Origin of the sequence: Paenibacillus contaminans (assembly GCF_003285015.1) — a bacterium.
In the GTDB taxonomy this organism is placed as follows: Bacteria; Bacillota; Bacilli; order Paenibacillales; family NBRC-103111; genus Paenibacillus_V; species Paenibacillus_V contaminans.
This window is the reverse complement of sequence record NZ_QMFB01000018.1, coordinates 1-115,343: the sequence shown is the minus strand read 5'-3', so window position 1 is coordinate 115,343 and position 115,343 is coordinate 1. Positions and strand designations below refer to the sequence as shown.

The window sequence follows — 115,343 nt, the reverse complement described above, 5'->3', positions numbered from 1 at the left end:
ATCCGCAGCGCCTGCCAGTCTACGCCGGCTTTCACGCCCTGCACCACATCATATTGATCGTCCACGACCAGAACGTTCATTCGTTTTCCTCCCCCTTCAGCTTTGAAGAAATCGGCAAAATGATTTCCGCGACCGCCCCTTCATCATTATTAAAAAAAGCTAGCCAAGCCTTCTCTCCATACAGCATAAACAACCGGTGACGCACATTGCTCAAGCCGACATGAATATCGGTGTAGATCGTGGAATCGCCGCAGTTCAGCTCCTCCAAGATCGAAGGGTCGAACCCGCTGCCGTTATCCTGAATCGTAATATCCGCATAGCTCCCGTCATCGCTTTCCAACAAAGCGGCTTTGATCCGGATCAGCAGCTGCTCTTGCGGCTTCGTCGCATATTTGACGCTGTTCTCCACGAAGGTTTGGATCGACAGCGGCGGCAGGGCGAAGTCCATCAGCGCCGGGTCGACCTGCCATTCGCATAGAGGCGGGATATGATGAGCGATATGCTGGATGCGCATATAGTTTTGAACGTGGTCCATTTCCTGGCGAAACGAGACAAGCTGCAAATTATCCTTGAAATTGTAGCGCAGATGATTGGAGATGGCGAGAATCATTTGCTGAATACGCTCGAAGCTTTGCTGCTGCGCCATTCCGTATAAGCTCTTCAAGCAGTTCAGAAAAAAATGCGGGCGAATTTGCAGCTGCAAATGCTGCAGCTCCGCTTTTTGCCGCCTGATCTCTTGCTCGTAAGCGACGATTTTCAGCTGATTGATTTCATTCGACATTTGGGTAAAAGCCGCATCCACCCGCTTAAACTCTTCGATCCGATATTCCTCGAGCTGCTGCGGCTCGGAGCCTCTGCCGATTCGGAGAACCAGGCGCTGCCACGGCGACAGCACGGAACGGTTCAACAGGACGAGACGGATCAGAACGAGCAGGACGGTCAGCAGGGAGAGGGTGAATAAAATGGCGAATCCGCCTTTGAAAACACCGGGCTTAGGCACGGCAAACATCAGTTGAATTTCGCTGTTGGCAATCGGAGCGCCGACGACCGTATAGTGATCGTTGGTCCACAAGTTGTTTTCCTCGACAAATTGCCGGTTCGTCAGCGCAACCCGATCTTGCGTGGCATAGATGACCTCGACGCCTTCGTGCACCAGGTCGAGCGTATACATTTGCGCGAAGTCGACCATGACTGCCGCGTACGTGCCATTTTTGCCGAGCAGCCGGAATAAGTAATATTTGCCTTGCACCTCGTACGTCATCCAGCCGCTGTAGTAAAAATTTTCGCGCGTTTCCGCCAGTTGGCGCACTTGATTCCGGATCGCTTCTTTCCACTCATAGGAATACCCTTCCTTAAAAATATCGCGGTACGTATTATTGATCGTGCTGTATACAAAAAAAGCGTCAGCCGCTTTGTAGGAGTTCAGCGCCGCACTGAGCTGGATCATCATTTCGTGCGAAGCGACATGCGCCTGCAACGGGTCGACCGGGTTGTTCAGCAGATGGAAGTTATCATTATTCAAGGCGATATGCGCCAGAAGCGTATCCAGCGCATTCAAGTCGATCTGCATATTCCGCGCGTACAACGCAAGAGACTGCTGATTGGATTCCACGAACTTGGCGTTAAACGTGTAGTAGGAATAGATGTTATAGGCGGACAGCAAGCCGATCAGCGGAAGCGTGATCAACAGCAGGTTGCGGAATACGTTCATTTTGAAGGAGACGCTGACTTTTCTTTTCATGTTGTCGATCACCTGCGCTGCAAATAATTGGCAACCGCTATAGCAAAAGGCCACCACGGAGAGCTTCTCCATGCTGGCATTTATGCTTACCCTTTTACTGCTCCAACGGTAATGCCTTTCACAAAATATTTCTGGAAAAAAGGATAGACGATCAAGACCGGCAAGGCGCCGATAACCGCAATCGCCATTTTGATGCCCACGCTTGGCATAGTGGCCGCGATTTCGCTGGCATTGCTGCCGGCTGCGCCGCTGGCTAGGAAGCGGACGTCCTGAAGCATCGTGTTGAGCATGTTCTGAACGCTGAACAAGCTGGGGTCCGTCAAGTAATAAAGCCCGTTCCTCCAGTCATTCCAGTAGTTCAAGCCGATCAGTAAGGACAGGGTGGCGACCATCGGCAGCGACATCGGGAGAACGACGCTGAACAGGATGCGCAATTCGCCCGCACCGTCTATTCGTCCGGCCTCGATCACTTCGTCCGGGATGCTAGTCATAAAGTACGTACGCATCATTATGACATAGAATGCATTCAGCAGCAATGCCGGCACGATGAGCGCCCAGATTGTATTATCGATGTTCAGATACCGGGTCCACATAATGTAAGTGGGGACCAGACCGCCGTTGAACAGCATCGTGAAGAAGACGAAAAAAGCGAATGTCCCCCGATGCGGTAAATCTCTTCTGGACAAGGGATAAGCAAGCAGGACCGTCAGGATCATGCTGCTCAGCGTACCGACCACCGATACGAAAACCGTAACGGAGTAGGCTCGCGCGATCGTTTCCATTTTCTTAAACATGTAAGCATAACTGTCCGTGCCGAATTTCTCCGGGAACAGCGAGTAGCCATTGCGAATGAGCGTGCCCTCGTCCGTAAAGGAGGAAACGACAAGCAGCGCAAACGGGAACAAGCAGAAGATCATCAAAGCGAACATGATGGCGTTCGCCATAATCGGAAACGCTTTACCATTCTCGACCATTGCCGACTCTCCTTTCCTTAGAATAGGGCGTTCTCTTTACTGAACTTGATCACAATCCGGTTGGCGATAAACACCAGGATAAAGCCGACTAAAGATTGGTAAACGCCTGCGGCAGAGGACATGCCTACATCGTTCAGCTTGATCAGGCCGCGATATACATAGGTGTCAATCGTGTTGGTTACATCGTACAGCGGACCGGAATCCATCGGAACCTGATAGAACAAGCCGAAGTCGGAATAGAAGATCGTGCCGATGGCAAGCAAGACGAGCGTGATCATCGTGGCCTTGAGTCCCGGCAGCGTAATGTGAATGATCTGCTGCCAGCGGTTCGCGCCGTCAATGACGGCCGCTTCGTAATAACCGCGGTCAATGCCGACCAGCGTCGCATAGTAGATGATACAGCTGTATCCGAACGTTTTCCAAATATGCACGGCGGTCAAAATATACGGCCAATATTTCGGCTCGGTATACCAAGTCACATCGCCCAGTCCCAGCGGTTTGAGAATGCTGTGATTGACAAATCCGTATTCAGAGCTGAACATGGCGAACACCAAATAGCTCACAATGACCATAGAGATCAAATACGGCAGCAGGATAATCGTTTGGTAGATCTTCTTCCAAAACTTCGAGCGAATTTCATTCAGGAGGATGGCCACTGCGACTGCAATGACCGTCCCCAGAATGATAAAGACCACGTTATAAGCAATCGTGTTGCGGGTGATAATCCATGCTTCCTTCGTCTTGAACAGGTACTCGAAATTGCTCAAGCCTGCGAATGGGCTGTCGATAATGCCTTTGTTCCAGTTCACGTGCTTGAAGGCGATGATAATCCCGCCCATAGGCACGTAGTTGTTGATCAGCAAATAGAGCAGACCCGGAAGCATCATCAGGTACAAAGGGATAAAGCGTTTATAGTTATGTTTGTGCTTAGATCTGTTCGCCTTTAACGCGACGCTCATTGACGTTCACCTTCCCCATGATGCAAGGTCGCATCCGATTACTTCTTATGCGTCGCAGCCCACTTGTCAAGGTCTGACTGCTTGGCGGCGATAATGTCGTCGATACCCGCAGCCTTCAGTTCCTTCTGGAACACCGGCAGCGTCGTTTCCGGATCAAGCATGCCGTTCATCAGCGCTTTATGGTATTTTGCTACAACGTTCGTCGTTGCCGTCATTTGGTTGCGCACACGGCTAGAATCGAATGTAAAGCCGTATGCGGCCGAAGGACGGGCGGTTTTATTAAACTCGGTTTGCACTTCCCAATAGTTGGCCGGGTTGCCGTTCCATACATGACCGATCGTTTGGTTCGGCCACAGCCAGCCGCTGCTAGGTCTGTAACCGGTGTTGTTGCCGTCGAGCCCTTTCGGATAGTCGATGATCTTCTGTCCGTTAGCGGCGTCGCCTGTTTCCACATAGTGCTTGTCCTTGATGCCGTAGATCATCAGGTTGACCAATTCCGGGTCCGTGTACATGAGATTCAGCAGTTTCATCGCTGCGTCCGGATTTTTGGTGCCGTTGCTGATCGCCCAGGTCGCCATTTGCACGTCGGACGTCGTTTTATAAGCCGGAACGATTTCCGAAGTGACGATTTCGATGCCGTTGTTTCTTGTTTCCTGAACGTCGAAGCCTGGCTTCAGGTTGACGAATCCGCCGAATGCCTTGCCCGCTTTCATCATCTGGCCGGCATTTTCGGTATTGTTGATCGCATCCTTCATGATCAGCCCGTTCTTATACCATTTGTTCATGCGCGTGATGAATGCTTTGTAAAATTCCGTTTCGTACAAGTTGACGACTTTCAGTTCCTTGCCGAAATCCATCAGGACGCCGAGGTTCGTGATGTCGTCGCCCAGCGTATCCCAGCCCCAGTTGCGCACAAGCTCGCCGTTGGAAGGAACGACCGGGATGATGTTCGGCTCGTTCTTGTGAATAGTCGTAAGCGCTTCTTCCAGTTGATCGAGCGTTTTGATGTTCTTATAGTCGATATTGTATTTGTCCGCGAGGTCCTTTCTCATTTCAAAGCCATAGGCTTTGGCCAGATCGCGGCCTGTCGTAATGCCGTAAATATCGTCGCCGATGCGACCGCTTTCAATATACTCAGGGCCAATTGCTTTCACAAGGTCTTTGCCGTACTTGTCCAACAGTTTCGTAAGCGGGAGAATTTGCCCGTTGTTCGCCATCGTAGCAAGCGGTGTCATATAGACGGGCAGCAGGTCAACGCCTTTGCCGGAAGACAGCATCATCGTCGTTTGTTGAACGTAGTTGCCGTAAGCGATGAACGTCAGATTCACTTCAACGTTCAGCTTTTTTCTCGTGATTTCGTTAATCGCTTTCGTAACTTCTTCTTTGTCGTCTTTATTCGTGCTCATCATCGCGACATCAAGTTTGACAAGCTCTTTCTCTCTCAAGTCTCCGGAAGCGGTTTCAGTTCCCGCTGGAGTCGGACTGTTGCTCGCCCCTTTATTATCCGAGCTTCCGCAGCCCGTAACCAGCACGCCGCCCATTGCTGCAACCAGTAAGCCTGACAACACTTTTTTCATGTATAGTGACCCTCCTCAAATTGATCTGGACCTATCTTAGCAAATTAGGCGAACTGATTTCTGTAAAAATAATGTCTTATCCCATCAGAAAAATGACTTGTTATCGTTTTGGACCGCCTTTCGAGGTTCGTAGGCGATTGGATTATGCTATGATATGTGCTGCACTTCAGGTTAAACCATACATCAAAGAATGAGGCGATAACACATGACGAATTTAAAAGTAGCCTTACAACTGTATACGCTGCGCGACTACGATAAGGAAGATTTCGCAGCGAAGCTGCGGAAGGTGCGCGAGGCCGGGTACGACGGCGTCGAGTTTGCAGGCTTTGCGAATATGTCCGCCGCAGATTTGAAAGCGACGCTGGACAGCCTGCAGCTGACCGCAATGGGCAGCCATACGCGGATCGAGGAGCTGCTCGGCGATTTGGATAACGTGATTGCGTACAACCAAGTCATCGGTTCTTCCTATATCGTCATTCCTTATTATGAGATGAAATCGGAAGAACATGTGCAAACGTTGATCGGAATCGCGAAGGAGATCGGACCGAAGATTAAAGCAGCCGGCATGGATCTGTTGTACCACAACCATTACCACGAGTTTATCAACGACTTCGGAGACAAGCCGATTCTGGAGACGCTGAGAGAGTCGACAACCGAAGGGGAATTGAATTTCGAGATCGACATGTTCTGGACGACGCATGCCGGACGCGAGCCGGTTCGTATCATGGACGACTTCGGCACGCGCTGCAAGACGGTACATCTGAAGGATATGGTGAATAAAGAAGAGAAGGAAATGACCGAGCTGGGGACGGGCATCCTCGATCTGGCCGGCATTGTAGCGAAGGCTAAGGCTGCGGGTTATGAATGGGTTGTTGTCGAGCAGGATCGGATTAAGATCGACGGCTACGAAAGCGTGAAGCTGTCGCTCGACAATGTGAAGGCGCTGCTGTAGACGCAGGGCGGCAAGGGGAAGCGGTGGACTGCCTCAGTTTGCAAGCGGAGTTTTCCAGACTAATGATTGACGGATCGTCAACCCCAATGTTGTTAGGCTAGCTACGGAATCCGTGCATCCCGCTAGCGTAAGTTCGTTTACCTGCAGCATACAAAATAAATCTATGCGGGGAGAACGACGCGAACGAGCGTTAACTGGAAAACATGCAACTATTTTCGGTTAAAAGGCGAGAAAAAGACATTTAACTGGAAAAGTTCCAGGTAATTTTCTGCATTTCTTCGTATTTGGGAGATTCCGTTAGAATTAGCTGCAGATTTTCCATTAAGATCTGCGAATCAAGCAATATTACGAAAAATAGCTGGAGGTTTTCCATTTCGCATTTTGAATCTCCCACATAGATACGAACATTGCATGAAAAAGACGCTTCCATCCCCACTATTACCTATTACAGTGGTTTTGGAGGCGTCTTTGCACATCTTTTGGAATGACTCACTTTGAACGAGGCGTTTGAGATAGCCCCTTCGTGGACTTGCAATCCGACCGCCGACGTGTGACCGAGCACCGCGTGCCGCGATGGCACCGCGCGCCGGGAGGCGCGCGCGGTGCGGACGTTGCGCTTGCCCCCCCGCTACGCTGCGTCCAGCGGGGAGGGGCGGGGCGAGTAATCCGTTCATTTTCCGGGATGAAGGACGGACGTTTTATTCCATTCGGGCAAGCTCGTAATCGAACCAGGAGCGGGTTTCGCCGGCGGTCCAGTTCTCGATCGTGTTGTTGGCATGCTGGATATAGATCGTTCTGTTCTTATCCAAATAAAATTCCCCATTCGCATAATCGGAAAGGCGGACGGCTTCGAGCTTCGTGTTCAGCTTATAGAGTCCGGCGCTGTCTTGTTCCGAGAAATCCTTTTTACGGCCGAGAAACACGGCGTAGAGACTGCCGTCTTCCGCCGCCGGATTTGGTAATGCGGGATTGGTCAGCCCCAATGCCAATACATCCGCTTCGTCAAGCTGTTCATTAACCGTGCGAATATTGCCTTCCCGGTCGATCAGGCCGAGAATGGCGGTTCCCGGGATGTACATATTGCGGCCCGGCAGTCTGGCGGCAGCGATCCACACGGTGCCGTCGGGATTCGGAATGACCCGGTCCAGCTTGTTGCGGAAATCTTTCAGTATGGTCGCTTTGCCGTCTTTGACCCATATGTTATAGGTTGATCCGTAATTCGGCCCGATTACCGGCAAAGGCAGCCGCAGGTTGATCGAAATGATTACCCCTTGATCGCCCGCACTATACTCGGTGTAGGTGTGAACAGGCGGTCCGAAATCGGCGGCTTCCCACACGTCGGAATCCGTTAACGTGTATATTTTGAGGTCGCCGTAGTACAAATCCCGGTCCTTGCGCTGAAGCTCCACCGGTTTTCCGCCTAACGGAGGGGGTGTCGTAGACTCGGACCGACTGCCAAGCAGCTTATCCAGATCTTCACGGCCCTTCCATTCAAGCGCATAGGAAGACTTGTTCATCTTGATCACCGACTTGGCCGGGTCCGCCGACAGCATGGAGTAGAAGTATAAGGACTGATCGTCATCGCCGAGCAGGGAACCGAAGACGTTCTGGCCGCCGATCAGATGCAAGCCGTCCTTCTCGCTCCAGCGGATGTCGATCTGCAAAATATCATGGACGAACCGCCAGGTCAGCGGCATATAAGTAACGTCCTGGTAGGACAAAAACGGATACGGCTCGGATGCGTTTTTTATCGAGATCGCGTTCATCGTGATCGGTCCGTCGGATAGCAGGGCGGAAAACGTACCGGATTTGCGCTTGGCATCCGTCAGATCCTGCTCGGGCGGCGTTTCGCGGATAGGCACGGGATAATTCCGGTTCGCCCAAATGATCAGCCCTTCCGCTTCGCTCCATTGAGACTCAATGCCGAGTGCTTGGAGATTGTTCCAGGTCAGCGGCAGGTAAGTAATGTCCTTATAGAACAAAAACGGGTACTTGCTGTGAAGCAGATCCATTTCCTGGCCGTTGATTTTTAAGGGAAACGGAGGGATCGTCGCTTTGACGGAGCTGCTTGCCGCAGCCTGCATCGGCACGACGGATACCAGCAGGAAGAAAAGCAAAGTCATTGCGAGCGTCCACTTTTTGGCGGAAAAACTCAAAGTCATCACCTGATTTCCGAAAAATGATTTCGGTACAATAGACGCACCCCGTAGGAGAATGTTTCGCAATCTAGAAAATAATGGCCGGAAAATAAGCGATAAGAAGCGGGTTATTTCACGATTTTATGAACGGGTATTTGCCAGATCACTTTGCCGATGATTTTGTCTTTCTCAACGAATGGGGTTACCCATAAATGGGAGTCGAAGCTTTCGTTCCTGTTATCGCCTAGAAAAAAGTACTTGTCCCGAGGGACCGTGACCGGACCGAAGTCGTACCGCATCGGTTCTTTCGTATAACGCTCGGTTATCTTTTCCCCGTTTCTGTAAAGCGTCCCTTCCCGGATTTGGATCGTGTCTCCCGGCAATCCGATCAGCCTTTTGACATACCGTTTATGTTCAACACTAGGGTCAGGGGGATAAAAGACAACGATGTCCTCGACTTTCAGACTTTCGGATCCCGTTATTTTTTCAACAATAATTCGGTCATGCACATGGATCGTCGGAACCATCGATTCGGTAGGTACGGCCATCGCTTCTGCGACATACGCCTTAAGAAACAAAGAAACGACTACCGCGATCAGCAAGCTAGGCAACCATTCGCGCAATATTTTTTTCAAAATATGCCTCCTGTTCATAAAAAATATCCGATTAGAGTTGTATACGCTCCGTAAAAGGAAAAGGTTGCGCATGTCTTTCAGTATGGAACGAGAGTCGTCAGATGTTGGAAGAAAAGAGCGGCCAAGCAGGCAGAGGTGTTGGGGGCAGTTGTTTTGGCGTGTGTTAGCAGAAGGATTATGATCCGGTTGTCATAATATTCCACTATTTGGGATCGAATTGTTGTATAATCTACCAAAATAGGAATGAAGGGAGGGGTGGAAGATGGCTATCCTAACGAATGGTAGAGGTCATATTTTTCTCGAATTTATTGAGATCGACGAGGCGGAGATAGCCGATATGGTATTGGAGGCACCCCTGACGCACGCTTTGCTCGTGATACGATACGAAGGTAAGTACCTTTTGATGTTTAATAAGTGGAAAAAACACTGGGAGCTGCCCGGCGGCATTATCGATGAAGGCGAAACGCCGCGAGAATGTGCAGTTCGGGAGCTGTTGGAGGAAACGAATCAGTCCGTACAGCTGCTAGAGTTCAAGGGACTCATGAAGTTTCAACTGAAGCCTGATGACAGAATCGAATACGGAGCCTTGTTTAGCGGCAGTCTTCAAGCGATTTCGCCGTTTCAAGCTAATGATGAGGCTGAGCAAATCGTATTTTGGGATACGGTCGAGGATATCGGGCATATTGATGAGATTGATAAAAAACTATTGGAGTTTTATTAGAGCGATAGCCGACTTGGGATAGGGGAGAGAGACGTTTGAATACAAGCTATGGGCAATTTATAGACGGAATTGTTTTTACAGGGGAGCTGCCAAAAGACATCGAGCGTTTCTTGACCTATCATCATGAGCATGAAACTTACGAGCACACCGTCTCGGTTGCCGATGAAGCGGTACGAATAGCGCGTTTGTTCGATGTTGATCCGGAGCTCGCAAGGACGGCTGCGTTACTCCATGACGTTAGCAACGTTATTCCGAAAACCATGATGATGACTCTTGCCGAAAATCAATCGATAACCGTCATGGAAGAAGAATTTCGCTATCCTCGCATTCTTCATCAGAAGCTTTCAAAAGATATGGCGAATAAAGTATTCGGCTGTTCGAATTTAGCTGTTTTAAGCGCAATTGAGTGCCATACGACCCTCAAAGCTAGGGCAAGCCGATTGGATAAAGTATTATTTGCCGCCGACAAAATATCGTGGAACCTCCCCGGCGAGCATCCGTTTCAAGAGGAGATGAAAGCAAGACTCGAACGGCTTGATTTGGACGGAGCTGTATTGGTTTACTTGAATCATGTTTGGGAGCAAAGAGATAAATTGAAGCTGGTGCATCCGTGGCTTATTGAGGCGAGAGAAGAATTGCTTGCGAATTGTTGAACCGAATATATCCCGGTAATACGGCCGATTTTCAGAGGAGTTTGCTATCACAGCAGCTCCTTTTTCTTTTGATCGCCATACATTGCCAATTGATTTAAGTTCATGTTAAAATTATATTGCAGCATATTGAATAAAGTAACTTAATTCAAAAAAACGAGAGTGATTTCATGACCAAAAACAATCTTAAACTCGGGGTTCCTGATCAAGAAGGACAGTTGTCTATTATGTTTTCACGGGGAGGACCACGTCAAGGCGCCGGACGAAAAGGTATCGGGCAAACAAAAAAGGTTTCGCTAACCCTTACGGAAGAAATATGGGACGAGCTTGAAATGCGCTGCACCGAATCAGGCCGCTCCAGGTCAGAAATCATACGTGACATGATAGAATCATTTATGGCAAAAAAGTAGCCGGGACGGGTGAGATCATTGTTGGTTAAGTTGAAGCGGCAGGTCTTAGTTAGCGCCATGCAGCATATAGCTGCCGGTTTATCGGCCAAACCCGTAATCCCCGTTCTTTCGGGGGTAAACGTGCAAGCCGGCGAAACGGAACTAACGCTGACGGCAAGTAATATTGCGATGACACTACAGTATAAAGCAGCTGCCGATGGAGATAATCTAGCAATTGAAAAGACCGGAAATATTGTTGTTCCCGCTCGCTATTTTATGGATATCGTCCGTATTATACCAGATGAGTTTGTAACTATCGAAGAGATCGGAAATCGACAAATTTGCATAAGATCAGGAAGAACCGTTTATCGGCTTTCCGCAATGAATGCTGAAGAGTTTCCGGAAACGGGTGCTATCGAGAACAAAGCCGGAATTCATATCGATAGCGATTGTTTCAAGAGAATGGTGAAGCAAGTATCTTTTGCCGCTTCTTCTTCGGAGTCCCGATTAATGCTAACGGGCGTTTTGTTCCAAACGGACGGCCCCAATCTCAAACTTGCGGCAACCGACGGTATCTGTTTGGCCTCACGTACGCGGAACGTTAACGCCTCGCAAACGGCAATATTCCCGCCGACAGTTATTCCTGCAAAGCATTTATATGATTACTCAAAAATGATTTCTGACGGATCAGGGGTTACGGAGGTTGCACTGGGGGATAACGGGATACGATTTACGACGGACAACTTCACTATGCACTCTTCATTGATTAGAGGGACGTATCCTTCCATCGACAAATTGACTCCAAATCGTTTCCATTCAGAAATAACTTTAGACACGCCTCAATTCCTTCATGCTGTTGAACGGGTCTCATTACTGTCCGGAGAAGCAAACGTTGTCGGCCTCCGAATATCATTGACAGGTATCGAATTGTTTGCCCGATCCGAAGATATCGGCGATGTTACGGAATTTATTCCTTTTGAAGAAACACTATTAGAGCCTATGACAGTATCTTTCAATGGCAAGTATATGAGAGAAATAATGCGAGCTATAGACAGCAAGTATACGCAGCTCAAATTCACAGGCAAAGATAAACCCATCATCATTCAGCCGTTTGACAGACAGAACGATTTATATATCATTACGCCAATTAGGACTGTTTCTTCCTGAAAATCTACTATCTATTTTTATGTGGGATTGTTAATACGAGCATTGTGTAACTCTTTATCGTGCGCCGGGAGACGCGACAATCGAAAGACAACATTTTGGCACGAATATAAAATGAGGAGGCAGTCGTTCAATTGAGCGGCTGTCTCCTTCTGTGTTAACGAATCGGCACGATTTATTTGTAACAAAACCCCAATTACTTACGTTTGTTTCTTGGGAGGTGTTTTTTTGATAAAAGCAATTATTATATTCCTTACCTTGCTTGTCGTAGTAGCATGTAGTCAATCATCACAATCCGAAGAACAAAAACCTTTAAATCCCCCTGTTCCTCCCGATCAGCCGGTTAACGCAGCCGTTCCTGCTCGCCCCAATGAACTTTTTACAGCAAGTATATCTGTCCCTAGTCAACTAAAATCCAAAGAAGAGTTCACTGTTGAGGCGACTCTTAAAAACTTATCCGATACTGACATCCGCGTACTGCATGGGGGTGGTGTCTTTTTTTTCGCAATTAAAGACAGCGACGGCAAGGGCGTTAATACATTTAGTATGGATGATGTAGGGATATTTCGTACGTTTCAAGGAAATGGAGCGATTACAGAACAGTACGTGTATAAACTTGAGAAGCCGGGTTTCTATGAAGTTTCGGCAGTTGCGAGAATCAAAGTGTATGAAGGGGAAGCCGAAAAACATATTGAAGTCGAAACAAACAAGGCAAAATTTGAGCTAGTACGCTGATCTATGAGCGGACGATAGCAGAACAATTTTATTAGGAACGGTGGAGGTATACATGCAACTCCTGATCGTTGTCTTACTGTTAATCATCATTGTCATGCTTCTTAGGATTAACTCAAAGCTACCTAGGCGTGATTTAGTCAAAGAAGCGCTAGACAGATACCATAAAGAAAAAGCAGCGGAAACTGATTCATTACGCGGTCCTTCTTAAGCTGCCGACATTACCAACCGACTAATCGGTTTTACAGGATACTTCAATTTCTAATCGTTCTATCTCAGGTAAAGTCTCGCCGATTCGGGTAAAATAAAAAAGTAGTAGGCTATCGACGATTAGGAGGCTTCAATGAAATGAAACAGAACAAATATGACGATCCCGGCTTTTTCGAAAAATATAGCGAAATGCCCCGTTCGGTCAATGGGCTGCAGGCTGCGGGGGAATGGCCGGCTTTTCGCGCATTGTTTCCGGAGCTGAACGGTAAAAAGGTACTGGATCTCGGCTGCGGCTTCGGCTGGCACTGCCGTTATGCGCGAGAGCAGCAAGCACGCTCGGTGGTCGGCATAGATCTTTCCGAAAATATGCTGGCACGCGCAAGAGCGAACACCGACGATCCCGCGATCGAATACCGCCGGCTTGCTATCGAAGACATCGACTATCCGGAAGGGGAGTTCGACGTAGTCATAAGCTCGCTGGCTCTTCACTATGTCGAGCGTTTCGACGACGTTTGCAGAAAAATCCATCATTGCCTCGTGCCGGGAGGAGCCTTCGTGTTTTCGGTCGAGCATCCGATTTTTACAGCGCTTGCCGCTCAAGACTGGTATTACGGACCGCAAGGCGAAAGGCTGCATTGGCCGGTCGACGACTACCAAAATGAAGGTCCGCGCCATACGAAATTTCTCGTGAACGATGTCACCAAATATCATCGAACGATGGCTACCCATGTAAATTCGCTTATCGAGTCGGGCTTCACGATTACGAATCTCGTCGAGCCTAAGCCGACACAAGAAATGCTCGAGCAAATTCCCGAAATGAAAGACGAGCCCCGCCGTCCGATTTTTCTGCTGATCGCAGCGGTCAAAAACGTATAAAGGGTGAGCAGCCATTAGAACGGAAAAAGAAATGTTCGATTTAATGCTTGGTTTGGCCGAGAGGGATGAACAAACCCGGGCGGTTTATATGAACGGCTCGAGGACTCGAAAGCGTCAGGAAATTACCTAAGGATGAGAAGGAAATATTTTGAAATCTATCGGTGTGAATGGTAATATTACGAATAGAAGGCTGCCGTATCGGATCGGCGGCCTTTTGTGTTAAAGACAGGATGTAAGATCATGGGAGGTGCAACTATGGCCATTCGGACGGCGGCAAGAGCAGTGATCATTAAGGACGAGTGGTTACTCGTACTGAGGAGGACTGGAGTCCAAGGCGAATTTTACGTTCTCCCCGGCGGCGGGCAAAATCATGGTGAAAGCATCCGGCAAGCGCTTGTAAGAGAAGTATTCGAGGAAGTAAGCTTGGAAGTGGAAATCAAGGAATTGCTATTTATTAATGAGTATATAGCTGTGAGAGATTCGATGTTTCCTGAAGTAGAGCAGGACGTGCATCAAATTGATTTCACATTTTTGTGCGGCATGATCACAGACAGCGAAGCTAAGGTTGGGTCGACCCCGGATGTGCATCAAATCGGAATCGCCTGGATTCCTCTGCATGAAATAACGGATTACGACTTGCATCCGGAAAATGACATTCACTTTATAATGGGCGCTCCGACAAGGAATGTTTTGGCGCAGTGGCTCGATAGTAAAGGAAGCCTGATAACGCCGATTCTCATTGAAGGATAATCGCGCTGCTGCGTGTGCTGAAGTACATTTCATGGAGGTTCAAGGATGAAGCGAAAACCGCGAGTGATCTCTATTGCAGCTGTTTCCGGAGGCGGAAAGACCACGGTAACGAACGAGTTGATCGGCAAGTTAAATAACGCGAAGGCTCTGTATTTTGATGACTATGAATTACCGGGGTGTCCGGACGACATATGTGAATGGGTTGAGAAAGGAGCGGATTACAATGAATGGAATCTGGCTCCGATTATTAAAGACATTCAGTTCCACCTAAATGACCGAAATGAATGTTTTGACTATATTTTGCTTGATTATCCTTTTGCTTATTTGAACAATGGTATGCGAGGGTATATCGATTTTGCCGTATATTTGGATACCCCTCTGGATATCGCAATGGGGAGGCGAATACTTAGGGGAGATACTAATTCGTTCGACGATTTGCGGAGTGATTTAAATAACTATTTATCCCGAGGAAGGGCGGCGTACTTGGAGATGGAAAGGACGGTCAAGCCGAATTCGGATATGATTATTGACGGTTCATTGCCTGCTGCATTTATTGCCGATAGGATAACAGAAGAGATAAGAAATAGAGGCTTGTGATAGTTTCAGGCGGCCCTTATATCGAAGCGCAAATTTGGAATCATAGGCTTCTTCATTCCATTCCCCATCAACCCCTCTGATCTGTCCGTATACAAAAATTTGTTACATAGGCATTCATCATTTTTGTCACATATAGGAAAATCAGTCACATATATGAAAAATATCGTTGACTATCCCAAGGCGCGCGGATAGACTCATCTTAACGTTAAGCTTTCCATGACGGACTTGCTGCGAGAGGAGAGATAGGCGCCATATGGTTGAAAAGAATGCTGCGTACCGCGAGCCGGAAACCGAACGCAGTGCAAAAGCGAAGCGGGTGGCCGTGATCGTCACGGAATACCGCTTCAATTCCCACGCCGACGTTATATTGGGTCGGCTGCTTGGTGATTTTCAATACCGGCCCTCGGTCGAGGTCGTATCCATTTTCACGGATCAGGTGCCGGCGAACGATATGAGCAGGGAAGCGGCGGCGCGGCACGGCATAACCATTAGTCCGACGATCGGCGATGCGATACGTGCCGCGCATGCCGGCGGACCTGTCGACGGGGTTATCATCATAGGCGAACACGGGGATTACCCGACGAATGAAAAGGGGCAGATCGAATACCCGCGAAGACGTTTTCTCGCGGAAACGATTTCGGCGCTCGACGAGCTCGGTTTGGCTGTACCGATTTTTTCGGACAAACATTTGGCTCATGGTTTCGACGACGCCTTATGGATGTACGAGCAAATGAAGATCCGCGGCATTCCTTTTATGGGCGGCTCGTCGATCCCGCATTGCGACCATGTGCCGGCCTTCGATCCTAGGCATTTGACATCGCTTCGGGACGTTCTCGTCATCAGCTCCGGAGGACTCGAAAGCTACGGGTTTCATGCAATGGAAGTGCTCCAGTCGCTGGCCGAGCGAAGAGATGGCGGCGAAACCGGGATACGCAGCGTACAACTGATCGACGGCGCGGGAGGGGAAGCGTGGGCCGTTATGGATCGCGGAGTGTGGCCGGAGGATTTGCTGCTCCATGCCATGGCCGCTTTCCCCGGTCTGCCTGCCGCTCATCCGAGAGTGCTGGAGCCGGATCCGGCGCTGTTTGTCCTCGAATACGCGGACGGTACGAAAGGTTTTATCCTCCAATTCAAAAGGCTAGTCGAGCAATGGGGCTTCGCATTCCGCTGTAAGGACGGCAAGGTGATCGCCGCCCGCTGCGACAGCGATTTGGAGCGGCCGTTCGCGCACTTCGAACGATTGACGCGTTTGATCGAAGCGTTCATCATAACGGGCAAACCGCCGTTTCCGATGGAGCGCACGCTTTTGACTACCGGGATGATCTGCGCCGCGATGGATTCTTTATTTCATGGCCAAAAGCTCGATACGCCCGCTCTTCAAATCCGATACGACTGCACGGAGGGATAAAGATGGAACACAATTTATCAGCGGGTATTCCGGAACGGCACACCCGTTTCACGCAGCTTCCGAACGGGGGAGGGCATAATGCGGTGTGGGATTTCGTGCGCTCGCCCGACGACCGCTTCTATATCAGCGTGTGCGGCGAGAACGAAAAGCCGTTAACGGCGCTGCTGTACGAATATGATCCGAAAACCGGCGGTTTGCGGCTTATGTTCGATGTGGCCGACATTTGGATCGTTGACCCGCAGCAAATGCCGCCGAGTAAAATCCATACGAGCATCGACTTTTTGCCCGATGGACGGCTTATTATGGCGACGCACAACACGGCCCCCGCACCGGGTCATAAGCAATGGATGTTCGAGCAGCACTACGAGGATATTTGGGAAGGGTATCCCGGTTCGATCTTGATGATCGTGAACCCGGATACGAACGACGTTCAAGTCAAAGGCATTCCCGTACCGAGAGAAAGTATTTATGGCGGCATGCTGGGGAACGACCCGCGTTATTATTACTTCCTCGGTTATATGAAGGGGCATTTTTACCGTCTCGACCTGGAGACGAACGAGGTAAAGGATTACGGCAAAGTGTCCGAATTTTCTTCCTGCAGGCTGGTTAAGGACGATAAGGGCCGTCTTTACGGAAGCTCCTATACGGGAGGATTGTGGAGATACGACCCCGACCGCGACGAGATCGAGGACTTGAAAGCGAGTTTCGACTCGCCGAACGGCACGAAGCATAGGAGGCAATTTATTTTCGCGCTTCATTCGCCGCGGGGGACTTTATTCATGGTCGATAATATGGACGGGGAAATGATCGAGCTGCATCCGGAAACGCTGGAAATAACGAGGCACGGTCCGATCTATCTTCGTCATCAAATACCGGGAAATCCGTACGGCATCGGGGGGCTCGCGGCGGATGAAAACTTCGTGCTCTATTACGGGCTGAAAACGTACGACGACTATTACCCGATCCGGCTTGTGCGATGGGATATTTTGAACGGGGGAGAGCCGGAAAATCTCGGAGTCGTCGCGCCGCAAGGGAAAGATTCGCAGTATATTTGCGAAATGATTTTCGACCGCGACGGCTGGCTTCATATGGTCGACGTATGCGGCGAGTTTTCTCCGTACGTACTGGCTGTCGAAACGAAAAAGCTGCAGCCTCCGGGTCCGGAAGCGCCGCCCGTTCCGCTCAGACCGTACACCGAACCGGATTGGAACGGAGTCGGCAGTCCCGCGTTCATGCATATTCGCGCGAAAACGGTTCGTACGCTGCCGCTGCATCGGTATATGGATTGGCGCGACACGGCGGTTAAACACGTCTGCGCCGGCAATGGCCGCGTATACGCCATCGGCGGCAAAGATCGCGTGTACTTGATCGCATCCGATTATTCGGAGGAACAACCGCGCGACATCGCGGTCATCTATGAAACGGCTGCCGCCGTATCATGCATGGACGCAGATGCAGGGAAGATCGCGGTCCTGGCGGCCGACGGCGCTATCCTGCTCGTCGACCCCCTGTTGGGATCAAGCGGCGTTCGGATAGCGGTTCCTGCGGGCAGCGGGCTTGCGAGACTGCACTTCCCTCTCGAAGGGAACGAGTTGATCGCAAGCGATCGCAACGGATGCGTATACGTTTGCGATGCCGTTAACGGCGGCTTGCGCCTGCTGCCCGATATTCATGTCGGAGGAAACGGGGCGGAATTGGTCAAGCTGGACAACAATCGGATACTGCTGTCCGGCAATAACGACGAAATGTTCGTATACGACATCGCCGCGCAACGCGCCGAAACGCTGTCGGTCCGGGCTGCTTCCATCAGGGGGAGAGCGTTCAAGGCAACCGTGACGGGAGGCGCCGTTCTCGGGGACGGAACCGTCGTGGCCGGGACGGCGGACGGCATGCTGTTTACGATAACGTCCGATCTGAAAAGGACTATCGCATACGGAAGGCTGCATTCAAGCGGACAACTGCGGAATTTTATCAAGCGCAGCGAGGATGAAGTGCTTGGCATATACGGCGGAGTTCGGGATGCCGGCCATCTGTTCCATTTCGCGCGCGAAAGCGGCTTTGTCGATTTGGGCCGTCCGCGTGTCATTAAAGACAATATCGAGCTGCGCGATGCCGATACGGAGTGGGCTTGTATCCATTATATTTCCCATTTGGCTTACGATCGCGCGGAAGATTGCCTGAGCGTGGCGTCGGGAGAAAGCTACGGCTGCGTTATCCGCTACAAAGGCGTGGAGTGTCCATGACGGCGCCTTCCGTGCGGATTTGCAGCCGGCATGCGGGGGGCAACATTCGGGTATTGTCCGTAGAAGAAGACTGCGTCACACTGGAGCAAGAGCTGCGGGACACGTCGGGCTGGTGGTTTTACTGGAATTTTTCCGCCGCCGCCGCAAGCGGGAAGACGATACGCTTCGAATTCGCCAATGGGGAAGTGATCGGGCGACGCGGGCCTGCCGTGAGCGAAGACGGGATCGACTGGCGATGGCTGGGTGAAGAGTCGCGCTTGTCAGTGACGGCGTTTTCGTACACGTTTCGCGAGGGAACCGAGGCTGACGGGGGCGAGAACGTATATTTTTGTTTTTGCATGCCTTATCAATTGCATCATTTCGAGCGTTTTTATTCCCGCATAGCGGAGCGTAAAAATGTTAGGCGCGGCTTGCTGACCCATTCCGAGCAGCTGCAGGCTGTTCCCCTCTTGACGGTAGGAAATGCCGCCGCGGATCGGCATATTTTTTTCACGGCAAGACATCACGCATGCGAATCCGCTCCTTCCTATATGCTGGAGGGATTGCTGGAGAGTTTGCTTGACGCTAGCTCCGCGGCCGGCTCGTCCTCTGTATTGGAACGGTTTATGATCCATTATGTCCCGTTCATGGACATCGACGGAGTGGAGAACGGCGACCAGGGCAAATCTCGCCTTCCTCATGACCATAACCGCGATTACACCGATGCACCGATTTACCGCTCGACTTCCGCGCTCATGCATTATGCGAAAGGACTGCGGACCGTTGTCGCCATCGATTTCCATGCCCCGTTTAAATGGGGGGATCGTAACGATACGCCTTTTTTCGTGAAGCGCGATTCTCCTGTGAAGGAGCAAATCGAAGCGTTGAGCGGCCTGGTGGAGCAGACGACCGGCGAGCGCCGGGATCGGGATGTTATCCGGCATCGATCCGTCCATGATCTGGCCATGGGAGAAGATTGGAACATGCCGGGCAGCCGTACATGCGCCAATTTTTTCGCTGAATTGGGTGTGCCTCTGGCATGCAGCTACGAATTTCCATACTGCGGAGATGCCGGAACGCCGATCACGGCGGAAAACGCGAGGCGGTTCGGACAAGATTTTGCCCGTGCGCTTGAGCTGTACCTGGGGGCTATTTAACGTACAATATATGATTTGCCTATAAACAGTTTGTCGGCCGAATCGGCGGTGGCAGAGGCGCAGGGGTATCCCCTGGGACCTCTGCCTTTTTGGTAGTTGCAGCACGATAGCGTTTTTCTTGTTTATCTGTGCCCGTCGGGAGGGCCGGATGAAACGAAAGTACGTAATTTTGTTATGCCAAAATCAAAACAATGTGAATGATATCCGTTCGGACAAAGTGATACAGTTAATTCGTAAAACGAAACGTTAACCCCATACATACGGAAAGGAGCGGTTTTAAAGGAAGAGAAATGTAAGCGTTTGCCAATCGTGAGTTGTCAAATGGACATTATGGATCGATGGGAGTGATAGTTATGCTAAAACGTTCTATGATCGGAACGACGCTGCTGGGCGTCATGCTCATGGCGGTTTCCCCTGCTATGGCAAGTGCGGGGAATGGGAAGCCGGGCGAAGTCGGAGCAAATACCGCGGCTATCGTCGCCGGCGAAGCTGCCTCAAAGAAAACGGCCTCCGTCGACATCGTCTCAGCCCCCAATAACGCCTCGGCCGCCCCGGCATCGGCAGAAGCGCTGGCCGCGCAAGTCGCAAAGCTCGGGGCATCGATCGGCTCGGCGGCACGCCCCCGTTTGAAGCAGTTCCTCGAAAACGTGCGCGATCAAGCAAACGCTTCGATCGGAGCGCCGAATTTTTCATCCGAAGACGCCTTGAACGTGAGCAAGTCGCTGCAATACGCGATCAAGCTGGCGAAGGACGCCGAAGCAGCTAACGACGAAACGCTTTGGAACGATACGCCGTTTATCGCCTATGCGGTGCCGCCGCTCAGTCCGGAGCTGCGGAAACCGGACACGCTTCCGGAGGACGGCGAGGTCGGCGATCGGCTTTCGATAATAGCCGCACAGGGAGAAGTTGAAGCCGCTTCTTTTATTCTCGCCCCGCTAGAGAACGTCGGCTCGGTCACGTTTGCAACTTATGACTTGAGCGGGGAAGGCGGCACGATTCCCGCGAGCGCTATCGATTTGCGCGTAGTGAAGAACTGGTACCAGGGCGGAACCGCATGGTACAGCTATTTCGGCGACAGCTCCAAAAGCGTGCTTGTCCCTGAGCTGCTGCTGCATGACGAAACGCTGATCCGCGTCGATGATGAACGGCAAGGGAATTCGCTGCGCGTCGACTACCCGGAAGGTTCGCAATATATCGACATTTCCAGTGTATCGACCGCCAAATTCGATTATTATTCCGCACCGGTCGAAGACAGCCCGTCCTTGCTTCCGATCGGGCTGAAGCAAGGAGCCGCCAAGCAAATGTGGCTGACCTTTAAGGTGCCGGCCGGGACGGCTGCCGGCGTGTACAACGGAACGATCGGCATAACCGCCGACGGAGCCCCGGCAGGCCGGATCAAGCTGCAAATCCGCGTGCTTCCGTTCGAGCTTCCCGCGCCGAAGACGTATTACGACCTGAACAAGGACTTCTACGTCATGCTGTACCATGGAAGCCGTCTGAAGGAAGGATTGGCGGCGACGAAAGGGAATACGGCATTGGTCGAAACGAGACTGCTGAACGAATATCGCAATATGGCCGAGCACAACGTGTTGAACATACCCGGCCCGCTGTATTCGGCTGCGGATAAAAACACATTTCTTAGACAGCTGCAGCTTATGCAGCAGGCCGGACTCGACTTGGACCCGCTCTTCGGGGTCAAGCAGACTTATCCGACTTACAGCTTTTATACCCAATACATCAATTACATGAAGGCCAAGCAAACGTACGAAGCGAATCCGACCGAGGCCAACAAGCAGGAGATGGATAAGTTTTATACCAACTGGCGCAAAGGGATCAACGATTACTTGCCTACGCTGGACGATGCGATCAATGTCGCAAGCCAATTTCTCGGACATAATCGCCTTTATTTCGACGGTTGGGATGAAGCCGGCTGGGACATGCTCCAGTTTCAACAGGAGATTTGGAGCTACTTGCAGGACAAAGGCTACAAGGTTTTTGCAACGGGCAATCAATCCCATTTGAATTTGAACGTCAAAGAAAACTATTTGAACTGGGTCGGGGAGCCGACGCGAGAAAGAGCCGCGCAGTGGCATGCTTTCGGCGACGATAAAATGATTACAAACTACGCGTTCCCGCACACCGGACCGGAAAACCCGGATTTGATGAGGCAGCGGCATGGGTTATGGGTGTACAAAGCGAACTACGACGCTACTTATAATTACGAATATTACGGGAGCCCGAACAATATTTGGAACGACAACTCGTTCAACGTATTCCGCTCCTTCAGTCTCGTTTATCCGACGAAAACGGATGTAATCGACACGATTGCTTGGGAAGGCGTTCGCGAGGGGATCGACGATATCCGCTATGCTACGAAGCTCAAGCAGGTTGCGGCCGATGCGCTCGCATCCGGCCGGCAGGATCGGATCGCCGCCGCCAATCAGGCGCTCGCTTGGCTGGAAGACGCCGACGAGCGTTCCACTAATCAAGACTTGCTGCGACTGGAAATGATTCGTCATATCCTGCACATGCTGGACTTGGAGCATGCGCAATAAAGGAGGGGAAAACGGATGAAATCAAGTGTAAACGCGAAAACCGGCATGCAGTCAATCGAGCGCGCAGAGACCAAACCGGCAGTCCATTCAAAGCTACTAAAGCTTCTTATCGCGCTGCTCCTCGTGCTCGCCTGGAACGTCTCAAGTCCGGGACAAGCGCAAAAGGCGGATGCCGCGGACAAGAAGGTGTACGAGGTTACGTGGGCGACGGAAGATTTGGCGACTCCGATGAACTGGGTGCAGAGCCGGTATTTCAATAATCCGCAATATAAGGAAACGCGTTTCGAAAATTATGGCGGTACCACTCCGATCCCTCCGGGAGGCGTGCGCGAGACGTCGTTTTACATGGTATACAAGGAAGACGGGCTGTATATGTTTATGCAGTCCAATGAAGAGGAAAGCGATGCCGACGGCAAGCTGAAGCCGAGCTCGCTTGAATTTTACGTGCAGACGGGCGAGGGGGACTTGCCGTACCATCAAGTCATCGTGCCGACCGACGGCGAGAATCTCGAGTATTACGAATGGCAGACCGAATATCGGCATAACCGGCCGTTCCAAGGGAACATTCGCGTGAATTCCGCCCAAATACCGAGCGGTTGGGGTACCGTTGTCGTCATCCCTTGGGAGGCCGTTTACGATTCGATTCCGCTGAACGGAGAAAACTGGGGGTTCAACATGATTCGCTGGTCTCCTACGGTTTCTCCGACATGGGGAGGCAATGTGCATCAGCCGGGCCGATTCAATCAGCTGCACTTTCAGCCGACGGCGGCGGAGCAGCGAATGGAGATTCAGAAGCATGTGTTGACCGAAGCCTGGGACTCGTTCCAAGCGAAATCCGCGGAGCTTGGCGGCTATTGGCTGACAAATGCGGCGACGCGGGAGCCGGCTTTTTATAACCGCTACGTTTTGCCGCTGATCGTGGACGGTACTGCGAACGGAGCCTGGATGAACAGGCTGGAAAGCCTGAATGCGACGGAGCTCGATAAGCTATACGGCCATGTGGACGAATGGATGGAGCTAAGATACGACGTGGATGATCGGCGCAGGCAGTATGTGAAGAGGCTGCTGCTTGGCCAAGAGGTTATGAGCGCAGGTGCGCCGGGCAAGCCGGTGCTGTCCGGCGACAATGGACACGATACGGGGCTTCTTGACGGAAATTTCAATATCCGCATGGATATGTGGTGGGGAAATAACGGCACCGTCTACAAGCTTTACGAAAATGATGCCCTTATCGACACCCGCGTGCTCGCCGACCATTCGCCCAATGCGCAATCGACGGTAACGGCGGTTACTTATAAACCGAACGGCGTTTACCGTTACTACGCCGAGCTCGTTAATGATGCCGGCACGACGAGAAGCGACGTTCTGACCGTAAATGTAACGCAAGCCGCTCCGGGCAAACCGGTCTTGTCGCATAATAATTGGGATGGGGATGGGAGCTTCGCCATAACGATGAACATGTGGTGGGGTGTGAACGGAGCGGAGTACCGTCTGTATGAGAACGGCGTGCTGATCGATACGCAAGCGCTGACGCAAGCGACGCCGCAGGCGCAGTCGGCCGTTACGACGATCGTTCAAAAGCCTGTAGGCACGTACGAGTATATCGCCGAGCTTGTCAACTATGCAGGCGCCGTTTCCAGCACGAAGATAACGGTGGCCGTAACGCGGCCATAAAATCACGATGATCGCGGCGGAGGCCGGCCTCCGCCGCGTATCCGTGACTCTGGGCTGCGCTTTACCTTGTTTAACTCGGGCTTGCGTTCCGCCGCGCCCATAAGCCGCTTCCCCGCGAGGGGACGGCTTTTCCCGCATGATTGCCGGTATCGGGCGAAGTTGTTACTATTAAGTATCGGAAATGACCTCGGACAGAAATAGGTGAGAAGAATGACTGCCGTAAAGTACGCCATTAACCGGATCATGCCTGCCAAGCTGAAGTATCGTTTCTTCTATGCCTTTATCCTGTTCGTGCTCGTTCCGCTTGCCGGCATTCAGATCTACCAGTTCCAAAAAATCGAAAATATGATCAAATACCGGATCAGCCAATTGAACCATAATCAACTGGAGCAAATCGCGCAATCGTTCGACGAAATGAAAACGACGATGATCAAAGCGATGCTCACTTTGGAAAACGACGGCAACGTGCTGTCCGTTCTGCAAAATCCCGGTCAATACGGGCAAGCGGAACGGGAAGGCATGCTGGAGGAACGTTTCAAATCGCTGCAAAGCGTGGAACACGGCTCGTATATGCAATATGCATTAAACGATGTCCATAACAACCGGTACCGGTCTTACGCGTCGGAAGAAAACGGAGGCCCGATCATTCCGGACAAGGGCTTCGACAGTTTATTGAACGGCAGTTCTTCCTATCGGCTGCTGCTCAGCGAAGCGGAAAGCGCCGAATTGTGGGACCGTGCGCCCCTGTTTACGCTGTACTCCGTAGTACGAAGTCCCAACATGGAACCGATCGGGACGCTGCGGATTCGCGTCGATTACCAGGAATGGTTCAAGTCGGTCGCCAAAGAAATGTCCACGGGGCAGAGTTACTTTATTGCGGACAGTACGGGGGCGGTCATCGCCCGGACGAAAAACGGGCTGCCTTTGCAATCCGGCATCGTTCGCGAGCTTATGGCTCAGACGGTCGACGGCGGCCCCGCTTATCATTTTGACAAAACGACCAATGCCCTGATCAATGTCCGCTATCTTCCATCTATGGAGTGGTATATTTTCAACCAGTTTCCGATCGATTTGTTTCTGGGAGATTTGAAGGAGATGCAGCGTCAGGTGCTGGTTACTTTATATATCATGCTCGGCGTGTTCTCGGCCATCACCTTGCTGATTTCCGCTTCGGTTACCCGGCCGCTCGCGCAGCTGCAAAAAAAGATGTCGCAAATGGTGAAAAAAAATTTGAATATCCATCTCCCGGAAGAGCATTACAAAGGGGAAGTGCTGGCTCTCAATCAATCGTTCAACCGGATGGTCGCGGATATTCATCATTTGGTGGAGCAGTTGAAGATCGAGGAACGGCAAAAGGAAGCGATCCATTCCCAAATGCTGCTTAATCAGATCAACCCCCACTTTCTGTTGAACACGCTGAATTCGATCAAATGGATTGCGGTCGACCAAAAAAACGACGAAATCGCCGATATATGCGTGGCCTTGGGAAAGCTGCTGGAATCCGGGCTGAACTCGGAGCTTGAGCTGATCTATTTGAAGGATGAGATCGATTTGGTCAAGGCTTATGTGTATATTCAAAAATACCGCTACGACCAATTGTTCGACATCGCGTACGAAGTCGATCCTGCTCTGGACTATGCGCTCGTGCCGAAGCTGGGGCTGCAAACCCTTGTCGAAAACGCTATTAATCACGGATTCTCGCAGATGGAATCGGGAGGGTGGATCGTTATTCGCGCATTTGCGGAACGGAAGAAGCTGCATATGGAAGTGGAGGATAACGGGATCGGTCTCGAACGGTCGAAGCAATCGATCATCAAACGGAATCGAAGGGGCATCGGGCTGGCCAACCTGCGCGAACGGTATCGCCTCCTGTTCAAAAACGAGGCCGAGGTACGGCTTATTTCGCTATCCCAGGGCACGAAGGTAATCCTGTCGTTTCCGCTGCTTGTTTCCATTCCTTACAGCTTGGAGGGTGCCGGTCATGTGGACGATTCTGATCGTTGAAGACGAGGCTCATGTCAGAAAATCATTAAGAAAAAACGGCTGTTGGGAAGAAAGCGGGTTTACCGTAATCGGCGAGGCGAGCAACGGAGAGACGGCGCTCGCTTTTATCAAGGAGCACAGACCGGATCTTGTCATTTGCGATATTGTCATGCCGATTATGAACGGAATCGATCTGCTCAAGAAAACAAAGGAATCGGACATGACCGGTTTGTTTGTGATGCTGACGTGCATGAACGAATTCGAATACGCCCGGCTCGCGCTGCAGAACGGAGCCTTCGATTACATGCTGAAGCTGTCGATGAATACCGAGGCGCTGCGGAATATGTTGGGGAAAGTCGATGCCGAATTGCGGCGGTTGGCCGGACAGACCTCGCTGCGCACGCTCGTCGAGGTTCAGCCGTTGTATGCGGCTATGTGGGAGAGGCTGACGGATGTCAAGCAAGAGCCGGCAGCCGAACCGTACGGCAAGTATATGGAGGCGATGCCGCCGTATGTAACGGTTTGTTCCGCGTTGAACGGAAACGAGCCTTTTACGGTTAACGAGTTTTCGGCATTGCAGTTGACGGAGCGGGACACCCATGCCATCGTCCACCGGTTTTCCGCGATGGGCATAACGACTTTATTTTACTGGAGCCGGACCGAACCGAAAGCAAGGCCGCTTCAAGGCCGGACGTCGTCGTTTCCGCTTGTTATCTGCGTATCCGTTCCGAGGGAGCGCTTATTCGAAGCTTGGAAAAGCGTGCTTTGGAAATTGGACGAATGCTGGTACAACGGGGAAAAACAGGTGTACTACGTCGATCGCGGGCTGCGAGACTGCGGAAGCGAGCATATGTTGTCATGGAAAATCGAGCGCACTTTGATCCAATATTTCGAGCAGGCGAAGCTTAAGGAATGCGAGGCTTTGCTGGAAGAAATCTGGAATCGTATGGAGCAGGACGCATTTCCGATATATAGAGTCAAACATGCGGCGAATCAGTTCGATAAGCTGCTGTTCCGGATATCCCCTTACGCGACCGCCGTCCCCTGCGATCTTTCCATGTGCACCAGTCACCAAGAGCTTAAGAATAAGCTGCTTGCCAGATTGAGGAGCGGAATGGGCGGCGGCAAAAGAGGAAAGGATTCGTTTACCGATCACGGCGAAATCAACAAAATATTGGACTATATTCACGAGCAATACGGCGAGCCGATTACTTTGAAATCGATGGCCCGCTTCGTGGCGCTGGAGGAGCATTATTTAAGCAGCCTTTTTAAGAAAAAAACGGGCTGGAATTTCATCGATTACTTGCATGGCGTAAGAATCGAGAAAGCCAAACATTTTTTGGACCATTCGGGAATGACCGTCCATGAGGTCGGCAAACGCGTCGGCTTCGTCAACGACAATTACTTTATCAAAATATTCAAGCGATTCGCCGACATGACGCCGAACATGTACCGGCAGGCCAAAGGGAACGACAGCGGAAGCGGAAGTACATGATTTTGTTCTATAAAGATCAAACCGATGTGAATCAAATACGCTTCGCCTCCGTGCTACACTTTACTTGTAAGCAATCGGACAACAGGAGGTGAAGACGTGCAAGGCCATGCAATGGCAAGAAGCGCAAAAAAAGTTTGGCGTCATCGGGTGTTTTATTTCATGCTATTGCCGGGGCTGTTGTGGTTTGCGGTTTATAGGTATGCTCCGATGTATGGGGCTGTAATCGCTTTCAAGGATTTCGATTTGTTTGGGGGGATATGGGCAAGTCCGTGGGCCGATCCATGGTATAAGCATTTTAAACTGTTTTACGATTCCCCTTATTTTTCCGAACTGCTGCTCAATACGTTTTTGATCAGCTTTTATAAGCTGATTTTCGGCACACTGCCGCCGATCGTGATGGCGCTGATGCTCAACGAATGCCGCTCGACATGGTTTCGGAACTTGATCCAGACGCTCAGCTACATGCCCCATTTTCTTTCGTGGGTCATTATTTACGGCATATTGCTCGCTTTTCTTTCTCAGTCGACGGGGCTTTTGAATCGCTTGCTTGTCGATTGGGGAGGGAATTCGGTCCCGTTCCTGCAGTCGACGGATTGGTTTCGCAGCATACTCGTCGGCTCGGACATTTGGCAAAATGCCGGATGGGGCGCAATCATTTATTTGGCGGCGATGACGGGAGTCGATCCGACGCTTTACGAGGCGGCCCGGGTAGACGGGGCGAGCAGGCTGCGCATGATTTGGCATATTACGATCCCCGGCATCCGCAACGTAATCGTGCTGCTGTTGATCTTGAGACTCGGCCATATGCTCGATGCCGGCTTCGATCAAATTTATATCCTGTACAATATCCAGGTGTATCCGGTGGCCGATATTATCGATACCTGGGTGTTCCGCACCGGTCTGCAACAGATGAATTTCAGCTTGGCGTCGGCGGTCGGGTTGTTTAAATCGGTGATCGGCCTCATCCTCATTCTCGGCGCGAACCGGATTGCGAAGAAATGGGGGGAAGGCATTTGGTAAAAGGGATCGAAGACAAAATATTCGATGCCGTCGTGTACTCGATTTTGGTGCTCGTCGGATTGGCGGTTTTATTCCCGCTTTTCTTCGTCCTCTCCGTATCCGTCACGCCGATGAGCGAAGTGTTGAAAAATGGGGGCTTTATCGTCTTTCCGAAGAACGTTACGTTCGTCGCCTACAGGGAGCTGCTGGGAGACCAAGCGATTCCACGCGCGTTTTTGGTCACGGTGTTTATTACGGTTATCGGAACGGCCGTCAACATGGCCCTCACCACCCTCATGGCGTATCCGCTTAGCCGGAAAACGCTGCCGGGACGCAGTTTTTTCCTGCTGATCATTCTCATAACCCTGCTCTTCAGCGGCGGCCTGATTCCGCTCTATTTAACGGTGAAAGCGACGGGGCTGCTGAATTCGGTGTGGGCGATGATTATTCCGGGGGCGGTCGGGGCGTTTAATATTTTGATCATGAAGAGCTTTTTCGAAAATTTGCCGGAAGAATTGTTCGATTCCGTACGGATCGACGGTGCGAAGGAATTGCGGATTTTGCTGCAAATCGTGCTGCCTCTGTCGGTGCCGGTTATGCTGACGATCGGACTTTTTTACGCCGTGGGACATTGGAACGAATTTTTTCAAGCGATCATGTTCATCACGAACCGGGAGCTTTACCCGATTCAAGTCATCGTGCGCGACTTCCTGACCATGGCCCAAAATCCGATTGAAAACGTGGACACGCCGGTTCCTTCCGAGTCCGTCCAAATGGCTGCGGTTATCGTGGCGTGCGCGCCGATTATCGTCGTTTATCCGTTCATACAGAAGCATTTTACAAAGGGTATGCTTATTGGCTCTATCAAAGGCTGAAGGGGAGATCGTCCATGATCAAGAAGAAAGCGGCTTCATCTTTATTAATCGCAGTATTATCGATCGGCACCGTATTGGCCGGCTGTGGAGGCAGCGGAGGCGGCTCGGGTGCCAGCGGCGGCAGCGTGCAGCCGTCTGCCGGCAGCGCGAGCCCGGTGAAGCCGGCGGAGAAGGTCAAGCTGGAGATTATGACCGACGGAGCCGGCTCGAAGCTTCCGGAAGGCGCCAATGATCGGATCAAATTAAAGCTAGACGAGAAATTGAATACGGATATCCAGCTGACGCTGTATAGCGGGGACGCAGCCAACCAGTTAAACCTTCGCATGGCCGGCGGCGATTACCCGGACTTGATCAACATCGGCCGCGTGCAGATGCAGGAATATGCCCGGAAAGGGCTTCTGCTCGATTTGACGCCGTATATGGGCAAGCTGGAGCAAGCGAGGAAGTTTATCGGCGAAGACGCCTTGAAGAAAGGCACCGTTGACGGAAAAATATATGCGCTGCCGAAGAAAGCGTCCATTCCTTACTTTAATGTGTGGATTCGCAAGGATTGGCTGGACAAATTGAAGTTGAGCATGCCTACGACGCCGGAGGAATTTTTCAATGTGGCCAAAGCGTTTACGGAAGGCGATCCGGACGGCAACGGCAAGAAAGATACGTACGGATTTACGGGAACCGGCCTCAACTCCTTGTCCCCGATTTTCAGCGCATTCGGCGTGGGGGATCTCGACACCTTCTATATGAAAAACGGCAAGCTGACGAATTCGTTCCACGATCCCGCCATGAAAGACGCTTTGCAGTTCGTCAACGACATGATCAAGGCCGGCGTGATCGATCCGGATCTTCTGTCCAATACGGGCACCCAGCATGAGAAAAAAGCGTTCCAAGGGAAAGCCGGCATGATCTGGAACGGCTTTCCGCGCATGACGCTGAAAGCGTCCGTCGACGAATACAAGGCGGTCAACCCGGATGCCGAGTGGGTGCAGATGCCAGCTTTGAAGGGAGCGGGAGGACAATTTGCCGGCGTGTGGGATGTCGGCATAGCTCCGGGCTTGCATGCGATTCCGAAAGCGATCGAGAAAGATCCGGTCAAGCTGCAGCGCTTGTTCGATCTGCTGAATTACGTCGCCAGCCCGGAAGGGAACTCGCTTGTCGCCCATGGCGAAGAAGGGCGGCACTGGAACAGGGAGAACGGCAAAATCGTCCGGACCGAACTGCGGGCGAAAGAGGTCGTGTTCATGTATCAGCTGCTGGGCAGGGAAGAAATGGAATACTTAGCATCCGGCTATCCGAAAGAAGCCATCGAGTTTTCCGCCAAAACGCCCCGCATTGAAGTATATAACGGATTCCTGGATCTTCCGGACGGATACAACCCGGCGGACTCCTATCGCTTCATGGAAGAGGAAATGGCGAAATTCGCGTACGGCAAGCGTCCGCTCGGAGAATACGGCGATTTCCTGAAAAGACTGGACGAAACGTTTAAGTACAAGTTGATGACGGACTCGGCGGAAAAGCAGTTGAAGGAATTGGGGATTGTAAAATAAGATCGGAGGCAAGGCCGGGATGGGCATAACGCCGCATTCCGGTCTTTTTCGAAATGTCAGAAAGTATATCCTCCGCTGATTGTTCCATTCCCCGGTAAACGCGCCTTGTCCTTAAAGGACGGCGAAGCCGTTTATCCTTGCTTCGTCTAAACTTCATCCTATCCTGTCCGCCGCAGAAGCAGGCTTGGAGCCGCTTGCTCTGACAATGCCTTTCCGTCTTTTGGCAAACGCTATTCCGACTACCCCCGCAATGACCATAGACGCTCCGATCAGATGGTAGTAAGCCAGCTGCTCGTTCAAGAAAATAACGCCGCCGAATATCGTAACGATCGTCCCTACATTGTTGAAAATGCTCATTCTTGAAGCTTCGATTTGCGATAGGGCGTAATTGGACAGCAACGAGGTGCCGAGGGACGAAAAGATGCCAAGATACACCATCGCCCAAATAAACGCCGGAGAAGCAAAAGGGTCAAAATAGTGCATCAGCGTTCCTTGAGCCGTGTGACGAGCGATGGATATAAGATTAAACGATACAAAGCCGATCAAAGACATCATGAAGGTGATATCCAGCAGATGATGCTTTTGCGTTAATTTGCGGGCGAGTACGCTATAAGCGGCCGAAGACAGCGCCGATAACAGAATAAGCACAATGCCGACCATACTCGATCCATTCCATTGAACGCCTTTCAGGACGAAGATGATCACGACGCCGGCAACCGTCAGCAATGTGAACAGCTTCTGGAGCAAGGTCGAATGTTCGTTCAAGAAGAAGGACGCCATCAGCATAGTAAAAATCGGGACTAGAGCGTGAATAATGCCTGCCTCTGCGGATGTCGTATACACAAGTCCGAAGGTTTGCAGGGTGAAGAACAGAAACGGGTAAAATAAAGCCAGCGGTACGATCGACAGCAGTCCTTTCCTGTCAAAGCGAATACGGCGGCGGGCGATCACAAGCGCGACGGCAGCGGCGCCAAGCGAAATCGTAAAGCGATGCGCCAGCGTATCGAGCGGGTGGGAAACCTCGAGCGCCAGCTTCACAAACATAAATGAGAACCCGATTATGAAAGCATACGAAATTGCGGCCGTATATGCGCGTCCCGTTTGCCGGTTATTCATAAAAAAACCTCCTCTATTTTCTTGCTTCAGCCTGTATCGTCGACGATTTCCCCTAATAGTAAGGGCTGGACGGCTATGCTACAATATCTAAAAAAGCGAACTATACCGGTACAGATGATTTGAGGAGTGGTTTTTTTGCATAAATATATGCACCTGTTTAACGAACTGGAGGCCGGCATACAAAACAGCACGTTTAAGCAAGGAAGCAAGCTTCCTTCGATCCGTGAATTAGCGGAACGATATCGTTACAGCAAAAGCACGGTGCTTGCGGCTTTGGAAGAATTGGAAAGACGGCATATGATATATTCCGTTCCCAAAAGCGGCTACTATGTAGTTCAGACGGCTGACAAACGGGAGGTGCAGGGACGCTGTTCCATTGATTTTGCCGCGTCGTCGCCTGATCCGGAGCTGTTCCCGTATTTGGATTTCCAGCATTGTATCAACAAGGCCATCGATATGTATAAAAACGATCTTTTCATTTACGGCACGACGAAGGGGCTGCCTTCCCTGCTGAGCGTCATACGCAAGGAGCTTGCTTACTCCCAAGTGTTCGCCCAGGAGAGGAATATCGTCATAACCTCGGGTGTGCAGCTGGCGCTGGCGCTCCTGACGTCGATGCCTTTTCCGAACGGCAAGAAAACCGTATTGATCGAGCAACCGGGCTATCATTTATTCATCGATCATCTGTTGCTCCACCAAGTGCCGGTCGAGGGTATTTACCGGACAGCCGACGGGGTGGATATGGATCGTTTGGAGCATCTTTTTAAAACGAAAGACATTAAATTTTTTTATACGATTCCCCGGTTCCATCCTCCTTTAGGCACTTCTTATACGGAACGGCAAAAAAAAGAAATGGTAGAGCTTGCCCGCAAATACGACGTGTATTTGGTCGAGGACGACTATATGGCCGATTGGGAGCAGAACAGTAAAGCCGACCCTTTGTACGCCTATGACCTTGATTCCCGTGTTATTTATTTGAAAAGCTATTCCAAAATCGTTTTTCCGGGGCTTCGCATAGGTGCAGCCGTTCTGCCGGAAGCAATGGTGGAGATGTTTACCCGCTATAAACGTTCGATCGATATCGACAGCTCTATGCTCTCGCAAGGAGCGCTGGAAATTTATATAAAAAGCGGCATGTTTGCGCGGCATAAAGAAAAGCTGCAGGAGTCCTACGCCCGCAGAGCCAGGAAGCTGGACGACGTGCTGAAACAAGAAGCGCTGAACAGCGGCGGGGCGTTCACGTATCGCTCCATCAAAAATCCGAGCATACATACTCACTTAGTGCTGGATGAGCGTGTATCGATTCCCGGTGTAATCAGCCGGTTAAAAAAGCAAAAGATATGGCTTGAGCCGATGGACAGGCATTATTTGCCCGGGTATATGCAGAACCATCTGCTAAAGTTAAATGCCAGCAAAGTTAAGGAAACCGATATCGAATCAGGCATTATTCAGTTGGGGGAGGCACTGCGTAAGGAGCTGTCCAAAATGAAAGCCAAGTGATGAACCGGTTGTTAAAAATATGATTGCAAATTACGAACGCATGTTCTAGAATAGTGGTAGCAAATGGAATTGTCTAGGAGATTCCTTGTCGAGATTGTCGAAATAGGATGCAAACAAAGAGCGATACGTGAAGCGGCTCCTTTTCCCAATCATAGGACCAGCAACAATAAGGGGATTACGCAGATGAATAAGAAGAAAAAAATGATGAAAATAGAAACCCCGAGAATTCCAAGCGAGCTGCCTGTAACGATGCGGCAAGACATTCAATCCAATGATTTTTTGGAAATGGAAATGATTCAGGACTGTGAGATCGAAAATAGTAAGGCGAATAAAGTTATTTTCGATAAAATCATTTTCAGAAATGTAACGTTTACGGAAACGGCATTTACAAGCGCCGAACTAACGGATGTGATATTCGAAAAATGCGATCTGTCGAATGTAGATTTTAGCGACGCCGTTATCCATAGAACGGAATTCAAAGATTGCAAAATGATCGGCATTAATTTATCCGGTACAACGCTAAGAAATATTTTATTTGATAATTGTTTAGCCGATTATGCGGCATTCAGATTTGCCAACACAAAGCAAGTTATCATTCAGGACAGCTTTCTTAGCAAAGCGGATTTCTCCTACTGCAAATTGCAAAAATTTGAGTTCTCCCGCTGTACGATCGATCAGGTCCAGTTCTCAGGCACGGAGCTGAACGGAATTGATTTAAGCGATTGCTCATTCAATGGACTAGGCGTATTTGTGGAAAATTTAAAGGGCTGCATCATATCCCGCGAGCAAGCTTATATATTCGCCAATTTGTTCGGGCTTATTATTAACGAGTAATCGGAGGGGGAGCGGCTTCGGTATACATAGATTTGCTAATGCTGAGCAGATGACGTAATGCAATATTTTAATTAGGGAGGATGCCCATGGAAGCGAGAGTTGTTTTCAAAGAATCGTTTACGGTTGTTGGAATGAAAGTGGACACCCGAATGATCGAGGATCGGATCCCTCAGCTATGGGAACGATTTATACCGCGGTTGAATGAAATCAAGCACAGAACCAGTCGCCATGATACATATGGAATCAGCGAATACAGCGACAATTATGTCGAGGAGTTTTTCTCTTACTGGGCATGTACGCCTGTAGACCATGCAGAAGAAGTGCCCGAAGGCATGGTTGTCCGAACGGTTCCGGCCGCTCATTACGCAGTCGTAACGCATAAAGGAAAGCTGGAATCGATGGGCGGCGTATTCGACTATATTCATACCGTTTGGCTGCCGAATTCAGGTTATGAGCTCGACAAGAAAGACGGATTCGAAGTGTATGGCGAAAGGTTCCTCGGAGCGGATAACGACCAGTCCGAAACCGATGTTTATGTTGCGGTGAAGAAGATTGCCGGGTAACGCTTATTTCTGTGCGGAGGAAAAAATGAAATTTTATGTCGCATCCAGTTTTAGGAATATGCAAACGGTAAGAGATGTCAGCGAAAAGTTAATAAATAGAGGATTTCAGCTTACTTATGATTGGACCCGTAATGAAGGGGTATCTACAATCGAGCAATTGGGGGAAATCGGCCGGCAGGAGATACAGGCTGTAACCGAAGCCGATTTTGTTGTCGTTATACTGCCGGCAGGCAAAGGCAGTCACGTCGAACTGGGCATTGCGCTTGGCCGAGGCAAAAAAGTTTATCTTTATTCGCCGAATGAAGAGGTAAACGATGTTGAAACGACAAGCACGTTTTATCATGTGCCTGAAGTCAGAAAGTGCTTCGGGACGATCGACGAGTTAGTCGAGACTGTAGTAGAGGCCGGTTCTTTTAACGGCTAGCAGTTATGTATTAGGGAGGATTTCAACGTGTGGTGAGTCCTCTTTTGGCGGAGGCGGTAATATTGGCGAATATTGAAATTATCGAGCGTTCCCCGACTGTGGAGGAACATAAGACTTTATGGGAAGCGGTGGGCTGGGGCAGTATCGATACGGGAATGTCCGAACAATCGCTTACCCGTTCCGTTTATGCCGTAGTAGCGGTTTCGGAGGGGGAAGTTGTCGGAATGGGACGGATCGTCGGCGATGGAGTCATGTATTTCTACATCCAGGATGTCGCCGTTCTGCCGGAGCACCAGAAAAAAGGGATAGGCGCTATGATGATGGAGCGTCTGCTTGCTTATATCCAAAAGTGCAGGTCTGCGAACGGCATTGCTTTCGTAGGCTTATTTGCATCGCAAGGAAACGACAAGTTCTATGAACGGTTCGGGTTTAAAAATTATGCGCCGGAAATGACAGGGATGTTTAGGGTCATTGAGGGACAACGATAATTTCGCACAGATTTCGCGGTTCAAATACATGCATACAACCAACGGTTGTATACGGATCAACTTTGCTTCCATTGCGACTCGCCGGCTCCTATGCCATGATTTACTTATACGAATGAGAAGGCGGTGAGCGGCTTTGCCGGAAGCGATTAATCTTAATGAACGACTGAGAGGGCTCCGACTCGAACGGGGGCTCACACAGCAGGAAGTGGGCGATTTACTGGGCGTGACGGCTCAAGCCGTATCCAAATGGGAAACCGGGCTGGCGACCCCTGACATTACCTTGCTGCCCAAAATATCGACGTTGTTTACATGTTCCATCGACTCTCTATTTTTTGGCACGAAAACAGCCGACTCACAAGACCATAAGCAAACGATAGTTAGAGCCGACTTCTCGGAAGCGAAGATTGAAAGCTCCGATTTGAAAGGTATCGTCATGCGCGACGTCATTCTTGATGGCGCCGAAATATTCGATAGCCGCTTAAACCGCATGAGCATTCATCATGGAGGAATGGCTCATGTATCCTTGAAGCATCTCGATCTTGACGGCCTTACGATCGGTTTTAGCCAAATGAACGGAGCGGTCATTCACGATCTTGGGGGACATACGGAACCTATTCGGTTCTCGGAAAACGATTTTAAGCGGAGCCTAATCGATCGCTGCGATCTGGAAGGGGCCGAGATCATAAATTGCAATTTATCCGGGGTACGTATTAAAGGCTCCGCACTTAAAAATAGCTGGCTGCTGCAGCCGGAAACGTATAATCCTCTTTGCCTGGAGGATGTGAATCTGCGAGGCGGCAGGATCAAAAATTGCGACTTGTCGGGCGTCATTCTGGAAGATTGCCAGGTCGACGGATTAGTCATTAATGGAGTCTTGATTAAGTCTTTATTATAGAAATCCGTTCCAACTTTACCGGTCCGCGAATTATAATAGTAGATGAATTACCAGACAAACCTAAGGGGTGGACTCGGGATGCATGTCTACATACTGACCGATATGGAAGGCGTTAGCCTCGTAACCAAATGGGAACAGGTTCAGCAAGGTCATCCTTTCTACGCAAAATATCAGCCGGTGCTTACTGCAGAGGTGAATGCCGCCATCGAAGGAGCCTTCGCGGCGGGTGCGACACGGGTAGTCGTCAACGATGGACATGGTAGCGCGGATTACAATCTGCTATGGGATCGTTTGGACCCGCGGGCGGAGCTCGAGCGTCCGGACTCAGCGAGCAATATTTTCCCCGGAATGGATGAAACGTTCCATGCCATGCTTATGATCGGGTATCATTCGATGGAAGGTACGCCTAATGCGGTAATGCCGCACACCCAGAGTCATACGAATGTATTATATTACGAGATCAACGGACGGAAAATCGGAGAAATCGGGCAAATGGCGCTTATTGCCGGCGGCTACGGCGTTCCGGTCGCTTATGTAAGCGGCGATGCGGCGGCTGTAGCGGAAGCGAGACAATTTCTCGGCGAAGATTTGCCGGCGACGATCGTCAAGCAGGGACATGCCAACGGCGGTGCGACCTCCCTGCATCCTAACGAAGCCGCCAAACGTATTCGCCGCGATGTAGAGGCAGCATTGGCTTTGTCCCGCCGTGACTCGTTCGTCATCCCGGGTCCTTATGAAGTCAAATGCGCGTTCAAATCCAAGGCGCTGGCCGACGAGCGTGCCGGACAGCCGGGCGTGGAGCGCATCGATGAGCTGACAACCTCGCGGACGGTAACGTCTGTGAAAGCCATTCTTACATAATCGATCACTTTCTGCCCCATCACACGTGCGAAACGAAATAAAGGACCCTTCCGATGGGGTCCTTTGTTTCGTCCGCTTCAGCTCGGCGTAACGGAAAACGTCCCGCCGTTCGTTCGGTTGCCTGCTCCGAAAACGGTCGCTGTGTTCGAATCCTTGATCCCGTTCGCGGTTCCGCCTTGGTAGCAGTCGTTGTTCGTTACAAAGTTGGCACTGCCGGCTCCGCTTAGGAAAATGCCGTTTGCCGGCTTGTTCGTCAGATCCCCCCTGCGGCAAATGTTGTTCGATACGGATGAATTCGTACAGGCGTTCAGCGCGATATTGCTGTAAGTCGCGTTCGTAAGCTGCCCGTTGGCCGTACAGTAATTGCCGGCCGCCGAGTAGTTGGCGCCGCCGTTGATATAAATGCCGTCCTTGTTGTTCCGTTCGACGATATTCCCTATAATCGCATTGTCGCTGGAGCCGTCGGATACGACAATTCCCGTCCCGTTAAGGCTTACCTTATTATCCGACACCCTCGTATGCGTGGCTGCGTATATGTAGAGCCCCACGCCCGTATTATTATGGACATGATTGCCCGACACTTGATTGTAGGAAGAGGCGACGATCATTCCCCATGTCGTATTCGACTCTACCGTATTATTGACTATCGTATTGTGATCGCCGCTTCTGATCGACAGGTGGGGAGCGGAAACGCCGACGTAAATCCCTACACTATTACCGGTACAAGTATTTTCGGAAACGGTCATATAATTGCAATTCAATACCATGATTGCATTATTTGCAGTATGGCCGGTAAACGTGTTGCCGATAATCGAACCGTATGCGTTCAGGAAGGCGGAAACGCCTCTGCCGCCATTGCTGACGAACGTGCAGCCGCTAAAAATAAAATGCGATGCCGCATTGTTCAACTGGATGCCGTCGCCCGCATTGTTTACAAATTCGCAGCCGACAATTTTAATGTTTTTGTTCTTCATGTCGAGCTCGGCTTCAAAATCGATCCCGGATTGCGGCGGCGTTCCGTTCGTATTCCGAAAGCTGCTTCCCCCCACGTACAGTCCGTCTACCGCGAGACAGCTCATCCCTTGCCGGCGGTTGTTGTCGCTTGTTAGGCCGACGATTTTGATATTCGATGATGGGGAAGTAGATGTGACGCTTCGGCTAATAAACACGCCGTCTCCCCAACAATTTTTGACAATGATATTTTCGATCGTTACGTTTTTCGCTCCGTTCAGGCAAATCCCGTAGCCCCATTCTCCGCCCGAGCCCGTATGCGTAGCGCGGTCTCCTTCGATCGTACCGCCGCTTATTCTCACGTTGCTGCGGTCTTGCACGCGCAAGATCGTATAGGAATCCGAAGAGTTGGTCACGATCCGGATGACGGCCTTCGGCGATAACTGCAGGTGCGTGTTGTCCGGAATGTCCAGACCGCGGTTGGGGGTGTCGCGATTGGCCCACGAAACGACTCCGTCGACGATATAGGTTCCGTCAGGAACAAACACCGTCCCTGCGCCTGCGTACAGGGCTGCCTGCATTGCTGCGGTATCGTCCGCAATGCCGTCGCCTTTGGCATCGAACCACTTTACATTGACGAATTCCCCGTCCGTCATCCGTTTGAAACGCGCTCCGGAGGTCGATACGACGACCGTTCCCGTATTATCCGCCGAGGACGTGTCCGAAGAATCGTAGCGAAAATATCCTTCTTTTCCGCTATCCGTAACGAAATAGACGGCCAGCGGGTCCGGTGCGGACGTCAGTCTTAAATCCGCAAGCGTCAACGTTTCCACGCTGCCTGCCGCCGCATGCGCGACGCCCGTCATCCCTTGAATAGGCAGCAAGCTGCCGACGGATAATGCTGCACCCGCCGCGCCTAGGGAGAATAACAGTTTTCGCCTGCTTATCGATTCCTCTTGTTGCGGTAGAACGCTTTCATTTCCGTTTGCAGCATCGGCTTTTGCTTTGTCCATTTCTCGTGCCTCCTCAATGAGTTGCAATATAGAGGTGCCCGCCCGGTATCGGTTAGTAGGGGAGGGCTTGCGCACTTGTTTACACTCGTCCAAACAATCACTTGGCTGCTCATCTATTAACGAAGACTATGTTCATCCTCATCATAGATAAATAGAACCGATGCGGCAATTGGCAAAAACACCGACTTTTTGTCCTTTTGTAGCCTTATGCGCTTGTCCATTTTAATGCTTCGGCCGAAATTGAATCGGGGAAACGCCCGTCCATCTTCTAAACTGTCTAGAGAAATGGCTGACGGAAGCGAAGCCCAGTTCCTCGGAAATCGTTTCTACCGTCAGCTCGCTGCTCAGAAGAAATTTTTTGGCCTGATTCAGTTTGAGCTCGCTCAAATATTGGCGCGGCGACATGCCGTAAACTTGCGTGAAAATTTTGGAGCACTGGCTGCGGCTTAGATTTTGCTCCTTAGCAATATCGGCAATGACCGCCTTGGAGAAAATCATGCTTTGGAGCCTCGATTCGATTGCGTGAGCGACGTTGACTTGAAGGGCGTAGGTTTGAGGTGAGCTCTTCTCGGCTTCATGGCCGGAAGCGCCGAGGAGCGTAACAAACTCTTTAAGAATCAAGAGAATATAGCTTTGCAGAATGAGTTTATGCGTTGCTTGTAAGGGAAGGAAGCCTTGATTGCCGATCCATTGATAGTTGTGCGGATCGATCAGCTCTTTTTGCATCAGCGCTTCAATCTCCTTGATATAACCGGGAATTCGGGATTGTCGGATGATCGTTTGCGGCAAAAACTTATAAGAAGAAGAGGTTAGCAGACTTCGGAGCTCCATGTCGTCCGTATTGAAATGAACATTGAAGTAAGTGTAGGTATCCGCGGTATTATTCCTAGTTCCGTGCCTCACGCCCGGCTTTAGCACCATTAAATCCCCGGCGGCAAAAGCGATCTCTTTCTCTTCCACCGTTTGCATCGCTTCTCCGTCCCAACAGTAAAGAAGCTCGAACAAATAATGATGATGCCTCGGATACGACCAGCCTTCCGGCTTCGCTCCAAAATGACAGCCTACGATCTGCAGCGTATGGACTATATTCGAAAAATGAATTTCGGTATCCATAGTGCGCTTCCCTCCTCCAATTTTTTGGATGAAGTATATTTTCTGAACGGGACTACGGAACGGCAAAATCGGGCATTTTAATTTTTTCATCAAACATGTACTAATTTTCACATCATATTCTAAAATTTCTTCTGAAAATAGCGACGAATATCGCGAATATATGGATTATTTTCACGAAAGATATGCCGGAAATTGCAAGGCGTGCAGCTTTATTTTATCTCGTTTGCCGCAAATGAAAAAGAGCCAGAACCATGCTCAATCGGAGGGGGGCTCTTCGACCTGGAATAATAGGACAGCAGACTGCAATTTTTGAATGATTCGGACTGCTGTAACGGCTTTGCAAATTAGGAGGTTTGAGCTTGGGGGAGCTTCGGGCAGAGAAAACAAATCGATAAGCATGCGACAAAAGGACAACTATTGGGAAGTTTCGCCAATTGTCCGGAGAAATTTTATTTTTTATGATGGAAGGGAATTCCGGCTGATCTTCAAAAGGAACGTTTTCCAAAAGCGAAGAGGGCCCTCAGCTTTTGGTTGATGCAGGCTGCCGACTTTTCTTTCAGCGTAATGAAGGGGAGAAAGTCGAACGCATCTGTCCTGATAAGAAAGCCGTACCGATGCAGCCTACTGCCAATGACGGGAGAATTAAATCATTTCGCATGGGTTCCAATGGAGCCTCGAAGGGATGCACCCCGAACCGGCTGTGGCGCGATTGACAAGAATGGGAACGCTTACTGAAATCTTTTCCAACAGCCAACAAGGAGGAAAATCGATTTATGAGGCTATTTCGCCGTTCAACTAAGATAACCGCATTCATGATGAGTTTGCTATTAATGCTATCGGTGTTAAATCCCGTATTCGGCGCCGCTGAATCTAAGGCGGAGGGAGAGGCGGCCGGGACGGGTGTCCCTGCCGATATAGAGGGTCACTGGGCGAAGGCGCTGTTGACCGAATGGCTTGCGGACGGGAAAATACAAGGTTATCCCGACGGTACATTCAAGCCGGACAAGAGCGTTACGCGCGGAGAATTTGCGGCGCTCGTCAATCGCTCCTTCGGATTCCGCGAGAAGGCGGAAATTGCGTTCAACGATTTGAAGCCTTCCGACTGGGCGTTCGGGGACATTGCCATAGCGGTCAAAGCCGGATACCTGGAAGGTTATGACGACGGCACAGTGGGGAGCGACCAATCGATCACTCGGCAGGAAGCGGCTGTGATCGCGGCCCGACTGCTCGGACTCGATACCGCAGGAAGCGCGTCCGGCTTCGAAGCGTTTGGCGATGCCGGCCAAATGGCTGCTTGGAGCCGCGGTTCCATTGCGGCAGTAGCGGCAATCGGCGTGATGGAAGGTTATGAAACCGGACGCTTCGAGCCGGAAGCGGAAATTACGCGCGCCGAGGCTGTCGTCACGCTTGACCGGGCTTCCTCCGCCGAAAGAAAGGGGACGACGGTATATGACAAATCCGGCACGTATGGCCCTGCTGACGAGCCCATAACGGTAAAAGGCGACGTCATGATCGCCGTCGAGGGCGTTACGCTGCGGAATATGATCATCACCGGCGATCTGCTGCTGGCGGAAGGGATTGGGGAAGGCGATGCCTTCCTGACGAATGTTACCGTCAAAGGAACGACGACGATCAAGGCCGGCGGCGCCAACAGCGTTCACCTTGAAGATTCCACGTTCGTTACGGTCGTTATCGATAAGGCAGCGGGCACTGTGCGCGTCGTAGCGGAAGGAGCGACGACCATTGCCGAGGTTGTGCTGAACTCCTCCGCCATCGTGGATACGACAGGCCTTACGGGAGAGGGATTGCTTAGGGCGCTCCTCTCCGAGAACATGCCGAAAGATGCACGCGTAAAGCTGTCGGGGGGCTTCGAGCATGTAACGATTGCCGCGGCAAGCGTATCCGTGGAAGTCGTGCAAGGAAAAATCAAGGAGCTGACCATTTCCCGGCAGGCTGCAGGCGTTACGCTCCAATTAAGTAAGGAAGCCGCGATCGTTTCGCTTATTGTAGACGCCGTCGCCAGCATTACCGGACAGGGCGGCATCGAAACCGCGACGATCAGCGAGTATGCGAAGGGGACGAGGTTCGAACGCCAGCCGGACAAAATGAAAGGAGCGGGCGCTCCGACTTCCAGTCCGGCAGCGACGACTGATCCGGGGGTTACGACGCCTACGCCGGCACCAACGGCAACAGCGACGCCTACGCCGGCACCGACGGCAACAGCGACGCCTACGCCGGCACCGACGGCAACAGCGACGCCTACGCCGGCACCGACGGCAACAGCGACGCCTACGCCGGCACCAACGGCAACAGCGACGCCTTCACCGACGCCCACGGCAACCACAGAGCCGACGCCGACTCAAAAGCCGGCCGCTCTGCTTGTCAAGAACGGGGTGCCCAACGCGGATATACTCATCGGCTCCTCCGCCGGCGGTTTGGAGCAGTATGCAGCAACTGAGCTGCAAAGCGTGATCTCGATGATAAGCGGGGCCGAGCTGCCGATCGTAAGAGGCGATATCGGCAGTGAGACGGTGAGCGCAGCACTGTCGAACAGCGCAATGAACATCGGCAAGAGCGGCAGCTATTCGTTCCGAATCGATCTAGTCAACAACAGCGGAAAGAAAGCGCAAGTGAATTTCACGCAGCTAGGCGGCGATCCGCTCACTATCGATCCTCTGAACGAAATCGAATTGGCGGTTGACGAAGCCGCCGGTGTGAACGGAACGCTTCATGTGCCTTGGAATGCAGCAGACGGTACGCACAATGTCATCATTCAGGCGACTGTTGATGGAATCGCGCTTGATCCGCTGACCTTGACCGTACAGCTTGACCGCAATGTAATTTATAACCCGGACTTTGAAGCCGCGAATTTGGACGGCTGGTGGGCGCCGGCGGGAGTAGGCGTTTGGGACGGCGGCGTGTCGCATGGCGGCGGTCATTCTATGCGAATGGATATGGTCGCTGCAGGCTACACGTATTCCCGAACGGATCGCGAGCTTCATCTGGAGCCAGGTCAGGAGTATGTACTGCAGGCTTGGATGAAAGGTGAGAAGGCCGGCAAAGCGACGGTGGAATTCCGCGAGCTGAAAAACGGCGTCGGTGACATACCGGGCGGCTCTGCCAAGCATACGGTTGCCGTAGGCGAAGATTGGACGCTTGTGGAAGTGCGTTATACCCGCAATCCGGAGCACGACTTCGATTTCAACTGGATCAACTTCTGGAGCTTTTCCCAGTCCGGCGAGGGAACCGGCAAGCTGTGGATCGACGACGTCACGCTTCGTGCGGTCGAGAAAGCGCCATTGAGTGCAAAATTGCTGGACAGTATGCTTAACGTGAAACGGAGCGGGGACTATCCGTTCCGGATCGATGTGGCGAATAACCGTGAGCAGCCTGTAAACGTAAGCTTCGCACAGACGGACAGCGGTCCGCTGTTCGTGCAGCCGATCGCCGGAATTGAGCTCGCCGGCAATGAATCTAGAACAGTGACGGGAACGCTCCGCGTACCGGCATCAGTGACGGATGGCACTTATACGGCAACCCTCCTGGCGAGTGCGGACGGAATCGCGCTTGATCCGCTGACTTTGTCCGTACAGCTTGACCGCAATGTAATCTACAACCCGGACTTTGAAGCCGCGAATTTGGACGGCTGGTGGGCGCCGGCGGGAGTCGGCGTTTGGGACAGCAGCGTGTCGCATGGCGGAGGTCATTCTATGCGAATGGATATGGTCGCTGCAGGCTACACGTATTCCCGAACGGATCGCGAGCTTCATCTGGAGCCAGGTCAGGAGTATGTATTGCAGGCTTGGATGAAAGGCGAGAAAGCCGGCAAAGCGACGGTGGAATTCCGCGAGCTGAAAAACGGCGTCGGCGACATACCGGGCGGCTCTGCCAAGCATACGGTTGCCGTAGGCGAAGATTGGACGCTTGTGGAAGTGCGTTATACCCGCAATCCGGACCACGACTTCGATTTCAACTGGATCAACTTCTGGAGCTTTTCCCAGGCTGCCGAGGGGACGGGTAAGCTATGGATCGACGACGTCACGCTTCGTGCGGTCGAGGAGGAGGAGCAGGAGGCTTCCGCCGAATCGAAAAAGGTTTCCGTTTTGAGCAACGAAGCGGAGAGCGGCGAAGAACGTATTCGCATCATTTTAGCTACCCCGGAATCATATGCCGGTTTATCGGACCGTTATGCAGACGATCTTGCCTTTTTGCAGGGATCCGACGGTTTTGCCGTAAGAAAATCCGGAAACCGGATTTACATCATCGGTTCCGAGCCGCGGGGCGTTCTCAACGGTATATATGACTTCTTGGAGAAAAATACGGGCATCCTATGGACCCGCTCGACGGACGTCGGTTCGATTTACGAGCCGGCATCGACGATCAAGGCCGATAAAACGGATTACAGGGAGAAATCACCGTTCCAAGTGCGAGGGTGGCACACGACAGGCACCGGCGTCACGGGCGTGCCGAAATACGATTTCGGTACGATGGAGATGCTTACTCGCAACAAGCTGAATGCCAAGTTTGCCGAATTCGAGAATCTATCGTATTGGGGCGAGCATGAAAGCATGGGCATCAAAGCGGTCAATCTCGGACATAATCTGGGCTTCTGGCTGCCGAACGAGGAGTTTTTCGCGTCCCATCCGGAATATTACAACTGGGAAAACGGAGGTTATGTACCTGTTTCCCACAAAACGCAAATCAACTTCTACAATCCTGACGTTCCCGGAGTGATCGCCGAGAAGGTCAAGCAGTTCCATAGCGTACATGGCACCCAATATATCGGCATCGGGATCAATGACAATCATAGCTTCACGCAAAGCGAAGAGAGCCGGCAGCCTTTCACGACGCCTGACGGCGTAGTCGTACAACCGGATGATCCGGCTTACAAATCGACGGTGTTCTTCACCTTCCTGAACAAAGTGGCCGCCGAGGTGAAAAAGACTTATCCCGACGTCAGGATCGTAAGTTATGCGTATTTCTTTACCGAAACGCCGCCGAAGGTGGAACTGGAGGACAACATTCTCATCGTAATGGCGCCTGCGTCGGAAGACGAGCGGATTCCGCTGAATACGAGCGATACCGAAAGCAACAATTATGGCTATAAGGTCTTGCTGGAGCAGTGGGCGCAAAAAACGAAAAACGTCGTCATGTACAACTACTATGGCTGCTGCTACCCGGCTTCTTACGAAAGGCCGATCGCGGAGAAGGTACAGGCGGATATGCAGTTTTATCGCGATTTGGGCATCATGGGCGTTCTTCCGGAAGGCGTGCTCGACGCCGGCGATCAAGCTTGGGGAGTCAACGCGCTGCAATTTTGGCTTTTCCATAAGCTGTTCTGGAACCCGGACGCCGATCTGGAAGCTTTGAAAAATGAGTTTATTCAAAAAGCTTACGGAGCAGCGGCCGAGCCGATGAAGCGGTATTACGAGCTGATCGAGCAAGGCTGGAACTTCGATCGGCAGCCCATCAACTGGTATTCCAACGAAAGTCAGCTAATCGGCCAATATATCATAGCAGCAGGCATCAAAGACGAAGCCCGAAGCGCGCTTGACGAAGCTTGGGGGTTGGCTGAAGGGCAAGCGAAGGCGAGAATAGAGCCTATTCGTTCCACGTTTAACCAGATGGTGTTTTTGTATGGCGAGCTGCCCAATCTTTCGGCAAATGCAGTGAAAACGACGGCAACCAAGGAAGAAATTTTGCAATCGCTCGATTTCAGCACGGGACCATGGGTGAACGCGGAGCCGGTTACGACGTTTTTGGTCATGAAAAGCATGAAGCCGGTTCCGGTGGAGACGAAAGTATACTTGCTCTGGGACGACGAAAATCTATATGTCGGATACGAGAGTTTCGATGACGACCAAGAGGGCATGATCGTGAGCGACGCGCCTAACGGATGGTGGAGCAGCGGTGCGGACGATTCGGTCGAAACCCATTTGTCAGGCGGCCAGGGAAGTACGACTTACGCCTTCTTTACGAATCCGGATGCAGTCAAGTTCGTTTACAAAACCGGTCCGACGTTTTCCCCGACTACCCAGTTTGAAGTAAGCGCTCAGAGAAAAAGCGACCGCTGGAATGTCATTCAAGCCATTCCGTTCGCGAGCTTCGGCTTCGATCCGAAGGCGTCGAGCACCTTCGAAGCGCTGTTCTTCCGTAACTATCACGGCAATAAAGGTTTATTCGGCTGGGGAGGCGGCACGGTATGGAGCCCTGCCGACCAAAGCCCCGTACATTTGATCGAGTAGAATAGTTGTTACACAGTCGGGAGTTTATTCGACAGGTGTAGTTGAAACGAAGAGGAGCTTTGCCGCCGAAGTATGGCGGCAAAGCTCCTCTTCGTTCTTAATGGATTTACGCCGCTTCTGACTGCCCTTTCGTCCGGAGAAAATCGTCTTGCTGGTTTCAGGCGGCGTCTGCTATATGGTAGGCGCTGTGTATCTATGCGCGAGTCAATCCCGGGTGCCGCGTTTATTTTGTCATATGACAAGAATGATGACAACTGACACTACTGTGGATTCGACAAAATCTATATAGTATCTCTGAGTTGTAGTCGAATCAAGTAGAATCGGAGGGATCAAGACGTGAAATACAGCAAATCGTTGCTTGTATGTATGGTGTTTATGTTATTGGCTTCTGTCGGACTTCCTGTGGGGGAAAGAGTTGAAGCAATGCCAGATGGAAATAAATTTGCTATAGGTACCCCGGTGTCTGGTTTAACCGGTAATCCGAGCGCGGTGGTTGCGGACAGCCAGGGAAACCTCTATATTGCAGAGCCTAATAATCATCGGGTTCTGAAAGTAAATGAAGCGGATGGGGCAATCACCACCGTCGCGGGTACAGGAACCGCGGGGAATGGCGAGATTGCGGAAGGTACATTGGGGACAGAAACAGCTTTGAGAACGCCTACGGGCTTAGCGCTTGACAGCTTAGGGAACCTCTACATATCAGACAGAGACAATTGGCGTGTTCTGAAGCTTGATTCTTCCGGTATCATTCATCAAGTAGCACATCTGGGGTTGCATTCGCCTGAAGCGTTAAAGTTTGACGATAGGACGGGAAATCTCTACATCGTGAATCAAGGCGATAAACGCATTAAGATGGTGGATGCATCAGGCAATCTAACAACAGTGGCGGGCAACGGCGGCACTGGAAATTACGGCGAAGGTCAACCGGCAACGTCCGTTCCGCTGTACAACCCTGTAGATGTGGCGATTGACAGCCAGGGAAATCTCTATATCTCAGACCAACACCGGATTCGGAAGGTTGACACCGCAGGTAAAGCATGGAGTTATGCAGGTGGACAAGAGGGCACAAATAGTAACCAAAAGCTGAGTCAGTTGCAATTCAGGAATATAGGCGGCTTGGCGATTGACAGCGCCGGCAACATGTATGTCGCAGACAGCGGGAATCATCGGATCATAGTGATTGATCTTGTTACTACATCAGAGTATAACAACATGAATTTCGCCGGGACAACCGGGCAAAAAGGCACATGGGATGCCCCCCTGACATTAACTACCCTAGACACGCCGAAGTTGATCTCGGTGGATCACAAGGGCGACTTGTACATTCCTGACCCACAGAATCAGCTGATTCGTTCGATTCAGACGGGATACATGCTTACATATGATATAAACGGCGGTTCGGGGACCGCGCCAAGAACAGTTTTTCTTAAGTATATTAAAAATACTAATCACACGGTCCTAGGAAATAGCCAATTCTCAAAGACAGGTTTTACGTTCGTCGGGTGGAATACGCAGGCAGACGGGTTTGGCACAGATTATGCGGTTGGTTCTGCGCTCAAGATGCCAGCCCATGATGTGAAGTTATTTGCGAAGTGGGAGACTACCAAGTATACGCTGAGCTACAGTGCAGGAGCCGGTGGAACCGTAGAAGGCACAGCACCGCAAACCGTATTGCACGGCGGGAGCGGCAGCCCGGTTACGGCCGTGCCGGGTACAGGCTACCGGTTTGTGAAGTGGAGCGACGGGTATACGGGCGCCGTGCGTACGGATACAAACGTCTCGGGGAATATCAACGTTACGGCGCAATTTGAAGTTATTCGCAACAAGGTGAGCTTCGAGAGCAACGGAGGCAGTTCGGTACAGGAGCAGACCATATTTTACAACGATTATGCGTTTGTGCCTTATCCACCTAATCGGCAAGGTTACACGTTCACTGGCTGGTACAGTGACAGCGCACTAAACGAAAAGTTTAATTTCTTGACTACGCCGATCATTGCACCTAAGACATTGTACGCGGGTTGGGAGATTGCTAGTTACAAGGTGAGCTTCGAGAGCAATGGAGGCAGCGCGGTAACGGAGCAGAACGTAATCTACAATCAATTGGCGTCTGAGCCGGCCGCTCAGCCCGTTCGAGAGGGACACACGTTTGAGGGTTGGTATACGGACCAATGGTTATGGGAACCGTTTGATTTTGCGACAAGAGTGATCACCGGAAATACGACCGTGTATGCGAAATGGGAGATCAATCGTTATGATTTGAACTATGCGGCCGGTGAGAATGGATACCTTCAAGGGCAGACGGCACAGAGCGTAACGCACGGAGCAAACGGAATTACGGTCTACGCGCAGCCGCACTATGGTTACGTCTTCACGCAATGGAGCGATGGAAATACAAATGCGCAACGCACGGATACAAACGTAAAAGCCGATATTAACGTAACGGCGAGCTTTGACGCCATCCGCTACAAGGTTCGCTTTGAGAGCAATGGAGGCAGCGCGGTACAAGAGCAGAGCATCGCTTACAATGAACTGGCGACAAAGCCGATCGAACCGCCCGTTCGCGAGGGATATACGTTTGACGGCTGGTATGCGAACCAGTGGGACATGTATCCGTTTAATTTCGAGGCGCAGGCGATCTTCCAAGACACGATCCTATCCGCGAAATGGACGATCAAACGTTACGTTCTGGATTATACAGCCGGAGCGAATGGAAGCATTCAATGGTACACGCCACAGAGCGTGGCGCACGGCGCTGACGGGACTACCGTTACAGCGGTGCCGAACGAAGGCTACGTCTTCGTACAATGGAGTGATGGCAATACCAGCGCAGTACGGACGGATACAAATGTAAAAGCCGATCTTCAGGTAACGGCGAGCTTTGACATCATCCGCTACAAGGTAAACTTCGAGAGCAATGGAGGCAGCCAGGTACCGGAGCAGACCATTGATCACAACGGTTATGCGGCAGCACCGGCAGATCAAGCTCGCGAGGGATACACGTTTGGCGGCTGGTACAGTGACAGTGGTCTGAACTTTCCTTTTTATTTTGAATGGATGCCGATTACGGGAGATACGACGGTATACGCAAAGTGGACGATCAACCGTTACGATCTGTATTATGCAGCCGGAGTGAATGGAAGCATTGAAGGGCAACCGGTACAGAGCGTAGAACACGGCGCTGACGGGACTACGGTTACAGCGGTGCCGAACGAGGGCTACGTCTTCGTACAATGGAGCGACGGCAATACCAGCGCAGTACGGCAGGATACAAATGTAAAAGCCGATCTTCAGGTAACGGCGAGCTTTGACATCATCCGCTACAAGGTAAGCTTCGAGAGCAATGGAGGCGGCGCGGTACCGGAGCAGAACATCGCTTACAACGGTTATGCGACAGAACCGGCGGATCAGGTTCGAGAGGGTTACACGTTTGGCGGCTGGTACAGTGACAGTGGTCTGAACACACCGTTTATTTTTGGAGCGACACCGATTACCCAACAGACGACTGTGTATGCGAAGTGGACGATCGATTCCTATGATCTGAGTTACACAGCCGCAGCGAATGGAAGCATTGAAGGGCAACCGGTACAGAGCGTAGAGCACGGCGCTGACGGGGCTACGGTTACAGCGGTGCCGAACGAGGGTTACGTTTTCGTACAATGGAGCGACGGCAATACCAGCGCAGTACGGCAGGATACAAATGTAAAAGCCGGTATTCAGGTAACGGCAAGCTTTGACATCATCCGCTACAAGGTAAGCTTCGAGGGCAATGGAGGCAGCGCGGTACCGGAACAGGATATTGCTTACAACGGTTATGCGACAGAACCGGCGGATCAGGTTCGAGAGGGTTACACATTTGGCGGCTGGTACAGTGACAGCGATCTGAACACACCGTTTATTTTTGGAGCGACACCGATTACCCAACAGACGACTGTGTATGCGAAGTGGACGATCGATTCCTATGATCTGAGTTACACAGCCGCAGCGAATGGAAGCATTGAAGGGCAACCGGTACAGAGCGTAGAGCACGGCGCTGACGGGGCTACGGTTACAGCGGTGCCGAACGAGGGTTACGTTTTCGTACAATGGAGCGACGGCAATACCAGCGCAGTACGGCAGGATACAAATGTAAAAGCCGGTATTCAGGTAACGGCAAGCTTTGACATCATCCGCTACAAGGTAAGCTTCGAGGGCAATGGAGGCAGCGCGGTACCGGAACAGGATATTGCTTACAACGGTTATGCGACAGAACCGGCGGATCAGGTTCGAGAGGGTTACACATTTGGCGGCTGGTACAGTGACAGCGATCTGAACACACCGTTTATTTTTGGAGCGACACCGATTACCCAACAGACGACTGTGTATGCGAAGTGGACGATCAATTCCTATGATCTGAGTTACACAGCCGGAGCGAATGGAAGTATCGTTGGTGAAGCTGTTCAGAGCGTAGAGCACGGCGCTGACGGGGCTACGGTTACAGCGGTGCCGAATGATGGCTACGTTTTCGTACAATGGAGCGACGGCAATACCAGCGCAGTACGGACGGATACAAACGTAAAAGCCGATCTTCAGGTAACGGCGAGCTTTGACGTCATCCGCTACAAGGTAAGCTTCGAGAGCAATGGAGGCAGCGCGGTAGCGGAGCAGAATATTGCTTACAACGGTTATGCGACAGAACCAGATTCGCCGATGCTGGCGGGCTACAGCTTAGCTGGCTGGTACAGTGATAGCGAATTGCAGAAGCCGTTTCATTTCGAAACGACGCTGATTACGGGAGATACGACGGTATACGCGAAGTGGATCCTGAATCCGCCTGGTGCACCCGCCATCCAATCGGCTGTTGCGGGAGATTCCACGGCCACGATTTATTGGAGCGCAGTTGACGGAGCAAAGGGCTATCAAGTTTTCCAGGGTATATCGTCGGGAGTATTCGGTGATCCAGTTACAGTAGGTGAATCCGTCTACAGCTACCAGGCAACGGATTTGACGAACGGAACACGATATTATTTTGTAGTAGGGGCCATCAATGAGGGAGGAGTCAGCATAGCTTCCAATGAAGTGAGCGCCACTCCGAAAACGACCCCTGCAGCGCCGACTAACGTCATTGCTGTAGCTGGAGATGGTCAAGCGACTATTAGCTTTACCGTACCGACCAGCGATGGCGGAAGCATAATCACGGGATACAAGGTGATTTCTTCTCCGGACGGCAAGACGATTACAGCTGCAGCAAGCCCGATTACGTTGACGGGTTTAACGAATGGTACGATCTATACATTTACTGTCCAGGCTATCAATAGCGCAGGCAGCAGTGCGGCTTCGGCTGCCTCCAATGCCGTGACGCCTACTGCTTCGTCAACTGGCGGCGGAACTGGTGGCGGAATTGGCGGCAGTGAATCGACTGGAGGAACGCCGGGCGGTAGCACGCCTCCTGCGACAACATCCACGACCGACGGCAAGCTTACTTTACCAGCGAGCAGTGCTGGCGAGACGAAGCTGGGTGACGAAATCCAGGTTACGATCCCAGCCGGGGCATCCGACAGTGAGCTGAAGCTTACTGTAGAGAAAGTGCTGGATACGGTTCAACTGAATTCGAACGGGCAAGTATTTGCCAGTGATGTATTCGAACTGCTGAAGAACTTTTCTGAGAACTTTAAGCAGGCTGTCACGTTGACATTCAAGTTCGACACTTCCAAAGTAGGAGATAACCAACGCGCGGCCATCTTCTTCTACGATGAAGTTAATAAAGAGTGGGTGGAGATTGGCGGTCGCGTAGAAGGCGACACCATTATGGCGAAGGTTGACCACTTCACGAAGTTTGCCGTGCTGATCGTAGATGAGAAAAAGGTTGTTCCAGTGAAGGTATCTTTCTCGGATACGGCTGGGCACTGGGCAGAGGCTACGATCCAACAAGCGGTGCAGCAGGGTGTGGTTGACGGTTATCCGGATGGCACATTTAAGCCGGATGCAACAATCTCGCGCGCCGAGTTCGCGATGTTATTGATGAACGCGCTAAAGCCATCCGGCGCTGGCGCCGAACTGAGCTTCACGGATGAGCGGGATATCGCCTCATGGGCGAAGAAAGCTATCGCGCAAGCCGTGCAGGCGGGAATCGTCAGCGGCTACGACGACGGCAGCTTCCGTCCGGCAGCGAGCATCTCGCGTGCAGAGCTGGCGGTTATGATCGCAAGAGCTGCCGGCGCAAATCTTTCGGCAAATGAGGCAAGCGGCTTTGCGGATGAAAATGAAATCCCGGACTGGGCGAAGGGCGCAGTAGCTGCAGTCAAGCAGCTGGGAGTCATCAGCGGACGTGATGGCAACTTGTTCGCGCCTAACGATACGGCGACAAGAGCCGAGGCTGTAACGATCCTGATGAAGCTGCTGCAAAGGGATAATTAATTCGATAAGTGTAGTTGAGCGAAAAGGAGCTTTGCCGCCGAAGTATGGCGGCAAGCTCCTTTTTCATTACTTTACGCCGTCCGGTCACAGCCAATCTGCTTCTCGCCTCCGTGCCGGTCAAGCTTGGTTTATTTTCAATCAAGACCTACTTCGCTTCCCCCGGCGTCATGTACAACCGACTCATTGATGCCGGTTTCGGTGGGGTTGCTTGAAGTTGGTTAGTGGAATTGTTGCGGGTTTCGATGGGGGGCTTGAATTTAGTTAGTGGTACTGTTGGTTGTGTTATGGCGCGGCGTGGCGGAAGTCTGGGCGTCGACAGCAGGTTGAGGCGATTGCCGGGCCGAACGTTTAGCTTTCGGCCCGGCAGGGTACCTGGCATTCCTAGAACAATATGCTCAGCATTTTGGCGATTTCCGCGCGGGTGACTTTGCCTTGCGGGTCGAATTCGTTGTTTCCTTTGCCGTCGATTAAGCCTAATTTAAGGGCCTTGTCGATGTACGGCTTTGCCCATTCGGACGCTTCGTCCATGTCGGAGAATGACGCTGCGTCAGCTGCTGCCGGCGAAGCAGGCAGCTTCAAGTAATCGTAAAGCCGCAGCAAGACGGCGACGGCTTCTTCCCGGGTCAGCGAATCCTCCGGACGGAAGCGCCCTTTGTCGCCTTCCGCAAGACCCAGCTCGGCCGCCTTCGAAACGAATCCGGCGTAGTACGCAGCTTGCGCCACGTCGGAGAAGGATGCGCCTGCGGCCGGATTGCCGTAGCCGAGTCTGCGAATCGCCATCGTGATGGAATCGGCTCTTGTGACGGACAACTCGGGAGCGTACCGGTCGTCGCCCACGCCTTGGACGATATGCTTCGCGGCAAGCTTTTTGACATAGGCGCTCGCCCAATGATCGGACATATCGGCAAAATCCTTTTCAAACTCCAGTACGGCAAACGCCGAGAAGTGATCGGTGTCGAAACGCACCAGCCCGCCCGCAAATTCGCCGCCCATGTATTCGATCCGGCTGCCGTCGACATAATAGACGCCGGCTAAGTCTTTTTGGATGCCGCTCATTTTTGTCGGAGGAAGCGTCAGTTCAATGGTGAGAGGCGCCTCGAATTGATGAACGGAATTCCGAACGCCTCCCTTAATCGCGACCAGCTCCAAAGTCACTGTGATTCCGCTTGCCTTATAGGCGCCGTCCAGCCGCACGGCTCCTGCAACGAGGGACTCCGCTTCAGTTCCAGCCGCAGCAATCTTCAACTCCACCGTTTCAGCGTCTGACGGAAGGCCGGACAACGCATCTGCGGGAATGAATATCCGTATTCCCGGCGCTGCGATTCGGAGCGCCATTTCGCCTTCGGCCGCCGTTTTCAGCCCTTGGGCTCCGAGCTGTAACAGCACCGGTTCGCCGTTCTCGCCAGGGACTTCGATCTCGACAATCCCGGAAGCCGCTTGGGAAACGGCGGTTTGCAGATTGCCGTTCGTAACGGTCCAGCCGCCGCCGGAAGATGTGCCAAGCCGTATTTTTCCTTCCCTCACTTGAGCGGAAGATGGTGTACCGGCATCATTGCCCGTGTTGTTTCCATTGCCGTTATTATTGCTTCCGCCATTTCCATTGCCGCCATCATTGCCTCCGCTGTTACCATCTCCACCATTATTGCCGCAGCTAGTTCCGCTGCAGCTCTCGCCCGGAGGAACCGTCCTCGCAACGACGGTGACCGATTGCTCGGCGCTAAGTTCGCCGTAAACCGCTCTTACGACGGTCGAGCCCGCTTTTTTGGCGGTGATGAGGCCGGACGCGTCGATTTCCGCGACAGCAGGATTGGTGCTGCTGAAGGAAACGCCGTTTTCCAGAACGATGCGATTGCCGTCATCGTACACGGCTTTCACGACAGTTTGCTTGGTTTCATTTTCGTAGAGCGTGTAAGAAGGGCTTGTAAACTCGATTTTATCGATGATAGCCGATGGCGCAGGCGGCGCGCTGACCGTTAAAACAAAAGATGCCTCCTTACCCAAATAGCTTGCTGTAATGAGTGCCTCACCTGCCGCTTTTGCGGTAATCAAGCCGTTCGCCGCGATGTCCGCCACATTCGTATCGCTGCTTTCATAAACGACATTTTTGCTGACCGAGCTGCTAGAGCCGTTAGCGTACATGGCCTTCAGGCCGGTCTGATAGGATTCCCCAACAGACAACGGCACGCTTGGGGCAGCCGTAAATTGAATGTCCGTTAATTCGTCGAAGCGCATCAACTCGCTGCGGTATTTGAAATAGAAGCTGCCGCGATCGTCCTGTGCCAGCTTCTCGACGTTGCCCTCCATCAAAATTGTCATTTCCTTCGATGTCTCATCGATTTTAAACATTTTGCCGGTATAGGTTCTTTCGGCGACAAAGCCGGTAAAGATCGATCCGTACACGTTTCCGTCCATGCCGATCATAAGGCGCGGGTTCGTATGCGCATAGTCCGCCGCCGGGAATTTGTCTTCATGGTAGACGATCTCGTTGCTGTCGGGATTGTAAATGAACAGCTCCCCGAGCGCCATCCCCCAAATGTTGCCGTCCGGTCCCCAAATAAGCGACGTAACGGCTTTTTTACCTGCTGCGGGGATCATTTCCCGGTCGATCGTTCCCGTTGCAATATCGTACACGGCCAGCTTTCCGCCGCCGGCTCCCGTCATATCGCTTGTTCCCATGTACAGCTTGCCATTGCGGTAAAGGAGCGAGTTGACGGAATGACCCATCACGATATTGCGCTTCACGGTGAACGTTTTCGTCATGCCGTCGTATATCGTCAATGCGCCGCCGGTTTTGCCTGCAATCGGGTACGTGCCGATGAACAGCTTATTCAGCTCGTCGACGCCGACCATAGAGAGCGGGCGGTCCTGTTCGTTTCCGAGTTGGCCGATGCGGAGCGGGTTGTTTGGCAGACTCGGATCCGTGCGGTTCCATGGCTGCGACGGATCGTATTCGAAAATGCTTGCGTTCGGGTACACGCCAAAATACATTTTTCCGTTAAGCGCCCCGTAACCTTCCACCTGGCCGAGCGAAGGCTTCAGCTCCGTTTGACCCGTAGCGGGATCGTAAATGCCGAGTCCGCCGCCGGAAATAAAGCCGGAGGACAGCATTTTGCCGTCCAAGCTCTTACCGATGTTGAAAAGCTCGACGAACTGCGGAGGCAAATCGAGCTCCGGCGTTTCGACATGTCCGGTTCGAAGGTTATAGGAGAAAGCTCTGCCGTTGTTCCCGATCAGCCCGACAAGAGTCTCGTCCGGAGTTCCTTTGTTTATGTAGCCAAAAGAGACGCCGACGCCCTTGACTTCCACGCCGAGCGAGCCGTAGGCGCCGGTTTCGACGTTGTAGGCATGAAGCGACCATTGCTGTTTGCCGTCAGGCAGCGTTTCCAGAAAGGTATAAAACACCCGGTTATCCGAAGATACCGGCGAGAAGCCACGCGTATTATAGGCGGTGTTATTTTTGACTAGCCAAGCGTTTGCCGCCGGATCGTATACGAACATAACCGGACCCGGATCTATGCGAACGAACAATTTGCCCGCCGTATATTGGAGATCGTAGACGCTGGTTTTCCCGCTAAATTCGGGGATCGTAAGCTCCGTCTTCTTCTGGGTGGCCAGATCGTACCTATACAGCTTGGCGACATCGGCGCCGCCGACATAAATCGCGTTCCGATCGGGATCGTAGGCGAGACTGCGAATATGCTGATCCTTGGATACCGTCTTGAAGCTTGCCAGCACCTTCGTCTTGTCGGTTGCCGGATCGTATTCGAACAGGCTTTGCGAATAGCCCGTTCCCCCGAATACTTTGCCGTCCGGTCCCGGAACGAGCGTCCAGATTACGGTGTCGGACTCGACGGGCTTACCGATCGTGCGCACCGTCTCCGTTGCCGGATCGAACTGGAAAAGCGTGCCGTTCGGGGTGCTACCGGCATAGGCTTTGCCGTCCGATGCGACGGTGATACCCCAAGCTGCGGATACATTGCTGCCGTCCTTGGCGACGAGCGGATATTGCCCCTTCACTTCCTTGGTCGCTGCATCCATCACGACCAATTGGGCCGGATCCCCTTGAACGACCGTGTACATGACGTCGCGTCCGTTTTTGTCTTTCCCGTAAGCACCGGTCATAACGGTAAGGGCCATCGATTGCCTGCCGAGATTCGTGATCGTACCGGGGGCATCGGTTATGGCTAGGCGAACGTCATCGACATACAGCTCTCCCGTCTTCTCATTGGGAAAATAGAAAGCCGCTTTCACCGAAACGCCTTCCTTCGGCGAGGAGGCTGCAACCCGGGCATCCTTCCAAACGCCGGTCTCCCCTTCGGCAAATCCGCTTACAATGGACAACAGCTTGCCGTCCTCGTCGTAGAAGCGAAGATCGATTTTGGCGCCGTCGCCTTTCACGGATCTGATCTTGGCTGTCAGCACGACGTTGTCAAAAGGGGATAGCGCAACCGGCTCGCTAACCGCGCCGTACGATTCCTTGTCGGAATTGTCGAACAAGAGGAGGCTCCGCTGACCGTCCGCATAAACTTGCTCGGAAACAGTCACTGCAGTCGCCGTCCCGTCAGGCAGCCAACCGGTTACACCATTATTGGTAACGCTTTCAAAACTTCCATTTTGAAGTCCCTGGGACCGTACGCTTTCAGCTTCGGCCGACAATGACGGCAGCGTGCCGAACAGCAGGCAAAGCGCCATGCCAAGCGCAAGCTTCCTTTTTCTCCTCGTTTGCATCTTACGCATCTCTCCTTATTCGAAGTTGATGAAATCGTTTCGCCAACCTGCAGGGGTGACCAATAAAGCGGAGGCGATTACGAGCATATCCTAACATCGCACTCAAGATACAGTCAAGTAGGCAACCGGTCTGTATCTGTGTTTTTCGTGTTGACACCTTGTGACATTGAGGGTATATTACTTATAAACCTGTTGGCAACCGGTATTTATGTTGTTTGAGCTGTAAAGGGAGGTCACGGTCATACATAGCAGCTAATGGTGATCTTCACAAGATATTCAACTGGGGAGGCATATGTCGAAAATGAAGGATTCGCTCGTTATGGGGCAAGAAATGAAAACGGTTCCGGGGCGATGGGATAGATTAAAACGGAGAATGTGGCGCGAACGCTTCATCTATCTTTTGCTGCTTCCCGGGGTGCTTTATTTCATCGTATACAGATATATCCCGATGGCCGGACTTGTCATTGCGTTTCAGGATTTCAATCCGTTCAACGAGAGCATTTGGGCGAACGAATGGGTCGGACTCAAGTATTTCACAAGAATTTTTGAAGATTCGGAAGTCGTCAAGGTAATTTGGAATACGCTGCAAATCGCATTCCTGCAAATCTTTATGGCCTTTCCGATTTCGATCGTACTGGCGCTTATGCTTAACGAAGTAAGGAACGGCACGTATAAGCGGATCGTGCAATCGATGGTTTACTTGCCGCATTTCCTATCGTGGGTCGTCGTCGCCGGTATTTTCGTCGTATTTTTGCGTGGAGAAGGCTTAATCAACACGTTCCTGGTCAAGGAGCTCAAATGGGATGCCATTCCATTCCTGACCGATCCGGTTTTGTTCAAGCCGGTCATTATTTTGCAAATTATTTGGAAGGAGTCGGGCTGGAGCACGATCATCTTCCTGGCGGCGCTCGCGGGCGTTAATCCCTCTCTGTACGAGGCGGCGGTCATCGACGGGGCGAACCGTTGGCGTCAGCTCTGGCACGTTACGCTGCCTGCAATTCGGAGCGTCATTGTCATCCTGTTTATTCTTCGGCTCGGCAATGTCCTGGATACCGGCTTCGAGCAGATTTTCCTCATGCTGAATCCTTTCAATATGGAATCCGGGAACGTGCTGGATACCTACGTGTACTATAAGGGCATTCAACAGGGAGACGTAAGCTTCGCAACCGCAGTCGGCATGTTTAAAGGACTGGTCGGGCTGGTGCTAGTCGTCATTGCCAACCGCATCGCCAAACGGTTCGGTGAAGACGGTTTATATTAGGACAGAAGAGGTGTGACTCTACAAGGATGAATAATAGAACCATTTCCGAAAAAATAACCGACGGCATAAACGTTGTGCTGCTTTTCGTAATCGCGGCTTCGATGATCTTTCCGTTTATCCATATTTTTGCCGTATCCTTCTCTTCCCTGAAGGACGTCTTGGAAAGAGATCTTATTATGTGGCCGCGGGAGTGGGTAACGGATGCGTATTATACGATATTGTCTTCCAAAAATTTCACCCGTTCCTTAGGCGTTACGGCGTTTATTACGGTTGTCGGCACGCTTGTCAATCTGTTTTTTACGGCGACGATGGCTTACGGGCTTACCCGTAACGTACTCGGTCAGCGCACCATTCTGATGCTTGTCGTATTTACGATTCTATTCTCGGCCGGGATGATCCCGACCTATCTGGTCGTCAAAGAAACCGGACTAATCAACTCGATTTGGGCGCTGATCATTCCCGGTGCGATCAGTTCCTTCAATCTTATCGTCATCCGGCAGTTTTTCCTGAGCATCCCGAACGAATTGAACGAAGCGGCTTTGATTGACGGAGCCAACGAATTGCGGACGTTTTTTTCAATCATTTTGCCGCTCTCCAAGCCTTCGCTCGCCGCGTTCAGTCTGTTCTATGCGGTCGGGCACTGGAATACGTACTTTGCCGGCATCCTTTATTTGAGCGATCCCGCCAAATGGCCGATCCAGGTTATTTTAAGGCAGATCGTCATTGTCAACGAGCCTACAGCCGCGCTCGGCCAGGAGGTCATGCTGCTGATGGAGGAGCCGCCGCCGCCGATTACGATTCAGATGGCCGCGATTTTGCTCGCAACGCTTCCGATCCTGATCGTTTATCCGTTTCTGCAAAAGCATTTTGCCAAGGGGGTGATGCTGGGCTCGGTCAAAGGATAGCGAACGTTTCGATGGGCATAACGGATCGTGCTGAGGTAGGAAAAACATTGCGCTTGGTTACGAACAATTATGAAGGGGTGTCGTTATGAATCGTACAAAAGTCGGTATTGTGCTTGTTGCCGCGTCCATGGCGCTGGCGGCTTGCAGCTCGGGAGGCAAAGAAGAGCCGAAAAATTCGCCGGCGGCGGGAGGCAGCGCGTCCCCTGCTCAAAGCCCGGCGGCTACGAGCAACAAGAATCATGAAATTAAAGGGATTACATATGTATTCGGCAATCCCGCTCCTTTGAACGGGGCCGGTCAGAAGGCGTTAAACGATAAATTCAACGTCGATTACAAGGTGGAGAAGGTTCCGCAGGAAAACTTCGTGGAGAAGCTGACTGCAGTCGTAGCCGGGGGTGAGACGCCGGATATGATCGGCTTCCGTCCGAACGATTTGACCTTGTTCCAGAAATGGGCGAAGCAAGGCGCGTTCCTGCCGATCGACGATGCCATCATCAATAAATATCCGTCCCTCAAAGCCGTTCCGCAGGAAGTTTGGGACCAGTTCAAAGTAAACGGCAAAATTTACGGCATTCCTTCATGGGCGCCGATCGAAGGCAACTCGTTCATGATTCGTAAAGATTGGCTGGATAACCTCGGACTGAAGGTGCCGACAAGCTACGAAGAGCTGAAGCAGGTCGCCATCGCCTTCACGAAGAACGACCCGGACAAGAACGGAAAGCAAGATACTTACGGCCTCGCCATGGGGCAGAACATCAATCCCGATTTTGCGATGGGGCCTTACTGGCAGGCGGGAACATGGTATCATAAGGATAAAGACGGCAATTTCATCCCGGGCATTATGTCCCAAGGCCGCAAGGAGCTCGTTCAGTTTTTTGCCGATCTGAACAAGGAGAAAGCGATTACTCCGGACTTCGCCGTATTGAACTGGGCCGACACGAACGCACAGTTCTACTCCGGCAAAGCCGGCGTCTTCCTCGTGGCGCCGCGCGGCATGTCGCAGGCGTATATGGAAGGCTTGCTGAAGCTGAACCCGGGCGCGGAGTTCGCCGTATTGGCTCCTTTTAAACAGCCGGACGGCAACCAGGGCTTCACTGCAGGAACGGGCTATGCGCGCTTCAACGCCTTGAACGCGAAGCTGGCCAAAGATCCGGAGAAGCTCGCCAAGGTGCTTGAAATGCACGACTTCTCTAGGAACTTCTATCCGGCCGCACAGCAGAACGCAGCGAATAAGGACTTCGATTTCTTCTACGGCGGCGAGGGAACCGGCTATAAGATGGAGAACGGCAAACGCGTAATGCTGAAGCCTCAAGAAGGCCTTGATCCGTCCGTATATTTCCAAGATAATACTAGCTGGGTACCTGCGGGAACCGATCCGGAATTCGACAAGGCTTATACCGAGCCGAAGCTGATTCAGGTCACTAAGGATTTGATGGCGCTTAACGGTCAAATGAAGCACTTCTACCCGCCGAATTACGGCGTCATCTCCGAAACCGAAACGACGAAGGGCGCCGAGCTCCAAACCTTCATGATGAACGAGCAAACGAAAATGATCGTCGGCCAGCGCCCGATCTCCGATTGGGGCGCGCTCGTAGAAGAATATTTGAAGCGCGGCGGAGCGCAGATTATCAAAGAAATGAACGAAGGAATCAAGGAACGCGGCTATAAAGATTTGGTTTGGAAATAAATGTGCAGGTTTTGTAACGGTTCGGGCTAACATAATAGCCCGAACCTCTTCTCTTTAGGAAGAGCGGGGGGATATCATGATAAACAGCGGAGTGGCAAACCGTTTCCATTGCATCGGGGTTCCCGTGCGCGCGGATGAAACAAGATCGGCGGCGGTTTGTACGGATGAGAGCGGCCGCGAACGGGTCGTCATTGTTGCGCGGGGTTATGCGCTTATTGTCGATCCTGTGTCCGGAGCTGGCCGGCAGCTCGAATTCGAGGAGGGGAAGCGGGATTACCCGTATGCGGCGATGTCCGGACGTTCCGGGTTGTTCTATACAGGCGCGGGGCCGCTATTGGCCGTACTGGACCCGTTCCGGGAAACGTTCGTATGGCGGCTTGAACCGGCTCCCGGCGAAGAAATTTCCGGTTTTGCCTTCGCGGAGGACGAAGACGGGTTCGTCTACGCCACGACATTCCCGAATATGAAGCTGCTGCGTCTGGATCCGCGTTCGGGCGAATGCGTGTCCTTAGCGCAGCTTGATGCCGAGCAGAAATACGCAATGTCGCTGGCTGCGGGAAATGACGGATGGGTTTATGCGGGAATCGGAACGTCAGCGGCGGGAATCGTCGCGTACCGCCTATCGGACGGGACAATTCGAACGTTATGCGGCGAGCTTCATAAAACTCGAGGAAGCGGACACGTGCATGCAGGCGAGGACGGGGCTGTCTACGGCAGTCTTCCTGCAGCCGATGCGGATATCGGCGGGGCGGCGGGAGCATCCGACGTCGGGTGGTTCCGGCTTCGCGGAGGAGAAGCGGAGCCGGTGGAAGCGGCGGCCGTTTCTCCTTCGGCGTATAAAGGCGGCGGTTACCGGAAGCTGCACAAGGAATTAAGCGGCGGCAGACGAATAACCGGGTATGAGCTTGCGGACGGAGAGCTCGTGATCGAGGAGCGGGACGGCACGCATACCGTATTAAAGCTGGACTATCGCGGCGGTGAGACTACGCTCTCGCCGATCGCGCTTGGACCCGACGAACTTGTATACGGGACATCGAATCATCCGCTTCATCTATTCCGCTGCAATCCCGTAACCGGCGGATTGCAAAACTTCGGCGGCAAAATGATCGAACGCGGAGGCGGCGGCAATATTTGTGCTTATGCCGTTCAAGGACCGTACTTGGCCGGCGCCGCTTATGCGGGCGGAACGCTCCATTTGCTGGACACGCGTCTCCCGCTGAGCGACGAGCCGGGACCGGCCCGCAATCCGAAGCTGGTGTACGCGGACGAACGCATCCACAGGCCGCGGAGCGCTATGCCGCATCCGGACGGCGAACACGTCGTCTACGGCGGCTTTCCCGGCTACGGCTTTGTCGGAGGCGCTCTCGGCATATGGCACATTCCCTCTCAGACGGTAAGGATGTACGAGCACGCGGAGATCGCTCCCTATCAGAGCACGCTCGGTTTAGCGGCGCTGACGAACGGCGACGTCATCGGCGGAACGAGCATCGAAACGCCGGGAGGAGCCAAGCCATTGGCTGAAGAAGCGGTGTTGTACCGGTTCGCTTGGGCGGACGGCCGCGTCACGGAGCGATGGACGCCGGTGCCGGGCGCCAGGGAAATTTCGCTGCTCGCGGAGGATGCGAACGACCGGATATACGGAATCACATCGAATTCGACGTTATTCGTTTTTGATCCGCAGACAGGAAACGTCCTGCTTCGGAAGGATTTGTCCGCCTGGGGGGTCATTGTCAGGCACGGCCTTATTCGAACGGTTTACAAGGGAAAAACGGTCATCCTGGGTCTGTTAAGCAGGACCTTGTATACGGTCGATCCGGATACGCTCGAGGTGAGCATGCTTGCCGGGCTGCCAAAGGAAGCAAGCAGCGGTATCGCCATATATAAAGGAAGCGTATTTTTCGGCTGCGGCTCCGAGCTCTGGAAATATGAATGGGAAGAAGGCGAATCGCAATGAGCTACTCACTGTCGAAAATAAATGCGGAAAGCATCCCCGAGCTGTTAAGCGGGATCGAAACGAGGGAAGCTTGGGAAGCGAAGCGTGAACGGATTCGGGCGGACTGGGAGCGGTTGCTCGGCAAACCTCCTGTCGAGGCGATGCATCGGCCGACGGGCAACAAAGGGAGCTTCGAGGTGCTGTCGGAGGCTGCCGAAGAGGATCACCGCAGGCTGACGATCGAGTACGAAGGCTTGGACGGCGACCGCATCGCCGCATTTCTGCTTATTCCTAACCGCGCGGGCTCAGATTTGCCAGGATGTCCCGCCGTGCTTGCGCTCCATCCGACTTCCCCGGAGGGAAAGGCCGACGTGTCGCTAAGCTCCGGCCGGGATAACCGCAGATACGGATTGGAGCTGGTGTCCCGCGGTTACGTGGTGCTCGCGCCCGATTCCATTACGGCCGGCGAACGCGTTTATGCCGGGGCGGAGCCTTACCAGACGGCGCCGTTTTATGTGCAGCATCCGGCATGGACCGCCGTCGGAAAAATGCTTGCCGACCACATACGGGCCGTCGATATTTTGGCGTCGCTTCCGGAGGTGGACGGCGATCGGATCGGCGCGATCGGCCATTCGCTCGGCGGTTATAACGGCTGGTTTCTTGCCGGCTTCGACCCGCGGGTTCGAGCCGTCGTGTCGAGCTGCGGCTTCAGCGTGTTCGCGGGCGATCCGGATCCGAACCGGTGGGGGCAGCGCGATTGGTTTTCGCATTTTCCGGAAATATCGGCAATGCTGCAGGAGGACCGTATTCCGTTCGAATGGCATGAAGTCGCGGCGCTGTCGGCGCCAACGCCGATGTTTATGTGGAGCGGGATCAACGACCGCATTTTCCCGAACTGGTCCTCGATCGCGGCGAGTATGACGGATTTGGATAAGCTATACCGTTTTATGGGGGCGGAGGACCGTTTCGAATTTTGGATGGGACCTGCGGGGCATGATTTTCCTCCTCAGGTACGGAGAATGGCTTACGAATTCCTGGACAGGCATTTATTGACAAACCCCTCCTAGTCCGCTGGAAAATATGGTATACTAAACAATTATGTATCCTTGGGAGCGGTTTTTAGTGTTAAAAAAACGCACTGAATTCGACGATCGTTATCAGCGGTTTCGCCGCGAGATCCGGAACCAAATCATCAGCTCGACGCTGAAGCCGGGGGATTTCCTCCTTTCGGAGGTCAACCTTAGCAAATTGTACAATTTAAGCCGGGATTCCGTGCGCAAAGTGTTGGCGGAGCTGGAGCAGAGCGGGTTAATCGAGAAAATACCCGGCAAAGGCAATATCGTCAGAGAATCGGAGCAGTGGAAAGAAGAAACCGTGCTCAGGCTTGTTTGCTTCGACGATTCTTACGAGATTCCGACGCTGCTGCAGCTGATTTCCGAATTCGAGCAGGAAAATCCGAGAGTGCGCATCGAGTTTTCCACCGTCTCCGAGAACGGCTACGGCGAGTACCTTTCCGATAAGCTCAGGGATAATGAAGCCCATGACATGATGGTCATTTCGGATTTGCACTTCCGGAAATTCGCGGATGAAGGGCTGCTGGACAAGCTGCATGCCAGCCATCCGTACGAATGGGCGCGCGAAGAGGACGTATACGGGGAAGCGGTTCGTTTGTTTCAGGACGGGAACCAGCTGAAGGCCGTACCGTTCGTTTTTTCTCCTGTCGTGTACGTAGTGAATAAGAATCTCGTCCCGGAAGCCGATCGGCTGACGATCGACGATTGGTCGGATTTGACCGACTTTGCCGTCGCTCATACGGTCAAGGACGAACAAGGCACTGTGCAGCATTACGGCTTCGGGTTTACCATAACCAATAACCGCTGGCCGCAGTTCCTTCTGCAGAACGGAGGAGGAATATTCGACGCCGAGCATCGGTCTATTTTCGGCAGCGGCGAAACGGTGGAAGCATTTCGTTATTGCCTGGATCTCATGTTCAATCGCGAGGTTTCTCCGGCCTCGATTTACGGGGGAACGCGAATCGTTGAAGACCTGTTCATGAAACAAAAGGTAGCCATGATCATCGGCACCTATCATTATATGAATGAATTCGGCAATCATTTTATGGAGTGGGACGTCGTTCCGGTCGTGCCGAGGAATAGTAAGAAGGCTACCCTTCTTCTCGGGGGCGCGCTGGCCATTAACGCAAGCAGTCCGCATGTTACGGCTGCCAAGCGGTTCGCCCAGTTCCTCGTTCGTTACGACTCGCAGAAGCAATTCAAAATGAACGGCTGCACCATTCCGGTTTTACGAAAGGTTGCCGAGGATCAAACGCTTTTCAATCCGGCGATCCATCCCCGAAATTATCATTGCTTCGTCGATATGCTGCCCTATGCGCATTCTATCCAGAGTTTAGGCATCGGCCAGCGCGACCTGGATCAGATCCAGAAGGAGCTTGTCCTCATGTGGATGAAGATGGAGGACCCGGAAGATTCGGTCAAGCGCATCGAAGAGCAAATGTTTCACCATGAAGGAAACGGCACGGATAACAACAGAGGCTATCTCAAGGTCTGAAGAGACCTGGGGGTGGCTTCTTTTTTTAAAATATTCACATAACAAGTGCTTATATTTCAACGGTAAACGCGCGCGTCCTTAGTCTAAAACTAGGGATTGATGACCTGGTGACGAAAGCAAAAACGGATGTCGTAATGGTTATGCAACGAATCATGCGCTTCTTAGTGTAGAAAACCTCATTGTTTATGAGGCTGTCCTCACTATTCCAAAGGTAAAATGCTCGTTTTCGCCCGTTAGTGAGGCAAACGAAACTATTCATTTCGTTTGTCTCACTAATAATTGCGTTTGCCTCATTACCTCAAGAAAATACGGATTTTCGGTTTGGAATAGTGATGTTTGCCTCACGAATAGTAACTTTTTCCTCATTATGAGGATCACTATCTCTTGCACGAACAAATGGCTTGCACCCTTAAAATTTATAGGATAAGCGTTGAAATAATATTAGTGTGTTGACCGCATGAAATGCAAGATTTGGGTGCTCGAGGCCTTATACGAACCCGCCCTTTCCACTGAGGATTCTCTCATGAAAAGCGCGGGCAGAAAACCTTAGATCAAATGCGGTCAAGGTACTAGTCTTACATCAAACGCGGTTTTCGGCGAGCGGAATATCGTTGACAACATTTTCTGCTCGGCATATACTGCAGTTATACGAGATGTGTAAACGATAACATACGAGAAGAAGGATGTTCACTTGCGGAAGCTAACGATCAAAGAAGTCGCACAGGAAGCGGGCGTGTCGACGGCTACCATTTCGCGCGTACTGAATAATAACGGTTATGTGAATGAGGATGTCAAGAAGCGCGTCCTGCAGGTCATCGACGAATTGAACTACAAGCCGAATGCGATCGCACGCAGCTTGAAGCAGGAGAAATCGCGGAGCATCGGGATCGTGCTGCCCGACATGACAAACCCGTATTTTATGAGAATGGCGCGTTCCATACAGAGCCGCTGCGTAGCCGAAGGGTATCATCTGCTGTTTGTCGATACGGAAGAAAGTGCGCGCAAGGAAGAGGAAGCTATCCATTTTCTTACGGAGAAAAGGATAGAGTCGCTCATCCTGGCCGGTACGGGCGAGAATCTGGAGCTTATCCGAAGCGTAAGCCGCTCGGTTCATGTCGTGCTGGTGGACCGCCGCCTGCCGGCTCTCAAGCTGGATACCGTGGCCGAGGATAACGCTCAAGCGTCAAAGACGGCAATCGAAGCTTTGATCGCGAACGGGCATGCAAGAATCGGCGTAGTCAAAGGGCCGGAGTCGATCAGCACAGCTTGCGAACGGCTCGAGGGCGTACTGCAGGGACTGGCGGAAGCGGGGCGGACGCTCGAACCGGAGCTTGCATTCGGCGGCGACTACTCGAGGGAGTCGGGGATCGGGGCCGCAAGGCATTTTATGGAAATGGCAGAGCCGCCGACAGCAGTTTTCTCATTGAACAATGAGATGACCTTCGGCTTGTACTTGGGATTGCAACAGCTGGGAATTCCATTGGATCGGCTTGAAGTCGTTTCATTCGGCGATTTGGAGTTCTCCTCCTTGTTCCGGCATCGCTTGTCGGTCATTACACAAGATCCGCAGCTGGTGGGAGAAGAGGTTGCCGATCTGGTCGTCAAGAAGCTCGGGATGAACGGCGGTGCGGTACAAAACCGGATTATTCTGCCCGGATGGTCGCCTTATCGAAAGGATACGAACTAACGCGAGACTAGAGCAACGCACACGCTGCGCGAAGCTTGAGTTGCGTGCAGTTCCCTGATTGAGCAACTTCCGTTACGCGAAGCTCGGTACTTGAGGACTCTACTCGCATATCTTCCGCTGTTCGAAGCTTGCATTGCATGCAGCTCCCTACTTGAGTAACTCCCATTACGCGAAGCTCGGCACTCGCAGGACTCTACTCGCATATAGCTTCCGCTGTTCGAAGCTTGCATTGCGTGCAATTCCCTACTTGAGCAATTTCCGTTACGCGAAGCTCGGCACTCGCAGGACTCTACTCGCATATAGCTTCCGCTGTTCGAGGCTTGCGCCGCGTGCAGTTCCCTACTTGAGCAATTTCCGTTACGCTAAGCTCGGTACTCGCAGGACTCTACTCCCGCACAGCTTCCGCTGCGCCAAGCTCGCGCCGCACGCAGTTCCCGCCGCATGCAGCTCCCGCTGCGCCGGCTCAATAAGCTGCTCCAATCGCGCACAGTTCCCACCATGCGCCGCACTCGCCGCGCTGTGCGGAGCTGCACGAATTTGCTGAGCTGCGATCTATATGTAAACGATAACACATATTTATTTATTTTCATGAAATAAGTGGAAGCCAGTATGATTACAAGAACTATAAAAAGCTTGTACCAATGGCGTGTAGTTATCCCACAGCTTGTTATCAAGCATGTGTAAACGATAACATATTAAGGAGGGTTTCATTTATGTTTATTTTGGATGTTATTAAGGAAAGTTTGCGTAACGAGGCAAATGCGCTTGGACGTTTGGCCGGCGAAGTCGGAGAAGAATATGTCAGTGCGGTCCAAATTATTTTGAATTGCAAGGGGAAAGTCGTTATTTCCGGAATCGGAAAATCGGGTCATGTCGGCAAAAAAATTGCCGCATCGTTATCCAGCACGGGGACGCCTTCGTTTTTTGTGCATGCTGCGGAGGCCGTGCATGGGGATAGCGGCATGATCGAGAAACGCGATGTCGTCATCCTTATATCCAACAGCGGGGAAACGGCCGAGGTGCTGAGCATGCTCGATGTCGTCAAACGAATCGGTTCGCAGTGTATCGCGATTACGAAAAACAGCGGCTCTACTCTGGCTGCCGGCAGCGAAGTCGCTTTGACTTACAGCTATGAGAAAGAAGCGGATCATCTGGACTTGGCTCCGACGACCAGCGCCATGCTGCAGCTGGCGATCGGCGACGCGCTTGCGGTCACGATTTCCAGGTTGAAAGCATTCGGGAAAGATGAATTTTATTTGTATCATCCCGGGGGAAGCCTCGGCAAAAAGCTGTCGGACCATAAGAACGAATCGAAATCGGGGTGAACGGGATGAGCATAGTGGTCATTGGCAGCTTTATGATGGATCTGGTAGTGCGCACGTTCCGAGCGCCTGCGGCCGGGGAAACGATTGTCGGGAGCGGCTTTTCCCGGTTTCCGGGCGGCAAGGGAGCGAATCAGGCGGTTGCGGCGGCGCGTCTCGGCGGGAACGTGACGATGGTCGGCATGCTTGGCCGGGACGAGTTCGGGGCGGAGATGCTGAGCGTCATGCAGCGGGAAAACATCGCGACGGAATGCATCAGGCGGCACGAAGCGCCTACCGGCGTCGGCTCGATCGTTTTGGAGGAATCGGGCGAGAATCGGATTATCGTCGTTCCCGGCGCGAATCTTGAATATTCGGCGAGCGATTTGGCGGAAATCGAGGATATCATTAAGGAAGCGAGCATGCTGGTCATGCAGCTGGAGATGGATCTGTCAATGACGGAGCTTGCAATCGCGACGGCAAGCAAGCATCATGTTCCGGTTCTTTTAAATCCGGCGCCGGCCGTGCCGCTTCATGACGGGCTTCTGCGCAATGTTGCCTATTTGACGCCTAACGAGACGGAAGCGGGAATTTTAACGGGGCAAACGGTGCGTACAATCGCCGATGCGGAAAAGGCCGCACAGGAATTGCGCAGCAGAGGAGCGGGATGCGTCATCGTTACTTTGGCTGCGAACGGCGCCCTTATTGTGGATGAGAACGGTACGAAACACGTCCCCGGCTACCGGGTCCATCCGATCGACACTGTGGCGGCGGGCGATTCGTTCAACGGCGCTTTAGCCGTGCAGCTCGTTTCCGGGACGCCCGTCGGGGAAGCGGTGCGGTTTGCCAATGCGGTAGGCGCCTTGACGGTTACGAGGGAAGGGGCGATACCGTCGCTGCCCTATTTTGCGGAGGTCGAACGTTTTCTAACAAGGCAGGAAAGCAAATCGTCTTAGATAACGGCTGCACCGCTGCCGCTGCTTATAAGCCCTGCTAATCCCCATCGTCCCCCTTTAGAAAAAGTCTGTAAGCCAAATGCGGCCTACGGGCTTTTTGCCGTCTCCGAATGACGCCAAAAAAATTTTTTCAATCCCACTGAACGATTCCCGAGCGGCCGTCGTATAATCAATGCATTCGAAATAAACAATGGATAAAAGGGTATTCTGTGCACGGAAGAGAGGGGGAGGCGAACATTTGGAAGCGGAAGAACGGGCCCTGATCAAACAGGCACAGCAGGGAGACCAAAAAGCGCTGGCCGCGCTGCTGCATAAGCACTACTCCTTCCTGGTGCACGTGCTGATTAAAATTACGCTGCAGCCGCATCTTGCCGAAGACCTCGCGCAGGACACAATGCTGAAGTGCATGGAGAAAATAAAGCTGTACAACGGGCAATCCAAGTTTTCCACATGGCTTGTTACGATCGCTACGCGTTTATATATCGATTCCTTGCGCAAAAAGAAGCGGGAGCAGGCGCTGCTGGCCGAAGAGCAGTCGCTGCGCAAGCTTAAATGGCAAATGCAGGGGCGCGGAGACGACTGGCCGGAGGTGCTTGACGCGCTGAGCGCACTGCCGAACGATATTCGCATGCCGATCATTCTCAAGCATTATTACGGGTACACGTATGACGAAATCGGGGGAATGCTGGACGTTCCGCCGGGCACGGTCAAATCCCGAATCCATAACGGCATTCAAACCTTGCGAAAGGAGCTGGTTACCCATGAAGCCGAACTATCCGAAATCCGTTAAACATAACGAAGAACGGCAGCAGCCGAGTGCCGCAGATGAAGCTTTCGAGCCGGAGGAAAGCGAGTTTATCGAAGGGATGAACCGCGGGCTGGAACTGCTGGAGCGAAGCGTTCCCGTGTTTCCTCCGAACGTCGAGCTGCTGGAACGGCAGCTGGCCGAGCATCGCCAGACTATACGCAGACGGCTGCAGAGGGATCTTGCTATTTTCCTGCTCGTCGCAATCGGCGTGCTGACCGGTACGATTGCCGTCTTGTCGAGCGCGCCCGTCGTATGGGTGGGCGTTCAAATTGCGGCCATGTTGGCGGTACCCGTGGTCATCGCGCTTCATCGCAGAAGGCGAGTGGAGGACGTATGACCAATCCGGAGCTTAACGGAGAGACGCTGTACATTTTGATCGCCGCATGTGTCGTTTTACTTATACAAGGAAGCTGGCTTTTTGTCGATGCGCGAAAAAGAGGGGCTTCTCCATGGCTTTGGGGACTATGGGGACTGATTCAATGCCCTATGCCGCTAATCGTGTACTGGTTTGTCGTGCGCAGACCGAGGCGTAAATCGAAAGACGAATGGAACGATTGACATATCGGCGTAGGAAGATTACATGGGAGGGATCAAAGATGGATTCGATCAATTGGGGATTAATCGCTCCGCTGCTTGTCATCCAGTTCATATTGATGGTAACCGCGCTTGTCAGCTGCGTCAGAGCGGAACGGACGAACGGGCCGAAATGGATGTGGGCGCTTATCATCTTGTTTATCAGCTTGATCGGTCCCGTGCTGTATTTTACGGTCGGAAGGAGGAACGATTGATGGCGCTTCTTCAGGTAAAAGGACTAGTGAAACGGTTCGGCGAAACGACGGCCGTTCAAAACGTGAGCTTCGATATTACGGAGGGGCATTGCGTAGCGCTGCTTGGGCCGAACGGCGCCGGGAAAACGACGACGCTGCAAATGCTGGCGGGCCTGCTGACGCCTACCGACGGAAGCATCGCGTTTCCGGGCATCGCCGCAAGGGATTTGCGGCAGCATATCGGCTATTTGCCGCAGTACCCGGCATTCTACAATTGGATGAAGGGCCGCGAGTTTCTCGAGTATGTCGGCAAGCTGGCATTCGTGCCTGCGGCGCAATTGAAGGAGCGGACAAACGAGCTGCTGGAGCTCGTCGGGCTGGGCGCGGCCGGTAACCGCAAAATCGGCGGTTATTCGGGCGGCATGCGGCAGCGGCTCGGCATCGCGCAAGCGCTCATCCATAGGCCGAAGCTGCTTATGCTCGACGAGCCGGTCTCCGCGCTCGATCCGATCGGCCGGCGCGAGGTGCTCGATATGATGCGGCTGATCCGGAAGGAGACAACCATCCTCTTCTCGACCCACGTGCTGCACGATGCCGAAGCGATTTGCGACGACGTGCTGATTATGCATCGCGGAGAGATAGCCGCGGCAGGAAGCCTGCAGGAAATCAGGGAATCGAACAGGCAGCCGATCGTAACGATCGAGTCGGAGGAGGAGCTGCCCCTGCATAACTGGGCGGCAGCGGTCAGCTCGCAGAACTATGTCAAGGAAGTGGAACTGAGCGGCAGAACGGCCCGTATTTATGTAACCGACATCCGGGCGGCCAAACAGCCGCTGCTGGAGCATTTGGCGGCCGGACGGGTACCGGTCTTGAAATTCGAAGTGGCGCAAGCGTCGCTCGAGGATTTATTTATGAAGGCGGTGAAAGCGTGAGCCAGTGGATGACTTTATTCGGCAAAGAGATGATGGAGATGAAGCGCAATGCCAAATGGCTGTGGGTGCCGCTCGTCTTTCTTGCGCTCGGCATCATGCAGCCGGTGACGACCTACTATATGGCGCAAATTCTTGAGAACATGGGCGGCTTGCCGGAAGGGACCGTCATCGAAATGCCGGTGCCAGCGCCGGAGCAAGTGCTCGTGCAGACGCTCTCTCAATTCAGCTCGGTCGGCGTCCTCATCATCGTGCTTGCTTCGATGACGGTCGTATCCGGCGAACGGGCAAGCGGAGTGGCCGGGATGATTATGCTGAAGCCGGTCCCCCACGTTTCTTACATTACGGCCAAATGGGCGGGGCTGCTGTCGCTTACGTTCGTATCGTTCGCGGCAGGCTACGGCGGCGCCTGGTATTATACGAATCTATTGTTCGGCTACGTGGATATGGGCCGCGTCGGGTTAAGCTTTCTCGTATACGGCTTGTGGCTTGCGTTCATCGTGACGCTCACGGTGCTGCTGAGCAGCAGTCTGAAGGGCAGCGGCGGAATCGCCTTCATGGCGATTGCCGCGGCGATGGGGTTGTCGATCGCCGGAGGCTTGTTCGCCAAATATATGCGGTGGAGTCCTTCAAAGCTTGCCGATCATGCGGGTCTTTTGTTGACGCAAGGCAAGGGAGGCGCGGGCTTCGCCCTTTGCCTGATCGTTTCGTTCGCGCTGATTGCGGCGCTGATCGTGTGCTCGGTGCGTATTTTCAAAAGCAAGTCGTTATTTGCGTAAAGCCTGTAGCTGCATAGACAAAGGAGTAAGCGGCAATACATCCGACTCCCCCCTCCGCGGAAAGCCGTTTTCTTCTTCCATTATCGTAAAAAACAGAAACGCATAGGGTCTACGACAGCCGATAATAGATTATAATAGACAGTAACGAACCATGATGTCCGATACCGATCGTCAGTCCCAAATAGCGCTTAAACCGTCGAACTCGCCGCTATGTCGGACAGCCCGACGGAAAAAAGCATTTTTTTTCGCCGGATAGGCCTTGGGTATTGGACACCTCTTCATTTTTTTAGTACGATATTCACAACTGCTAGTTTGCTAGAAGTCTTCGCAGAAGGAAGCACGGAGGGGGAAAACCCATGCTGCGTTTGGGTTCCAAAATCGTAATCATTGCCGACACATTCGAGCAAAATTTGCCTATCGGGGAATACGGGTACATTATTGCGCATGATCGCAATGTCGACAACGTTTTTGAATACGTAGTGAGAGTTCCGAAGGTAAATAAGCACTTTTTTGTTGTGGGGAACGATATCGAGTCGGAGGAGCTGCTGCTTCAGCAGGAGGCCGACCGGATCGAACGCGAGGCACTGATCGATTATGCGCTTGCCACGAAGAATGAACCGTTGTTCCGCTTTCTGATGAACGGGGAGTCGGCGGAGGCCGTGCAGGAGACGAACAGCGAAGTCGCCAGTACGGAGGATTTTATCAAGCAAGTGAATTTGCGGGCTTGGATCTGATAGCGCGCATACGTAAAGTCGGCCTGGCAGCGTGAGAGGTTGCTCTCTTGTTGCGCAGGCCACAATAACGATTGGAGGAATTTCTTTCATGAATCGCGATAAGCTTGAATCTTTGAAAGCGCTCTACGGCTTTAAGCCCTCTCCGGCCGCGCCTCCCGAACGTCCGTTCATCGGCGTGAAAGTGAACGGCACGATTGCATATGTTTCGGGCCACTTGCCTTTCACTGGCGGCGAGCAGCTCTACAAAGGACGTATCGGCGATAACGTGACGATCGAAGAAGGTCAGAAATCGGCAGCCCTGTCCACGCTTAATTGCCTGGATGCGCTCGATCAAGCAGTAGGTCTTGAGAATGTCGCCGAAATCGTGAAGGTAACCGGTTATCTTTGCTGCACGGAGGCGATTACGGAGCATCCGTCGATCATGAACGCCGGCAGCCAAGTGCTGGTGGAAGTGTTCGGCGAAGCCGGCAAACACGCGCGCGCCGCGCTTGGGATTCACACGCTGCCGCTCGGCGCTTCGACGGAAGTAGAGATGATCGTAAGCTTGAAAGCGTAAGTGAATAATCCGGATCGGCGGAGCGCCGGTCCGGTTATTTTTGTTTCTCAGAAAGTATATCGTGGAAGCAGCTCTCAACCTCGGTAAACGCGCCTGTCCTTAAGCGTATGCTTACGAAGTCGCTTTCTTCGAAAGCGTTTAGGACGGCGAAGCCGTTTATCCTTGTTGCGGCTGTACGGAAAGGAATGCCAATCAGAGTTGTCGAATACGTTAAGCAAAACGGGATGGGCTCGACAAGAGGTGAGAAACCGTTGCTGGAAGCGGTCGGAAAGTTATTGGCAAGCAAGCGCTTCGATGAAGCGATATTTCAACTGGAATGCTTGTCGGCAAACGGGACGTTCGTGCCCGCACAGCTGCTGGCCCAAATTCCGAGCAAGCTGCTCGTTAAATCCCCGGTACTGCTGCATGCCTATGCGGAGCACTTAACCGGACAAGGGAAGCTCGCGTTAGCCAAAACGTATGCGCTGCTTGCCGTAAAAACGTTTCTTGAGCAAGGCTTGAGCGCCTCGTTTCAAGCATCTTGCGCTCTGCTGGCAACGATTCACGCCAGGCTGGGGGAACTAAGCGAAGCGGAGGTCGTGCTGCTCCAGCTGCACGACGAAAACCTTCGCGCCGACGAAGGGCAGTCCGGTTCGGTGCTCTTGGCGCTTGCGGAGCTTGGACATCTGATCGGACTGGAGGAAAGCCGCAGCGCCGAACGCTACTGCCAAGCGATTCTCCTGTTCGAGCGGGAAGGACAGCCGCGCCTTGCTTGTACGGCGGCATTTTGCAGGCTGTTCGCCGGCGTTTATACGATGGACTGCGGAGTGTGGGAAGACGGGCTGTCCGATTTGCGCAGAAAGCTGAACGGCAGCGGCCTTGCCGGTGAATTCGATAGCCGCTTGCTGCTCCTCGAATGCGCATATGCAAGCAGAAGCGGGAACTGGGATTACCTGCTTGAACTTGAACGGGGGCGGGCGACGGCCGATGTGAAGGAGCTCGACTACTACCACGCCGCATACCTGCAGCTTTTGGTATTGCGGGCAAAGCTTCGTACGGGGAAGCTTGCCGATACGCAGACAATCGATGAATGGGAGCATGAAGCAAGCGATGTGCGGATGCTTTGGCTTTACTCGTGCGCCAAGCTGGAAGTAAGCTTAGCCGCGAAGGACGACCGGCAGACGAAGCGATGGAAGGAACGGCTTTCCAGCCTGCGCGCAAATGGCGGTGCGCCTCCGCCGATCGAGCGGCTTGCCTTGTCGTTGGAACGGGATGCGGAGCGGAATATCATGCAAACGGACGATCATTCTGCTGCCGTCCGAACGTCTATTCCGTGGAAAGTGCGATGCTTCGGCGGCTTTGGCTTTTTCCGGGAAGGACAGGAGGTGCAGCGACTCGTTTGGAAACGAAAAAAAGCGTTCGAGCTGTTCCTCTTTTTGCTGCTTCAGCCGGGCTACGCCGCTCCGAAGGACCAAGTGGCCTCCCTTCTTTTTAACGGGGACGAGAACGAAGGCAATAAAGTATCCAATCAAATATACGTTTGCGTTCATCAGATCAGGCAGACGGCGGAACGTTTTCTCGGACTGGAGCAGGCGGTTGTCGTCAAGGACGGTATCGTCCGCTTGAGCGAAGCCGGATTCGATTATGTGGATGTGGAGAAATACCGGACGCTCGTCAAGGTCGGGGAAAACCTGTGGGGCTCGGGAGAACGGGAGCTTGCGCTAGAGCTGATGGAGGAGGCGTCCCAGTTGTACGGGGAACTGCTTCCGGCTTCGTTGAACGCGGATTGGCTGGAGCTTGTCCGAGAACAGTTATCGGATTATCAGGAAGGGCTGCTGCACAAATTATGGGATGCGGCTTACGGCGCACGGCAATACGATCGGGCGGAGACGGTTGCGAAAGCATGGATACGTCTCGTACCCTTCAAGGAGCAGGCTTATCATGCGATGATCCGCTCCGTATATGAGCTCGGACGCAAGAACGAGGCGAAGGAATGGTACGGCCGTTTGGAAGCGATGTGCCGGGACGAGTACGGCGTTATGCCGGACCCGGGGCTGCGAACGAAGCTTTTCGGTTAAACGCTTCGGTTATCGATGTCGAAGAGGGCGTTCGCAGCTTTGCCCAGCCTACGAATAGCCGGTTAATTGACGGCGGCTGCCGGACCGCGATCTTCGCATAGAGGCAGGGAGGCAGCGCCTTCCTAACGGATTGGAGAGGCGAGAATGGAATGGGATGTTTCCCGGCAAGCGGAATGGCAAATGAAAAGCATATTCGGCCTGGAGAAGACGATCGCCGGGCAGCTTCGGGAAGCCGTCCGTCAATTGGATGAAGCGGAGACGCGCTTGGACGATATGGCGACCGCCGTGACGGAAGCGTGCCTTAACGCAGTCGAGCATGCGCATGCATGCGACCCGGAAAAGCTCGTACGCGTTACGATGGGCGTGTCCGGCGATAAAATCGTCTTTCGCATATACGACGAAGGGCACGGAATCGGCCTCCATGTCGGAAAGCTCGGGGGTTCGGCTCCATGGGAAGCGGAAAATCCCCGGGGCTGGGGGCTGTTTTTGATTGCATCGCTGGCAGACGATTACCGTTTCGGCTCCGAAGGCAGTTTGTCTTTTATCGAAATTCAATTTCAACGTGGCGTGAGAGGGGATCGTGATGGAAACGTCGTTTGAAGCGGAAATCCGCAGTGCGGGCAGCGCGCTGATAGTAGATATGAAGGGAGACTTGACGAAGCAGGCGGAGGAAATGCTGATGAATCTTCATGCGTGGGACCAGCCGCTTGGCGAAGGGCGAACGAGCCTGATTTTGAACTTCTCCGGCGTGCCTTATATAAACAGCGCAGGAATCGCCCTTCTGATCCGAATCGTCCGCGGCGGGGCGAAGGCGGGCCGTCAAACGTACGCGTACGGCATGAACGCCCATTACCAGAAGCTGTTTAGGATCGTCGGATTGACGACCCATATGCTAATATACCCCGATGAGTATGCGATAAAAACGAAGCTGGGACTTATGTAAAAAAAGGCCGCTATGGCATAACGCCGATTGTTTTTGTCATGCGGCCGGTATCGCTGACGGCGTACAGGCTAAGCTGTCGTTCGTCCGGTTATGCTTTCAGCTTGACGGCGTAGTCCCGCACCATCTGCTCGGTGACCGTTTGGCGCGTCGGAACGATGCCTTGCCGTGCCAGCTCGTTGATCGCCGCCGTTGCTTCATTAATTGCCGCGACCGAGAACGCTTCCCCGCGCAAGCATTTGGCTACGGCTTCCTCGATATGCCGCTCGCGCAATTCGTCCAGCCGGTTAAAGTTTTCGATCCGAGCGGCCTGGCGGCGCGAATGTTCGGAAATGGCGTAATGTACGCTCATGTCGTGATGTCCCCTCTTCTAATAAATAATTTTCATTCCCTACAGAATAGCATAAAAAAATGCCGCTGCGCTACAGCCGGCATATTTCTTTCGGGCAGTTGTCGCAGTGGCATATGTTTTTTAAATAATCGATATTTTTGATCGTAATGTAGCCGTTCGCATAATCGATAACATCCGCTTTGCGCATATCGGCGAGCATCCGGTTTACGCTTTCGCGGGCGGCTCCGATATATTCGGCAAGATCCGTATTGGTCAGCTTCTCGGATATGAAAATGTCGTTCGCATTCGAGACGCCGAACGTATTGGCCATACGGATCAGCGTCGAGCAGAGCGCCCCGGGTTTGCCGTAAAGCATGATGTCGCGGAATTTCGTCTGCGTCATGCGATGCATGAGCCCCATCCACTTCATAAACTCCACCGCCAGCTCTCCTTGCTGCCAAAGCAGCGACTCCAAATCGGATTTCGGAATCGTCCCGATCCAGCTGTCGTCGACGGCGAATGCATTGAAGCCTTGCTTGGAATCGAAGTAAGGGTCAAGCTGCCCGAGAAAATCCCCTTCCTGGAACATATACATCAGAAATTGTTTGCCTTCGCTGTTGGACTTCGTCATTTTGACCCGTCCCGACCGGATATACAAAAGCTTATCCGCCGCATCGCCCTCCCAGTACAAATAAGTACCCGCCGGCACCTTCGCCATCGTCATCGCATCGATCAGCTTCTGAAAATTTTCCTGCGAGAAACAGTGTGAATTGCGGATCGGACAGTCTGCACGCGCAGTCGGTACGTTCGTCTCCATTTCGAATCCCTCCCGGCTTTACCCCTAGTATACCGAACCTCGGCAGCTCTTTTTTGTGATGGATGTCACAGTTTGCGGCGCGTTTGACGAATATCGTACGGCGGCCGTTTCCGGTCACAAATGTTTAACATTTACTGTGACCGTTGTCACAGAGCGGCATTCGGGCGCACCGTACAATGTAGCTATCACCGGTCCCGCCTCGTTCGAAGGCCGAGGCCGAAATCGCGAACGGAAAGGAAGGCAGCGCTATGAGCAAACGCAAGGATAAGCACGATGATCACGATTTGAGAGGGACGTTCGCATCGGTTATGCTGCTGGGTGCATTCCTGGTCATAACCTGGGTGGCGGTATTTTTCTTGTTTATCGCACGTTCGTAGCGAGAACAAAGCTTTTTTATACCAATATAAAACGCAAGGGAGGAAGTAAAGGTCTCCGGGAACGGCCGGCTCATTACCGCAACGAACGGCTCCCGCGTCGTTTCCGCACTTGACTGGAGTCAAGGGCGTCCTTTACGCAAACCATGAACATCCACCGTCTAGAAAAAATGTGGCTGACATTCGGCCTCGTCATGCTCGGCGTATTTCTGCTCGTGCTCGGCATCGGCACGTTCGCAAGAGGGATGGCGCCGCCAACCTCGGAGCATCATCATTCGATCGACCCCGAGAAAGTGATGGAGACGCCGCCGTTCGACAAACCGGGACTCGAGAAGATCGGCGACAACGAATATAACGCCTATATGGTCGCCCTCGCGTTCGGCTTCAACCCGGAGAAGATGGAGGTTCCGGCAGGAGCGACGATCCATTTTCAAGTGACGAGTCCCGACGTGGTGCACGGCTTTCAAATTCCCGGAACGAACGTCAACATGATGGTCGTGCCCGGTCAGGTCAACCATTTATCGTATACGTTCAAAAAGCCGGGCGAATATTTGATTATTTGCAATGAGTACTGCGGCGTCGGTCATCAATTCATGGCGACGACGATCATTGTGAAATAGAGAGGATGATAAACGATGATCTTGCGCGAACCATACATGCCTGTTGAGACCAAATCGCTCGCAGATACCGTATTTACGAAGGATTTGACTTTTGAGAGAACCGATGCGGCGTTATCGCTCGCTCATATCTTTTTCGCTTTTGCGGCTTTGCTGCTTGGCGGCGTTGCCGGCGTACTTCAGGGACTCGTGCGCGGCGGAATGATCGAGCTGCCGCTAAGCATCGGCTACTACCAGCTGCTTACCGCCCACGGGGTGCTGATGGCGCTCGTCTTCACGACCTTTTTCATCATCGGCTTTATGTATTCGGGCATAACCAAAACGCTCGGGGGCAAGCTGCTGCCGCTCTCCCGCAAGCTGGGATGGTCGGGCTTTGTCTTGATGGCCGCGGGTACGGTTATTGCGACCGTGTGCATTTTGCTCAATCAGGCGACTGTCCTATACACATTTTATGCGCCGATGAAGGCGTCGCCGTACTTCTACATCGCCCTGGCGCTTCTCGTCGTCGGCAGCTGGCTGAGCGGCTTCGGGATGTTCTACAGCTATAAGCAATGGAGAAAAACGAACCCGTCCAAGCTGTCCCCGCTGTTCGCTTTTATGGCCGTCGTTACGATGCTGATGTGGCTGATCGCGACGCTGGGCGTAGCGGCAACGGTGCTCGTGCAGTTTATTCCGTGGTCGTTCGGGTGGGTCGAAACGATCGATGTCATGGTGTCGCGTACGCTGTTCTGGTATTTCGGCCATCCGCTCGTTTATTTTTGGCTGCTGCCGGCTTATATTTGCTGGTACGTCATCATTCCGAAAATTATCGGCGGCAAAATTTTCAGCGATTCGCTGGCCCGCCTCTCGTTCCTCCTGCTGCTGCTGTTCTCGATTCCGGTCGGCTTTCACCATCAGCTGATGGAACCGGGGATCCCGTCGGTTTGGAAATATATTCAGGTCGTACTGACGTTTATGGTTGTCGTTCCGTCGCTGATGACGGCGTTCTCGCTGTTCGCTTCCTTCGAAACGTTCGGCCGCTCCAAAGGAGCCAAAGGCCTGTTCGGCTGGGTTAAGTTTTTGCCTTGGAAGGACGTTCGTTTCTTCGCTCCGTTCATGGGCATGCTGATTTTTATCCCTGCGGGAGCGGGCGGCATTATCAATGCGAGTAATCAAATGAACGGAGTCGTGCATAATACGCTCTGGGTAACGGGCCACTTCCATCTGACGGTGGCGACAAGCGTGGCGATGACGTTTTTCGGCATCACGTACTGGCTCATTCCGGCGATGACCGGCCGCGTGTTGACGCCTCGCATGAATCGTCTCGGCATTATTCAATCGATCATTTGGCTGGTCGGGATGTTCTTCATGTCGGGTCCGATGCATGCCGTCGGCCTGCTCGGCTCTCCGCGGCGCACGGCGTATACGACGTACTCGGACAATGCGGATGCGGTCGGCTGGATGCCGTATCATGTGGCTATGGCGGTCGGCGGCATGATCCTGTTCGTCGGCGTAGTCCTGATGATTTACAACATCGTCGCTATGCTGAACATGCCGAAGGGGCATACGGAATATCCGATCGGAGAGACGGCCGAGGCGCCGGAAAATACGCCGAAGCTGTTCGAACGGTGGAGCGTGTGGATCGGACTTGTTATCGTGCTCATCTTGATCGCGTACGCGATTCCGTTCGCCGATATGCTGCAAAACCCTGCGCCCGGCTCGAAGCCGTTCGTGACCTGGTAAATCCGGCGAACGGCGCCCGATGTGCGGTGAAGAGAATAAGAAATCCTGCCCGAAGCGATGCTTTGCGGCAGGGTTTTTTTGATGGTAAGCGTCGATCCGGCATCTAGTGAAGAAAACCTCACTAGCTCTCCGGAATACGGGTTTTCGGCGGGAATCAGTAACGTTAGCCTCATTAGTAATTACGTTTGCCTCACTGAATTGTATCATGGGGGACATGCGCCCTCACGATTTGTCCGTATACCCAATACTATATTGAATATTGGGGAGGGATGATGATGGACATCTTAGAAAGATACCACGCCTGCAACAGCTGTATGAACCGCAGAGTCTCGTTGCTCACGGCGGACGGTAAGCGCCATGAAGGCGTAATCGTCGGAGTTGATGAACAAAACGTGTATCTTGATACGTCCGGGACACCCGGCTACCAGGCGGAAACGTTATCGACCAAACGCAAGAAAGCCAGAACATCGGGTTTCGGGTACGGCTACGGGTACGATAACGGCTACGGTTACGGCAATGGGTTTGGGTTTGGAGGAGGCGGGATTCTGACGCTTGCGCTGTTCTCTTTATTGGCGATCGCGCTTATATAGACGATTGAAGGCTCCCTGCGGGGAGCCTTTTAGCATGCCGCGAAATCAACCGTTCCGTGAACGAATCCAGCCGAACCGATCCCAATGCCGTCTGCATGGATGCAAGCTTCGATTTGAGTTATTGCCAAGCATCTCGATTCGGCATCGGCTTCGTCGCTTTGGCCGGCATCCGTATATGTGTAATTCAACTGCCGCTTCTCCGGAGAAGGCTGTCCGGCTGGTATGTTCCGCCCGCAATCGGACAAGCTTGTAGGGAGGTGATTGCGAATGGGTGTGCTTATGACGGCGGCCGTTATCGTCCTGCCGCTTTTGTTGATTGCGCTGCAGTGGATGCTCGGCAGATGGAGCTTTCTGGTCGACGCCGCCGCGCTCGTATGTGCGGTTGCGGCAGGGGTCATAACGTCTTTGGCCGTGTATGAAATACGCCGCGACGGAACCGTTTTTATGACGGATATTCATAAGTTGTTTACGAATAGCGTCTTTTTGCTTGCGTCCGGTTTTCTCGGCATTTACGGAATAGCCAAGCTGGGCATGCACATGTTCAAACGTTATAGGATGCAGTAGAGCGCAAGCCGACAGATCGATCTGCCGGCTTGTTCCCTGCGGACGGTCGGTTTTTCCGTCGAGATCTCGGGGATTTCGCCGTATGTTGCTTGTTTTTGTCCGAGCATAACCGATATAATAGATAAAGCGTTTTTCGCGTTGAATACTAGAAAGAGGTGCCTTCCATGAGCATTACGATCAAGGATGTCGAGCATGTCGCCAACCTGGCGCGGCTTGAGCTGACGGAAGAAGAAAAACAGATGTTTAACGAGCAGCTTAACGCTATTTTGAAATATGCCGAGCAGCTCAACGAGCTCGATACCGAGGGAGTCGAACCGACAAGCCACGCGATGCTGCTGTCGAACGTTATGCGCGAAGACGAGGTGCGCGCGTCGCTTGCGATCGAGCAAGTCATGCTTAATGCGCCGGACGAAGAGGACGGACAGATCAAAGTGCCGGCGGTATTGGAATAGTTTTTAAGAGGATGTTCAAAAAGTCACCTTATGATCACGAAGAATATCCAGAAGCGGATTCGACATCGAATCTTGCATTCAGCTTCGAAGTGCGGTGCTCATTTAGGTTTTGCCTAAACTCCGCTCCTCCTTCTTCAGCTTCATACAACCTTCTCGGTGCTGATAAGCCGACTTTTTGAACTCGAACTGTAATCGTATAGGAGGGTGCTGACATTGTCTTTGTTTGATTTGAAACTAATGGAGCTGCAAAACCGGCTGGCCCGGAAGGAGCTGTCCGTTTCCGAGCTGGTCGACCAGTCGTACCGCCGTATCCATGAGGTGGACGGCAAAGTGCGGGCGTTTCTGTCGCTGGACGAAGAGAACGCCAAAAACGCCGCCAAACAAATGGACGAGCAGCTGCAGCAAGGCGGCGAGCGCGGACTGTTGTTCGGTCTGCCGGCGGGCATTAAGGATAATATCGCGACCGAGGGGACGCTCACGACGTGCGCGAGCCAATTTCTTTCCAATTATAAAGCGATTTACGACGCTACGGTTATCAAAAAACTGAAGTCGGCGCAGTCCGTTACGGTCGGCAAGCTGAACATGGACGAGTTTGCGATGGGCGGCTCGAACGAAAACTCGAGCTTCCATCCGACGCATAACCCGTGGAATGTAGAGTATGTGCCGGGCGGCTCCAGCGGCGGCTCCGCAGCTGCGGTCGCAGCCGGCGAAGTTTACTTCGCGCTAGGCTCCGATACGGGCGGCTCGATTCGTCAGCCTGCCTCTTACTGCGGTATCGTCGGCATGAAGCCGACGTACGGTCTCGTTTCGCGCTTCGGCCTTGTCGCGTTCGCTTCGTCGCTCGATCAGATCGGGCCGCTTACGAAAAACGTCGAAGACGCAGCGTTCGTGCTGCAGTCGATCGCCGGCCACGATCCGATGGACTCCACTTCGGCGAACGTGGAAATCCCGGACTACATCAGCGCGCTTTCCGGCGATGTCAAAGGTCTTCGCATCGCCGTGCCGAAGGAGTATATCGGCAAGGGCGTCGATCCGCGCGTGAAGGAATCCGTCATGTCCGCGCTTAAGGTGCTTGAAGGCTTGGGCGCCACATGGGAGGAAGTATCGCTCCCGCATACCGAGTATGCGGTTGCCGCGTACTACCTGCTGGCTTCCTCCGAAGCCTCCTCGAACCTGGCGCGCTTCGACGGCGTGCGTTACGGCGTTCGTACCCCGAACGCGAACAATTTGATCGAGCTGTACCGCAAATCGCGCAGCGAAGGCTTCGGCGCGGAAGTGAAGCGCCGCATCATGCTTGGCACGTATGCGCTCAGCTCGGGCTACTATGACGCTTACTACTTGAAAGCGCAAAAAGTACGCACCTTGATCAAACAAGATTTCGATCAAGTATTTGCGAACTATGACGTCATTATCGGGCCTACGGCTCCGACGCCGGCTTTCAAAATCGGCGAGCAGGTGGACAACCCGCTGACGATGTACTTGAACGATATTTTGACGATACCCGTAAACTTGGCGGGCATCCCGGCAATCAGCGTGCCGTGCGGCCTGGTCGACGGCTTGCCGGTGGGACTGCAAATTATCGGCAAAGCGCTTGGCGAAGCAACCGTTCTGCGTACGGCTCACGCGTTCGAGCAGAACACCGAATTCCATAAGCTTCGGCCGCAATTGTAGGGGAGGTGGCAGCGGATCATGACAGAAACGAAACGTAAATACGAAACCGTCGTCGGGCTCGAGGTACACGTCGAGCTGCACACGAAATCCAAAATCTTTTGCGGCTGCTCCACCGAATTCGGGGCGCCGCCTAATACACATACATGCCCGGTATGCCTCGGTCATCCCGGAGTACTGCCTGTGCTTAACAGACAGGCCGTCGAATACGCGATGAAAGCCGCGACCGCGCTGAACTGCCAAGTCGCGACGCATACGAAGTTCGATCGCAAAAACTATTTCTATCCGGATTCGCCTAAGGCGTATCAGATTTCACAGTACGACAAGCCGGTCGGCGAGCATGGCTGGATCGATATCGAAGTGAACGGCGAAACGAAAAGAATCGGCATTACCCGCCTTCATCTCGAGGAAGATGCCGGGAAGCTTACGCACGTGGACGGCGGCTACGCTTCGCTGGTCGACTTCAACCGCGTCGGAACGCCGCTCATCGAAATCGTATCGGAGCCGGACATCCGGACGCCGGAGGAAGCGAAGGCGTATCTGGAGAAGCTGAAGGCGATTATGGAATACTGCGACGTGTCCGACGTGAAGATGGAGCAAGGCTCGCTTCGCTGCGACGCGAACATCAGCATTCGTCCTTGGGACCAGAAAGAGTTCGGCACGAGAGCCGAGCTCAAAAACATGAACTCGTTCCGCGGCGTTCAGCGCGGGCTCGAATATGAAGAGGAGCGTCAAGCCGAAGTGCTCGACGGCGGCGGGCAAGTCGTACAGGAAACGCGCCGCTGGGACGAGGCGCAGGGCAAGACGATTTCGATGCGCGGCAAGGAAGAAGCGCATGATTACCGCTACTTCCCGGACCCGGACCTGGTATCGGTCATTATCGACGATGAGTGGAAGGCACGCATTCAAGCATCGATTCCGGAGCTGCCGGATGCGCGCCGTGCGCGCTATATGAGCGAGTACGGACTTCCCGAGTACGATGCGGGCGTTCTGACCTCGTCGAAGAAAATAGCCGATCTGTTCGAAGAAGCGCTTCAATCTACGAAGGATGCGAAAGCGGCTTCGAACTGGATCATGGGCGATCTGCTCGGTTACCTGAACCAGAACGGCCTGGAGTTCGCCGACGTGAAGTTGACCGGCCAAGGCTTGGGCGAAATGATCGCGCTCATCGAGAAAGGGACGATTAGCGGTAAGATCGCTAAGACCGTCTTCAAAGCGATGATCGAAACCGGCAAAGCGCCGCAGAAGATCGTCGAGGAGCAAGGGCTCGTCCAAATTAGCGACGAAGGCGCGATTATGACGGTCATCGAGCAGGTTATCGCCAATAACCCGCAGTCCGTAGCCGACTTCAAGGCCGGCAAAGAGAAAGCCGTCGGCTTCCTTGTCGGACAAGTCATGAAAGAAATGAAAGGCAAAGCGAATCCGGGACTGGCCAACAAGCTGATCCTCGAGTGCTTGAACCGTTAAGCTATCGATATAGGCTGTTCCGGAAGGAACAGCGAGGCTTGGCTAAGAAGCCGCCAAAACCACTTGCACGTGGGGATGGCGGCTTTTTTGCGCCCAGGAAAGACGCTGCAGCTATTCACAGTAGAAAGAATTTCTCGCTTGCATGGCGGAGAAAACCATTGATGGCAATACGCCCCTCTAAGGATTTTGTATGCTCAATAAGAAATTGTATGTTTACGAATGCAGCCTGCTGCAATCTATAATGTAGCCAGCCCGCTTGAACATGTTAGAGCTAGACATGGACGATTTCATGTTCAGCGGAGCTATCAAAATTCATAATGGAATAATTACAGGGAGGAAGCAGTAGCATGGCAAGTATTATGCATCTCCGGTTGCGAGAGATGAGAAGCGCAGTTATCGACAAAATTACGGACAGACCGGAACCATGCTTTAGTTAAAGGGCATTTAAAGAGCTATGAAATCCATTAGTTTGCTTTTTGTATGCTCGCAACAAAATGATTTGTTTACGCTTTCTTTAGAATCGAAATACCATAGAGCTTAGGAAAAGGGGGAGCGGTAGTGGACTTGCAATTGACAAGAAGAAAGAACCGCACAATCCAGAGGTTGAACAATAATAAATATTTATTGATGATGCTGTTGCCCGTACTGTTGTACTTCGTCATTTTTAGCTATGTCCCCATGTATGGCGTAATCATCGCTTTCCAGGATTATTTGCCAGGCAAGAGCTTTTTTAGCAGCCAATGGGTTGGGTTTAAGCATTTTCGGGACTTTTTTGAATCGATCTATTTTTTCCGGACCATAAAAAATACGTTTTTATTAAGTATTTATTCGATGATATGGGGGTTTTGGGTTCCGATTGCGTTCGCGTTGTTTTTAAACGAGCTTAAGGACGGGCGTATTAAAAGATTTATCCAAACAGTCAGCTACTTGCCGCATTTTATCTCGCTCGTCGTTGTCATTGGCATGATGAAGATGTTTCTTGATCCGAGCAATGGCGTCATTAACGTACTGATCGGCGCTTTTGGAGGAGGAAGAATCGATTTTTTCAGCTCGTCCGAATGGTTCCGAACCTTATATATTGCCTCTGATATTTGGCAGTCGTTCGGATGGAGCTCTATCATTTACCTGGCGGCGTTGTCCGGCGTGGATCCCACACTTTACGAATCTGCAGATATCGACGGGGCCAGCCGCCTTCAAAAGATGTTTAATATCACACTTCCGTCATTGCTGCCAGTTACGATCCTGCTGCTTATCTTATCGCTCGGCAATTTGATGGGCGTAGGATTTGAGAAAGTGATCTTGATGTACAATCCTGCTGTGTATGATGTGTCGGATATCATTTCCACCTATACGTACCGCAAGGGCATTCTTGAAGCTAATTACAGTTACGGAACAGCGATGGGGTTATTCAACTCGGTAATCGGTATGGCGTTGTTAGTCTTTTTCAACTGGCTAAGCCGGAAAACAATGCAGCAATCGATCTGGTAGGAGGGAAGCAAGCATAATGATCACCTCACAAGGCAAATGGAGGCAGCAAAGCGGAGCGGACAAGTTCCTGCTCTTTATCGTATATATGGTGATGGCACTTGCAGTGGTTGTAACCCTGTACCCCTTTATTTATGTCACCAGCATGTCGCTTAGCAGTCTGGAAGCGGTTGCTTCACAAAAAGTGAAGCTGCTGCCGGTTGGCTTCTCGCTTCTTTCTTACAAGCTTGTGTTCAGCAATCCGGATGTGCTGAGAAGCTTTTATAACACACTATGGTATACAGTTGTCGGAAGCTCGCTTAGTGTAGCGGCTACGATTCTTGGCGCCTATCCGCTTTCCAGGAAGGAATTGATCTGGCGCAAACCCTTTATGCTAATCATCATTGTTACGATGTATTTTGGCGGGGGCTTGATTCCGAATTTTTTACTTGTCAAAAATCTTGGATTGCTCGACACGCGCTGGGCCATCGTTTTGCCGCCGCTTGTTAGCGCTTTTAATCTCATTGTATGCAAAACATTTTTTCAACAAACAAATGAAAGTGTGATAGAATCAGCTAAAATTGACGGATGTAATGATTTTGTCATCTTTCTGCGCATTATCATTCCGATTTCGATGCCGATCATTGCCGTTATGGCTTTGTTTTACGCCGTTGGCCACTGGAACAGTTATTTTTCGGCCCTTATATTTTTAAGGGACTCCAAGCTGTATCCGCTGCAAATCTATCTGCTCAACACAATCGTTCAGAATAACGATTCATCGGCATTAGCCCCTGTAGAGAACACGGTAGACCGGGCAATGATATCGATGCAGATTAAATATGCACTTATTATGGTAACCACCTTGCCGATTTTGTTCATCTACCCGTTCGCGCAAAAGTATTTCGTGAAGGGGGTGATGCTTGGCTCGGTGAAGGAATAGAGCATGCCCAAGTTTGTCCGGCAGGCTAGTAAATAGGCTGCTGCGTAGAGAACGGATCAAAAAGAGGAGGGACTTGCAAACATGAAAAAATGGATCATTATGCCTATGTGTATTCTTTTATCGATGACGCTTATCCTTGCAGGCTGCTCGAAAGGGGAGAATGAAGCCGGCGGAAGCTCAACAACTCCATCTGCAACCCAGGGAAGCGGGACGGAGAATAAAGAGATCGAGCCCAAACCGGGGGGACTGCCTTTGTCCAAGGAATTGGCGGAGTTGAAAATTGCTACGGTGGATAACTACTACTCGCCAAAAAGCTATACGCAAAATCTGCCTGTTTGGCAGGAAATTACTAAGAGGACGAATGTAAAGGTGGCTTGGAACGTTTTTCCGGCGGCCCAGACTCAGACGGTTCTGGACACGATGTTTGCGGCGGGAAGCAATTTGCCTGATATCGCCTTCCCTGTAAACGATCAGTATAAATTATATAAAGCTGGTCTTATTCACGATCTGAAGCCATTTATCGAACAATTTGCACCCAATATAAAGAAGTATTTCAAAGAAATGCCTGTCGTTGAGGCTCTAATCACGGAACCTACGGGAGAAATTTTGCAGCTCCCTCAAGTGGCGATGACGGGCGACTATCTCCCGACTTATTTAATCCGGGAAGATTGGTTGACCAAAGTCGGTAAAACATATCCAAAGACAATCGTTGAATTGATTGATGTACTTAAAACATTTCGTGATGAAGATCCGAATGGAAATGGAGTAAAGGATGAAATTCCTATGGCGCTTGCTCCTGGATTTATCAATTTACTGGCAAGCTCATTCGATGTACATCCTAACTACAGCTTTTATCCGAATGCGCAAGGAAAAATCGAATATGTACCCATTACGGATAAGTACAAAGTCTTTTTGGATTTTCTTAACATGTTGTATCGGGAAAAGCTGCTCGATCCTTCCTTTGCCAGCCAGACCAATGATAAATTCGTATCTATGATCAACGGCGACCTTGCAGGCGTAACCGTGCACTACATTGCCAATATGAGAAATTGGGGCATTGATAAATGGAGCGGGTTTGTATACCCCAAGGGACCTGAGGGTACGCAGTATGTGGAGCGGATTCCTCCGATATCCGGTTCGGCAGTCATTACGAAACAGAGCAAAAATCCTCAACTAGCGATGAAATTCCTCGATTACATTATGGCTTCGGAGGATGGGAAGCTTCTTGCGAATTATGGATTGGAAGGCGTTACGTATAAGCTCGAGAACAATAAGCCGGTGATTTTGGACAGCGTGCTAAAGCCTTCTTCAGACAACCCGGATCCTTTTAGAGCAATAGGAAGCGGTTGGAATTTGCCAAGGATCCAATTGAAGGAAACGGTCGATGCAGCCGTCCCGGAGAAGGTAAAGAAATTGAACGATGAAATGAATAAATATTTGGTGGATTCTTATCCCGCGACTGAAATTCCAGTGACTGAAGAAGAGAGAGAGCTATTTAATAAAGGTTGGTCCGATATGCAAACCTACCAATCTGAAATGATGATCAAGTTCATTATGGGTAAGGCAGATTTGAAAAAGGACTGGGATGATTACGTAAAAAAACTAAAGGATCTTGGAATCGAGAAGAAAGTGCAAATCGAGCAGACCAAGTACGAACGCTTTAATGATATTATACAGAAAAACAAGTAATTCGTTTCATGAGCTCGCATAGATCACATCTGGGGGATGCAGGTTATGGACATTTTTAAAAGTAAAGTTTTTCGGAAAATGCTTCTGACCTGCATCCTGATGCCGGTGGTGCCTGTGCTGCTGCTGGGCGGGTTCAATTATTACCAATCGACTAAAATTGCCAACCAGCAGATCGATACTATGAACATGGCGATGGTAGACCGGATTGCGGAGCATTATGATAAGATATTCCGGGATTTCACGGATATAGCATCGCTGGTCAAGGATTTGCCTTGGCTCACGAAGATTGTGCAGATGGAAACGGTTGATTACGATCGCATCGATATCAACGATTTGATGAATATTGCCGTTCAACTGCGGATCTACAAATTAAATAACGAAGTGATCAAAAATATTACCGTCGTGTTCCGAGATAGCGATCTTGTCATCGATACGGATACGTTTTATGACAAGTCTCATTACTTTTCAAACAAATATAGCATTCATAGTGACGGGTTTCAAAAAGGAAGTATAGATTGGGAAGCGCTTAATACCCCTCAGTTCATCAACAACTTTCAGATGGAGTATTACGGAAATCCCGTCGATCCAACGATGCTGTTTGTGAAACCGCTTCACCCGCCAGGAAGCAGAGCTGAGGCATTAACGCTGATCCAGATCGATGAAGCCAAGCTGAAGGAAGCGCTCACTCAGTTTAAAATGGGGGAGAAAACCACACTATACATCCTCCAAAGTAATCTTGAGTATTTCTTTTCAGGCAATGAAGGCGCTAAGCTTCCATCTAAAGAAACGCTTCAGTCACAGAGCGGAAGTGGTGTACTGCCGATCGGTAAGGAACGGTTCAACTATTATTTTGCCACCTCTCGTTTTAACGGCTTTAAGTACATTGCAGTCGCAGATTCCAAATCGGTCATGGCGCAAGTGGAGTATATCAAAAAGATGACCTATGCACTGGTGATTTGTTCGGTCATTGCCGGTTTTATGATCTCGTATTTGGTTGCTTTGAATAATTATCGTCCGATTCGCCGATTGGTACACAACATCTCATTTCCGTCGTTGAAGCGGACTCATCGTAACGAATTCGACCTGATCGAACGGGAAATCCGCACTTTAGAGGAATCAAGACCGATCATCAAAAATAATTTCCTGCTCAAATTGATCAAAGGGGTTGGCATTGAAGAGACCAACCAGCGGAGCATGGAGGTCAGTGGTCTCGAATTTCCCGGAACTTCATTCGTAGTCGCTGTTATGGAAGTGGAAGCGATGGATAATATGAAATCGCAGGAGAAGCTTACGGACAGTGAACTGAGCATTCTGACCATCAGGGAGATTGAAGAGTATTTCGAGAGGCACTCGATTCAATGTTTTGCCTTGGAGACGGATCCGTCTGAATATGCGATGATTCTTAACTTTTTTGATTTGACGAAGAAACAGCTTAACGATTTGCTCGTGCATTTATTAGAACATTTGCAGGAAAAGAATGCGGGGCGTCTGGAGCTGGGATTAGCGTGTGGCGTCGGCGGAGTCTACAGCGAGCTGAACAATATTTGCACTTCCTACCGGGAAGGGCGCAAAGCGCTGGAATACAAATATTCGCCGGAGCCGGCCTCCGTAACCGCCTATGCGGATATCGCCGATCAATTGGCGCAGACGGTTCATTTTACTGTCGAGAACGAAATTCAACTCATTCAAGTGGCAAAAACCGGCGACTTCGCAAAAACGGAGAAGCTGCTGGATGAACTGCTGCAGCAAAATTTTGCGGCTCGAAGATTGGACAGCCGTCACGGTATGTATGTATTTACCCGGATGATGACTGCTGCAATTGCGGTATATGGCAGCACGCGAGGAGAGCCGTCAGATCTGCTGGGTGGGTACGAGACGCTGCAAAAACTGAAAAATTATCATGACACTGTGGATTATATAAAGAAAGTGTACATGGCGGTCTGTCAGTCGATTAACGAGAACAAGCAAAAAGTGAATGAGAATCTAACAAAAGCGATCGTGGCATTTATCGATGAGCGATGCTTTCAGCCGGATATATCCTTAACCCTGCTATCTGAACAGTTTTCTTATTCAAGCGTGTATATTTCCCGATTAATCAAAGACTATGTCGGCTGCAATTTTGTTGATTACGTCAACAGAAAACGTGTCGAACGTGCGAAGCAGCTTCTTGGGGATACTGAGCTTCTGGTCAAGGATATCGCGCTTACTGTCGGCTTCGAGAATGATATCACGTTCCGCCGAATCTTCAAAAAATATGAAATGATTACTCCTGGGGAGTATCGGGATGGACTCTAGCAGATGATCTGTCATTTCTCCCCATTACCCAATTCAGACAAATTTTGAAAGCGTTATCTATCTGATCGAAAGGTTTGGTGAGCGGTGAAGCTTAGAACAATTTCTGTACTACGTCAGATATGCGTAGGAATGATCGTCGCCGTATTACTTACTGCCGGACTGCCTGTTTCGCAAGCGGAAGCTTCAGCTTCCTCCTCGAATGCGGCAGCGGGAAGAGGCCCCCATGCGGTAGCTGTTAATCCGGATACGAACAGGATTTATGTGGCCAATGTGGATAGCGACAACGTGAGTGTATTGCAAGACAGCGATGGAGGTATTGTCACCGTGGCAACCGTTGAGGTTGGAACGACACCGTATGCGCTAGCTTTGAATCCGGTGACGAATAAGATCTACGTGGCCAATGCGGATAGTGATACCGTGACGGTGATCGACGGCGTTACAAACAACGCCGTAGAGGTAGAGGTAGGGATCCAGCCGTTTGCTGTAGCGGTGAATCCGGTGACCGACAAGATTTATGTAGCCAACATAGGCGACGATACGATAACCGTGATCGACGGAGCAACGAATCATACGACCAGTATCGATACGGGGAAGAGTCCGTTTGCCGTGGCGGTTAATGAGGCGACCAATACTATTTATGTCGCTAATATAGACAGTGACACGGTGACGGTCATTGACGGCTTGAGCCATGCAACTCTTACCGTTCCGACAGGTGCGGGTCCGAACGATTTGGCGGTGAACCCGTTAAACGGAAACGTTTATGTAACGAATTTTTATGACAATACCGTGACGGTGATCGATGGTGTAACGAACGGCACTTCAACCCTGATTACAGGTACAACACCAACTGCGGTTAAGGTCAATGAGACAACCGGTAAGATTTATGTGGCCAATGATAGCAGTAACAATGTGACGGTCATTAATGGCGGCGATCATAGCATCTCTACGGTATCCGTTGGAGCAGGCCCAAATGCTCTGGCCATTAATGCGGATACGAACAAGATATATGTAGCGAATTATGACAGCAACAGCGTGACGGTGATCGATGGAGCGAGTCTTTTGACGTCTACCGTATCTGCAGGAACAAATCCGATTGCCGCTGCGGTCAATGAGGCGATGAACAAAGTCTATGCGGCCAATTTCAATAGCGACGAAATCACCGTCATCTCGGAAGAGCGGGTCACGGCTGCAGATTTGAGCACCTTGGCCGTAAGCACCGGATCGCTCAGCCCGACTTTTGATCCCAGCATTACTAGCTATACGGTCCATGTGGGCAACGAAGTTACCGGTGTAACCGTTACAGCGGAGACGTACGATTCATCCGCAAGAATCTCGGTAACGGAAGAAGTGTATGCAAATAGTGCGGAGATACCAGTCAGCCTGCATGTAGGTGCGAATGTGCTGCCAATTGTCGTGCATGCGGCAGACGAGTTGACGAGCAAGACGTACACGGTGACGATTTATCGGGCGGGTGTTACTGAGCCGAATGCTGATTTAAGCGGCTTGAACGTTAGCGCGGGGACTTTGCAGCCCTCGTTTACCCCCGAGGTTTCTGCCTACTCGCTGAATGTCGGATATGAAGTAAACAGTCTAAGTGTAATAGCGGTTACGTATGACCCGGCGACTACGATGAAGATCAACGGCATTCCTCATGGCAGTGGGGTCCCCCTATCAATGAGACTGCAGACTGGGGCCAATCAAGCGGTGATTGTCACTACGGCTGAAGATGGCTTAACCAGTAAGACGTATACCTTAACCGTAAATCGGGCCGAGGCCCAGATCAGTCCGAAGCCTTCCGATACAAGCACAACAAACACGCCAAAGCCAAAGCCGACGGACGACGATGTGAAAAAGAGTTCAGATGGCGTGATACTTGGCAGCGGTGCGGCAACGTTAACTGTAACGGCAGCCGCGGGAACGAACGGGAAAGCGACGTCCACGTCGATGCTCCATGCCGACTCGCTAACGAAAGCATTTAGCTTGCTGAAAGAGGAAGCATCACTAGCACGAACGATTACATTTGAAATGTCAGGTACGGAAGCGATTCGTAAGGTGGGTATTCCTGCTAAAGTGCTTGTTGCTGCTGCGAGTGAAAATCCCGATGCGGCCATTAAGCTTAAGGCAGGAAATGTCGGTTACACATTGCCGATAAACTTTCCGACACTTACCTCGTTCTTAAAGCAGCTCGGAAGCAAAATGGAAAATGCCATCGTCTACATTACGATGGAAACGATCGACGATCCAACTAAGGAACGGTTGGTTGAGCAAGCGAGAGCGGCAGGTATCGGCCTTATAGGCGACATCATCGATTTCTCGCTTGCCGTAGAGGCGGATGGCAGTAAACAAGTTTTTGCCGACTTCGGACGGACTTATGTGAACAGAAGCATCGCGCTTACAGGAACTGCAGGCTCAACAGGGGCGACCGGAACGGGAGCGATGGATATTACGCAGGCAACGGCAGTCAGGATCGATCCGATAACGGGTGATGTATTCTTCGTCCCTTCTGTCCTTATAACCTCGAACGGAATGACAGAAGCGCGTATCTTCAGACCTGGAAACAGCCTGTACGCGATTGCTCAAACGAAGAGGTCATTCACCGATCTACAGGGCCACTGGTCCCAAAACGACGTAGAACTGCTCGCCTCTAAGCTAATCGTTAACGGGCGGACAGAAACGGGCTTTGTTCCCGAAGGCAACGTCACTCGTGCGGAGTTCGTCAGCCTAATAGTTCGTGCATTAGGGGTAGAGGAAGATTCGATGACTACACAGATGAGCATTCAGCCGAATACCCATTCGTTTACGGATGTCGGGCAGTCCGACTGGTTCGCGGGTGTAGTTGGGGCAGCGACGAAAGCGCACATCGTCAGTGGATTTGAGGACGGGACTTTCCGGCCTAACGATACGATAACGAGAGAGCAAATGGCCGTGATTCTTTCGAATGCGCTATCGTTTGCTGATAAACCGGTTGCTGTCGCAGGAAAGCTGAATCCTTTGTTGGATGTTTACCAAGATAAGGCTGCGATGAGCTCTTGGGCACGGGTTGCTGCAGCACAAATGCTTGAATCCGGTGTGATGACAGGCATTACAGATCGTTTATTTGCTCCTCAAGATATAGCCACTCGCGCTCAAGCCGTTGTCGTTATCAAAAGGCTGTTGCAGGCTGCAGGATTTATTAATCTATAGTCAATTTCAAAAACAGGAGGAATATGCCATGTTAGATGAAAAGGAATTGCCGATCGCTCCTAGTTCGGAGAAAGAAAAGATGAACAGTGTGATCAGCAGAAGGAAATTGCTCTCTTCTTTAGGGATAGCAGGCGCAGCGCTCGCTTCATCGGGGCTGATTGGCGGATCTTTGACCAAGGCCTACGCCGATCCGGTCGCTAACCGTACCAAAATAAAAGATTTAATGACTATGAATCTAGAAACGAGCGGCCTTGTAGCTACCACAATTGCTGAGCTTCGAAGCATGTCCGATCCAACTGCTGATTCTATTTATTATGTAAAAGATGTAGGACAAGAGGGACTCTTTCACTACGATCCTAGCGATACGACGTCCGTTGACAATACGGGTACCCTATTGGTATCTGCTTCCGGAAAAAGATTCAAGCGTGTTATCGAAACGGCATGTATTGACGTCAAGTGGTTCGGAGCCAAGGGAGACGGTGCGACTGACGATTCAGCAGCTATTCAGGCGGCCAACAGCTACGCGGCTTCTGTGCATAAAACCCTAAGCTTCCCTTACGGAACCTTTATGGGGCATGGACTCACCCCCTCAACTTCTTGGTATTCCTGCGAGAATGCAGTTATTCAAAGCAATGCTGCGGTGCCTCTATCCACATTTAATGGCAATTTTGTCAAGGTCGAGGGGAAAAGCAAGCTGACTTTCGAAGGTTTAACTTTTGACGGCAGCGTAACTGCGGATCCTTCCTCGTGGAACAGCGGCAACTATAATGCCTTTTCCGGATCGGTCGGTCTCTTTCTATTGAATTCTAGTGAAATTCTTATCCGCAATTGTTTTTTTCAAAACAGCTTTTTTTCTACCATTCGGCTAACGGGCTGCAATGCCGTTAACCTGGAAAATTGCACGATGCGCAAAGCCCGGGGAAACTTTGGTGATGCTGTGTATGTGGAAACGTCCCACCATGTGAGATTCGACAGATGCTTGTCTGAAGACTACACCAGGATTGGATATGTAACGGAAGAGGGAACGCATAATGTATCCTTCTCCCAATGTTACGCCCGAAATGGGCATCATGGCTCGCTAAATTACGGAGGGGCCGAATCCAATTCCGGCTATTGGTCGGAGATGTCTGAAAGTATCAGCTTCTCTCAATGTGTAGCAGAGAATAATGAGCATCGAGGATTTACTTGTGTCTCTGGTCCAAGAGCTCCCAAGAAGACTCCGGTTGCATCATTCATGCTGGATTCTTGCTTATCGATCGATAATCGTGACTATGCTTTTGTAATGCTTGGCTGGTCGACACCGATTTCCGTTGCATGCAGTGGATGTTATGCCCAAGGATCCTATATGGGTTTTCATCTGACTGGGACAAATGATCGGGATACTTTTCATTTCACAGATTGTTTTGCACATTTGTCATTTGCGGACGATTCCAAAGAATACGCTAACTTTCTCATCAATAATGAAGCAGCCCCGACTAAAACGCCGGGTGTGACTATACTCAATTGCGGATCGATCCTTGGAGACGGCAATTATTCGGGTCTCGTTGCGACAGGGAGTTTATCAGGGGATATTGTGATGTACGACGGGGGTAAGGCGGTCATTATCGTGGATCAATTCACAAATGTAAATCTGCCTGGGCAAGTAGTCATTAAAAGCTTAGCGAGTTCACCCACGCTTCGGGTTCGAAATTGTAATGTCACGGTTCCAGTTATTAATGATTTTACGGAATTGCTCTTTGATTCTTGTACATTCAGTACTTTGTCGCATGTTATGGGAAAAAGCGCCTCCCAGGGAACGATACGATTTAAGGATTGTGAAGTATACGGTCCGGTGACCTTGCGAACGAAAGGGCGTATTATTGTAACCGATACTACAATGAAATTGTCAGGTGATGCCGTTATGAACATCATTCGCGGAACGAGCAGCAAAGATATCCTGACAGAATTCCATCAATGCAGGTTCGAAAAAGATATCGCCACAAGCGATTATATTCTCAGTATTAATGAAAGTGGAGCGTTGAAGCCCCAGTCCGTTTTTAATAACTGTATCTTTTATCAGACGAACGATTCGGCAACAACGACGAAATCATTCATTTGGCTGGTAAATGCAGGGACGACTTCGTTATTCGCAGCCTGTTATTCCGATGATACCGTGACATCGCTTATAAAAACAGGCTCGGTGCTAAGTGCGCCCAGCGGGGTTGCTTTGATCGATTTACACTAACCCCTTAAAGGATCAGAGGGTAAAGAACGAGATAAGACGCCGATGTCTGACATGCCCCCCTTTAAGTAGACAGGTTTAATAAATAAACCACCTACTTAAAGGGAGAGCACGGCAAGGTTGCCTTTCAGCGGCAAAGCCGCCAAAACCACTTTCAGGTGGGGATGGTGGCTTTTTTGGCGTTGAAAGCGTCGGAGAGCGCAGCCTCCGCCCGGCTATCCGAGTTGAAACACTGAGGTTTTCTTCATACTATCATTTCCAATAGAAGGAATTCCCGGCTCCGACGGCGAAAACGGTCTACGGCAATACAATGCGAGAGTGGGGATGTTATGAGAAGCCGTTTCATAAAATGGGCCGCAGGAACGCTGCTGGCGGCAAGTTTGCTGCTGACGGGCGGTTCCCCGTACGCTTGGGCGGAAGAAGCGAAGCCGGCGTCGGCGGAGGCCGCCGTTACGATCACCATTGACGGCAAGCTGCAAACGTACAGCCAGCCGGCCGTTATTGTCGGACAAACGACGATGGTGCCCATGCGAGCCATATTCCAGGCGCTTGGCGCGAAGATCGAATGGGACAACGATACGCGCACGGTTACGGCGGTTAAAGCATACACGAAAATCAAACTGGCGATCGGTTTATCCGCAGCCGTCGTCAGCGGGGAGCCTGTCGTGCTGGAGGAGGCTCCGCTGCTTGTGAACGACAATACGATGGTGCCGGTTCGCTTTATCGGCGAAGCGCTCGGCGCAACCGTCACTTGGGACAATGCGACACGAACCGTTAAAATCGCTACCGCACCGCCGATATCCCGGCCGAAGCCCCAAAAGCCGCTCGATGTCCGCGCAGCGGCAGCGTCGCCGACAGCGGAGCTGCCGGTCGAGCCGCAGCCGAGCTGGAAGCCGGTCAAAGCGGTGAAGCCGCCGGTCGATGCGCCGGAGGCGGGAGCCAAGGAGTGGAGAACGTTCGCGACATCGCACTACCAGGTTTACTACACGGAACAGGAAGAGACTGTGTTTGCGATCGCCAAGCATCTGGATGCGATATACCTCCACGCGTCGGAGACGCTCGATCATGCGCTTTCCTACAAAATACCGCTTGCGCTGCTCAATAAAGAGGATTACGAGAAGGCCGTCAAGCTGTCCTGGTCCGAAGGGGAATGGAATGTAAAGGACCGCAAAATGATGATCAAGCTGGACGAGCCTTCGCTCGATCGCTTGCTGATAACGGCGCTGCACGAAACGGTACACGCGATAACCTTGTCCGCTGACGCGTCCAAAAGCAAAACATACCCTTTTTGGTTTATGGAAGGGGCGGCCACCTATCATGAGCTTGACGCGCCTTTCTATGCGGCGATGAGGGATTTGAAGGTTTACGAAGCGCTTGCCGCGAATAAACTGATGACATGGGACGAACTCGCCGAATCGTCGGACAAGTGGGAGAACGTCGAGCTTGGATATGCATTATCGCAGTCGATCTATGCGTTCTTGGCGGAGCGGTATGGCGAGCCTGCGATCGCCTCCATATTTTTTACGCGCGGTTTGTTCAACGACCAGCTGCAGTTGATTTCGAATCAGACGGTGAAGGAGCTGGAGCGGCAGTGGATTGCGGATTTGAAACGAAAGACGGCGGCGAATAAATCGTATCCGGGTATTTATTACGGGAAGGATTGGAAGTACGTAGGCGAATTGCTGCAAGGCCGGTTTCATGGCTTTGGCCGTTATTACGAGAACGGCAAGCTGGTCTATGAAGGAGATTTCAAGGACGGCGAAGTGGAAGGGCAAGGAACGTTATATTACGAAAGCGGCGCTCGGTATGTCGGATCGCTGCGCGGCGGCAAGCCTGACGGTCAGGGCACGGCTTACGACGAACACGGCAATGTCCGGTTTAGCGGCGAGTTTCGCGATAATACGTACATTCAGTAAGTATTGCGATAGTGGAAAATCATGCTACAATAAGGACATTTACTTGTCTAAAATGCGAAGGGGGGACGTCCATGAGTCCATGGGAAATCGATCCGCTGCACCTGACGCTCCGGCTCGTTCTTGCCCTGGTGCTTGGCGGGTTGATCGGCTTCGAACGGGAACGGCACAGCCATGCGGCCGGTTTTCGTACGAATATTTTGGTCTGCTTGGGTTCCACGCTTATTATGTTATTGTCCATGTATGGATTTTCCGCGTTCGTCGACGAGTACAACGTCCGGATGGATCCGGCTCGCTTGGCCGCGCAGGTGCTTCCGGGGATCGGCTTTCTCGGGGCGGGCGTCATTTTGCGCAACGGCTTGAGCGTTACCGGACTGACCACCTCGGCAACGCTGCTTGTCGTAGCGGCGATCGGCTTGTCGGTGGGAGCGGGATTTTATTATGCGGCCGTATTATCGACATTTATGGTGCTGCTCAGCCTATGGGTGCTCAATATCGTCGAGAAAAAATATTTTCGCGACAAGCGCGTGTATGCGATTAAGATCCGTACGCTGAATCAGCCCGGCACGCTTGGCCGCATCTCCGGCTTGCTTGACGAGAAAGGCGTCGATGTTCGCAAGCTGTCAATGGAGGAAGAACAGAAGGAGGACGGCAGCAATATCGTTTACGTCACGCTCTCGGTCAAAATTCCGAAGCCGAGCGTTTTGGTCCCGCTTATTGAAGGAATCGAGCGTCTTCACGGCATTACCGGCGTATCGGTTGAATAGGGTTTAGCTGCAATTATTTATTTGATCATATCGACGTTTGCCGGCCTTCTCTTTGCATCCGCGAAGAGGAGGCTTTTGAAATCGAACGGAAGGGGCACGTTAAGCATGATTATCAAAAAAAGGGCGCAGGCGATTCTTATCGAGAACGGCCGTCTGCTTATGGTCCGGCATTTCGATACGACGATCGGACAGCATTACTGGTGTTTGCCCGGCGGCGGGATTGAACAAGGCGAAATGCCGGAGCAGGCTGTCGTCCGCGAGCTGCAGGAGGAAACGGGATTAACCGTGCGCATAACGGATCATTTGGGGGAGCAGTATTTTGCCGGGGTCAGCCACGGCTATGCGGCAACCGTTACCTTTGCGGCTGTAGCGGTTGCCGGCACGCTGGCGCTTGGCTACGACCCGGAGCACGCGGACTGGGACGTCAAGTTTTTGCAGGAGGTCGCTTGGCGTCCGATAGACGGACTGTTGATGGACAAGCTCGAACGGTATTTTTTCCGAAAAAGAAAGATTATCCTTCGTTGATCGTTACATTCCCTGAAGTGCGCCCACCCTTAGTTTATGCTTATGAACTCGCTTGCTTGAAAGCGTTTCGGACGGCGCAGCCATAATAATTTTATAAAATCGAAATTTTTTTTCCGGAATTGAAGGGTTCCTATAAAAACTAACGTCTAATGGTGTATCTTGTGAAAATCAATCGAAGCATAACGGGCGAACAGGTGGTGAAGGGATGGAGCATTTGACGGATGAGGAACTGGCGGAAGAGGTCCGTCAAGGCCGTCAGGACGCTTACCGTATGCTCGTGAAAAGGCATCAAACGTATGTGTATACCCTTATTTTGAGGATGGTCGAACATCCGGAGACGGCGGAGGATTTATCTCAGGAAGTGTTCCTGAAGCTGTACCGGACGCTCGTTCAGTATCGCGGCGAATCCAAATTTACGACTTGGCTGTACCGGCTCACCGTTAATCTCGTACAGGATTACCGGCGGTCGCAGCGCCGCAAGCCGCTCGAAGCCATGTTGGACAAAGTGCGGAATTGGTTCGGCGACCGGTCTGCGGAGCCCGAGCAGCAAGTCGTCAGGCAAGAGGAGCAGTCCGATATGCAAGCGCTGCTTGCCTCGCTTCCCGATAAATACCGGATCATTATGTATCTGTATCACTACAAGCAGCTGTCGTATCAGGAAATCGCAGACATTATGCAGCTCCCTCTCAAAACGGTTGAAACTCGTTTATACAGGGGCAAAACGATGCTAAAGCAAAAATGGATCGAGGTGAACGGGAATGAATCGGAAGCACCCGAACGGGCGCGAGCTTCAGCAGTTCGCAAACCGTAGCTGCAGCGAGCTTATGGCGCGGCGCATTCAAGAGCATGCGGAAACATGCGGGATTTGCCGTCATAAGGCGGAGGCGTACATGGAGCTGAACAGGCAGTTGAATGCGATGACGGATGCGCAGCCTTCCCCTGAATTCGCAGACAGGATCATGGAGCGGCTTGCCGACGAGCCTTCGCTGCAGGTACGGGAACAAGGAAGCGGAGCTCAAGGGGGTCGAACGCCTGTTCGCCGTTCGTTTTGGCGTCCCGAGCTGACGAATTTGCTCGCTGCCGCGGTTGCGACCTATTTATTCATTCACGCGGGTATTTTGCAGCAGGTCATTACCCTTGACGCTGGGGTGCTTGAAAGCGGGCTGCGCGGCAAAGTGGATTTCGTTATCGGTTTTGTCGACAAAGTAACCAATCATATTCGGTATTAGAGCGTTAAACGTTGAGAGGAGGAAAATCCGAATGGAAGGCAATCAAAATTTTCAGAACGATAATAAGCGGCAGGACGATTTTTTCGAGGAGCGTATGAGGCAGTTTCAGACACCTCCTTTTCCGAATGTTCCATTCTCCGCGCCGCCGCGCAAGAGCAAGGCGTTGACAGGGCTTTTCTCTTTTCTGTTTCCGGGCATCGGGCATTTCTATCTGGGACTCATGCAGAAAGGGCTCGTCGTCATGCTGCTGTTCATTCTCAATATCGCCGCTATCCCTACGGTCGTTATCAGCATGGAAGGGGATAACTTTATTCCTCTGGTTGTTCTGATCAGCTGCTTGCTGCCGGTCGTTTACTTTTACAACATTTTCGACGCCCTGCAGCTGGCCGACAAGGTGAATGCGCGCGCAAGAATGATACAGACCGGAGAGCTGCCACCTGAGGCTTGGGGAACGGATCCGCTTGGGGGCGCAGACCGGCCGAACCGGATCGGGCTTGTGCTGATCGGAGCGGGAATCGTCTTCTTTTTGCTCTTCAACAGGCCGGCGTGGTTCAATGAGCTGTTTCATATGAACGGCTCCTATATCGGCGCCGCTATTTTGATCGGAGCGGGGATCGTTCTGTTCGTAATGGAATCGCGCAAAAAATAAAGCGAAGGAGAATCGCTATGTTGAAGGTTGGGAGATATACGGCCGCTGCTCTTATGGTGCTGGTGGGTGCGCTTCTGCTGATCGATCAGTCGACGGGCAGCTCGTATTTGGCCAAAGCCGTCGAGTGGTGGCCGGCCGTATTGATCGCGTTAGGCGTCGAATACATGCTGTTCAGCTTCATTTACCATAAAGGCGAGCGTCAGCTCAAGCTTGATTTGGGAGGCGTCATGATTGCCGTTATTATCGCGGCGATCGTCGTTGGCACGACGCAGGCCGGCAAAATTTCCTTCGATTGGTTCAACGTTGTTTCCGGAAACGGGGGCCAGAAGTTCGAGAAGGAGGCTACGACGGTTCCGCTGGCCTCGGGTACGGAGCAAATCGAGCTGGACAACACGAACGGACCTATTTATATTAAATCGGGTGCTGTAACCGGCATTCTAATTGAAGCTACGGTTTACGTCGACATGTCCGACACCGCCGAAGCCGAGAAAATCGCCGATCTTTCGAAAATCGAATATAAAGAAGGCAGCAAGCTGCATATCGAAGCCAAGGGCGAGCCGTACAGCGGAAAGCTCGGCATCAGAAGAACGCCAAGAATGGATCTCGTCGTAACGGTTCCGGAAACGAGCGGTTATGATTTCGATTTCGAGACGCGCAACGGCAAAATCGAAGTCGACCGCATTGCCGCCAAAAGCCGCCTGAAGCTGCAAACGACGAACGGGTCGCTTACTTTGACCGACATTAACGGAAATACCGAAGCCCGGACGACGAACGGCTCGATCAACGCAGCCAATATCAAGGGCGATGCGGAGCTTAAGACGACGAACGGTTCGGTCGATATTTCGCAAGTCGAAGGCAAGGTGAAGGTAGAGTCCACGAACGGCAAAATTATCCTGGATCAAGCAGGCCGCGAAGTCATCGCGATTACGTCGAACGGTAAAATCGAAGCCAGAAGCAATACGATCGGCGGCGACTGGGAGCTGCGTACGACGAATTCGAAGGTGGAAACGGAGCTTCCGTCCACCGGGAATTTCACGGTCGACGGAGCGACGACGAACAGCTCGGTCGATACCGATCTGCCTCTATCCAAGGACAAAAACAGCATCGAAGGCAAGATCGGCACGGGGGAACATAAGGTGCTGATCCGTTCCAGCAACGGGCATATTTCGGTCAACAAGAGCGATTGATTGACGATAGGGCTTGCCGCCGAATGCGGGTTTTCGTTTCAAAAGCCGGAAAGCATGTCCTTCGCCGAGTGTTCCATTTCTCGGTAAACGCCGGCCTGCAGGACGCCGGTAGGCGTTATCCTTGATTGACAAAACGAACGATTCGAACGTACAATGAGAATAACTCGCAATATCAAGCCGAAAAGGCGAGCATAAGAATGATGGTGGTGAGTACCGTGGGAGCCCGATTTGAACAAGCGCTGGATAAGCTGAAGTCGACAGGAGTGCGTATGACTCCGCAGCGACATGCCATACTTTCATACTTGTTGGACACGATTTCGCATCCGACCGCTGACGAGATTTACCGGGCGTTGGAGGGACGCTTCCCTAGCATGAGCGTAGCGACCGTGTACAACAACCTGAAGGTATTTATCGAATCCGGACTTGTGCGTGAGCTTACTTATGGCGACAGCTCCAGCCGGTTCGATGCGGATATGTCCGAGCATTATCATGCCCAGTGTGAGAATTGCGGCAAAATCGTCGATTTCAACTATCCGAAATTGCATGATGTAGAGCATATAGCGGCATCGGAAACAGGCTTTGTCGTTCGCGGCCACCGGCTCGAGGTATACGGGCTTTGCCGGGAATGCGCAAGTACGATCAAACATTAAGAATATACTTTCCAGAATCGAGCAGCAGCATACTTTGCGAGATTTGTCGTAAAATATAGTATAATAGGACGTACCGGCTTGCATGTTTATGCGGCGGGATACGTCCTTTTGTTTTATTCGGCAAGTGCGATAATGCCGCCGACGGACGGTTTATCTTGTTGACCATTGTCGATTTTTCGGTTAATCGGCAAAAACATATTGCAGAGGCAGCTATAAATCTGCAGGAAACGACAGCGTTAACGGCGCAATAGTCGTTTTTCTCGGTTATTTCCCGGGAAAAGTGGAACATTTTAGCGTTTTTGATCGTTTATTATATAAAAGGAAGTGAGTTATGGAACCGGCAGCAATGAATGCCGAGCCTAGACGCCGCAAGTCGGGAAGGCTCGTCCCGCTTATTTTCATCTTGTTTATGATTGTCATACTCGGCGGTGCCGGTTACGGTTATTGGCACTTTTACTGGCCGAATTCTACGCACCAGACGCCCGATTTCGACGGCTCGAAGAAACCGATCTTTTATCGCGGAGCGATGCTGAAGCTGCCGGCGGCAGGGGAGAAGGAAGCGCTGAAGCTGCCGATCGACGTCTATAAAGATTTGATCGATCCGAACATCCGCTATGAGGAACAGAGCCAGTCGGTCATTATTACGACGCAGGACAAGGTTGTCCGGCTCAAAACGAGCCAGCTAACCGGACTCGTCAACGAGAAGCCGTTCACGCTTCGTTTTCCTGTCGAGAAGATCGACGATAATACGTATTTGCCCGTCGAGCCATTATTAAACTACTATAATATCGAAACGAGAGAGTCCGACGAAACGGGAGCGGTAATTCTTCATAAAGAAGGCGACGTTATTCAATGGGGGAAAGTTACCGCATCCGCCGATAAGCCGGATAAACTGCGCGCCATGCGTACCGAGCCTACGGTGAAAGCGCCGATCGCGGCCGACGTGAAGCAAGGCGATTCCGTTATGCTGCTTGAGGGAGAGAACGACTGGTACAAAGTTCAGCTACCGAACGGTTATATCGGCTATATGAAGAAAAGCGAAGTATCGCTGGACCGCACCGAGACGATTCCGATTCAGGAGCGCAAGGAGCCGAAAGCTCCTTGGAAGCCGCTTGGCGGCAAAATCAATTTGACCTGGCAGCAGGTTTACAACAAAAATCCCGATACGTCCAAAATCGGCGCCATGCCGGGCTTGAACGTGATCAGTCCGCAATGGTTTCATCTTGCCGACGGCGAAGGCAACTTGAAAAACACCGGCGACATCGCTTTTACCAAATGGGCGCATGCGCAGGGATACCAGCTATGGGCGCTGTTCTCCAACGGCTTCGAGCCGAAGCAGACATCCGAGGCGCTTGCAACATACGACAAGCGGATCAAGATGATCAAGCAGCTTGTCTCTTATGCCCAGATGTATCAAATCGACGGCATTAATATCGACTTCGAGAACGTGTATTTGAAGGATAAAGAGAATGTCGTACAGTTTGTGCGCGAGCTAACGCCATTTTTGCATGAGCAGGGGCTTGTCGTATCGATCGACGTTACCGTGAAGGACGGCTCCGAAGTGTACTCGCTCTTCATGGACCGCCGTGCCGTCGGCGAAGTCGTGGACTATATGATGGTTATGACGTACGACGAGCATTGGGGATCCAGTCCGAAAGCGGGTCCGGTTGCTTCTTTGCCTTGGGTGGAGAAGGGGCTTACGCAAATCATGGAAGAGGATGATGTTCCCGCCTCCAAGCTGGTGCTCGGCGTTCCGTTCTATACGCGCTTATGGACCGAGGAAATGAAGGACGGCAAAACGAAGGTTAGCTCGAAGGCCGTAGGGATGGACGTCGTGCAGAAAACGATCCAGGAGAAAAAGCTTACGCCGACCTATGACAAAGCATCAGGCAACAATTATGTGGAGTACAAGGAAGGCGACAAAACGATCAAAATATGGATCGAAGACGCCGTTTCCATGAAAAGCAGAACCGAGCTCGTCAAAAAATACGATCTTGCGGGCATCGCTTCGTGGAGCCGCTCGTTCGAGACGCCGGATATTTGGAACGTCATTAAAGATACGCTCGAGAAGCGACCGTAACGGTCGGCAGTAAACGAAAAAGCACCTGCAAGCGTGACGAACGCTTACGGGTGCTTTTTGGCGCTTGAAAGCTCATGGCTGCAGTGCGCGTTTGCGAGATCGCGTATGTATCGTGCGATTCCGGCGGTTTCGTTATTGCGGCGTATGCTGCTGCGTTGCCGGCTCCGTTTCCTTCGGAGCGTGTGTCGGATCGAGTGTCAAAATCGTTTTGCAGAACATGCAGCGGTCGGTTTTGCCGAGAATCTTCGTCGTTTTGCCGCACTCCGGACATTCCAGTACGACTGCGCTTGTCGAAAGCATGCCTGCCCAGAAATAAACGGCCATGCTTGCAAAGACGCTGATTAACCCGAGAACAAGAAAAACGGCTGCGATGACCCGGCCGACCGTACCCCACTCGAATACGATGCCGGCCATGCCCAGCACCATGATCAGCAGGCCGAACATTGTCAGCAGCAGGCCCCATAGGCGAAATTCATTAACTTTACTAGACTTGAATAACATCGGTTTCCTCTTCTTCCATCAGAAAATGTGACTTTTCTCCCATGCGGCAGGAAAGTGCTGTTTGGTGTAGAAGTCTACAGTATACAGAAATTCAAGCAACGGACGGAGGCAAGCATGGACCGATTCAAAACCGAGCTCTTCGAAAGATTAAAAAAGGAAGAACACGTTATAAGTGCGCTGTTGGTCGAGCAAGAGTCGCCGCATGCGCTTTTGAGCGATCAATTCCACCGGCTTGTGTTGATCGTATACGAACGGAGCGAAAGCGCCGATAATCTCCTTCATTATATAAAAGACGGAAGCCGTATACAAGAACGATGGCTTCAAATAGGCGATTTGGAACGTTTGATCCGCCATGCGGAGAAGAGCAGTGTCAAACAGTGGATCGTGCGAGGTGAAATCGTGTTGGACCGCAGAGGGGAATTGGAACGGTTGCGGCACCGGCTGCTGGAATTTCCGGATCGGCAGCGCGAGCGGAAAATGATGACGGAGTTTGCGGCATTTTTGCGTACATCCTCGCTGGCAAAGGACTATTTGCGCGAGCAGCACGTTATGGATGCCTACAGCTGCGTTATGGCGGCGCTTCATCATTGGGCGCGCATCGTCATTATCGAACATGGAAGCCATCCGGAAATGACGGTATGGGAGCAGGTATACCGAATTAATCCGGGCGTTTACAAGCTGTATGAGGAGCTTACCTCGAGCAGTGAAACGCTCAAGCAGCGCGTCGAGCTTGTGCTGCTGGCCTGCGAGTTTTCCGTCATGTCCAAGATGGAACGCTGCTGCATGCCGTTACTGCAAATGCTGGAAAGCCGGGAAGAGCCTTGGAGCTCCGCGGAACTGCTCGAGACGGCGGAAATCGGCGATATGCAGGAGCTGTCGCTGCTGCTGAACAAGCTTGTCAAAAAATCGTTAGTCAATGAAGTCGCCGTATCGCTAACGGACGATTTTGGCGAGCTTGAAATCCGTTATACCAAATAGAACGGACTTTGTGCTATACTAAGGCTTATTGAATAATTTTTCACCACTAGGGGAGCCTGAATTGCCAGGCTGAGAGCAGACGGCGTCTGAAACCCTTGGAACCTGAAAAGGCGCATAACGGTTAACGTTATGTTCGCCGCCTGGATTATACCAGCGTAGGGAAGTGGTTATGCGTTTTTTGACGTGTATCCACAAAGCCAACCCTTGCGGTTGGCTTTTTTTTGAATCCCGCAGACTGTTCGATATCCCGGTAAACGCGCCTGTTCGTAAGCACATGCTTACGAAGCTGCTTTCTCCGAAAGCGATTTGGATGGCGAAGCCGTTTACCTTGTGGAGCGCAGTTTGCGAGGGGTTGTAAAATGCACTCCGCGAGTATTCGGAAAACGACGAATCGTTGATGCGGGGATGAGCGGAGGAGGAGAGAAGATGCGGCTTACCGTTAACGGCGAGCTTCGGGATGTGCCGGATGTCGGCACGGTCAGCGAGCTGCTTACTGCATTCAAGCTGGAGAATAAGATTTTGGTCGTCGAGCTGAATCGCGCGATTATCGATCGTAACAGCTATGGCGATACGAAGCTTCAAGACGGCGATCAAGTGGAAATCGTGCATTTTGTCGGGGGCGGTTGACCGCTTAGGTTAGGCTCTTAACAAGAGGTTTTGCTGCGACTCATCCATCATTTATTACGAAGGAGCGTTCAATATGAAAGATTTGCTGAAAATCGGACCTTATGAATTTCAGTCCCGTCTGCTGCTCGGAACGGGCAAATTTTCATCTCTCGATATCCAAGGCAAAGCGGTCGAAGCTTCCAAAACGGATGTGCTGACCTTTGCGATACGGCGGCTTCCGATCGATACGCCGGATGCGCCCAATTTTCTCGAGACGCTCGATTTGAAGCAGTACACGCTGCTGCCGAATACGGCCGGCGCATACACCGTTGAGGAAGCGGTCCGTATTGCGCGCTTGGCCAAAGCGAGCGGATTGTGCGACATGATCAAAGTCGAGGTCATCGGCGATCCGAAGACGCTGCTCCCCGATCCGGTAGGTACGCTTGAGGCGACTAAAATTTTGGTCGACGAAGGCTTTATCGTGCTGCCGTACACGTCGGACGATCCGATATTGGCGCGCAAGCTGCAGGAAGCGGGAGCTGCCGCCGTCATGCCGGGAGCGTCTCCGATCGGCTCCGGCCAAGGCATCGTTAATCCGAACAACCTTCGTTTCATCATCGAAGAAGCGAAGGTTCCGATTATCGTGGACGCCGGAATCGGCGGACCGGCCGATGCTGCGCTTGCCATGGAGCTCGGAGCCGACGGCGTGCTGCTCAATACGGCGGTATCGCTCGCCCAAGATCCCGCTTTAATGGCGGAAGCGTTCAAGCTCGCAGTCGAAGCGGGGCGCAAAGGATTTTTGGCCGGACGCATCCCTAAGAAACGTTATGCATCGGCTAGCAGTCCTGCTGAAGGTATGATCGAATAAGGCAAATGCTCAAAAAAGCTGTTTGATTCGCGCTCGCCGCGGATACAAACAGCTTTTTTTCGTTACTGACAGCAAGCGACGGCTCTAAAGCGAGCGGCAAGCGGAGGCGCCATAGTCGCCGTTCATCTTTGCGATAGTCCCGGGAAATTAAACGTTATATCGAGCACACGGCTCAACCTTCCGCCGGCAGGGAATAACCGAGCCGCTGCGAAATGCTGAGAGCGGTTTGGTTCACAAGCGCGCCAAGCAGCGGAATTTGCTGAATCGGCATATCGGTCCGCAGACCGGTAATACTTATTGCCGCTTTCAATTGGCCCCGATGATCGAATATGGCGGAGCCGATGCAACGAATGCCCGATTCTCCTTCCTCGTCCTCGATGGAGTAACCTTGGCTGCGTATGTCGCTAAGCGCTTTTTTGAATTCAGCGGCGTTCGTAATCGTATTTTCCGTTTTCTCGGGCATGCCGCGCGTTTCAAGGATGAGATCGAGCTCAGCGTCAGGGATATAGGCAGCCATCGCCTTGCCGACGCCCGATGCGTGAAGCGGCAGGCGCTGCCCCACATAAGTGGAAAACTTGACGAACTTCCCGTTCTCCACTTTCTCCAAGTACATAGCCTCCCCATTATCCAATACGGCGAGATGAACGGTGAAGCCCGTATCATGCAGCAGCTTGTTCATGAAAGGCTTGGCCAGCTCCCGAATTTCGATTTTGCTCAGCAGCGTCAGGCCGATATTCAGAAATTTCGTGCCGAGCTTATATTTGCCGTCTTCCGTTTTCGTGATGTATTCATGCTGATCCAGCGTATTCAGAATAAAAAACACGCTTGTTTTCGGAATATCGACCATTTTGCACAACTCGCTGACCCCGATCGCTTCATCGTGCTTAAATAACGTTTCAATAATGGCAATCGCTTTTTCCAATGCGGGGACATTATATTTTTTGGATGAGTCCATACTTTCACCTCGAATATCGCTTCGCTGTCGCCGCTATGCGGGTATCCGGCGCGGTGACAACGTTTTCAACATCTTTCAGTATAGCATCTTGTGGTTTACTTCTCAAAAAAATAAACACCAGTTATCAGATTAAACGAAGTTTCGATATTGGGTTGCTTTATTTGCTGATTTTTAAGGGAAATTATGTGGGTGAATCTGCTCGATAGGCATGCTATTTTATAAACGATGTTTTAAAAATGCGGAAAACATGCATTTCCAGCTGTGTAATTAGGCGATTTCACAAATGATAGCACAAACTATAGGGATTTGAAAACGCTTTATTGACAAAAAGGCATGCGGTATATATAGTTATCATTAAACATTGTTTAATATGCAAAACGAAATGGCGCATTCTTTGATGAAAGGGATTTCATAAGGGTTAGGTGACGCCACGACTTTCGCATCCTGCTCCAAAAAAAGAAAAGAAGAATCATTCAACTGGGAGGTTCAACACTATGAAACAAAGCAAAACGTTAAAAGTGTCGGCAGCAGCATTGACGGTCGCGGCTCTTCTCGCCGGCTGCGGCAGCAAGGACAACTCGTCCGGCGGCTCGTCCGAATCATCCGATTCCGTAACGCTTTCGATGACGTTCGCCGAATCGCTGTTTGCCGGGGTGCATGAGGATTTGATCAAGGAGTTTCAGTCCAAGCATCCTACTATTAAAGTAAAAGCGGAAACGCTTCCAGACGGAGTCATTTACGATTCGCTCCGGACGAAAATTTCAACCGGTGAAATGCCCGATCTGTATCAAATCAACATCGGTCATGTAACAACGGATATGGCGAACAAAGGCGGCTATATTTATGACTTGAGCTCTCTGGAATCGAGCAAAAACTACGCAGACTCCATTCGCAAGGCTACGACGCTTGACGGCAAGACGGCTTTATTTTCGCTAGGGGTAGGGGTAATGGGTTTTGCCTACGATAAGAAAGCGTTCGCAGAAGCCGGGTACGCAGCGCCTCCCAAAACATGGGACGAGCTTCTCGACCTCGGTAAAAAGCTGAAGGCCAAAGGAAAGGATCTTCTCGTGTATTCATCCAAGTGGGAGACGGGGATCGCCAACGTATTCCACTGGACGTTCGGTGCCAAAGCTGCCGCCGATGATGCTTTCAAAAAAGCGTACTTGTCCAACAGCCTGGATTTCAGCAAGCCGGAAAACCGCGCGTTAGTGGAAGAAGGCTTTAAACGCTTTAAAGAGCTGAATCAATACGTGCGTACAGGCAGCTTTACGAATGAGTACTCGGTGGCGCAGCAAGCGTTCGCTAACGGCGACGCGGCCATGCTTATGGGCGGAACATGGGAGGCAGGCGCGCTTCGCAAGCTTGCGCCGAACATGGATTTGGGCTTCATGAACCTGCCGTATTCGGCCGAGGACAAAAACCCGTATATTTTCGTTCCTGAGGACGGAATCGCCATCAATGCAAAAAGCAAAAATGTCGAAGCGGCCAAAACCTTCCTGAACTGGCTCTTCAGCAAGGACACATACGCCAAGATCCAGGAAACGAAAGGGACGTTCTCCGCCCAAACCGGCGTAGGCAAGCTCGATGAGTCGTATGCCGAAGTGCCGAAATGGCTGGAAACGAACCGTGTCGTATCGTTCGCGAACACCGGCCCTATTCCGAGTGCGACATGGGTGGCGCTTGGAAACGCCGCTCAGGAATATACCTTTAAGGACGACTTGAACAAGGCCGTCGATAAATTTATAGCCGAATACGATAAAACGAAACAAAAATAATAAAGCGGCGATGCCCGTCAAGCGGCAGGCGGCATGACGAAGCGGGGGTGGCGGAAGGCCGCCGCCTCTTCGTTTGGCTTTTAACATTTACTTGCAGAAACGTTTTATTGCATGCGTGGGATCAATAAGTCGAAGCGATAAAGGGGCTAGGCTATGCAGAAGAAGATGTTCATGACAGGCGTGATCTTTATCCTTCCGATAACGGTCATATTGGGCGTGTTTTTATTTTTTCCGATTTTCCAATCGATTTATTACAGCTTTACGGACTGGAAGGGCGTAGGCGCTTATAAGTTTATCGGCCTGGACAATTATATCGACATTTTTAAAAGCGATGATTTTACGAAAGCGCTGAACAGAACGTTGTTCATTGGAGTTGCGACTGCCTGCTTGGCTAACGTGTTCGGTTTGCTGCTTGCCATTCTGCTAGATCAGAAGCTGAAGACCAAAACGCTTCTTCGTTCTTTGTTTTATATTCCGAATATTATTCCGATTGTCGTAGCCGCATTTGTTTGGCGCTATATGCTGGATGCGAATACGGGTCTGGTTAACGTTACGCTCAGCAAAATTTTCGGAGAGAAGCAAACGATACCGTGGATCGATTCACCGGATTATGTCGTGTATTCGCTTATTTTCATTACGGTGTGGCAAATGATGGGGCCGATCATTATCGTATACCTTGCTGCTCTGCAAGGCGTTCCCCATGAAATAAAGGAAGCGGCGATGATTGACGGCTCTTCCAGATGGAGACAATTCTTTTCTATTACATTGCCGATGATCGCTCCGGGCATAACGGTCAGCGTACTGATCGGGCTTGCGAACGGGATTCGGATTTTCGATCTTCCATTTGCGTTGACCGGCGGCGGTCCCGCCTATTCAAGCGAAACGCTTGCGATACGGATTTACCGCTATGCCTTTCAGTCGACCGAGTTTGCGCACGGAATGGCCGCTTCCTTCGTATTAACCGCCGTCGCGCTGATCATTACGATCTTTTTCGTTTCGCTTTCCCGCAAATATGAGGAGGGAGCTCATTCATGAAGAAACTTCGCTACGGTGCGTTCGAGCTGTTCTCCATATTGCTGGCGCTGGTCGTTTCCATTCCGCTTTACGTCATTATCATCAATACGTTCAAAACGCATCAGCAAATCGCCACGAAACCGCTGGCGTTTCCGGATTTTAGCGTCGGCTTCGGCAATATCGTCTCGGCGTTCGAGAAAATGGATATCGTACGCTCTTACGGCGTCACATTCCTGATCGGAGCGATTACGCTTTTTTTCGCCGTGAGTCTTTCCGCGCTCGCCGCCTATGCGGTGGCCAGAGTCAAGCATCCGCTGTTTAATGCGATGTATTGGGTGTTTTTGTCGGGGATTTTGATTCCGGTGCAATCCGCGCTGATTCCAATCGTATTCTTATTGAAGGATCTGCATCTTCACAACAATCTAATCGGCATTTCGCTCGTTTACATGGCGGTGCTTTCGCCTTTTTGCATTTTTACTTACAGCGGCTTTATGCGATCGCTGCCTTTCGAATTGGAAGAATCGGCTTATATAGACGGCAGCTCGCCGTTTCGGACGTTCTTTCAGATTATTTTCCCGCTGCTCAAACCGGTTACCGCTACATTGATCATTATGCAATTCATCTATATATGGAATGACCTGCTGCTTCCGCTCGTTATTTTGAATTCGAAGGATTATCCGACGATCAGCATCAATCTTTATAAGTTTTTTGCGGGCAGAGGGATGGGAGACTACAGTCTGCTCTTCGGCGGCATCAGCTTAACGCTGCTTCCGATCCTCGTTATTTTCGTCAGCTTTCAACGTTATTTCGTCAAAGGCTTGTCGGCCGGCGCGGTTAAGGGATGATCGCACTTTATGGCGTTCGTACGATGCTTCAAGCTTGGAAAAGCGCGGAGCCGTGCGGGCGCCTTCTATGTTTGCGGGCTTGAAATCAGGCGTGCCGGCCAGGAAAAGGAGGGAATCATATCGCGTTTGAGGAGGCTTTGCGAGGGCGATTATTTGATAGTGAAAAAAATGTTGAGAAAAGTGCTTGACTTAATGTCGAATCCTGTGATAAATTAGATTTCGCCGCTTCGGAAGGCAGCTCGGTAACAAACGAGCAGCGAAATGCAAGAAAAAAGAATTTAAAAAAAGTTCTTGCATTATAAACTGAAGATGTGGTAAGATAAAAAAGTCGCTGAAAAACAAAGCGACATAAATGAAACAAAAAAGCAACAAAGAATTGTCCTTTGAAAACTGAACAATGAGCGAAATAAAGCCAGCAAAAACAAGCAACAAATCGCA

Annotated in this window: 96 protein-coding genes and 1 riboswitch (1 of these 97 running past the window's edge); of the genes, 79 read left to right on the top strand and 17 right to left on the bottom strand. The window is 51.7% G+C overall.

Annotation, left to right across the window (positions count from 1 at the left end):
• The 5 genes from DQG23_RS26700 to DQG23_RS26680 all read right to left on the bottom strand — a co-directional run.
• On the bottom strand, positions 1–80 hold the beginning of the coding sequence (locus DQG23_RS26700; protein ID WP_113034087.1) for a response regulator transcription factor. Its footprint begins 1,480 nt before the window's first position; 80 of the gene's 1,560 nt are visible here — the first part of the coding sequence; its start codon is at positions 78–80; its stop codon lies beyond the left edge, outside the window.
• Positions 77–1,741, bottom strand: coding sequence for a sensor histidine kinase (locus tag DQG23_RS26695; protein ID WP_158560708.1), 1,665 nt, complete (start codon positions 1,739–1,741; stop codon positions 77–79). The genes DQG23_RS26700 and DQG23_RS26695 overlap by 4 nt, the downstream gene beginning before the upstream one ends.
• Positions 1,742–1,827: 86 nt before the next feature.
• Entirely contained in the window at positions 1,828–2,715 is an 888-nt protein-coding gene (locus DQG23_RS26690) for a carbohydrate ABC transporter permease (RefSeq protein WP_113034085.1), read from the bottom strand.
• 17 nt (positions 2,716–2,732) lie between these two features.
• Positions 2,733–3,674, bottom strand: a complete 942-nt coding sequence (locus DQG23_RS26685; protein ID WP_238178041.1) for an ABC transporter permease — start codon at positions 3,672–3,674, stop codon at positions 2,733–2,735.
• Between the two features lie 38 nt (positions 3,675–3,712).
• A complete protein-coding gene (locus tag DQG23_RS26680) occupies positions 3,713–5,251 on the bottom strand; it encodes an ABC transporter substrate-binding protein (protein ID WP_113034084.1) in 1,539 nt (512 codons plus the stop codon).
• 205 nt (positions 5,252–5,456) lie between these two features.
• Here DQG23_RS26680 and DQG23_RS26675 point away from each other — a divergent pair, with 205 nt between their 5' ends.
• Positions 5,457–6,203, top strand: coding sequence for a sugar phosphate isomerase/epimerase family protein (locus tag DQG23_RS26675; protein WP_113034083.1), 747 nt, complete (start codon positions 5,457–5,459; stop codon positions 6,201–6,203).
• 698 nt (positions 6,204–6,901) lie between these two features.
• Here DQG23_RS26675 and DQG23_RS26670 read toward each other — a convergent pair.
• The gene (locus DQG23_RS26670) at positions 6,902–8,365 is read right to left on the bottom strand and encodes a hypothetical protein (RefSeq protein ID WP_238178040.1); all 1,464 of its coding nucleotides are present in this window, start codon (positions 8,363–8,365) and stop codon (positions 6,902–6,904) included.
• A 104-nt stretch (positions 8,366–8,469) separates the two neighbouring features.
• Positions 8,470–8,976, bottom strand: a complete 507-nt coding sequence (gene lepB / locus DQG23_RS26665) for a signal peptidase I (protein ID WP_113034082.1) — start codon at positions 8,974–8,976, stop codon at positions 8,470–8,472.
• Positions 8,977–9,238: 262 nt separating this feature from the next.
• On the opposite strand from lepB, the gene DQG23_RS26660 reads away from it, so the two are divergent.
• The 19 genes from DQG23_RS26660 (at position 9,239) to DQG23_RS26570 (ending at position 30,977) form a co-directional block, all read left to right on the top strand.
• The gene (locus tag DQG23_RS26660) at positions 9,239–9,697 is read left to right on the top strand and encodes an NUDIX hydrolase (RefSeq protein WP_113034081.1); all 459 of its coding nucleotides are present in this window, start codon (positions 9,239–9,241) and stop codon (positions 9,695–9,697) included.
• A 35-nt stretch (positions 9,698–9,732) separates the two neighbouring features.
• Positions 9,733–10,350, top strand: a complete 618-nt coding sequence (gene yqeK, locus DQG23_RS26655) for a bis(5'-nucleosyl)-tetraphosphatase (symmetrical) YqeK (RefSeq protein ID WP_113034080.1) — start codon at positions 9,733–9,735, stop codon at positions 10,348–10,350.
• A gap of 167 nt (positions 10,351–10,517) precedes the next feature.
• The gene (locus DQG23_RS26650) at positions 10,518–10,757 is read left to right on the top strand and encodes a ribbon-helix-helix domain-containing protein (RefSeq protein ID WP_113034079.1); all 240 of its coding nucleotides are present in this window, start codon (positions 10,518–10,520) and stop codon (positions 10,755–10,757) included.
• Between the two features lie 21 nt (positions 10,758–10,778).
• On the top strand, positions 10,779–11,903 hold the full coding sequence (gene dnaN / locus DQG23_RS26645; protein WP_113034078.1) for a DNA polymerase III subunit beta: 1,125 nt from the start codon (positions 10,779–10,781) through the stop codon (positions 11,901–11,903).
• Positions 11,904–12,128: 225 nt separating this feature from the next.
• Complete coding sequence (locus DQG23_RS26640; protein ID WP_113034077.1) at positions 12,129–12,635, top strand: hypothetical protein; 507 nt, start codon at positions 12,129–12,131, stop codon at positions 12,633–12,635.
• A gap of 345 nt (positions 12,636–12,980) precedes the next feature.
• A complete protein-coding gene (locus tag DQG23_RS26635; RefSeq protein WP_113034076.1) occupies positions 12,981–13,718 on the top strand; it encodes a class I SAM-dependent methyltransferase in 738 nt (245 codons plus the stop codon).
• Positions 13,719–13,731: 13 nt separating this feature from the next.
• Positions 13,732–13,848, top strand: coding sequence for an aminoglycoside 6-adenylyltransferase (locus tag DQG23_RS26630; RefSeq protein WP_113034075.1), 117 nt, complete (start codon positions 13,732–13,734; stop codon positions 13,846–13,848).
• Positions 13,849–13,973: 125 nt separating this feature from the next.
• Complete coding sequence (locus DQG23_RS26625; protein ID WP_158560707.1) at positions 13,974–14,468, top strand: NUDIX domain-containing protein; 495 nt, start codon at positions 13,974–13,976, stop codon at positions 14,466–14,468.
• A gap of 45 nt (positions 14,469–14,513) precedes the next feature.
• Positions 14,514–15,065: a nucleoside/nucleotide kinase family protein gene (locus tag DQG23_RS26620; protein ID WP_113034073.1), complete on the top strand. Its 552-nt coding sequence runs from the start codon at positions 14,514–14,516 to the stop codon at positions 15,063–15,065.
• 253 nt (positions 15,066–15,318) lie between these two features.
• On the top strand, positions 15,319–16,473 hold the full coding sequence (locus DQG23_RS26615; protein WP_113034072.1) for a hypothetical protein: 1,155 nt from the start codon (positions 15,319–15,321) through the stop codon (positions 16,471–16,473).
• Positions 16,474–16,475: 2 nt separating this feature from the next.
• Positions 16,476–18,716, top strand: coding sequence for a hypothetical protein (locus DQG23_RS26610; protein WP_113034071.1), 2,241 nt, complete (start codon positions 16,476–16,478; stop codon positions 18,714–18,716).
• On the top strand, positions 18,713–19,852 hold the full coding sequence (locus DQG23_RS26605) for a M14 family zinc carboxypeptidase (RefSeq protein ID WP_113034070.1): 1,140 nt from the start codon (positions 18,713–18,715) through the stop codon (positions 19,850–19,852). The genes DQG23_RS26610 and DQG23_RS26605 overlap by 4 nt, the downstream gene beginning before the upstream one ends.
• Before the next feature lie 353 nt (positions 19,853–20,205).
• On the top strand, positions 20,206–22,407 hold the full coding sequence (locus DQG23_RS26600) for a hypothetical protein (RefSeq protein WP_113034069.1): 2,202 nt from the start codon (positions 20,206–20,208) through the stop codon (positions 22,405–22,407).
• A gap of 15 nt (positions 22,408–22,422) precedes the next feature.
• Positions 22,423–24,081: an early set domain-containing protein gene (locus DQG23_RS26595; RefSeq protein WP_113034068.1), complete on the top strand. Its 1,659-nt coding sequence runs from the start codon at positions 22,423–22,425 to the stop codon at positions 24,079–24,081.
• 210 nt (positions 24,082–24,291) lie between these two features.
• A complete protein-coding gene (locus DQG23_RS26590; protein ID WP_113034067.1) occupies positions 24,292–26,085 on the top strand; it encodes a sensor histidine kinase in 1,794 nt (597 codons plus the stop codon).
• Positions 26,063–27,559, top strand: coding sequence for a response regulator (locus DQG23_RS26585; RefSeq protein WP_113034066.1), 1,497 nt, complete (start codon positions 26,063–26,065; stop codon positions 27,557–27,559). The genes DQG23_RS26590 and DQG23_RS26585 overlap by 23 nt, the downstream gene beginning before the upstream one ends.
• A gap of 111 nt (positions 27,560–27,670) precedes the next feature.
• Entirely contained in the window at positions 27,671–28,579 is a 909-nt protein-coding gene (locus DQG23_RS26580) for an ABC transporter permease (RefSeq protein ID WP_113034143.1), read from the top strand.
• A complete protein-coding gene (locus DQG23_RS26575; protein ID WP_113034065.1) occupies positions 28,573–29,433 on the top strand; it encodes a carbohydrate ABC transporter permease in 861 nt (286 codons plus the stop codon). The genes DQG23_RS26580 and DQG23_RS26575 overlap by 7 nt, the downstream gene beginning before the upstream one ends.
• Positions 29,434–29,447: 14 nt before the next feature.
• A complete protein-coding gene (locus DQG23_RS26570; RefSeq protein ID WP_113034064.1) occupies positions 29,448–30,977 on the top strand; it encodes an extracellular solute-binding protein in 1,530 nt (509 codons plus the stop codon).
• A gap of 153 nt (positions 30,978–31,130) precedes the next feature.
• On the opposite strand, the gene DQG23_RS26565 is transcribed toward DQG23_RS26570, so the two are convergent.
• Complete coding sequence (locus tag DQG23_RS26565; protein ID WP_113034063.1) at positions 31,131–32,093, bottom strand: DMT family transporter; 963 nt, start codon at positions 32,091–32,093, stop codon at positions 31,131–31,133.
• A gap of 135 nt (positions 32,094–32,228) precedes the next feature.
• On the opposite strand from DQG23_RS26565, the gene DQG23_RS26560 reads away from it, so the two are divergent.
• The 7 genes from DQG23_RS26560 to DQG23_RS26530 all read left to right on the top strand — a co-directional run bounded on the left by DQG23_RS26560 (position 32,229) and on the right by DQG23_RS26530 (position 37,658).
• Complete coding sequence (locus tag DQG23_RS26560; protein WP_113034062.1) at positions 32,229–33,593, top strand: aminotransferase-like domain-containing protein; 1,365 nt, start codon at positions 32,229–32,231, stop codon at positions 33,591–33,593.
• Between the two features lie 183 nt (positions 33,594–33,776).
• Positions 33,777–34,427 carry a pentapeptide repeat-containing protein gene (locus tag DQG23_RS26555; RefSeq protein ID WP_113034061.1) on the top strand — a complete coding sequence of 217 codons (651 nt, stop codon included), beginning with the start codon at positions 33,777–33,779 and terminating at the stop codon, positions 34,425–34,427.
• Positions 34,428–34,513: 86 nt separating this feature from the next.
• Complete coding sequence (locus DQG23_RS26550; protein WP_158560706.1) at positions 34,514–34,990, top strand: GyrI-like domain-containing protein; 477 nt, start codon at positions 34,514–34,516, stop codon at positions 34,988–34,990.
• Between the two features lie 25 nt (positions 34,991–35,015).
• The gene (locus DQG23_RS26545; protein WP_113034059.1) at positions 35,016–35,414 is read left to right on the top strand and encodes a nucleoside 2-deoxyribosyltransferase; all 399 of its coding nucleotides are present in this window, start codon (positions 35,016–35,018) and stop codon (positions 35,412–35,414) included.
• Positions 35,415–35,476: 62 nt separating this feature from the next.
• Positions 35,477–35,902, top strand: a complete 426-nt coding sequence (locus DQG23_RS26540; RefSeq protein WP_238178039.1) for a GNAT family N-acetyltransferase — start codon at positions 35,477–35,479, stop codon at positions 35,900–35,902.
• A gap of 133 nt (positions 35,903–36,035) precedes the next feature.
• Complete coding sequence (locus DQG23_RS26535; protein ID WP_238178038.1) at positions 36,036–36,797, top strand: helix-turn-helix domain-containing protein; 762 nt, start codon at positions 36,036–36,038, stop codon at positions 36,795–36,797.
• Between the two features lie 78 nt (positions 36,798–36,875).
• Positions 36,876–37,658 (top strand): M55 family metallopeptidase, encoded by a 783-nt coding sequence (locus DQG23_RS26530; protein ID WP_158560705.1) that lies wholly within the window; start codon positions 36,876–36,878, stop codon positions 37,656–37,658.
• A 77-nt stretch (positions 37,659–37,735) separates the two neighbouring features.
• Here the strand turns inward: DQG23_RS26530 and DQG23_RS26525 are convergent, their stop codons facing one another.
• A complete protein-coding gene (locus DQG23_RS26525; protein ID WP_113034057.1) occupies positions 37,736–39,622 on the bottom strand; it encodes a right-handed parallel beta-helix repeat-containing protein in 1,887 nt (628 codons plus the stop codon).
• A gap of 222 nt (positions 39,623–39,844) precedes the next feature.
• On the bottom strand, positions 39,845–40,735 hold the full coding sequence (locus tag DQG23_RS26520; protein WP_158560704.1) for a helix-turn-helix domain-containing protein: 891 nt from the start codon (positions 40,733–40,735) through the stop codon (positions 39,845–39,847).
• 830 nt (positions 40,736–41,565) lie between these two features.
• On the opposite strand from DQG23_RS26520, the gene DQG23_RS26515 reads away from it, so the two are divergent.
• From DQG23_RS26515 to DQG23_RS42285, 3 genes are all read left to right on the top strand, one after another.
• Entirely contained in the window at positions 41,566–46,980 is a 5,415-nt protein-coding gene (locus DQG23_RS26515; RefSeq protein WP_158560703.1) for a DUF4838 domain-containing protein, read from the top strand.
• 825 nt (positions 46,981–47,805) lie between these two features.
• Positions 47,806–53,373 (top strand): InlB B-repeat-containing protein, encoded by a 5,568-nt coding sequence (locus DQG23_RS26510; protein ID WP_238178037.1) that lies wholly within the window; start codon positions 47,806–47,808, stop codon positions 53,371–53,373.
• A 44-nt stretch (positions 53,374–53,417) separates the two neighbouring features.
• Positions 53,418–53,585 (top strand): hypothetical protein, encoded by a 168-nt coding sequence (locus DQG23_RS42285; RefSeq protein WP_158560701.1) that lies wholly within the window; start codon positions 53,418–53,420, stop codon positions 53,583–53,585.
• 169 nt (positions 53,586–53,754) lie between these two features.
• Here DQG23_RS42285 and DQG23_RS26505 read toward each other — a convergent pair whose 3' ends face one another.
• Positions 53,755–58,101: an S-layer homology domain-containing protein gene (locus tag DQG23_RS26505; RefSeq protein WP_113034053.1), complete on the bottom strand. Its 4,347-nt coding sequence runs from the start codon at positions 58,099–58,101 to the stop codon at positions 53,755–53,757.
• Positions 58,102–58,402: 301 nt separating this feature from the next.
• Here DQG23_RS26505 and DQG23_RS26500 point away from each other — a divergent pair, with 301 nt between their 5' ends.
• From DQG23_RS26500 to DQG23_RS26405, 20 genes are all read left to right on the top strand, one after another.
• Positions 58,403–59,362 (top strand): ABC transporter permease, encoded by a 960-nt coding sequence (locus DQG23_RS26500; RefSeq protein WP_113034052.1) that lies wholly within the window; start codon positions 58,403–58,405, stop codon positions 59,360–59,362.
• Between the two features lie 26 nt (positions 59,363–59,388).
• A complete protein-coding gene (locus tag DQG23_RS26495) occupies positions 59,389–60,267 on the top strand; it encodes a carbohydrate ABC transporter permease (protein WP_113034051.1) in 879 nt (292 codons plus the stop codon).
• Positions 60,268–60,352: 85 nt separating this feature from the next.
• The gene (locus tag DQG23_RS26490; protein ID WP_238178036.1) at positions 60,353–61,954 is read left to right on the top strand and encodes an extracellular solute-binding protein; all 1,602 of its coding nucleotides are present in this window, start codon (positions 60,353–60,355) and stop codon (positions 61,952–61,954) included.
• Between the two features lie 76 nt (positions 61,955–62,030).
• The gene (locus DQG23_RS26485; RefSeq protein WP_113034050.1) at positions 62,031–63,908 is read left to right on the top strand and encodes an NHL repeat-containing protein; all 1,878 of its coding nucleotides are present in this window, start codon (positions 62,031–62,033) and stop codon (positions 63,906–63,908) included.
• Positions 63,905–64,954, top strand: coding sequence for an alpha/beta hydrolase family protein (locus DQG23_RS26480; protein WP_238178035.1), 1,050 nt, complete (start codon positions 63,905–63,907; stop codon positions 64,952–64,954). The genes DQG23_RS26485 and DQG23_RS26480 overlap by 4 nt, the downstream gene beginning before the upstream one ends.
• A 55-nt stretch (positions 64,955–65,009) precedes the next feature.
• Positions 65,010–66,455 carry an extracellular solute-binding protein gene (locus DQG23_RS26475; RefSeq protein ID WP_158560700.1) on the top strand — a complete coding sequence of 482 codons (1,446 nt, stop codon included), beginning with the start codon at positions 65,010–65,012 and terminating at the stop codon, positions 66,453–66,455.
• A gap of 691 nt (positions 66,456–67,146) precedes the next feature.
• Positions 67,147–68,142: a LacI family DNA-binding transcriptional regulator gene (locus DQG23_RS26470; protein ID WP_113034048.1), complete on the top strand. Its 996-nt coding sequence runs from the start codon at positions 67,147–67,149 to the stop codon at positions 68,140–68,142.
• Positions 68,143–68,855: 713 nt separating this feature from the next.
• Complete coding sequence (locus tag DQG23_RS26465; RefSeq protein ID WP_113034047.1) at positions 68,856–69,467, top strand: KpsF/GutQ family sugar-phosphate isomerase; 612 nt, start codon at positions 68,856–68,858, stop codon at positions 69,465–69,467.
• 5 nt (positions 69,468–69,472) lie between these two features.
• Positions 69,473–70,399, top strand: a complete 927-nt coding sequence (gene rbsK / locus DQG23_RS26460; RefSeq protein ID WP_113034046.1) for a ribokinase — start codon at positions 69,473–69,475, stop codon at positions 70,397–70,399.
• A gap of 238 nt (positions 70,400–70,637) precedes the next feature.
• Entirely contained in the window at positions 70,638–71,189 is a 552-nt protein-coding gene (sigY, locus tag DQG23_RS26455; protein WP_238178034.1) for an RNA polymerase sigma factor SigY, read from the top strand.
• Positions 71,161–71,544: a YxlC family protein gene (locus DQG23_RS26450; RefSeq protein WP_113034044.1), complete on the top strand. Its 384-nt coding sequence runs from the start codon at positions 71,161–71,163 to the stop codon at positions 71,542–71,544. Before sigY ends, DQG23_RS26450 begins: the two co-directional genes overlap by 29 nt.
• Positions 71,541–71,765 (top strand): hypothetical protein, encoded by a 225-nt coding sequence (locus tag DQG23_RS26445; RefSeq protein ID WP_113034043.1) that lies wholly within the window; start codon positions 71,541–71,543, stop codon positions 71,763–71,765. The genes DQG23_RS26450 and DQG23_RS26445 overlap by 4 nt, the downstream gene beginning before the upstream one ends.
• Before the next feature lie 38 nt (positions 71,766–71,803).
• The gene (locus DQG23_RS26440; protein ID WP_113034042.1) at positions 71,804–71,995 is read left to right on the top strand and encodes a PLD nuclease N-terminal domain-containing protein; all 192 of its coding nucleotides are present in this window, start codon (positions 71,804–71,806) and stop codon (positions 71,993–71,995) included.
• On the top strand, positions 71,995–72,906 hold the full coding sequence (locus tag DQG23_RS26435) for an ABC transporter ATP-binding protein (protein WP_113034041.1): 912 nt from the start codon (positions 71,995–71,997) through the stop codon (positions 72,904–72,906). The genes DQG23_RS26440 and DQG23_RS26435 overlap by 1 nt, the downstream gene beginning before the upstream one ends.
• Entirely contained in the window at positions 72,903–73,682 is a 780-nt protein-coding gene (locus DQG23_RS26430) for an ABC transporter permease (RefSeq protein ID WP_113034040.1), read from the top strand. Before DQG23_RS26435 ends, DQG23_RS26430 begins: the two co-directional genes overlap by 4 nt.
• A 356-nt stretch (positions 73,683–74,038) precedes the next feature.
• Entirely contained in the window at positions 74,039–74,416 is a 378-nt protein-coding gene (locus DQG23_RS26425) for an ATPase (RefSeq protein ID WP_113034039.1), read from the top strand.
• A gap of 88 nt (positions 74,417–74,504) precedes the next feature.
• Entirely contained in the window at positions 74,505–74,972 is a 468-nt protein-coding gene (locus tag DQG23_RS26420) for a RidA family protein (protein WP_113034038.1), read from the top strand.
• Between the two features lie 185 nt (positions 74,973–75,157).
• Complete coding sequence (locus DQG23_RS26415; protein ID WP_158560699.1) at positions 75,158–77,029, top strand: AfsR/SARP family transcriptional regulator; 1,872 nt, start codon at positions 75,158–75,160, stop codon at positions 77,027–77,029.
• A gap of 144 nt (positions 77,030–77,173) precedes the next feature.
• Positions 77,174–77,629, top strand: coding sequence for an ATP-binding protein (locus DQG23_RS26410; protein ID WP_113034036.1), 456 nt, complete (start codon positions 77,174–77,176; stop codon positions 77,627–77,629).
• Positions 77,613–77,972 (top strand): STAS domain-containing protein, encoded by a 360-nt coding sequence (locus DQG23_RS26405; RefSeq protein ID WP_113034035.1) that lies wholly within the window; start codon positions 77,613–77,615, stop codon positions 77,970–77,972. Before DQG23_RS26410 ends, DQG23_RS26405 begins: the two co-directional genes overlap by 17 nt.
• Before the next feature lie 88 nt (positions 77,973–78,060).
• On the opposite strand, the gene DQG23_RS26400 is transcribed toward DQG23_RS26405, so the two are convergent.
• Together DQG23_RS26400 and DQG23_RS26395 are read right to left on the bottom strand one after the other, a co-directional pair.
• Positions 78,061–78,321: a DUF2533 family protein gene (locus DQG23_RS26400; RefSeq protein ID WP_113034034.1), complete on the bottom strand. Its 261-nt coding sequence runs from the start codon at positions 78,319–78,321 to the stop codon at positions 78,061–78,063.
• 70 nt (positions 78,322–78,391) lie between these two features.
• Positions 78,392–79,117: a Crp/Fnr family transcriptional regulator gene (locus DQG23_RS26395; RefSeq protein WP_113034033.1), complete on the bottom strand. Its 726-nt coding sequence runs from the start codon at positions 79,115–79,117 to the stop codon at positions 78,392–78,394.
• A gap of 248 nt (positions 79,118–79,365) precedes the next feature.
• Between DQG23_RS26395 and DQG23_RS26390 the strand changes: the two genes are divergently transcribed.
• From DQG23_RS26390 to DQG23_RS26375, 4 genes are all read left to right on the top strand, one after another.
• Positions 79,366–79,494: a cytochrome c oxidase subunit 2A gene (locus tag DQG23_RS26390; protein WP_113034032.1), complete on the top strand. Its 129-nt coding sequence runs from the start codon at positions 79,366–79,368 to the stop codon at positions 79,492–79,494.
• 143 nt (positions 79,495–79,637) lie between these two features.
• On the top strand, positions 79,638–80,111 hold the full coding sequence (locus tag DQG23_RS26385) for a cytochrome c oxidase subunit II (RefSeq protein ID WP_113034031.1): 474 nt from the start codon (positions 79,638–79,640) through the stop codon (positions 80,109–80,111).
• Positions 80,112–80,147: 36 nt separating this feature from the next.
• Entirely contained in the window at positions 80,148–81,830 is a 1,683-nt protein-coding gene (locus DQG23_RS26380) for a b(o/a)3-type cytochrome-c oxidase subunit 1 (protein ID WP_113034138.1), read from the top strand.
• A 275-nt stretch (positions 81,831–82,105) separates the two neighbouring features.
• A complete protein-coding gene (locus DQG23_RS26375) occupies positions 82,106–82,420 on the top strand; it encodes a hypothetical protein (protein ID WP_113034030.1) in 315 nt (104 codons plus the stop codon).
• A gap of 29 nt (positions 82,421–82,449) precedes the next feature.
• Here the strand turns inward: DQG23_RS26375 and DQG23_RS42280 are convergent, their stop codons facing one another.
• Positions 82,450–82,608, bottom strand: a complete 159-nt coding sequence (locus DQG23_RS42280) for a hypothetical protein (protein WP_158560698.1) — start codon at positions 82,606–82,608, stop codon at positions 82,450–82,452.
• 79 nt (positions 82,609–82,687) lie between these two features.
• On the opposite strand from DQG23_RS42280, the gene DQG23_RS26370 reads away from it, so the two are divergent.
• From DQG23_RS26370 to DQG23_RS26280, 19 genes are all read left to right on the top strand, one after another.
• On the top strand, positions 82,688–82,984 hold the full coding sequence (locus tag DQG23_RS26370; protein WP_113034029.1) for a hypothetical protein: 297 nt from the start codon (positions 82,688–82,690) through the stop codon (positions 82,982–82,984).
• 164 nt (positions 82,985–83,148) lie between these two features.
• Positions 83,149–83,436, top strand: coding sequence for an Asp-tRNA(Asn)/Glu-tRNA(Gln) amidotransferase subunit GatC (gatC, locus tag DQG23_RS26365; RefSeq protein WP_113034028.1), 288 nt, complete (start codon positions 83,149–83,151; stop codon positions 83,434–83,436).
• 213 nt (positions 83,437–83,649) lie between these two features.
• Positions 83,650–85,107 carry an Asp-tRNA(Asn)/Glu-tRNA(Gln) amidotransferase subunit GatA gene (gene gatA / locus DQG23_RS26360; protein ID WP_113034027.1) on the top strand — a complete coding sequence of 486 codons (1,458 nt, stop codon included), beginning with the start codon at positions 83,650–83,652 and terminating at the stop codon, positions 85,105–85,107.
• 18 nt (positions 85,108–85,125) lie between these two features.
• A complete protein-coding gene (gatB, locus tag DQG23_RS26355) occupies positions 85,126–86,571 on the top strand; it encodes an Asp-tRNA(Asn)/Glu-tRNA(Gln) amidotransferase subunit GatB (RefSeq protein WP_113034026.1) in 1,446 nt (481 codons plus the stop codon).
• A 558-nt stretch (positions 86,572–87,129) separates the two neighbouring features.
• A complete protein-coding gene (locus tag DQG23_RS26350; protein WP_238178033.1) occupies positions 87,130–88,059 on the top strand; it encodes an ABC transporter permease in 930 nt (309 codons plus the stop codon).
• Positions 88,060–88,075: 16 nt separating this feature from the next.
• Positions 88,076–88,975, top strand: a complete 900-nt coding sequence (locus DQG23_RS26345) for a carbohydrate ABC transporter permease (protein ID WP_192894639.1) — start codon at positions 88,076–88,078, stop codon at positions 88,973–88,975.
• Positions 88,976–89,056: 81 nt separating this feature from the next.
• A complete protein-coding gene (locus DQG23_RS26340) occupies positions 89,057–90,664 on the top strand; it encodes an extracellular solute-binding protein (protein ID WP_113034025.1) in 1,608 nt (535 codons plus the stop codon).
• A gap of 45 nt (positions 90,665–90,709) precedes the next feature.
• Positions 90,710–92,959 (top strand): helix-turn-helix domain-containing protein, encoded by a 2,250-nt coding sequence (locus tag DQG23_RS26335; RefSeq protein WP_158560697.1) that lies wholly within the window; start codon positions 90,710–90,712, stop codon positions 92,957–92,959.
• A gap of 129 nt (positions 92,960–93,088) precedes the next feature.
• The gene (locus tag DQG23_RS26330) at positions 93,089–96,142 is read left to right on the top strand and encodes an S-layer homology domain-containing protein (protein WP_113034023.1); all 3,054 of its coding nucleotides are present in this window, start codon (positions 93,089–93,091) and stop codon (positions 96,140–96,142) included.
• A 28-nt stretch (positions 96,143–96,170) separates the two neighbouring features.
• Positions 96,171–98,366 carry a right-handed parallel beta-helix repeat-containing protein gene (locus DQG23_RS26325; RefSeq protein WP_113034022.1) on the top strand — a complete coding sequence of 732 codons (2,196 nt, stop codon included), beginning with the start codon at positions 96,171–96,173 and terminating at the stop codon, positions 98,364–98,366.
• Between the two features lie 326 nt (positions 98,367–98,692).
• Positions 98,693–100,279 carry a stalk domain-containing protein gene (locus DQG23_RS26320; RefSeq protein ID WP_113034021.1) on the top strand — a complete coding sequence of 529 codons (1,587 nt, stop codon included), beginning with the start codon at positions 98,693–98,695 and terminating at the stop codon, positions 100,277–100,279.
• A 71-nt stretch (positions 100,280–100,350) separates the two neighbouring features.
• Entirely contained in the window at positions 100,351–101,043 is a 693-nt protein-coding gene (locus tag DQG23_RS26315; RefSeq protein ID WP_113034020.1) for an MgtC/SapB family protein, read from the top strand.
• A gap of 105 nt (positions 101,044–101,148) precedes the next feature.
• A complete protein-coding gene (locus tag DQG23_RS26310) occupies positions 101,149–101,568 on the top strand; it encodes an NUDIX hydrolase (RefSeq protein WP_146762386.1) in 420 nt (139 codons plus the stop codon).
• Positions 101,569–101,773: 205 nt separating this feature from the next.
• Positions 101,774–102,379, top strand: coding sequence for an RNA polymerase sigma factor (locus DQG23_RS26305; protein ID WP_113034018.1), 606 nt, complete (start codon positions 101,774–101,776; stop codon positions 102,377–102,379).
• On the top strand, positions 102,327–102,797 hold the full coding sequence (locus DQG23_RS26300; protein ID WP_113034017.1) for an anti-sigma factor: 471 nt from the start codon (positions 102,327–102,329) through the stop codon (positions 102,795–102,797). Before DQG23_RS26305 ends, DQG23_RS26300 begins: the two co-directional genes overlap by 53 nt.
• 31 nt (positions 102,798–102,828) lie before the next feature.
• Positions 102,829–103,446, top strand: coding sequence for a hypothetical protein (locus DQG23_RS26295; protein ID WP_113034016.1), 618 nt, complete (start codon positions 102,829–102,831; stop codon positions 103,444–103,446).
• A 17-nt stretch (positions 103,447–103,463) separates the two neighbouring features.
• Positions 103,464–104,633 carry a DUF4097 family beta strand repeat-containing protein gene (locus DQG23_RS26290; protein ID WP_113034015.1) on the top strand — a complete coding sequence of 390 codons (1,170 nt, stop codon included), beginning with the start codon at positions 103,464–103,466 and terminating at the stop codon, positions 104,631–104,633.
• A gap of 200 nt (positions 104,634–104,833) precedes the next feature.
• Positions 104,834–105,283: a peroxide-responsive transcriptional repressor PerR gene (perR, locus tag DQG23_RS26285; protein WP_113034135.1), complete on the top strand. Its 450-nt coding sequence runs from the start codon at positions 104,834–104,836 to the stop codon at positions 105,281–105,283.
• 331 nt (positions 105,284–105,614) lie between these two features.
• Positions 105,615–107,363: a glycosyl hydrolase family 18 protein gene (locus DQG23_RS26280; RefSeq protein ID WP_113034014.1), complete on the top strand. Its 1,749-nt coding sequence runs from the start codon at positions 105,615–105,617 to the stop codon at positions 107,361–107,363.
• 132 nt (positions 107,364–107,495) lie between these two features.
• Here the strand turns inward: DQG23_RS26280 and DQG23_RS26275 are convergent, their stop codons facing one another.
• Positions 107,496–107,864, bottom strand: coding sequence for a DUF2614 family zinc ribbon-containing protein (locus DQG23_RS26275; RefSeq protein WP_113034013.1), 369 nt, complete (start codon positions 107,862–107,864; stop codon positions 107,496–107,498).
• Positions 107,865–107,978: 114 nt separating this feature from the next.
• Between DQG23_RS26275 and DQG23_RS26270 the strand changes: the two genes are divergently transcribed.
• The 3 genes from DQG23_RS26270 to DQG23_RS26260 all read left to right on the top strand — a co-directional run bounded on the left by DQG23_RS26270 (position 107,979) and on the right by DQG23_RS26260 (position 110,316).
• Positions 107,979–108,842 (top strand): nucleotidyltransferase-like protein, encoded by an 864-nt coding sequence (locus DQG23_RS26270; RefSeq protein WP_113034012.1) that lies wholly within the window; start codon positions 107,979–107,981, stop codon positions 108,840–108,842.
• A gap of 38 nt (positions 108,843–108,880) precedes the next feature.
• Positions 108,881–109,021: riboswitch (TPP riboswitch) on the top strand.
• Between the two features lie 247 nt (positions 109,022–109,268).
• Positions 109,269–109,469: a sulfur carrier protein ThiS gene (thiS, locus tag DQG23_RS26265; RefSeq protein ID WP_113034011.1), complete on the top strand. Its 201-nt coding sequence runs from the start codon at positions 109,269–109,271 to the stop codon at positions 109,467–109,469.
• A gap of 73 nt (positions 109,470–109,542) precedes the next feature.
• Positions 109,543–110,316, top strand: a complete 774-nt coding sequence (locus tag DQG23_RS26260; protein ID WP_113034010.1) for a thiazole synthase — start codon at positions 109,543–109,545, stop codon at positions 110,314–110,316.
• Between the two features lie 172 nt (positions 110,317–110,488).
• Here DQG23_RS26260 and DQG23_RS26255 read toward each other — a convergent pair whose 3' ends face one another.
• A complete protein-coding gene (locus DQG23_RS26255) occupies positions 110,489–111,271 on the bottom strand; it encodes an IclR family transcriptional regulator (protein ID WP_113034009.1) in 783 nt (260 codons plus the stop codon).
• Positions 111,272–111,765: 494 nt separating this feature from the next.
• Here DQG23_RS26255 and DQG23_RS26250 point away from each other — a divergent pair, with 494 nt between their 5' ends.
• The 3 genes from DQG23_RS26250 (at position 111,766) to DQG23_RS26240 (ending at position 114,905) form a co-directional block, all read left to right on the top strand.
• Positions 111,766–113,046, top strand: a complete 1,281-nt coding sequence (locus tag DQG23_RS26250; protein ID WP_113034008.1) for an ABC transporter substrate-binding protein — start codon at positions 111,766–111,768, stop codon at positions 113,044–113,046.
• Positions 113,047–113,199: 153 nt separating this feature from the next.
• Positions 113,200–114,081 carry a carbohydrate ABC transporter permease gene (locus tag DQG23_RS26245; RefSeq protein ID WP_113034007.1) on the top strand — a complete coding sequence of 294 codons (882 nt, stop codon included), beginning with the start codon at positions 113,200–113,202 and terminating at the stop codon, positions 114,079–114,081.
• Positions 114,078–114,905, top strand: coding sequence for a carbohydrate ABC transporter permease (locus DQG23_RS26240; protein ID WP_113034006.1), 828 nt, complete (start codon positions 114,078–114,080; stop codon positions 114,903–114,905). Before DQG23_RS26245 ends, DQG23_RS26240 begins: the two co-directional genes overlap by 4 nt.
• Before the next feature lie 115 nt (positions 114,906–115,020).
• On the opposite strand, the gene DQG23_RS43070 is transcribed toward DQG23_RS26240, so the two are convergent.
• Positions 115,021–115,343, bottom strand: a 323-nt coding sequence (locus DQG23_RS43070) for a hypothetical protein (RefSeq protein ID WP_238178032.1), incomplete at its 5' end; no start/stop codon positions are given.

What these genes read in the sequence shown, in the direction of transcription:
- DQG23_RS26680 (WP_113034084.1), bottom strand. Translation starts at nt 5,251, where the DNA reads ATGAAAAAAGTGTTGTCAGGCTTACTGGTTGCAGCAATGGGCGGCGTG.
- gatC (WP_113034028.1), top strand. Translation starts at nt 83,149, where the DNA reads ATGAGCATTACGATCAAGGATGTCGAGCATGTCGCCAACCTGGCGCGG.
- DQG23_RS26445 (WP_113034043.1), top strand. Translation starts at nt 71,541, where the DNA reads ATGACCAATCCGGAGCTTAACGGAGAGACGCTGTACATTTTGATCGCC.
- DQG23_RS26335 (WP_158560697.1), top strand. Translation starts at nt 90,710, where the DNA reads ATGGACATTTTTAAAAGTAAAGTTTTTCGGAAAATGCTTCTGACCTGC.
- DQG23_RS26270 (WP_113034012.1), top strand. Translation starts at nt 107,979, where the DNA reads ATGGACCGATTCAAAACCGAGCTCTTCGAAAGATTAAAAAAGGAAGAA.
- DQG23_RS26545 (WP_113034059.1), top strand. Translation starts at nt 35,016, where the DNA reads ATGAAATTTTATGTCGCATCCAGTTTTAGGAATATGCAAACGGTAAGA.
- DQG23_RS26690 (WP_113034085.1), bottom strand. Translation starts at nt 2,715, where the DNA reads ATGGTCGAGAATGGTAAAGCGTTTCCGATTATGGCGAACGCCATCATG.
- DQG23_RS26585 (WP_113034066.1), top strand. Translation starts at nt 26,063, where the DNA reads ATGTGGACGATTCTGATCGTTGAAGACGAGGCTCATGTCAGAAAATCA.
- DQG23_RS26275 (WP_113034013.1), bottom strand. Translation starts at nt 107,864, where the DNA reads ATGTTATTCAAGTCTAGTAAAGTTAATGAATTTCGCCTATGGGGCCTG.
- DQG23_RS26590 (WP_113034067.1), top strand. Translation starts at nt 24,292, where the DNA reads ATGACTGCCGTAAAGTACGCCATTAACCGGATCATGCCTGCCAAGCTG.
- DQG23_RS26290 (WP_113034015.1), top strand. Translation starts at nt 103,464, where the DNA reads ATGTTGAAGGTTGGGAGATATACGGCCGCTGCTCTTATGGTGCTGGTG.
- DQG23_RS26245 (WP_113034007.1), top strand. Translation starts at nt 113,200, where the DNA reads ATGCAGAAGAAGATGTTCATGACAGGCGTGATCTTTATCCTTCCGATA.
- thiS (WP_113034011.1), top strand. Translation starts at nt 109,269, where the DNA reads ATGCGGCTTACCGTTAACGGCGAGCTTCGGGATGTGCCGGATGTCGGC.
- DQG23_RS26465 (WP_113034047.1), top strand. Translation starts at nt 68,856, where the DNA reads ATGTTTATTTTGGATGTTATTAAGGAAAGTTTGCGTAACGAGGCAAAT.
- DQG23_RS26600 (WP_113034069.1), top strand. Translation starts at nt 20,206, where the DNA reads ATGCTAAAACGTTCTATGATCGGAACGACGCTGCTGGGCGTCATGCTC.
- DQG23_RS26685 (WP_238178041.1), bottom strand. Translation starts at nt 3,674, where the DNA reads ATGAGCGTCGCGTTAAAGGCGAACAGATCTAAGCACAAACATAACTAT.
- DQG23_RS26425 (WP_113034039.1), top strand. Translation starts at nt 74,039, where the DNA reads ATGCTGCGTTTGGGTTCCAAAATCGTAATCATTGCCGACACATTCGAG.
- DQG23_RS26670 (WP_238178040.1), bottom strand. Translation starts at nt 8,365, where the DNA reads ATGACTTTGAGTTTTTCCGCCAAAAAGTGGACGCTCGCAATGACTTTG.
- DQG23_RS26520 (WP_158560704.1), bottom strand. Translation starts at nt 40,735, where the DNA reads ATGGATACCGAAATTCATTTTTCGAATATAGTCCATACGCTGCAGATC.
- DQG23_RS26440 (WP_113034042.1), top strand. Translation starts at nt 71,804, where the DNA reads ATGGATTCGATCAATTGGGGATTAATCGCTCCGCTGCTTGTCATCCAG.
- DQG23_RS26405 (WP_113034035.1), top strand. Translation starts at nt 77,613, where the DNA reads ATGGAAACGTCGTTTGAAGCGGAAATCCGCAGTGCGGGCAGCGCGCTG.
- DQG23_RS26675 (WP_113034083.1), top strand. Translation starts at nt 5,457, where the DNA reads ATGACGAATTTAAAAGTAGCCTTACAACTGTATACGCTGCGCGACTAC.
- DQG23_RS26515 (WP_158560703.1), top strand. Translation starts at nt 41,566, where the DNA reads ATGCTATCGGTGTTAAATCCCGTATTCGGCGCCGCTGAATCTAAGGCG.
- DQG23_RS26250 (WP_113034008.1), top strand. Translation starts at nt 111,766, where the DNA reads ATGAAACAAAGCAAAACGTTAAAAGTGTCGGCAGCAGCATTGACGGTC.
- DQG23_RS26260 (WP_113034010.1), top strand. Translation starts at nt 109,543, where the DNA reads ATGAAAGATTTGCTGAAAATCGGACCTTATGAATTTCAGTCCCGTCTG.
- DQG23_RS26650 (WP_113034079.1), top strand. Translation starts at nt 10,518, where the DNA reads ATGACCAAAAACAATCTTAAACTCGGGGTTCCTGATCAAGAAGGACAG.
- DQG23_RS26660 (WP_113034081.1), top strand. Translation starts at nt 9,239, where the DNA reads ATGGCTATCCTAACGAATGGTAGAGGTCATATTTTTCTCGAATTTATT.
- DQG23_RS26565 (WP_113034063.1), bottom strand. Translation starts at nt 32,093, where the DNA reads ATGAATAACCGGCAAACGGGACGCGCATATACGGCCGCAATTTCGTAT.
- DQG23_RS26310 (WP_146762386.1), top strand. Translation starts at nt 101,149, where the DNA reads ATGATTATCAAAAAAAGGGCGCAGGCGATTCTTATCGAGAACGGCCGT.
- DQG23_RS26495 (WP_113034051.1), top strand. Translation starts at nt 59,389, where the DNA reads ATGAATAATAGAACCATTTCCGAAAAAATAACCGACGGCATAAACGTT.
- DQG23_RS26395 (WP_113034033.1), bottom strand. Translation starts at nt 79,117, where the DNA reads ATGGAGACGAACGTACCGACTGCGCGTGCAGACTGTCCGATCCGCAAT.
- DQG23_RS26295 (WP_113034016.1), top strand. Translation starts at nt 102,829, where the DNA reads ATGGAAGGCAATCAAAATTTTCAGAACGATAATAAGCGGCAGGACGAT.
- DQG23_RS26345 (WP_192894639.1), top strand. Translation starts at nt 88,076, where the DNA reads ATGATCACCTCACAAGGCAAATGGAGGCAGCAAAGCGGAGCGGACAAG.
- DQG23_RS26450 (WP_113034044.1), top strand. Translation starts at nt 71,161, where the DNA reads ATGAAGCCGAACTATCCGAAATCCGTTAAACATAACGAAGAACGGCAG.
- DQG23_RS26325 (WP_113034022.1), top strand. Translation starts at nt 96,171, where the DNA reads ATGTTAGATGAAAAGGAATTGCCGATCGCTCCTAGTTCGGAGAAAGAA.
- DQG23_RS26525 (WP_113034057.1), bottom strand. Translation starts at nt 39,622, where the DNA reads ATGGACAAAGCAAAAGCCGATGCTGCAAACGGAAATGAAAGCGTTCTA.
- DQG23_RS26570 (WP_113034064.1), top strand. Translation starts at nt 29,448, where the DNA reads ATGATCAAGAAGAAAGCGGCTTCATCTTTATTAATCGCAGTATTATCG.
- DQG23_RS26635 (WP_113034076.1), top strand. Translation starts at nt 12,981, where the DNA reads ATGAAACAGAACAAATATGACGATCCCGGCTTTTTCGAAAAATATAGC.
- DQG23_RS26480 (WP_238178035.1), top strand. Translation starts at nt 63,905, where the DNA reads ATGAGCTACTCACTGTCGAAAATAAATGCGGAAAGCATCCCCGAGCTG.
- DQG23_RS26490 (WP_238178036.1), top strand. Translation starts at nt 60,353, where the DNA reads ATGAATCGTACAAAAGTCGGTATTGTGCTTGTTGCCGCGTCCATGGCG.
- DQG23_RS26320 (WP_113034021.1), top strand. Translation starts at nt 98,693, where the DNA reads ATGAGAAGCCGTTTCATAAAATGGGCCGCAGGAACGCTGCTGGCGGCA.
- DQG23_RS26300 (WP_113034017.1), top strand. Translation starts at nt 102,327, where the DNA reads ATGAATCGGAAGCACCCGAACGGGCGCGAGCTTCAGCAGTTCGCAAAC.
- DQG23_RS26375 (WP_113034030.1), top strand. Translation starts at nt 82,106, where the DNA reads ATGGACATCTTAGAAAGATACCACGCCTGCAACAGCTGTATGAACCGC.
- DQG23_RS26530 (WP_158560705.1), top strand. Translation starts at nt 36,876, where the DNA reads ATGCATGTCTACATACTGACCGATATGGAAGGCGTTAGCCTCGTAACC.
- DQG23_RS26595 (WP_113034068.1), top strand. Translation starts at nt 22,423, where the DNA reads ATGAAATCAAGTGTAAACGCGAAAACCGGCATGCAGTCAATCGAGCGC.
- DQG23_RS26580 (WP_113034143.1), top strand. Translation starts at nt 27,671, where the DNA reads ATGGCAAGAAGCGCAAAAAAAGTTTGGCGTCATCGGGTGTTTTATTTC.
- DQG23_RS26390 (WP_113034032.1), top strand. Translation starts at nt 79,366, where the DNA reads ATGAGCAAACGCAAGGATAAGCACGATGATCACGATTTGAGAGGGACG.
- DQG23_RS26385 (WP_113034031.1), top strand. Translation starts at nt 79,638, where the DNA reads ATGAACATCCACCGTCTAGAAAAAATGTGGCTGACATTCGGCCTCGTC.
- DQG23_RS26620 (WP_113034073.1), top strand. Translation starts at nt 14,514, where the DNA reads ATGAAGCGAAAACCGCGAGTGATCTCTATTGCAGCTGTTTCCGGAGGC.
- DQG23_RS26420 (WP_113034038.1), top strand. Translation starts at nt 74,505, where the DNA reads ATGAATCGCGATAAGCTTGAATCTTTGAAAGCGCTCTACGGCTTTAAG.
- DQG23_RS26555 (WP_113034061.1), top strand. Translation starts at nt 33,777, where the DNA reads ATGAATAAGAAGAAAAAAATGATGAAAATAGAAACCCCGAGAATTCCA.
- DQG23_RS26340 (WP_113034025.1), top strand. Translation starts at nt 89,057, where the DNA reads ATGAAAAAATGGATCATTATGCCTATGTGTATTCTTTTATCGATGACG.
- DQG23_RS26240 (WP_113034006.1), top strand. Translation starts at nt 114,078, where the DNA reads ATGAAGAAACTTCGCTACGGTGCGTTCGAGCTGTTCTCCATATTGCTG.
- DQG23_RS26505 (WP_113034053.1), bottom strand. Translation starts at nt 58,101, where the DNA reads ATGCAAACGAGGAGAAAAAGGAAGCTTGCGCTTGGCATGGCGCTTTGC.
- DQG23_RS26330 (WP_113034023.1), top strand. Translation starts at nt 93,089, where the DNA reads ATGATCGTCGCCGTATTACTTACTGCCGGACTGCCTGTTTCGCAAGCG.
- DQG23_RS42285 (WP_158560701.1), top strand. Translation starts at nt 53,418, where the DNA reads ATGGCGGCAAGCTCCTTTTTCATTACTTTACGCCGTCCGGTCACAGCC.
- DQG23_RS26305 (WP_113034018.1), top strand. Translation starts at nt 101,774, where the DNA reads ATGGAGCATTTGACGGATGAGGAACTGGCGGAAGAGGTCCGTCAAGGC.
- DQG23_RS26485 (WP_113034050.1), top strand. Translation starts at nt 62,031, where the DNA reads ATGATAAACAGCGGAGTGGCAAACCGTTTCCATTGCATCGGGGTTCCC.
- DQG23_RS26255 (WP_113034009.1), bottom strand. Translation starts at nt 111,271, where the DNA reads ATGGACTCATCCAAAAAATATAATGTCCCCGCATTGGAAAAAGCGATT.
- DQG23_RS26500 (WP_113034052.1), top strand. Translation starts at nt 58,403, where the DNA reads ATGAAGGATTCGCTCGTTATGGGGCAAGAAATGAAAACGGTTCCGGGG.
- DQG23_RS26550 (WP_158560706.1), top strand. Translation starts at nt 34,514, where the DNA reads ATGGAAGCGAGAGTTGTTTTCAAAGAATCGTTTACGGTTGTTGGAATG.
- perR (WP_113034135.1), top strand. Translation starts at nt 104,834, where the DNA reads ATGGTGGTGAGTACCGTGGGAGCCCGATTTGAACAAGCGCTGGATAAG.
- DQG23_RS26695 (WP_158560708.1), bottom strand. Translation starts at nt 1,741, where the DNA reads ATGAAAAGAAAAGTCAGCGTCTCCTTCAAAATGAACGTATTCCGCAAC.
- DQG23_RS26615 (WP_113034072.1), top strand. Translation starts at nt 15,319, where the DNA reads ATGGTTGAAAAGAATGCTGCGTACCGCGAGCCGGAAACCGAACGCAGT.
- DQG23_RS26610 (WP_113034071.1), top strand. Translation starts at nt 16,476, where the DNA reads ATGGAACACAATTTATCAGCGGGTATTCCGGAACGGCACACCCGTTTC.
- DQG23_RS26280 (WP_113034014.1), top strand. Translation starts at nt 105,615, where the DNA reads ATGGAACCGGCAGCAATGAATGCCGAGCCTAGACGCCGCAAGTCGGGA.
- DQG23_RS26625 (WP_158560707.1), top strand. Translation starts at nt 13,974, where the DNA reads ATGGCCATTCGGACGGCGGCAAGAGCAGTGATCATTAAGGACGAGTGG.
- DQG23_RS26410 (WP_113034036.1), top strand. Translation starts at nt 77,174, where the DNA reads ATGGAATGGGATGTTTCCCGGCAAGCGGAATGGCAAATGAAAAGCATA.
- DQG23_RS26605 (WP_113034070.1), top strand. Translation starts at nt 18,713, where the DNA reads ATGACGGCGCCTTCCGTGCGGATTTGCAGCCGGCATGCGGGGGGCAAC.
- DQG23_RS26435 (WP_113034041.1), top strand. Translation starts at nt 71,995, where the DNA reads ATGGCGCTTCTTCAGGTAAAAGGACTAGTGAAACGGTTCGGCGAAACG.
- rbsK (WP_113034046.1), top strand. Translation starts at nt 69,473, where the DNA reads ATGAGCATAGTGGTCATTGGCAGCTTTATGATGGATCTGGTAGTGCGC.
- DQG23_RS26315 (WP_113034020.1), top strand. Translation starts at nt 100,351, where the DNA reads ATGAGTCCATGGGAAATCGATCCGCTGCACCTGACGCTCCGGCTCGTT.
- DQG23_RS26415 (WP_158560699.1), top strand. Translation starts at nt 75,158, where the DNA reads ATGCCAATCAGAGTTGTCGAATACGTTAAGCAAAACGGGATGGGCTCG.
- DQG23_RS26400 (WP_113034034.1), bottom strand. Translation starts at nt 78,321, where the DNA reads ATGAGCGTACATTACGCCATTTCCGAACATTCGCGCCGCCAGGCCGCT.
- DQG23_RS26380 (WP_113034138.1), top strand. Translation starts at nt 80,148, where the DNA reads ATGCCTGTTGAGACCAAATCGCTCGCAGATACCGTATTTACGAAGGAT.
- DQG23_RS26370 (WP_113034029.1), top strand. Translation starts at nt 82,688, where the DNA reads ATGGGTGTGCTTATGACGGCGGCCGTTATCGTCCTGCCGCTTTTGTTG.
- gatB (WP_113034026.1), top strand. Translation starts at nt 85,126, where the DNA reads ATGACAGAAACGAAACGTAAATACGAAACCGTCGTCGGGCTCGAGGTA.